The 115343-nt window shown below is 71.6% G+C and carries 103 protein-coding genes, 1 tRNA gene, 1 pseudogene and 1 riboswitch (2 of these 106 cut by a window edge); of the genes and pseudogenes, 87 read left to right on the top strand and 18 right to left on the bottom strand.

Annotation, left to right across the window (positions count from 1 at the left end):
- Nucleotides 1-117: the start of an SCO7613 C-terminal domain-containing membrane protein gene (locus GSY65_RS05960; protein WP_159766317.1), read on the bottom strand. It extends 2373 nt beyond the left edge of the window; only the first 117 of its 2490 coding nucleotides appear in the window; its start codon is at nt 115-117; its stop codon lies beyond the left edge, outside the window.
- 117 nt (nt 118-234) lie between these two features.
- Between GSY65_RS05960 and GSY65_RS05955 the strand changes: the two genes are divergently transcribed.
- Both GSY65_RS05955 and GSY65_RS05950 read left to right on the top strand, forming a co-directional pair.
- Complete coding sequence (locus GSY65_RS05955) at nt 235-693, top strand: SRPBCC family protein (RefSeq protein ID WP_159766316.1); 459 nt, start codon at nt 235-237, stop codon at nt 691-693.
- Nucleotides 694-732: 39 nt separating this feature from the next.
- Nucleotides 733-804: transfer RNA gene (locus GSY65_RS05950), tRNA-Val, on the top strand.
- 86 nt (nt 805-890) lie between these two features.
- On the opposite strand, the gene GSY65_RS05945 is transcribed toward GSY65_RS05950, so the two are convergent.
- Nucleotides 891-1616 carry a 3'-5' exonuclease gene (locus GSY65_RS05945; RefSeq protein WP_159766315.1) on the bottom strand — a complete coding sequence of 242 codons (726 nt, stop codon included), beginning with the start codon at nt 1614-1616 and terminating at the stop codon, nt 891-893.
- Nucleotides 1617-1784: 168 nt separating this feature from the next.
- Between GSY65_RS05945 and GSY65_RS05940 the strand changes: the two genes are divergently transcribed.
- The 4 genes from GSY65_RS05940 (at nt 1785) to GSY65_RS05925 (ending at nt 6441) form a co-directional block, all read left to right on the top strand.
- Nucleotides 1785-2351: a DUF4365 domain-containing protein gene (locus GSY65_RS05940; protein WP_159766314.1), complete on the top strand. Its 567-nt coding sequence runs from the start codon at nt 1785-1787 to the stop codon at nt 2349-2351.
- Nucleotides 2348-3574, top strand: a complete 1227-nt coding sequence (locus GSY65_RS05935; protein WP_159766313.1) for a hypothetical protein — start codon at nt 2348-2350, stop codon at nt 3572-3574. The genes GSY65_RS05940 and GSY65_RS05935 overlap by 4 nt, the downstream gene beginning before the upstream one ends.
- Nucleotides 3575-3758: 184 nt before the next feature.
- Nucleotides 3759-5735 carry a threonine--tRNA ligase gene (thrS, locus tag GSY65_RS05930; RefSeq protein ID WP_159766312.1) on the top strand — a complete coding sequence of 659 codons (1977 nt, stop codon included), beginning with the start codon at nt 3759-3761 and terminating at the stop codon, nt 5733-5735.
- Between the two features lie 145 nt (nt 5736-5880).
- Nucleotides 5881-6441, top strand: coding sequence for an HIT family protein (locus GSY65_RS05925; protein ID WP_159766311.1), 561 nt, complete (start codon nt 5881-5883; stop codon nt 6439-6441).
- A gap of 252 nt (nt 6442-6693) precedes the next feature.
- Here GSY65_RS05925 and GSY65_RS05920 read toward each other — a convergent pair whose 3' ends face one another.
- Nucleotides 6694-8364 carry a hypothetical protein gene (locus GSY65_RS05920; protein ID WP_159766310.1) on the bottom strand — a complete coding sequence of 557 codons (1671 nt, stop codon included), beginning with the start codon at nt 8362-8364 and terminating at the stop codon, nt 6694-6696.
- Nucleotides 8365-8640: 276 nt separating this feature from the next.
- A complete protein-coding gene (locus tag GSY65_RS05915; protein ID WP_159766309.1) occupies nt 8641-10839 on the bottom strand; it encodes an elongation factor G-like protein EF-G2 in 2199 nt (732 codons plus the stop codon).
- Between the two features lie 261 nt (nt 10840-11100).
- Here GSY65_RS05915 and pgsA point away from each other — a divergent pair, with 261 nt between their 5' ends.
- The 15 genes from pgsA (at nt 11101) to GSY65_RS05840 (ending at nt 26965) form a co-directional block, all read left to right on the top strand.
- Nucleotides 11101-11850 carry a phosphatidylinositol phosphate synthase gene (gene pgsA, locus GSY65_RS05910; protein WP_159766308.1) on the top strand — a complete coding sequence of 250 codons (750 nt, stop codon included), beginning with the start codon at nt 11101-11103 and terminating at the stop codon, nt 11848-11850.
- A complete protein-coding gene (locus GSY65_RS05905) occupies nt 11847-12803 on the top strand; it encodes a phosphatidylinositol mannoside acyltransferase (protein ID WP_159766307.1) in 957 nt (318 codons plus the stop codon). Before pgsA ends, GSY65_RS05905 begins: the two co-directional genes overlap by 4 nt.
- Complete coding sequence (locus tag GSY65_RS05900; RefSeq protein WP_159766306.1) at nt 12800-13960, top strand: glycosyltransferase family 4 protein; 1161 nt, start codon at nt 12800-12802, stop codon at nt 13958-13960. Before GSY65_RS05905 ends, GSY65_RS05900 begins: the two co-directional genes overlap by 4 nt.
- 275 nt (nt 13961-14235) lie before the next feature.
- Complete coding sequence (locus GSY65_RS05895) at nt 14236-14781, top strand: hypothetical protein (protein WP_159766305.1); 546 nt, start codon at nt 14236-14238, stop codon at nt 14779-14781.
- Between the two features lie 345 nt (nt 14782-15126).
- Complete coding sequence (gene pdxS, locus GSY65_RS05890; RefSeq protein ID WP_159766304.1) at nt 15127-16044, top strand: pyridoxal 5'-phosphate synthase lyase subunit PdxS; 918 nt, start codon at nt 15127-15129, stop codon at nt 16042-16044.
- Between the two features lie 13 nt (nt 16045-16057).
- A complete protein-coding gene (gene pdxT, locus GSY65_RS05885; RefSeq protein ID WP_159766303.1) occupies nt 16058-16666 on the top strand; it encodes a pyridoxal 5'-phosphate synthase glutaminase subunit PdxT in 609 nt (202 codons plus the stop codon).
- Nucleotides 16667-16714: 48 nt separating this feature from the next.
- Entirely contained in the window at nt 16715-17467 is a 753-nt protein-coding gene (locus tag GSY65_RS05880; protein WP_159766302.1) for a YebC/PmpR family DNA-binding transcriptional regulator, read from the top strand.
- Between the two features lie 140 nt (nt 17468-17607).
- Nucleotides 17608-18192, top strand: coding sequence for a crossover junction endodeoxyribonuclease RuvC (ruvC, locus tag GSY65_RS05875; protein ID WP_159766301.1), 585 nt, complete (start codon nt 17608-17610; stop codon nt 18190-18192).
- Nucleotides 18189-18794 (top strand): Holliday junction branch migration protein RuvA, encoded by a 606-nt coding sequence (ruvA, locus tag GSY65_RS05870; RefSeq protein WP_055714944.1) that lies wholly within the window; start codon nt 18189-18191, stop codon nt 18792-18794. Before ruvC ends, ruvA begins: the two co-directional genes overlap by 4 nt.
- Before the next feature lie 96 nt (nt 18795-18890).
- Nucleotides 18891-19961, top strand: coding sequence for a Holliday junction branch migration DNA helicase RuvB (ruvB, locus tag GSY65_RS05865; RefSeq protein WP_159766300.1), 1071 nt, complete (start codon nt 18891-18893; stop codon nt 19959-19961).
- 174 nt (nt 19962-20135) lie between these two features.
- A complete protein-coding gene (gene yajC / locus GSY65_RS05860; RefSeq protein WP_159766299.1) occupies nt 20136-20630 on the top strand; it encodes a preprotein translocase subunit YajC in 495 nt (164 codons plus the stop codon).
- Between the two features lie 133 nt (nt 20631-20763).
- Nucleotides 20764-22545 (top strand): protein translocase subunit SecD, encoded by a 1782-nt coding sequence (gene secD, locus GSY65_RS05855; RefSeq protein ID WP_159766298.1) that lies wholly within the window; start codon nt 20764-20766, stop codon nt 22543-22545.
- 1 nt (nt 22546) lies between these two features.
- Nucleotides 22547-23641, top strand: a complete 1095-nt coding sequence (gene secF / locus GSY65_RS05850; RefSeq protein WP_159766297.1) for a protein translocase subunit SecF — start codon at nt 22547-22549, stop codon at nt 23639-23641.
- A complete protein-coding gene (locus tag GSY65_RS05845) occupies nt 23638-24177 on the top strand; it encodes an adenine phosphoribosyltransferase (RefSeq protein WP_159766296.1) in 540 nt (179 codons plus the stop codon). Before secF ends, GSY65_RS05845 begins: the two co-directional genes overlap by 4 nt.
- 211 nt (nt 24178-24388) lie before the next feature.
- Nucleotides 24389-26965, top strand: coding sequence for a RelA/SpoT family protein (locus GSY65_RS05840; protein ID WP_159766295.1), 2577 nt, complete (start codon nt 24389-24391; stop codon nt 26963-26965).
- A gap of 94 nt (nt 26966-27059) precedes the next feature.
- Here the strand turns inward: GSY65_RS05840 and GSY65_RS05835 are convergent, their stop codons facing one another.
- Together GSY65_RS05835 and GSY65_RS05830 are read right to left on the bottom strand one after the other, a co-directional pair.
- Nucleotides 27060-28289, bottom strand: a complete 1230-nt coding sequence (locus GSY65_RS05835; protein ID WP_159766294.1) for a DUF349 domain-containing protein — start codon at nt 28287-28289, stop codon at nt 27060-27062.
- 136 nt (nt 28290-28425) lie between these two features.
- Entirely contained in the window at nt 28426-29262 is an 837-nt protein-coding gene (locus GSY65_RS05830; RefSeq protein WP_159766293.1) for a peptidylprolyl isomerase, read from the bottom strand.
- 168 nt (nt 29263-29430) lie between these two features.
- On the opposite strand from GSY65_RS05830, the gene GSY65_RS05825 reads away from it, so the two are divergent.
- The 20 genes from GSY65_RS05825 (at nt 29431) to nusB (ending at nt 51055) form a co-directional block, all read left to right on the top strand.
- The gene (locus GSY65_RS05825) at nt 29431-30147 is read left to right on the top strand and encodes an MBL fold metallo-hydrolase (RefSeq protein ID WP_159766292.1); all 717 of its coding nucleotides are present in this window, start codon (nt 29431-29433) and stop codon (nt 30145-30147) included.
- Nucleotides 30148-30158: 11 nt separating this feature from the next.
- Nucleotides 30159-31421 carry a histidine--tRNA ligase gene (hisS, locus tag GSY65_RS05820; protein ID WP_159766291.1) on the top strand — a complete coding sequence of 421 codons (1263 nt, stop codon included), beginning with the start codon at nt 30159-30161 and terminating at the stop codon, nt 31419-31421.
- Between the two features lie 137 nt (nt 31422-31558).
- The gene (locus tag GSY65_RS05815; protein WP_159766290.1) at nt 31559-32206 is read left to right on the top strand and encodes a vitamin K epoxide reductase family protein; all 648 of its coding nucleotides are present in this window, start codon (nt 31559-31561) and stop codon (nt 32204-32206) included.
- A 48-nt stretch (nt 32207-32254) separates the two neighbouring features.
- The gene (locus tag GSY65_RS05810) at nt 32255-33610 is read left to right on the top strand and encodes a replication-associated recombination protein A (protein ID WP_159766289.1); all 1356 of its coding nucleotides are present in this window, start codon (nt 32255-32257) and stop codon (nt 33608-33610) included.
- Between the two features lie 302 nt (nt 33611-33912).
- Nucleotides 33913-34527: a 30S ribosomal protein S4 gene (rpsD, locus tag GSY65_RS05805; RefSeq protein WP_055537226.1), complete on the top strand. Its 615-nt coding sequence runs from the start codon at nt 33913-33915 to the stop codon at nt 34525-34527.
- A 153-nt stretch (nt 34528-34680) separates the two neighbouring features.
- The gene (locus GSY65_RS05800; RefSeq protein ID WP_159766288.1) at nt 34681-35163 is read left to right on the top strand and encodes a DUF948 domain-containing protein; all 483 of its coding nucleotides are present in this window, start codon (nt 34681-34683) and stop codon (nt 35161-35163) included.
- A 7-nt stretch (nt 35164-35170) separates the two neighbouring features.
- Nucleotides 35171-35545 carry a hypothetical protein gene (locus GSY65_RS05795; protein WP_159766287.1) on the top strand — a complete coding sequence of 125 codons (375 nt, stop codon included), beginning with the start codon at nt 35171-35173 and terminating at the stop codon, nt 35543-35545.
- Nucleotides 35545-38217 (top strand): alanine--tRNA ligase, encoded by a 2673-nt coding sequence (gene alaS, locus GSY65_RS05790; protein WP_159766286.1) that lies wholly within the window; start codon nt 35545-35547, stop codon nt 38215-38217. The genes GSY65_RS05795 and alaS overlap by 1 nt, the downstream gene beginning before the upstream one ends.
- Nucleotides 38214-38720: a Holliday junction resolvase RuvX gene (ruvX, locus tag GSY65_RS05785; RefSeq protein WP_159766285.1), complete on the top strand. Its 507-nt coding sequence runs from the start codon at nt 38214-38216 to the stop codon at nt 38718-38720. The genes alaS and ruvX overlap by 4 nt, the downstream gene beginning before the upstream one ends.
- A gap of 125 nt (nt 38721-38845) precedes the next feature.
- On the top strand, nt 38846-40642 hold the full coding sequence (mltG, locus tag GSY65_RS05780; protein WP_159766284.1) for an endolytic transglycosylase MltG: 1797 nt from the start codon (nt 38846-38848) through the stop codon (nt 40640-40642).
- Nucleotides 40639-41478, top strand: coding sequence for a shikimate dehydrogenase (locus GSY65_RS05775; protein ID WP_159766283.1), 840 nt, complete (start codon nt 40639-40641; stop codon nt 41476-41478). The genes mltG and GSY65_RS05775 overlap by 4 nt, the downstream gene beginning before the upstream one ends.
- A gap of 263 nt (nt 41479-41741) precedes the next feature.
- Nucleotides 41742-43949, top strand: coding sequence for a xanthine dehydrogenase family protein molybdopterin-binding subunit (locus tag GSY65_RS05770; protein ID WP_159766282.1), 2208 nt, complete (start codon nt 41742-41744; stop codon nt 43947-43949).
- Nucleotides 43950-43997: 48 nt separating this feature from the next.
- Entirely contained in the window at nt 43998-44456 is a 459-nt protein-coding gene (locus GSY65_RS05765) for a (2Fe-2S)-binding protein (RefSeq protein WP_159766281.1), read from the top strand.
- A gap of 180 nt (nt 44457-44636) precedes the next feature.
- On the top strand, nt 44637-45821 hold the full coding sequence (gene aroC / locus GSY65_RS05760; protein WP_159766280.1) for a chorismate synthase: 1185 nt from the start codon (nt 44637-44639) through the stop codon (nt 45819-45821).
- Nucleotides 45822-45853: 32 nt separating this feature from the next.
- A complete protein-coding gene (locus GSY65_RS05755; protein WP_159775642.1) occupies nt 45854-46336 on the top strand; it encodes a shikimate kinase in 483 nt (160 codons plus the stop codon).
- A complete protein-coding gene (gene aroB / locus GSY65_RS05750; protein ID WP_159766279.1) occupies nt 46333-47424 on the top strand; it encodes a 3-dehydroquinate synthase in 1092 nt (363 codons plus the stop codon). The genes GSY65_RS05755 and aroB overlap by 4 nt, the downstream gene beginning before the upstream one ends.
- Nucleotides 47425-47602: 178 nt before the next feature.
- Complete coding sequence (locus tag GSY65_RS05745; protein WP_159766278.1) at nt 47603-48577, top strand: AAA family ATPase; 975 nt, start codon at nt 47603-47605, stop codon at nt 48575-48577.
- Nucleotides 48578-48884: 307 nt separating this feature from the next.
- The gene (locus tag GSY65_RS05740) at nt 48885-49991 is read left to right on the top strand and encodes an aminopeptidase P family protein (RefSeq protein ID WP_159766277.1); all 1107 of its coding nucleotides are present in this window, start codon (nt 48885-48887) and stop codon (nt 49989-49991) included.
- A gap of 60 nt (nt 49992-50051) precedes the next feature.
- Nucleotides 50052-50618, top strand: a complete 567-nt coding sequence (efp, locus tag GSY65_RS05735) for an elongation factor P (protein WP_018549008.1) — start codon at nt 50052-50054, stop codon at nt 50616-50618.
- Nucleotides 50619-50620: 2 nt separating this feature from the next.
- Nucleotides 50621-51055, top strand: coding sequence for a transcription antitermination factor NusB (nusB, locus tag GSY65_RS05730; protein WP_159766276.1), 435 nt, complete (start codon nt 50621-50623; stop codon nt 51053-51055).
- A gap of 147 nt (nt 51056-51202) precedes the next feature.
- On the opposite strand, the gene bldD is transcribed toward nusB, so the two are convergent.
- Complete coding sequence (gene bldD / locus GSY65_RS05725) at nt 51203-51703, bottom strand: transcriptional regulator BldD (protein ID WP_159766275.1); 501 nt, start codon at nt 51701-51703, stop codon at nt 51203-51205.
- 219 nt (nt 51704-51922) lie between these two features.
- On the opposite strand from bldD, the gene pyrR reads away from it, so the two are divergent.
- From pyrR to GSY65_RS05655, 14 genes are all read left to right on the top strand, one after another.
- Nucleotides 51923-52519, top strand: coding sequence for a bifunctional pyr operon transcriptional regulator/uracil phosphoribosyltransferase PyrR (pyrR, locus tag GSY65_RS05720; RefSeq protein ID WP_159766274.1), 597 nt, complete (start codon nt 51923-51925; stop codon nt 52517-52519).
- A 127-nt stretch (nt 52520-52646) separates the two neighbouring features.
- Nucleotides 52647-53675 (top strand): aspartate carbamoyltransferase catalytic subunit, encoded by a 1029-nt coding sequence (locus tag GSY65_RS05715; protein ID WP_159766273.1) that lies wholly within the window; start codon nt 52647-52649, stop codon nt 53673-53675.
- Nucleotides 53676-53680: 5 nt separating this feature from the next.
- On the top strand, nt 53681-54967 hold the full coding sequence (locus GSY65_RS05710; protein WP_159766272.1) for a dihydroorotase: 1287 nt from the start codon (nt 53681-53683) through the stop codon (nt 54965-54967).
- Nucleotides 54964-55530: a PH-like domain-containing protein gene (locus tag GSY65_RS05705; RefSeq protein WP_159766271.1), complete on the top strand. Its 567-nt coding sequence runs from the start codon at nt 54964-54966 to the stop codon at nt 55528-55530. Before GSY65_RS05710 ends, GSY65_RS05705 begins: the two co-directional genes overlap by 4 nt.
- Nucleotides 55527-56669, top strand: a complete 1143-nt coding sequence (gene carA / locus GSY65_RS05700) for a glutamine-hydrolyzing carbamoyl-phosphate synthase small subunit (RefSeq protein WP_159766270.1) — start codon at nt 55527-55529, stop codon at nt 56667-56669. Before GSY65_RS05705 ends, carA begins: the two co-directional genes overlap by 4 nt.
- The gene (carB, locus tag GSY65_RS05695; RefSeq protein ID WP_159766269.1) at nt 56662-59970 is read left to right on the top strand and encodes a carbamoyl-phosphate synthase large subunit; all 3309 of its coding nucleotides are present in this window, start codon (nt 56662-56664) and stop codon (nt 59968-59970) included. The genes carA and carB overlap by 8 nt, the downstream gene beginning before the upstream one ends.
- Before the next feature lie 122 nt (nt 59971-60092).
- Nucleotides 60093-61202, top strand: a complete 1110-nt coding sequence (locus GSY65_RS05690) for a quinone-dependent dihydroorotate dehydrogenase (RefSeq protein WP_159766268.1) — start codon at nt 60093-60095, stop codon at nt 61200-61202.
- Nucleotides 61199-62047: an orotidine-5'-phosphate decarboxylase gene (pyrF, locus tag GSY65_RS05685; protein WP_159766267.1), complete on the top strand. Its 849-nt coding sequence runs from the start codon at nt 61199-61201 to the stop codon at nt 62045-62047. The genes GSY65_RS05690 and pyrF overlap by 4 nt, the downstream gene beginning before the upstream one ends.
- 299 nt (nt 62048-62346) lie before the next feature.
- Entirely contained in the window at nt 62347-62670 is a 324-nt protein-coding gene (locus GSY65_RS05680) for an integration host factor (RefSeq protein WP_003977346.1), read from the top strand.
- A gap of 57 nt (nt 62671-62727) precedes the next feature.
- Nucleotides 62728-63321, top strand: coding sequence for a guanylate kinase (gene gmk, locus GSY65_RS05675; RefSeq protein WP_159766266.1), 594 nt, complete (start codon nt 62728-62730; stop codon nt 63319-63321).
- Nucleotides 63322-63382: 61 nt separating this feature from the next.
- Entirely contained in the window at nt 63383-63652 is a 270-nt protein-coding gene (gene rpoZ / locus GSY65_RS05670; RefSeq protein WP_055541593.1) for a DNA-directed RNA polymerase subunit omega, read from the top strand.
- A 170-nt stretch (nt 63653-63822) separates the two neighbouring features.
- A complete protein-coding gene (gene coaBC / locus GSY65_RS05665) occupies nt 63823-65025 on the top strand; it encodes a bifunctional phosphopantothenoylcysteine decarboxylase/phosphopantothenate--cysteine ligase CoaBC (protein ID WP_159766265.1) in 1203 nt (400 codons plus the stop codon).
- A 240-nt stretch (nt 65026-65265) separates the two neighbouring features.
- Nucleotides 65266-66474 carry a methionine adenosyltransferase gene (gene metK, locus GSY65_RS05660; RefSeq protein ID WP_159766264.1) on the top strand — a complete coding sequence of 403 codons (1209 nt, stop codon included), beginning with the start codon at nt 65266-65268 and terminating at the stop codon, nt 66472-66474.
- 163 nt (nt 66475-66637) lie between these two features.
- Nucleotides 66638-68785 carry a primosomal protein N' gene (locus GSY65_RS05655; RefSeq protein WP_159766263.1) on the top strand — a complete coding sequence of 716 codons (2148 nt, stop codon included), beginning with the start codon at nt 66638-66640 and terminating at the stop codon, nt 68783-68785.
- A gap of 133 nt (nt 68786-68918) precedes the next feature.
- Here GSY65_RS05655 and GSY65_RS05650 read toward each other — a convergent pair whose 3' ends face one another.
- On the bottom strand, nt 68919-69536 hold the full coding sequence (locus GSY65_RS05650; protein WP_159766262.1) for a hypothetical protein: 618 nt from the start codon (nt 69534-69536) through the stop codon (nt 68919-68921).
- 452 nt (nt 69537-69988) lie between these two features.
- Here GSY65_RS05650 and fmt point away from each other — a divergent pair, with 452 nt between their 5' ends.
- Nucleotides 69989-70933 carry a methionyl-tRNA formyltransferase gene (fmt, locus tag GSY65_RS05645; protein ID WP_159766261.1) on the top strand — a complete coding sequence of 315 codons (945 nt, stop codon included), beginning with the start codon at nt 69989-69991 and terminating at the stop codon, nt 70931-70933.
- A gap of 210 nt (nt 70934-71143) precedes the next feature.
- The gene (locus tag GSY65_RS05640) at nt 71144-72574 is read left to right on the top strand and encodes an RsmB/NOP family class I SAM-dependent RNA methyltransferase (RefSeq protein WP_159766260.1); all 1431 of its coding nucleotides are present in this window, start codon (nt 71144-71146) and stop codon (nt 72572-72574) included.
- A 9-nt stretch (nt 72575-72583) separates the two neighbouring features.
- Here the strand turns inward: GSY65_RS05640 and GSY65_RS05635 are convergent, their stop codons facing one another.
- Nucleotides 72584-74695 carry an MMPL family transporter gene (locus GSY65_RS05635; protein ID WP_159766259.1) on the bottom strand — a complete coding sequence of 704 codons (2112 nt, stop codon included), beginning with the start codon at nt 74693-74695 and terminating at the stop codon, nt 72584-72586.
- Nucleotides 74696-74832: 137 nt separating this feature from the next.
- Between GSY65_RS05635 and rpe the strand changes: the two genes are divergently transcribed.
- From rpe to GSY65_RS05605, 6 genes are all read left to right on the top strand, one after another.
- On the top strand, nt 74833-75519 hold the full coding sequence (rpe, locus tag GSY65_RS05630; RefSeq protein WP_159766258.1) for a ribulose-phosphate 3-epimerase: 687 nt from the start codon (nt 74833-74835) through the stop codon (nt 75517-75519).
- 136 nt (nt 75520-75655) lie between these two features.
- On the top strand, nt 75656-76699 hold the full coding sequence (locus GSY65_RS05625; RefSeq protein WP_201452456.1) for a sugar-binding transcriptional regulator: 1044 nt from the start codon (nt 75656-75658) through the stop codon (nt 76697-76699).
- Nucleotides 76700-77006: 307 nt separating this feature from the next.
- Nucleotides 77007-77189 (top strand): barstar family protein, encoded by a 183-nt coding sequence (locus tag GSY65_RS33645; RefSeq protein WP_159766257.1) that lies wholly within the window; start codon nt 77007-77009, stop codon nt 77187-77189.
- Between the two features lie 303 nt (nt 77190-77492).
- Nucleotides 77493-78935, top strand: a complete 1443-nt coding sequence (locus tag GSY65_RS05615) for a GuaB1 family IMP dehydrogenase-related protein (protein WP_201452455.1) — start codon at nt 77493-77495, stop codon at nt 78933-78935.
- A gap of 289 nt (nt 78936-79224) precedes the next feature.
- The gene (locus GSY65_RS05610) at nt 79225-80691 is read left to right on the top strand and encodes an amino acid permease (protein WP_159766255.1); all 1467 of its coding nucleotides are present in this window, start codon (nt 79225-79227) and stop codon (nt 80689-80691) included.
- A gap of 10 nt (nt 80692-80701) precedes the next feature.
- A complete protein-coding gene (locus GSY65_RS05605) occupies nt 80702-81154 on the top strand; it encodes an Lrp/AsnC family transcriptional regulator (RefSeq protein ID WP_159766254.1) in 453 nt (150 codons plus the stop codon).
- Nucleotides 81155-81182: 28 nt separating this feature from the next.
- Here GSY65_RS05605 and GSY65_RS05600 read toward each other — a convergent pair whose 3' ends face one another.
- Entirely contained in the window at nt 81183-81926 is a 744-nt protein-coding gene (locus GSY65_RS05600; RefSeq protein ID WP_159766253.1) for a GntR family transcriptional regulator, read from the bottom strand.
- 298 nt (nt 81927-82224) lie between these two features.
- On the opposite strand from GSY65_RS05600, the pseudogene GSY65_RS33640 reads away from it, so the two are divergent.
- The 4 genes and pseudogenes from GSY65_RS33640 to GSY65_RS05585 form a co-directional block, all read left to right on the top strand.
- Nucleotides 82225-82425 (top strand): annotated as a pseudogene (locus tag GSY65_RS33640) (hypothetical protein); the annotation flags it as partial.
- A 91-nt stretch (nt 82426-82516) separates the two neighbouring features.
- The gene (locus tag GSY65_RS05595; RefSeq protein ID WP_159766252.1) at nt 82517-83740 is read left to right on the top strand and encodes an MFS transporter; all 1224 of its coding nucleotides are present in this window, start codon (nt 82517-82519) and stop codon (nt 83738-83740) included.
- Between the two features lie 224 nt (nt 83741-83964).
- Complete coding sequence (locus tag GSY65_RS05590) at nt 83965-84753, top strand: carbon-nitrogen hydrolase family protein (RefSeq protein WP_159766251.1); 789 nt, start codon at nt 83965-83967, stop codon at nt 84751-84753.
- Between the two features lie 42 nt (nt 84754-84795).
- Nucleotides 84796-86508, top strand: a complete 1713-nt coding sequence (locus GSY65_RS05585) for a flavin monoamine oxidase family protein (protein WP_159766250.1) — start codon at nt 84796-84798, stop codon at nt 86506-86508.
- Between the two features lie 13 nt (nt 86509-86521).
- On the opposite strand, the gene GSY65_RS05580 is transcribed toward GSY65_RS05585, so the two are convergent.
- Nucleotides 86522-87205 carry a DUF5995 family protein gene (locus GSY65_RS05580; RefSeq protein WP_159766249.1) on the bottom strand — a complete coding sequence of 228 codons (684 nt, stop codon included), beginning with the start codon at nt 87203-87205 and terminating at the stop codon, nt 86522-86524.
- A gap of 208 nt (nt 87206-87413) precedes the next feature.
- Here GSY65_RS05580 and GSY65_RS05575 point away from each other — a divergent pair, with 208 nt between their 5' ends.
- Both GSY65_RS05575 and GSY65_RS05570 read left to right on the top strand, forming a co-directional pair.
- Nucleotides 87414-88553, top strand: coding sequence for a glycoside hydrolase family 6 protein (locus GSY65_RS05575; RefSeq protein ID WP_159775639.1), 1140 nt, complete (start codon nt 87414-87416; stop codon nt 88551-88553).
- Nucleotides 88554-88691: 138 nt separating this feature from the next.
- On the top strand, nt 88692-89150 hold the full coding sequence (locus GSY65_RS05570) for an acyl-CoA thioesterase (RefSeq protein ID WP_159766248.1): 459 nt from the start codon (nt 88692-88694) through the stop codon (nt 89148-89150).
- On the opposite strand, the gene GSY65_RS05565 is transcribed toward GSY65_RS05570, so the two are convergent.
- Nucleotides 89110-90321 carry an MFS transporter gene (locus GSY65_RS05565; protein ID WP_159766247.1) on the bottom strand — a complete coding sequence of 404 codons (1212 nt, stop codon included), beginning with the start codon at nt 90319-90321 and terminating at the stop codon, nt 89110-89112. The genes GSY65_RS05570 and GSY65_RS05565 overlap by 41 nt on opposite strands.
- A 251-nt stretch (nt 90322-90572) precedes the next feature.
- Between GSY65_RS05565 and GSY65_RS05560 the strand changes: the two genes are divergently transcribed.
- Nucleotides 90573-91886, top strand: coding sequence for an ROK family transcriptional regulator (locus GSY65_RS05560; RefSeq protein ID WP_159766246.1), 1314 nt, complete (start codon nt 90573-90575; stop codon nt 91884-91886).
- Nucleotides 91887-92158: 272 nt separating this feature from the next.
- On the opposite strand, the gene GSY65_RS05555 is transcribed toward GSY65_RS05560, so the two are convergent.
- Nucleotides 92159-92917 carry an SDR family oxidoreductase gene (locus GSY65_RS05555; protein ID WP_159766245.1) on the bottom strand — a complete coding sequence of 253 codons (759 nt, stop codon included), beginning with the start codon at nt 92915-92917 and terminating at the stop codon, nt 92159-92161.
- Nucleotides 92918-93377: 460 nt separating this feature from the next.
- A riboswitch (FMN riboswitch) is annotated at nt 93378-93508 on the top strand.
- Between the two features lie 158 nt (nt 93509-93666).
- On the opposite strand from GSY65_RS05555, the gene GSY65_RS05550 reads away from it, so the two are divergent.
- The 9 genes from GSY65_RS05550 (at nt 93667) to GSY65_RS05510 (ending at nt 101150) form a co-directional block, all read left to right on the top strand.
- Nucleotides 93667-94269 carry a riboflavin synthase gene (locus GSY65_RS05550; RefSeq protein ID WP_159766244.1) on the top strand — a complete coding sequence of 201 codons (603 nt, stop codon included), beginning with the start codon at nt 93667-93669 and terminating at the stop codon, nt 94267-94269.
- On the top strand, nt 94266-94898 hold the full coding sequence (locus tag GSY65_RS05545) for a nicotinamide mononucleotide transporter family protein (protein ID WP_159766243.1): 633 nt from the start codon (nt 94266-94268) through the stop codon (nt 94896-94898). Before GSY65_RS05550 ends, GSY65_RS05545 begins: the two co-directional genes overlap by 4 nt.
- Nucleotides 94895-96184 (top strand): bifunctional 3,4-dihydroxy-2-butanone-4-phosphate synthase/GTP cyclohydrolase II, encoded by a 1290-nt coding sequence (locus GSY65_RS05540; RefSeq protein WP_159766242.1) that lies wholly within the window; start codon nt 94895-94897, stop codon nt 96182-96184. Before GSY65_RS05545 ends, GSY65_RS05540 begins: the two co-directional genes overlap by 4 nt.
- Before the next feature lie 65 nt (nt 96185-96249).
- Nucleotides 96250-96735 (top strand): 6,7-dimethyl-8-ribityllumazine synthase, encoded by a 486-nt coding sequence (gene ribH / locus GSY65_RS05535; protein WP_159766241.1) that lies wholly within the window; start codon nt 96250-96252, stop codon nt 96733-96735.
- A 34-nt stretch (nt 96736-96769) separates the two neighbouring features.
- A complete protein-coding gene (locus GSY65_RS05530; RefSeq protein ID WP_007491392.1) occupies nt 96770-97042 on the top strand; it encodes a phosphoribosyl-ATP diphosphatase in 273 nt (90 codons plus the stop codon).
- A 58-nt stretch (nt 97043-97100) separates the two neighbouring features.
- Nucleotides 97101-97958 carry an ATP phosphoribosyltransferase gene (hisG, locus tag GSY65_RS05525; protein ID WP_159766240.1) on the top strand — a complete coding sequence of 286 codons (858 nt, stop codon included), beginning with the start codon at nt 97101-97103 and terminating at the stop codon, nt 97956-97958.
- A 20-nt stretch (nt 97959-97978) separates the two neighbouring features.
- Entirely contained in the window at nt 97979-98434 is a 456-nt protein-coding gene (locus tag GSY65_RS05520; protein ID WP_159766239.1) for a PH domain-containing protein, read from the top strand.
- Between the two features lie 287 nt (nt 98435-98721).
- Nucleotides 98722-100065, top strand: a complete 1344-nt coding sequence (locus GSY65_RS05515; RefSeq protein ID WP_159766238.1) for a hemolysin family protein — start codon at nt 98722-98724, stop codon at nt 100063-100065.
- Nucleotides 100062-101150, top strand: coding sequence for a hemolysin family protein (locus tag GSY65_RS05510; RefSeq protein ID WP_159766237.1), 1089 nt, complete (start codon nt 100062-100064; stop codon nt 101148-101150). The genes GSY65_RS05515 and GSY65_RS05510 overlap by 4 nt, the downstream gene beginning before the upstream one ends.
- Before the next feature lie 123 nt (nt 101151-101273).
- Here GSY65_RS05510 and GSY65_RS05505 read toward each other — a convergent pair whose 3' ends face one another.
- On the bottom strand, nt 101274-103142 hold the full coding sequence (locus GSY65_RS05505; protein ID WP_159766236.1) for an AAA family ATPase: 1869 nt from the start codon (nt 103140-103142) through the stop codon (nt 101274-101276).
- Nucleotides 103143-103578: 436 nt separating this feature from the next.
- Nucleotides 103579-104232, bottom strand: a complete 654-nt coding sequence (locus tag GSY65_RS05500) for a uridine kinase family protein (protein ID WP_159766235.1) — start codon at nt 104230-104232, stop codon at nt 103579-103581.
- Between the two features lie 174 nt (nt 104233-104406).
- On the opposite strand from GSY65_RS05500, the gene GSY65_RS05495 reads away from it, so the two are divergent.
- From GSY65_RS05495 to GSY65_RS05480, 4 genes are all read left to right on the top strand, one after another.
- Entirely contained in the window at nt 104407-105789 is a 1383-nt protein-coding gene (locus GSY65_RS05495) for a peptidase C39 family protein (RefSeq protein WP_159766234.1), read from the top strand.
- A gap of 93 nt (nt 105790-105882) precedes the next feature.
- Nucleotides 105883-106026: an SCO1431 family membrane protein gene (locus GSY65_RS05490; protein WP_159766233.1), complete on the top strand. Its 144-nt coding sequence runs from the start codon at nt 105883-105885 to the stop codon at nt 106024-106026.
- A gap of 128 nt (nt 106027-106154) precedes the next feature.
- Nucleotides 106155-106814, top strand: coding sequence for a TetR/AcrR family transcriptional regulator (locus GSY65_RS05485; RefSeq protein ID WP_159766232.1), 660 nt, complete (start codon nt 106155-106157; stop codon nt 106812-106814).
- 432 nt (nt 106815-107246) lie between these two features.
- The gene (locus GSY65_RS05480; RefSeq protein WP_159766231.1) at nt 107247-108419 is read left to right on the top strand and encodes an acyl-CoA dehydrogenase family protein; all 1173 of its coding nucleotides are present in this window, start codon (nt 107247-107249) and stop codon (nt 108417-108419) included.
- Nucleotides 108420-108961: 542 nt separating this feature from the next.
- Here the strand turns inward: GSY65_RS05480 and GSY65_RS05475 are convergent.
- Nucleotides 108962-109387 (bottom strand): hypothetical protein, encoded by a 426-nt coding sequence (locus tag GSY65_RS05475; protein WP_159766230.1) that lies wholly within the window; start codon nt 109385-109387, stop codon nt 108962-108964.
- A 268-nt stretch (nt 109388-109655) separates the two neighbouring features.
- On the opposite strand from GSY65_RS05475, the gene GSY65_RS05470 reads away from it, so the two are divergent.
- From GSY65_RS05470 to fxsA, 4 genes are all read left to right on the top strand, one after another.
- Nucleotides 109656-110096: an Lrp/AsnC family transcriptional regulator gene (locus tag GSY65_RS05470; protein WP_033532524.1), complete on the top strand. Its 441-nt coding sequence runs from the start codon at nt 109656-109658 to the stop codon at nt 110094-110096.
- A gap of 68 nt (nt 110097-110164) precedes the next feature.
- Entirely contained in the window at nt 110165-111769 is a 1605-nt protein-coding gene (locus GSY65_RS05465; protein WP_159766229.1) for an amidohydrolase, read from the top strand.
- A gap of 548 nt (nt 111770-112317) precedes the next feature.
- The gene (locus tag GSY65_RS05460; protein WP_159766228.1) at nt 112318-113133 is read left to right on the top strand and encodes a polyprenol monophosphomannose synthase; all 816 of its coding nucleotides are present in this window, start codon (nt 112318-112320) and stop codon (nt 113131-113133) included.
- Between the two features lie 96 nt (nt 113134-113229).
- Nucleotides 113230-113829 carry an FxsA family membrane protein gene (gene fxsA / locus GSY65_RS05455; protein ID WP_159766227.1) on the top strand — a complete coding sequence of 200 codons (600 nt, stop codon included), beginning with the start codon at nt 113230-113232 and terminating at the stop codon, nt 113827-113829.
- Nucleotides 113830-114022: 193 nt separating this feature from the next.
- On the opposite strand, the gene GSY65_RS05450 is transcribed toward fxsA, so the two are convergent.
- A complete protein-coding gene (locus GSY65_RS05450; RefSeq protein ID WP_003977404.1) occupies nt 114023-114397 on the bottom strand; it encodes an RNA polymerase-binding protein RbpA in 375 nt (124 codons plus the stop codon).
- Nucleotides 114398-114663: 266 nt separating this feature from the next.
- On the bottom strand, nt 114664-115343 hold the 3' portion of the coding sequence (locus GSY65_RS05445; RefSeq protein ID WP_159766226.1) for an MFS transporter. 676 nt of this gene lie beyond the right edge of the window; only the last 680 of its 1356 coding nucleotides appear in the window; its start codon lies off the right edge, out of view; the stop codon is at nt 114664-114666.

Below are 115343 nucleotides of genomic sequence, written 5' to 3'. Positions count from 1 at the left end.
CAGCGCGTTGACCAGCCAGGCGCGGCGGTTCAACAGAACGGCGCGGCGGGCGTCGAGCTGCCGCAGCTCGGTGTCGAGGAGGCGCAACTCCTCGGCCGGGGACGGAAAATGCGTCATGTTCCGCAGTGTGGTCGACGTCGCGCCACGACAGCATGAGCGCACGTACTCAGGGCGGTACTCAGATCCAGCCACCGCGTCTCCGGTACGGCGCCCGCCGACGGGCACAATCCCGGCATGGACTGGTGCCACTACCGCTTCCGCAGCCGCTGGGCCCTGCCCACTCCGACCGCCGCCGTGTTCGACGCGCTCCAGCGGGCCGAGGACTATCCGCGCTGGTGGCCCCAGGTACGGGAAGTCGTCCCGGCCGACGGCACCAGCGGCACGCTCCGCATCCGCTCGGTCCTGCCGTACGACCTCGTCCTCACCGCACGCGCGGTACGACGGGATCCGGCCACCGGGATCCTGGAGATCGAGATGAGCGGGGACCTCGACGGCTGGGCCCGCTGGACGCTCACCGCCGACAAGACCGGCACCCTCGCCCGCTACGACCAGGAGGTCGACGTCACCAAGCCCCTCATGAGACGGCTCGCGGTGCCCTGCCGACCCCTGTTCCGCGCCAACCACGCGCTGATGATGCGGGCGGGACGCCGAGGGCTCGCCGCGTACCTCGCGGCCGACGGCCGAGCGGTTTGAACCAGAGCCGTCGGGACCTGTATTGTTCAGTGCGTTCCCGGGCGATTAGCTCAGTGGGAGAGCGCTTCGTTCACACCGAAGAGGTCACTGGTTCGAACCCAGTATCGCCCACCCGGAAGAGAACCGGTCCGACAGAGTCGGGCCGGTTCTTCGCTGTGCCGCGACGCCCGCGCGTCCTCCGCCGCTGCTTCTGCCGCTCACGCCGCCGCGGCCAGCCCCGGACGCAGGGGCCACGCCGGATCCACCGCCTCCTCCGAGCCGCTGCGCGCGAACCACGCCTGCAGACCGCGTGCCTGCGCCGCGTGCCACACCGCCTGCAACGTGTGCAGCTCGGCGGGGGAGAGGCGGGCCAGCCGGGTGGCGAAACGGCGCCCCACGGCCCGTACGACGTCCATCGCCGCCTGCGCGTCGGCCGCCGCGTCGTGCGCGCCGTCCAGTACGACCTCGTAGTGCGCGCACAGATCGGTCAGCGTGCGGCGGCCCTTGCGGTAGCGGTCCAGGTGCTTGTCGAGGACGCGGGGGTCGAGCACCCGCAGCGGCGTCGTCTCGAACCACTGGTCGAGCGACGAGGCGCGGTGCCGCCTCAACTCCCGGTCCAGCAGCGTCAGATCGAACGGCGCGTTCATCACCACCAGCGGCCGGCCGCGTGACGCCTGCTCGGCCAGCACCCTGGCTATCTCCTCCATCACCGGTGACGGCCAGCGCCCCTCGCGCTGCAACCGCTCGTCCGTCAGCCCGTGCACCGCCGTCGCCCCGGGCGGCACCGGCACCCCCGGATTCACCAGCCACCGGGTCACCCGCGGGCGGGTGCCGGGCGCGTCCTGGACGACGACGGCGGCCGACACGATCCGGTCGGTCTCGACGTCCACACCCGTGGTCTCCGTGTCGAACGCCGCCAAGGGCCCCTCGTACCAACACGTCATGCGTACTCAACTCCTCGTTCGCCCGGTGCGGCTGACGCCCCGTCTTCTGCCCGTTTGGTGATACCCGGGCTGTTTGCGCCGTACGCCGGAAGGAGACAACAGAAGTACGGGTCTGCGCAGTTCAGGGGCTCGGCACGGGGAAGGACCTGTAGGGGAAGGCTGTTGGTCATGGCCATAGCGCAGCCCGAGCGGGGCGGGCTGCTGCCCGAGCACGCGGAGCCACACCGCGGCTCCCTCGCCACCACCGCCTGCATGGAGACACTGCAGGTGGGTTATCTGCACGCGGTGGCCGCCGCGGCCGGCTGCTCCCTGTCCCAGCCCTTCCCGGACAACGGGATCGACTGGCACGTCAGCCATGGCTCACCCGGTCACACGGTCGACGACGAGGTCACCATCAAGGTGCAGCTCAAGGCCACCTACCAGGTCGCCCCCCACCCCTCCGGGCGCACCTTCTCCTTCACGCTCGACAACGACCACCTCGCGAAGCTCGCCCGCACGCCCGTGACGGTGCACAAGATCCTCGTCGTGATGATCGTCCCGAGGTCGCGGGAGCAGTGGCTGCGGGCCGGCCACGACCGCCTCGACCTGCGTCACTGCTGCTACTGGATCAACCTCGCCGGGCACCCGATCACCGGCCGGCACCGCACGACCGTGCGCATACCGACCTCGCGCATCTTCGACGACCGAGCGCTCTGCGAGATCATGTCGCGGGTCGGAACGGGAGGCAGACCGTGACCCACGGGCCCAACGACCAGCCCCTACGCCCGGTACGGCCCCGTCCCGTCGACCCCGCCCGGATCCAGCCGCCCGACCCCGCCCGCGTCGACCCCGCCGTGCTCGGCGCCCTGCTGCTCCGGCACGGCTGGCAGCGGCGCGGCGGAGCCGCCGGACGCTACGGCCGCTGGACCCCACCCGGCCCCGGCGGCAGGGGCACGAGCCTGCTCGTCCCGGAGAACCGGGCCTTCCCCGACAGCGACGACCTGCTCGGCGAGGCGCTGACGGCCCTCTACCGCAGCGGGTCCCCGGCCGCACGCGACGTGCTGGTCGGCCTCGCTGTCCCCAGCGACGAGATCCGCTGGTGGCGGGACGTGCCGACCGGACCCGTGGGCACCGCCTCCTGGGTCGTCGAGGACCAACTCCGTTCCGCCGCACGCCAGATGCTCCTCGCGGCGGCCCTCGCCACCCGCGCGCGGGCCGGCTACCACGGCGCCCGCCACCGCCTGCCCGCCGCCGCCCTCCTCGACGGCGTCCTGGTCGGCGCCGCGCCCGGCGGCCGCAGCCTCACCGCCTTCGTGCCCGTCACCCCCGCGCGCCCCCTCGCCGTACGCCTCCAGCAGGCCCTGTACGCCACCCGCGAGGCCGTCGACTACCAGCGCGCCACCGGCCGCATGGACGCCTTCGACGGCGCCGTGCAGGCCGGGGTGAGCCATGAGCTGACCGAGGCCCTCGTCGCCCTCGTGCACGGCACCGAGGGGGCCCGTGTCGCCGTCCAGTGGGCGCCCGCCGCCGGGGTCCCCGAGGGCGGGACGACTCCGCCCGAACCCGTCGAGTTCTCCCCCGGCGACCTGCCCGTGCTGCGCGAGGCCGGGGCCCGCTACCTCCGCGCGGAACCCTCCGTACCGGTCCGCCTCACCGGCGTCGTCGTCCGGATGCGCCGGTCCGCGGCGCGCGGCGAGGGCACCGTACGGCTGCGCGTCCTCGCCGGGGCCGAGGTCCCGCACGTCCGCATGACCCTGGGCGAGGACGCGTACCGGATCGCGGGCCACGCCCATCTCGTCGGGCTCCCCGTACGGGTCCGCGGACGGCTGGAGAGCAGGGGCGGCTTCCGGCGGCTCACCGACGCGGGCGGCGTCGCACCCGTGCAGGTCGACGAGGCGGAGCGGGACCGCCTGATGAAGTCGCTCCAGGAGACGGCGGAGATCACGGCCTTCTTCGAGGAGGCGTGCGGAGGGGAGTGACGGCCCCCACAGACGGGCGGGTCCCCTCGGGGCGAACGGCGGCCACGCACGGGCCCCCGCGCCCCCGCCCGTCCGCGGGGACCGGCGGGGGCATAACCGTTTCGCAGAGGGCACCCCCGGCTCGGTACGATTCCTGTCTGCGTACGCGGACGCGTACGCGACCACCATCAGGCAGGAGAGACCGGTGTCAGACGTCCGTGTGATCATCCAACGCGATTCCGAGCGGGAAGAGCGCGTGGTGACGACGGGCACTACGGCCGCCGACCTCTTCGCCGGCGAGCGCGCCATCGTCGCGGCCCGCGTGGCCGGAGAACTCAAGGACCTCGCGTACGAGGTACGCGACGGCGAGACCGTCGAGGGCGTCGACATCGCCTCCGAGGACGGCCTGAACATCCTGCGCCACTCCACCGCGCACGTCATGGCCCAGGCCGTCCAGGAGCTGTTCCCGGAGGCCAAGCTGGGCATCGGGCCGCCGGTCCGGGACGGGTTCTACTACGACTTCGACGTCGAGAAGCCGTTCACGCCCGAGGATCTCAAGGCCATCGAGAAGAAGATGCAGGAGATCCAGAAGCGCGGCCAGCGCTTCTCCCGCCGCGTCGTCACCGACGAGGCCGCCCGCGAGGAGCTCGCGGACGAGCCGTACAAGCTGGAACTGATCGGTCTGAAGGGCTCGGCGTCCTCCGACGACGGCGCGGACGTCGAGGTCGGCTCCGGCGAGCTGACGATCTACGACAACCTCGACGCGAAGACCGGTGACCTGTGCTGGAAGGACCTCTGCCGCGGTCCGCACCTGCCCACCACCCGGAACATCCCGGCGTTCAAGCTGATGCGCAACGCCGCCGCGTACTGGCGCGGCAGCGAGAAGAACCCCATGCTCCAGCGCATCTACGGCACCGCCTGGCCCTCCAAGGAGGAGCTGAAGGCGCACCTCGACTTCCTCGCCGAGGCCGAGAAGCGCGACCACCGCAAGCTGGGCAACGAACTCGACCTCTTCTCCATCCCGGACGAGATCGGCTCGGGCCTCGCCGTCTTCCACCCCAAGGGCGGCATCGTCCGCCGGGTCATGGAGGACTACTCACGGCGCCGCCACGAGGAGGAGGGCTACGAGTTCGTCTACACCCCGCACGCCACGAAGGGGAAGCTCTTCGAGGTCTCGGGCCACCTGGACTGGTACGCCGACGGCATGTACCCGCCCATGCAGCTCGACGAGGGCGTGGACTACTACCTGAAACCCATGAACTGCCCGATGCACAACCTGATCTTCGACGCGCGCGGCCGCTCCTACCGTGAACTGCCGCTGCGCCTCTTCGAGTTCGGGACCGTGTACCGGTACGAGAAGTCCGGCGTCGTGCACGGGCTGACCCGGGCCCGCGGCTTCACCCAGGACGACGCGCACATCTACTGCACCCGCGAACAGATGGCGGAGGAGCTCGACAAGACGCTCACCTTCGTCCTGAACCTCCTGCGGGACTACGGCCTCACCGACTTCTACCTGGAACTGTCCACCAAGGACCCGGAGAAGTTCGTCGGCTCCGACGAGGCGTGGGAGGAGGCCACCGAGACACTGCGCCAGGTGGCCGAGAAGCAGGGCCTCCCGCTGGTGCCGGACCCGGGCGGCGCCGCCTTCTACGGGCCGAAGATCTCCGTGCAGGCCCGTGACGCCATCGGCCGCACCTGGCAGATGTCGACGGTGCAGCTCGACTTCAACCTGCCCGAGCGCTTCGACCTGGAGTACACCGGCCCGGACGGCTCCAAGCAGCGGCCCGTCATGATCCACCGCGCGCTGTTCGGTTCCATCGAGCGCTTCTTCGCGGTGCTCCTGGAGCACTACGCGGGCGCGTTCCCGGCGTGGCTGGCGCCCGTCCAGGCGGTCGGTATCCCGATCGGCGACGCGCACGTCGAGTATCTGCAGAGCTTCGCCGCGGAGGCGAAGAAGAAGGGGCTGCGCGTCGAGGTCGACTCGTCCTCGGACCGCATGCAGAAGAAGATCAGGAACGCGCAGAAGCAGAAGGTGCCGTTCATGATCATCGTGGGTGACGACGACATGAACGCGGGCACGGTGTCCTTCCGCTACCGGGACGGCTCCCAGGAGAACGGCATCCCGCGCGACGAGGCACTGGCGAAGCTCGCCGACGTGGTGGAGCGCCGCGTCCAGGTGTGACCCGCTCTCACGTGTGAGCACGTGGGACGGAGGCCCCCGGGGTTCGAACCCCGGGGGCCTCCGCTCGTTCTCTCTGCCCCCGCCCTGCGAACGTCGGCCCTCCCGCCCCGGCACCCGGCGACACGCCGCGAGGGGTCGAAGCCATATGCTGCACTGCATGACGAGTGAGCCGGAACAGCAGATCGGAGTGGGAACGCAGGACGCGTTCCAGCGCCTGTGGACGCCCCACCGGATGGCCTACATCCAGGGCGAGAACAAGCCGACCGGCCCGGGGGCCGGCGACGGCTGCCCGTTCTGCTCCATCCCGGCCAAGTCGGACGAGGACGGCCTGATCATCCGGCGCGGGGAGCACGTGTACGCGGTGCTCAACCTCTACCCGTACAACGGCGGCCACCTCATGGTCGTGCCGTACCGGCATGTCGCCGACTACACGGACCTCACCGTCCCGGAGACCGCCGAGCTGGCCGAACTCACCAAGCAGTCCATGACCGCCCTGCGCACCGCCTCCGGCGCGCACGGCTTCAACATCGGAATGAACCAGGGCACGGTCGCCGGCGCGGGCATCGCGGCCCACCTCCACCAGCACATCGTGCCCCGCTGGGGCGGCGACACGAACTTCATGCCGGTGGTGGGCCACACGAAGGTGCTGCCGCAGCTGCTGGCCGACACGAGGAAGATGCTCGCGGAGGCGTGGCCCAGCGTGTGAGGTAGAGCCGCCCGCCCGCCTGCTGGGAGAGGGCGCGTGCGTGTCTGCGGGTGCGCGGCGGTCGCTCGCGCAGTTCCCCGCGCCCCTGAAGGGAACGGGCCTACGGCCCGCCCTTCATCCTGAAAAGCACGGGGCGCAGCCCCGGCCGTTTCAGGGGCGCGGCGAACTGCGCGATCAGCTCCCACCCACCCGCACCCGCCGACGGATCCGCACCCCCGAGCTACTGGGCGCCCGGTCAAGCCGGCGCAGCGCTCACGCGTCGTAGACGTCCGCCTTACGCGGCGTAGGATCCTGCACCGCCCCGCTGAGGAACGACGAGCGGGATCCGAACTTCTCCGTGTCCACGCCGTTGTCCGCCAGCACCTTGATCGCGGCGTTGTGGACCACCCTCAGCACAGGCGTCGCGGCGCGCAGCGCGTCGTCGGCCATGAAGCGGTGACGCCACGGCTGGTCCGCCCAGGCGTGCCGCAGACCGAACGGCTCCGGCAGGCCGATGGAGCCGCCGAGCCAGTTGAGCAGCGGCGGGTACCAGGTCAGCGGGGCGCGCGCCGCGAGGCGAACGACCTCGTCGGCGTCCACGAGGGGGAGCTTCACCTTGCGGGTCTCCCAGAACCTGACCGACTTCTGGACTTCCTTCTCCTTCGCCGCCGGCCCGGTCGTGAACAGGCCGTGCACCGGGCCGAGGGCGTGCCCGGTCACCTCGATGCGGAGCGTCTGGTGCAGGACGGTGACCGTCACCAGCATGGTGATGATCAACTGGCCGTCCCAGAGCGTCCACTGGACACCCAGGTAGTGCCGGTTGCCGCTGCCGAAGTGCTGCTTGTTGCAGATCTCCTGTATGGCGTGCGTCTTGTACTGGTACGCCTCCACGTCGGTGCTGTCGGGCCGCGCCACGGCGCCGGCGCCCTCACCGATGGGGCTGACGATCCAGTGCTTGATGGAAGGGGCCGTGAAACCACCCGTGTTGAGCGGGGTGCGCTCCAGCATCCGGAGCTGGTCGTGGATGGCCCGTATGACGTCCCAGCTGCGGAACGGGTGGATCTCCTTGCCGGCCTCGGCGGGCACCAGGTCCTCGGCGAGCTGCCAGCTGCCCCACCGGGTGCCCATGCCGAGGATGCCCTTGGGGCCGGCGTAGAAGACGAGGTTGGAACGCTGCTCGGCGCTGAGCCGGGCCAGCTCCTTGCGCAGTTGCTCGGCCTTGGTCTCGCCGGGGCTGCCGGGCACGGCCTCGGGGACCTTGGCGCCGATGCCGCCGCCGGCCAGCAGACCGGACCAGCGGTCCCGCAGGTCCTGCGCGGTGCGCTCGCAGATCTGCTTGGCCCAGAACCAGCCGACGACCGGCAGCACCACGCAGGCGCGGGCGTACCAGGCCCAGAACCCGTCGAACGGCATCCGGAGCAGGAAGATCACGGCGAGGGCGCCCACGGCGACCAGCAGGGTGGTGCCGAGGGCACCGGCCCGCTTGTCCTCACGCTTGGAGATCGTCGTGCGGATCTGGAAGACCAGCAGCCACAGCAGCAGGCCGGGCAGGAAGAGCAGGCCGCACAGGACCATCACGGCCGACAGCCAGTTGTCGCGCTCCCGGCGGATGTTGGTCGCCGCGAGGCAGTGCTCGACGACGACCTGGGGCTCCATGCCGAAGGACTGGATCAGTGGGCTGCGGCCCGCGCCGACCATCCTGTCCCGCACCGCGAGGGAGAACGCCTCCCCGAGGTTGGGCCGGAAGATGGTCGCCCACTTGCGGCCCGGTTTCACCGAGGACTTGTGCCACTCGTTGTTCGCCTTGAGGATCTCGTCGACCTCGTTGTCCCGGTAGGCCGCGGACGCCAGGGCGTACGTCGCCGCCGTCTGTCCCGCGGTGCCCGTCAGCGGCACCTGTGCCCCGGGAGTGAAATCGAATTCGTCCGCCACCGCCGCCCCCATCGCCGCACACTCGCTCCTGCGGCTCTTCCCGACTTCCGTGCTCCGCACACCTGTTGATCAGGTCATCGCCCGATCCGGAGCTGATCAAGCCACACTTGTCGATCAGGTGATCAGCGTATCCGCAGCCACGGACATCGCGCGGCGCCAAGAACGGACATTCACCGAACCCGTCGGCCGAATCCTCCCCAGCGGCCGGCCCGGGCCCCGACACCCGCCGGTGGACGGCCGCAGCCGCCCACCGGTGTGCCGGCAGTCCCTCCCGCCGATCCCGAACCGTCAGTTCTCCTTCGCCCGTTCGCGAAGCCGCTCGGCCACCTGGGGCGGCATCGGCTCGTGCCGGCTGTAGCGGCGACCGAAACGCGCCGTGCCGTGGGACAGCGAGCGCAGATCGACGGCGTACCGGTCGATCTCGATCTCGGGCACCTCGGCGCGCACCAGGGTGCGCCCGCCGCCCGCCTGCTCCGTGCCGACGACCCGGCCGCGCCGTCCCGACAGGTCGCTCATGACCGGTCCCACGTACTCGTCGCCGACCAGCACCGACACCTCCGCCACCGGCTCCAGCAGATGGATCTTCGCGTCGGCGGCCGCCTCGCGCAGCGCCAGCGCGCCCGCCGTCTGGAACGCGGCGTCGGAGGAGTCCACCGAGTGCGCCTTGCCGTCCCGCAGCGTGACCCGCACGTCGATGAGCGGGTAACCGGCCGCGACGCCCTTGGCGGCCTGCGCCCGCACCCCCTTCTCGACGGACGGGATGAACTGCCGGGGCACCGCACCGCCGACGACCTTGTCCACGAACTCGATGCCCGAACCGCCGGGCAGCGGCTCCACGTCGATCTCGCAGATCGCGTACTGCCCGTGCCCGCCGGACTGCTTCACGTGCCGGCCCCGCCCGGCCGACCTGCCCGCGAACGTCTCCCGCAGGGCGACCTTGTGCGGCACGACGTCGACCTGGACGCCGTACCGGCTGCGCAACCGCTCCAGGGCGACGTCGGCGTGCGCCTCGCCCAGGCACCAGAGCACCACCTGGTGGGTGTCCGGGTTCTGTTCGAGCCGCATCGTCGGGTCCTCGGCGACCAGCCGGGAAAGGCCCTGGGAGAGCTTGTCCTCGTCGGCCTTGCTGTGCGCCTGGATGGCGAGCGGCAGCAACGGGTCGGGCATCTCCCACGGCTCCATGAGCAGCGGGTCGTCCTTCGACGACAGGGTGTCGCCGGTCTCCGCGCGGCTCAGCTTCGCCACGCACGCCAGGTCGCCCGCGATGCAGTGCGTGAGGCTCCGCTGCTGTTTGCCGAAGGGCGCGGACAGGGCGCCGACGCGCTCGTCGACGTCGTGGTCCTCGTGCCCGCGGTCGGCGAGCCCGTGCCCCGAGACGTGCACCGTCTCGTCGGGGTGCAGCGTTCCGGAGAAGACCCGCACCAGGGAGATGCGGCCCACATAGGGGTCGCTGGCCGTCTTCACGACCTCGGCGACCAGGGGGCCGGCCGGATCGCAGGCCGCCCCGATCTCCCGGGGCGCGCCGTCCGGCGTCGTGACCGACGGGGCCTCGCGCTCCAGCGGTGTGGGGAAGCCGCCGGTGATCAGTTCCAGCAGCTCGACGGTGCCGATGCCCTGCCGGGCGCCCTCGGTGGCGGGGGCCGCGGCCAGCACGGGGTGGAAGACACCGCGGGCGACGGCCCGTTCCAGGTCCTCGACGAGCGTCTTGAGGTCGATCTCCTCGCCGCCGAGGTAGCGGTCCATGAGAGTCTCGTCCTCGCTCTCCGAGATGATCCCCTCGATCAGCCGGTTGCGGGCCTCCTCGATGTCCGGCAGCTGCTCGGGGCCCGGCTCGGCCTCCTTGCGCTCCCCGGACGCGTAGTCGAACAGCTTCTGCGACAGCAGGCCGATCAGCCCGGTCACGGGCGCGTGCCCGTCCGGACCCTGCGGGCCGTGCAGGGGCAGGTAGAGCGGCAGGACGGCGTCGGGGTCGTCGCCGCCGAACGTCTCCGCGCAGATCCGCGTCGTCTCCTCGAAGTCCGCCCGCGCGGCCTCCAGATGCGTGATCACGATCGCCCGCGGCATGCCGACCGCCGCGCACTCCTCCCACACCATGCGGGTCGAGCCGTCGACGCCGTCGGAGGCCGAGACGACGAAGAGGGCCGCGTCCGCCGCCCGCAGACCGGCCCTGAGTTCCCCGACGAAGTCGGCGTATCCGGGGGTGTCCAGAAGGTTGATCTTGTACCCGCCCCATTCCACGGGTACCAGGGAGAGCTGCACCGAGCGCTGCTGCCGGTGCTCGATCTCGTCGTAGTCCGAGACGGTGCCGCCGTCCTCCACACGGCCTGCCCGGTTCACGGCCCCCGCGGTCAGCGCGAGAGCCTCCACCAGAGTCGTCTTGCCCGATCCGGAGTGGCCGACCAGCACCACATTCCGTACGGACGCGGGGTGGTCGGCCGCCGTAGCCCTGCCGGCGGCCCCGGGGTGTGCGTTCGCCTTGTCGCCCATGGTCCTGCCTCCCGTGCACGGTGAGGTCACTGTGGGCGCGGACACGCGAGGGCCGCGTGCGGTGGCGGCTCCGGCGACGCCCGCGGTCCTTCGAGCTTTCCACTCCCGTCACGGTGCGTCCATACGAGCGACGTGATCCCTCCTCCCGCGCAGGCGGGGCGCGGTCCCGGCCGGCCGCGCCCCCGCCGTGCCACCGGTGCGTTCAGGACAGGACACGGCAGGCCGACGCCCGACGGCCGCCCGCGCACGCCCGTGGCTACGATGGGCCAGCCGACGGCCAGCAGGGGCCGCCCGGCGACACCGACCCTCGGGAAGGCCATGCTGAACAAGTACGCGCGTGCATTCTTCACGCGTGTCCTCACACCGTTCGCCGCGTTTCTGATCCGCAGGGGCGTCAGCCCCGACACGGTCACGCTCCTCGGCACCGCCGGAGTCGTCGCGGGCGCGCTGGTCTTCTACCCCCGGGGCGAGTTCTTCTGGGGCACCGTCGTCATCACGCTGTTCGTGTTCTCGGACCTCGTCGACGGCAACATGGCCCGCCAGATGGGCCGTTCCAGCCGCTGGGGCGCCTTCCTCGACTCCACGCTCGACCGTGTCGCCGACGGCGCGATCTTCGGCGGCTTCGCCCTGTGGTACGCGGGCAGCGGGAACGACAACGTCCTGTGCGCGGTGTCGATCTTCTGCCTGGCGAGCGGCCAGGTGGTGTCGTACACCAAGGCGCGCGGCGAGTCGATCGGCCTGCCGGTCGCGGTCAACGGCCTCGTCGAGCGCGCCGAACGCCTGGTGATCTCGCTGGTCGCCGCCGGCCTCTCGGGCCTGCACGCGTTCGGTGTGCCCGGCATCGACGTCCTGCTGCCGATCGCCCTGTGGATCGTCGCCGTCGGCAGCCTCGTCACGCTGATCCAGCGCGTGGTGACCGTGCGCCGCGAATCCGCGGAGGCGGAGGCCGCCGCCCCGGCGGCGGACCAGGCCCCGGAGGACACCGCGCACAACAGCGAGGCGACCTCGTGAGCGGTCTGCAGGAGCGCCTCACCGACGGGCTGTACGGCCTCGGCTGGGCCTCCGTGAAGAAGCTGCCGGAACCCGTCGCCGTCCGCCTCGGCACCACGATCGCCGACGCCACCTGGAAGCGGCGCGGTCCGCTCGTCCGCCGCCTGGAGTCCAACTACGCGCGCGTGGTGCCGGGCGCGAGCCCCGAGCGGCTCGCGGAGCTGTCCCGCGCGGGCATGCGGTCGTATCTGCGCTACTGGATGGAGTCCTTCCGGCTTCCCGCCTGGAGCGAGGAGCGGATAAGGACCGGCCTCACCGTCGAGGACGTCCACCACCTGACCGACGGGCTCGCCGCGCGCAGGGGCGTCGTCCTCGCGCTGCCCCACCTGGCCAACTGGGACCTCGCCGGCGCCTGGGTCACCACCGAGCTGAAGACCCCGTTCACGACGGTCGCCGAACGCCTCAAGCCCGAGTCCCTGTACGACCGCTTCGTCGCCTACCGCGAGGGCCTCGGCATGGAGGTGCTGCCGCACAACGGCGGCACCGCCTTCGGCACGCTGGCCCGGCGGCTGCGCGACGGCGGCCTGGTCTGCCTGGTCGCCGACCGCGACCTCTCGGCCTCCGGCGTCCAGGTCGACTTCTTCGGCGAGCCGACCCGGATGCCCGCCGGACCGGCCCTCCTCGCCCAGCAGACCGGAGCCCTGCTGCTGCCGGTCACGCTCTGGTACGACGACTCTCCCGTCATGCGGGGACGGGTCCATCCCCCGATCGAGGTACCCCCGTCAGGTACCCGCGCCGAGAAGACGTCTGTCATGACACAGGCGCTGGCCGATGCCTTCGCCACCGGCATCGCCGACCATCCGGAGGACTGGCACATGCTCCAGCGCTTGTGGCTCGCGGACCTCGATCCCGCGAAGGATCCTGAGAGGACCTCCGAGGGGTCCTCCGAGGACCCCGGGAAGGGACGCCCGTGAGGATCGGCATCGTCTGCCCCTACTCCTGGGACGTGCCCGGGGGAGTCCAGTTCCACATCCGCGACCTGGCCGACCATCTCATCCGCCTCGGCCACGAGGTGTCCGTCCTGGCCCCCGCCGACGACGACACGCCCCTGCCTCCCTACGTGGTCTCCGCGGGCCGCGCGGTCCCGGTGCCCTACAACGGTTCGGTGGCCCGCCTGAACTTCGGGTTCCTGTCCGCGGCCCGGGTGCGCCGGTGGCTGCACGAGGGCACGTTCGACGTGATCCACATCCACGAGCCGGCCTCGCCCTCGCTCGGCCTGCTCGCGTGCTGGGCGGCGCAGGGGCCGATCGTCGCCACGTTCCACACCTCCAACCCGCGGTCACGGGCGATGATCGCCGCGTACCCGATCCTCCAGCCCGCGCTGGAGAAGATCAGCGCGCGCATCGCGGTGAGCGAGTACGCCCGCCGCACCCTCGTCGAGCACCTCGGCGGCGACGCGGTCGTCATCCCGAACGGCGTCGACGTCGACTTCTTCGCCCGGGCCAAGCCCGAGCCCCACTGGCAGGGCGACACGCTCGGCTTCATCGGCCGTATCGACGAGCCCCGCAAGGGCCTGTCCGTCCTGATGAAGGCGCTGCCGAAGATCCTCGCCGAGCGCCCGCAGACCCGGCTGCTGGTCGCCGGGCGCGGGGACGAGGAGGAGGCCGTGGCGTCGCTGCCCGAGGAACTGCGTTCGCGCGTGGAGTTCCTCGGCATGGTCAGCGACGAGGACAAGGCGCGCTTCCTGCGCAGCGTCGACGTGTACGTCGCCCCCAACACCGGCGGCGAGAGCTTCGGCATCATCCTCGTCGAGGCCATGTCGGCGGGCGCCCCGGTGCTCGCCTCCGACCTCGACGCGTTCGCCCAGGTCCTCGACCAGGGCGCCGCCGGCGAACTCTTCGCCAACGAGGACGCCGACGCGCTCGCCACCGCCGCCGTACGCCTCCTCGCCGACCCCGCCCGCCGCGCCGAGCTCCGCGAACGCGGCAGCGCCCACGTCCGCCGCTTCGACTGGTCGACGGTCGGCGCGGACATCCTCGGCGTCTACGAGACGGTCACCGAGGGCGCGGCCTCGGTGGCGGCGGACGAGCGGATCGGCCTGCGGGCACGGCTGGGGCTGGCCAGGGACTGACACGGGCGTGCCGGGCGTGGGGCTTCGGGCGTCCGGCGTGGGGTTTCGGGCGTCGGCAGGTGAGGCGGCGGGAGCACGGCCGTGCCGCCAGGCCGGCGAGAGGCCCTCGGCGTGCCGGGTGACCCCGGCTGGGGCGCGGTCCGGTGCGATGTGTGCGGGGCTCCGGGAGGGGCGGGGGCGCAGTCCGCCCCGGTGGGGGCGCGGGCCGAGCGCTCCGACGCCCGGACTTCGGGTGGGTCCGGCGCCCGCACCCGGCACCGGTAGCCTTGCGGCCCGTGACTTCGACACTCATCTGGATCGCGGTCGTCCTCTTCGCGATCGGCCTCTACCTGAGCTGGACGGCGGGGCGCCTCGACCGTCTGCACGCGCGGATCGACGCCGCCCGTGCCGCGCTCGACGCGCAGTTGCTGCGCCGCGCCTCGGTCGCCCAGGAGCTGGCCACCTCCGGGGTGCTGGACCCCGCCGCCTCCATCGTGCTCTACGAGGCGGCGCACGCCGCGCGGCAGGCCGAGGAGGAACAGCGCGAGGTCGCCGAGAGCGAGCTGAGCCAGGCGCTGCGCGCCGTGTTCGGCGAGGCGCAGCAGGTGGAGGCGGTGCGCGAGGCACCAGGGGGCGAGGCCGCCGCGAACGAGCTGGCCCAGGCCGTCCGCCGGGTGCCCATGGCCCGCCGCTTCCACAACGACGCCGTACGAGCGGCCCGTGCCCTGCGCCGCCACCGCAAGGTCCGCTGGTTCCGGCTGGCCGGCCACGCGCCCTTCCCGCTGGCCTTCGAGATGGACGACGACCCCCCCGCGGCCCTGGCCGACCGACCGGCGACCTGACGACCGGCGACCTGACGACCGGGCGACGGACGACGCGGCGGGCGTACGGCGCCGCGGCGCGGGTACGGCGCCGCGGCCGGGGCCGGGCCACGGCCGCGCCCCCGCTGGTCAGGGGCCCGGAGCACCGCCCGAACGACCACCGGACCAGCCGCCACCCGTCGCCGCGGATCCGGCCCACCCGAGCAGGCCGGAGCACGCCCCCGAGCGGCACGGCGCGGGCCGCCCCGGGCGGTGGCCGCGAAGGAAAACGATCCACCGCCTCCCCATTGGCCCTTGCCGTGGCCTGTGCCCCTCCCGTTTCCTCGGTGATTGCAGAAACCCCCTTCCCCGAGCGAGGTCGAACCCGTGTCCAGCACGCTCCCCAATTCCGCCGCCCAGACCCCCGAGACCGGCACCGCCCGAGTGAAGCGCGGCATGGCCGAGCAGCTCAAGGGCGGCGTGATCATGGACGTCGTCACCCCGGAGCAGGCGAAGATCGCCGAGGACGCGGGCGCGGTCGCGGTCATGGCCCTGGAGCGGGTGCCGGCCGACATCCGCAAGGACGGCGGCGTCGCCCGTATGTCCGACCCGGACATGATCGAGGGCATCATCGAGGCCGTCTCCATCCCTGTCATGGCCAAGTCCCGCATCGGCCACTTCGTCGAGGCCCAGGTCCTGCAGTCCCTCGGCGTCGACTACATCGACGAGTCCGAGGTCCTCACCCCGGCCGACGAGGTCAACCACTCCGACAAGTGGGCGTTCACCACCCCCTTCGTCTGCGGCGCCACCAACCTCGGCGAGGCCCTGCGCCGCATCGCCGAGGGCGCGGCCATGATCCGCTCCAAGGGCGAGGCCGGGACCGGCAACGTCGTCGAGGCCGTCCGCCACCTGCGCCAGATCAAGAACGAGATCGCCAAGCTGCGCGGCTTCGACAACAACGAGCTGTACGCCGCCGCCAAGGAGCTGCGCGCCCCGTACGAGCTGGTCAAGGAGGTCGCCGAGCTGGGCAAGCTCCCGGTGGTCCTCTTCTCCGCCGGTGGTGTCGCCACCCCCGCCGACGCCGCCCTGATGCGGCAGCTGGGCGCCGAGGGCGTCTTCGTCGGCTCCGGCATCTTCAAGTCGGGCGACCCCGCCAAGCGCGCCGCCGCCATCGTGAAGGCCACCACCTTCTACGACGACCCGAAGATCATCGCTGACGCCTCCCGCAACCTGGGCGAGGCCATGGTCGGCATCAACTGCGACACCCTCCCCGAGGCCGAGCGCTACGCGAACCGCGGCTGGTAAGGCACTGCATCCCATGAGCAACACCCCGGTCATAGGCGTCCTGGCCCTCCAGGGCGACGTACGGGAGCACCTCATCGCCCTGGCCGCGGCCGACGCCGTGGCCAGGCCGGTGCGGCGCCCCGAGGAACTCGCCGAGGTGGACGGCCTCGTCCTGCCCGGCGGCGAGTCCACCACCATCTCCAAACTGGCCGTCCTCTTCGGCCTCATGGAGCCCCTGCGCGCGCGGGTCCGCTGCGGACTGCCCGTGTACGGCACCTGCGCCGGCCTGATCATGCTCGCCGACAAGATCCTCGACCCGCGCTCGGGCCAGGAGACCATCGGCGGCATCGACATGATCGTGCGCCGCAACGCCTTCGGACGGCAGAACGAGTCCTTCGAGGCGGCCGTCGACGTGAAGGGCGTCGAAGGTGACCCCGTGGAGGGCGTCTTCATCCGCGCCCCCTGGGTGGAGTCCGTGGGCGCGGAGACGGAAGTGCTGGCCGAGCACGACGGGCACATCGTCGCCGTACGCCAGGGCAACGCGCTGGCCACGTCGTTCCACCCGGAGCTGACCGGCGACCACCGCCTGCACGCCCTCTTTGTCGACATGGTGCGCGCGTACCGGGCGGCGGAGTCCTTGTAGGATCTCTGGGGTTCGTACGGAGTTGGGTAACGCGAAGGAGACAGGCAGATGTCCGGCCACTCTAAATGGGCTACGACGAAGCACAAGAAGGCCGTGATCGACGCCAAGCGCGGCAAGCTCTTCGCGAAGCTGATCAAGAACATCGAAGTCGCGGCCCGGATGGGCGGCGTGGACCTCGAGGGCAACCCGACGCTCTACGACGCCGTGCAGAAGGCGAAGAAGCAGTCGGTTCCCAACAAGAACATCGACTCCGCGATCAAGCGCGGTGGCGGTCTCGAGGCCGGCGGCGCCGACTACGAGACGATCATGTACGAGGGCTACGGTCCGAACGGTGTCGCGGTGCTCATCGAGTGCCTCACCGACAACCGCAACCGCGCCGCCTCCGACGTCCGCGTCGCCATGACCCGCAACGGCGGCTCCATGGCCGACCCGGGCTCCGTGTCGTACCTCTTCAACCGCAAGGGCGTCGTGATCGTCCCCAAGGGCGAACTGTCCGAGGACGACGTCCTGGAGGTCGTGCTCGACGCGGGCGCCGAGGAAGTCAACGACCTGGGCGAGTCCTTCGAGGTGCTCAGCGAGGCCACCGACCTGGTCGCGGTCCGCACCGCCCTCCAGGAGGCCGGCATCGACTACGACTCCGCCGAGGCCAACTTCGTCCCGACCATGCAGGTCGAACTGGACGAGGAGGGCGCCAAGAAGATCTTCAAGCTGATCGACGCCCTCGAGGACAGCGACGACGTCCAGAACGTCTTCGCCAACTTCGACGTCAGCGACGACGTGATGGCCAAGGTCGACGCGTAACCTCCGCGAGCCGGACGGACTCCACGTTCGAGCGGACTCCCACGGGCCGACGGGACACACCCCGTCGGCCCGTCGCGTTGTCGGCCGATGTCAGTGGCACCCGATAGCCTGCACAAACAGGTGATCGATGGGAGGGGCGCGTGCGCGTACTGGGGGTGGACCCAGGGCTGACCCGCTGCGGTGTCGGCGTCGTGGAGGGCGTCGCCGGACGGCCGCTGACCATGCTCGGCGTCGGTGTCGTCCGCACACCGGCGGACGCCGACCTCGCCCACCGCCTCGTCGCCGTGGAACAGGGCATCGAGCAGTGGCTCGACGAGCACCGCCCTGAATTCGTCGCCGTGGAGCGGGTGTTCAGCCAGCACAACGTCCGCACGGTCATGGGCACCGCCCAGGCCAGCGCCGTCGCCATGCTGTGCGCCGCCCGCCGCGGCATCCCGGTCGCCCTGCACACCCCCAGTGAGGTCAAGGCCGCCGTCACCGGCAGCGGCCGCGCCGACAAGGCCCAGGTCGGAGCCATGGTCACCCGGCTGCTGCGGCTGGACGCGCCCCCGAAGCCGGCCGACGCCGCCGACGCCCTGGCCCTCGCCATCTGCCACATCTGGCGGGCTCCCGCGCAGAGCCGCCTCCAGCAGGCCGTCGCCCTGCACACACCCAGGGCATCCCGCACAGCCCAAGCCCCGCACGCAGCCCAAGCCCCGCACGCACGGAAAGGCCGTACGGCATGATCGCCTTCGTCAGCGGCACGATCGCCGCCCTCGCTCCCGACACCGCGGTGGTCGAGGTCGGCGGCGTCGGCATGGCCGTCCAGTGCACCCCCAACACCCTTTCCACCCTGCGCCTCGGCCAGCCGGCCAAGCTCGCCACCTCCCTCGTCGTCCGCGAGGACTCCCTCACGCTCTACGGCTTCGTCGACGACGACGAGCGCCAGGTCTTCGAACTGCTCCAGACCGCGAGCGGCGTCGGCCCCCGCCTCGCCCAGGCGATGCTGGCCGTGCACACCCCCGACGCCCTGCGCCGAGCCGTGTCCACCGGCGACGAGAAAGCGCTGATCGCCGTCCCCGGCATCGGCAAGAAGGGCGCCCAGAAACTGCTGCTGGAGCTGAAGGACCGCCTCGGCGAACCCATCGGCGCCCCCGCGATCGGCGCCCCGGTCACCCAGGGCTGGCGCGACCAGCTGCACGCGGCGCTGATCGGCCTCGGCTACGCGACCCGTGAGGCCGACGAGGCCGTGTCGGCCGTGGCCCCCCAGGCCGAGGCCGCCGAAGGCACGCCCCAGGTGGGCCAGTTGCTGAAGGCGGCCCTCCAGACCCTCAACAGAGCCCGCTGACCGCCCCGTCGAGGCCGCGCACCGCCCGCGGGCCCGGTACCCACGACTCCTCCAGCACCGCCCCTCCACCCGACCGCGACCCGCGAGGCACAGCAGATGAACTGGGACGACACGACCGACGCGACAGCCCCCGAGCGGCTGGTGGGTTCTGTCGCCGACCGTGAGGACCAGGCCGTCGAGGCGGCCCTGCGCCCGAAGGACCTGGACGAGTTCATCGGCCAGGAGAAGGTCCGCGAACAACTCGACCTCGTCCTGCGGGCCGCCCGCGCGCGCGGGGCGACGGCCGACCACGTCCTGCTCTCCGGCGCCCCCGGCCTCGGCAAGACCACCCTCTCCATGATCATCGCGGCCGAGATGGGCGCCCCCATCCGCATCACCTCCGGCCCCGCCATCCAGCACGCGGGCGACCTGGCCGCGATCCTCTCCTCCCTCCAGGAGGGCGAGGTCCTCTTCCTCGACGAGATCCACCGCATGTCCCGGCCCGCCGAGGAGATGCTGTACATGGCGATGGAGGACTTCCGGGTCGACGTCATCGTCGGCAAGGGCCCCGGCGCCACCGCCATCCCGCTGGAACTGCCCCCGTTCACGCTGGTCGGTGCCACCACCCGCGCGGGACTGCTGCCGCCGCCGCTGCGCGACCGCTTCGGCTTCACCGCGCACATGGAGTTCTACGAGCCCGCCGAACTGGAACGGGTCATCCACCGCTCGGCGAACTTGCTCGACGTGGAGATCAACCCGGACGGCGCCGCCGAGATCGCCGGCCGCTCGCGGGGCACGCCCCGCATCGCCAACCGCCTGCTGCGCCGCGTCCGCGACTACGCGCAGGTCAAGGCCGACGGGATCATCACTCGCGACATCGCCGCGGCGGCCCTCGCCGTCTACGAGGTGGACGCCCGAGGTCTGGACCGTCTCGACCGGGGTGTCCTCGAAGCCCTGCTCAAGCTCTTCGGCGGCGGACCGGTCGGCCTGTCCACCCTCGCCGTCGCCGTGGGGGAGGAGCGCGAGACCGTCGAAGAGGTCGCCGAACCCTTCCTCGTCCGTGAGGGACTGCTCGCCCGCACCCCCCGCGGACGCGTCGCCACCCCGGCCGCCTGGACCCACCTCGGCCTCACCCCGCCACGCGGCACGACCGGCGGAAACGGACAACAGGACCTGTTCGGGGCGTGACCGTCTCGTGACGGCGCGGTACTCGCCCGGCAAGGAACCACGGTGACATGCTGTGCGTTGTTCCATCACGGTGGACTCGCTTAGACTCCGCCGATGCCGCCCTTGTCGGCAGCGCACATACCCCCAACCATCAGGCCGCTCGCCATCGCGGTCGTGTGAAGGAAGTTCCGACCCGTGAGTCTCGTGACCCTCCTCCCGTTCATCGTGCTCATCGGGGCCATGATCCTGATGACCCGATCGGCCAAGAAGAAGCAGCAGCAGGCCGTCGACATGCGGAACCAGATGCAGCCCGGTTCCGGCGTCCGCACGATCGGGGGCATGTACGCGACGGTCAAGGAGGTCAGCGAGGACACGGTCCTCCTCGACGCCGGGCCGGGCGTCGAGCTGCTGTTCGCGAAGAACGCCATCGGTGCCGTCCTCAGCGACGAGGAGTACAACCGCATCGTCCACGGCATCGAGCACGACCTGAAGTCCGACATCGTCCCGGACGACGCCTCCTCCCTCACCGAGAACGACGAGCCCTCCGACGACGCTTCCGCCGCTTCCGACGACAAGCCCATCGACCTCGGCAAGAAGGACGTGTCCGGCGACGCGACCGACGAGCCCGTCGAGGCGAAGGCCGACGAAGCAGAGCCGAAGAAGACAGACGGCGAGTCCGACGCGAAGTAGTCACGTCCCGGGAGCACGGGCGTGAACCGCCCGCGCCCCGGGTACGTGCCGTCCTCGTCCGGATTCCCGACACCAGTCATGGCCGCCTCCGCGCTGACCCCGCGCACGGCGGCCCGAGAGGGAGTACGAGAAGGTGGCAGCACCGAAGAAGGGCCGGAGCGCCAGCACCCAGAGCAAGCCTGGGCGCGCGCTGGCCCTCATCCTGATCGCCATCGTGGCGCTCACTGGGGGAATGTTTGCCTCCGGACACACGAAACCGCGTCTCGGCATCGACCTCGCCGGTGGTACGAGCATCACGCTGACGGCGATCAACGAGCCCGGCCAGCCCAACGCGATCAACAAGACCAACATGGACACCGCGGTCGAGATCATGAACCGCCGGGTCAACGGTCTGGGCGTCTCCGAGGCGGAAGTGCAGACCCAGGGCAATGAGAACATCATTGTCAACATCCCCAAGGGCACGGACTCCGAGGAAGCCCGGCAGCAGGTCGGCACCACCGCGAAGCTCTACTTCCGCCCCGTGCTGAAGGTCGAGGGCAGCGGAGCCGCCGCCCTCCCCAGCACCCCGCCGAGCGGCGACGCCAGCGGCAGCGCCTCGCCGAGCCCGTCGAAGTCCGGCGACAAGAACGCGGACAACGGCACCGACAAGGCGACGTCTCCCGAGTCCGCCAGTCCCACGGGCTCCGCGTCCCCGCAGGGCCGCGCCGTCACCGACGCGCTGAAGGCCGACCCGACTCCGTCCCCGAGCGGCTCCGCCTCCCCGAGCGCCGACAAGGCCTCGCCGACCCCCACCCCGAGCGCCGACAAGGCCACCCAGGACCTGGAGGCGGCGTACGCGAAGCTCGACTGCAGCGACCCCAAGCAGCGGGCCACGGCGGGCAAGGGCAAGAACGACGAGCCCATCATCGCCTGCGGTGAGGAAGCCCCGAAGGTCTGGAGCAAGTTCCTGCTCGGCCCGGTCGGCGTCGACGGCACGGAGATCACCAAGGCGCAGGCGATCCTCGACACCCAGAACGGCAGCGGGTGGAAGGTCGTCATGGACTTCGACTCCAAGGGCGGCAAGAAGTTCCTCGACGTCACCACCAAGCTCTCCAGCCAGGCCTCCCCGCAGAACCAGTTCGCGATCGTCCTGGACGACGAGGTGGTCTCCCACCCCGAGGTGAACGGCCCGATCACCGGCGGCAAGGCCGAGATCTCCGGCAGCTTCACCCAGCAGGAGGCGCAGAACCTCTCCAACATGCTGTCGTACGGCGCGCTCCCGCTGACCTTCAAGGAGTCCAGCGTCACCACGGTGGACGCCGCGCTCGGCGGTGAGCAGCTGCACGCGGGTCTGATCGCCGGCGCCATCGGCCTCGCCCTGGTCGTGATCTACCTGCTCGTGTACTACCGCGGCCTGTCGCTCATCGCGATCGCCTCGCTGCTGGTGTCCGCGGCGCTCACCTACGTCATCATGTCGCTGCTCGGACCGGCCATCGGCTTCGCGCTGAACCTGCCCGCGGTGTGCGGCGCGATCGTCGCGATCGGAATCACGGCGGACTCGTTCATCGTGTACTTCGAACGCGTCCGGGACGAGATCCGCGAGGGCCGCAGCCTCCGTCCGGCCGTCGAGCGCGCCTGGCCGCGTGCCCGACGCACCATCCTGGTCTCCGACTTCGTGTCGTTCCTCGCCGCCGCGGTGCTCTTCGTGGTCACCGTCGGCAAGGTGCAGGGCTTCGCGTTCACGCTCGGTCTGACCACCCTGCTCGACGTCGTCGTGGTGTTCTTCTTCACCAAGCCGCTGCTGACGCTGCTGGCCCGCAGGAAGTTCTTCGCAGGCGGCCACCGCTTGTCCGGCCTCGACCCGAAGAGCCTGGGTGTGCAGCCCCCGCTGCGCCGCACGCGCCGTCCTGCCCCCGCCGACCCGAAGGAGGCCTGAGATGTCCAAGCTCGGTGACCTCGGAGCACGACTCCACCGCGGCGAGGTCGGGTACGACTTCGTCGGCAACCGCAAGATCTGGTACGCGGTCTCCATCCTGATCACCATCACGGCCATCCTCGGCCTGGCGGTGCGCGGCATGAACATGGGCATCGAGTTCCAGGGCGGTGCCGTCTTCACCACCCCGAAGACCAGCGTCTCCTCCACCGAGGCGGAGCACGCTGCGGAGAAGGCGTCCGGTCACGACGCCATCGTGCAGGGCCTCGGCACCGGCGCGCTGCGGATCCAGGTCTCCGGTGTCGAGACCGGCCAGGCCGACCAGATCAAGAAGGACATCGCCCAGGACCTCAAGCTCGACCCGGAGAAGATCAGCGCGGAGCTGGTCGGCCCCAGCTGGGGTGACCAGATCGCGAACAAGGCCTGGCAGGGTCTGGCCATCTTCCTGGTCCTCGTGGTGATCTACCTGGCGATCGCGTTCGAGTGGCGCATGGCCGTCGCCGCGTTCGTCGCCCTGATCCACGACATCACCATCACCGTCGGCATCTACGCCCTCGTCGGCTTCGAGGTGACGCCGGGCACGGTGATCGGTCTGCTGACCATCCTCGGTTACTCGCTCTACGACACGGTCGTCGTCTTCGACAGCCTCAAGGAGCAGACGAAGGACATCACCAAGCAGACCCGCTGGACGTACAGCGAGATCGCCAACCGCTCGATCAACAGCACCCTGGTGCGGTCCATCAACACCACGGTGGTCGCGCTGCTGCCGGTCGCCGGCCTCCTCTTCATCGGTGGCGGTGTCCTCGGCGCGGGCATGCTCAACGACATCTCGCTGTCGCTGTTCGTCGGCCTCGCGGCCGGCGCGTACTCCTCGATCTTCATCGCCACGCCGCTCGTCGCCGACCTCAAGGAGCGCGAGCCGCAGATGAAGGCCCTGAAGAAGCGGGTCCTCGCCAAGCGCGCGCAGGCCGAGCAGGCGGCGGACACCGCCGCCGACGGCCCGCACGGGGACCAGCACGAGGACGCGACGCCCGCCGTGGTCGGGCCGCGTTCCCAGTCCGGGGCCCGCAGCCGCGGCCGGGGCGGTAAGCGGCGATGACCGACATCAAGGAACTGCTGCTCAGCCGCATCCGTGACGTCGCGGACTACCCGGAGCCGGGCGTGATGTTCAAGGACATCACCCCGCTGCTGGCCGACCCGGCGGCGTTCACCGCCCTCACGGACGCGCTGGCCGAGCTGACCGTCCGGCACGGCGCCACGAAGATCGTCGGTCTGGAGGCCCGCGGCTTCATCCTGGGCGCCCCGGCCGCCGTCCGGGCCGGCGTCGGCTTCATCCCCGTACGCAAGGCGGGCAAGCTCCCCGGAGCCACCCTCAGCCAGGCGTACGACCTGGAGTACGGCTCCGCCGAGATCGAGGTGCACGCCGAGGACCTCGTCGTGGGCGACCGCGTCATGGTCATCGACGACGTCCTCGCCACCGGCGGCACCGCCGAGGCGTCCCTCCAGCTCATCCGCCGCGCCGGCGCCGACGTGGCGGGCGTCGTGGTGCTGATGGAGCTGGCGTTCCTGGCCGGACGGCAGCGTCTGGAGCCGGCGCTCGGCGGGGCACCGCTGGAGGCGTTGATCACCGTCTGAGACGGTGCGCGCGACCACGTGGAGCGGGCGCCCCGGGATTCGTCCCCGGGGCGCCCGCTCCGTTCGTGGACGTGTGCCGCCCGCGGCACCCCTGGAGTTTCGCGGGTAGACGGCCCTCGCACTGGCCTGAAGGCGATCCCGGGGCGCAGGATCGCTACCATGGGTGCTCCGGAGCCTGACCGGGGACCCGGATCGCGCACGAGGAGCCCTCTTGCCAGACGAGGCCCAGCACCTGACCGCCGCCAAGCCCGAGCCCGCCTCGGGCCCCGCGGCCAAGCCCGCGCAGAACGCGACGCAGGCGAAGAACCCCGCGCAGGGCTCCGTCGAGCACGCCCAGTCCGCGCCCGCCGAGAAGGCCGCCGAGCCGTCGCGCCCCAAGCCCGCCCCCGGCGCCGACTCCCCCCGCACCGGGGCGGACCCGGCGCCCGAGCGCCCCGCGCCCACCCCGCCGCCCCCGGCCCGCTCCGCCGCCCCCGGCCAGCCCGCCCGCTCCGGCTCCTCCAACCGCGTCCGCGCCCGCCTCGCCCGCCTGGGCGTGCAGCGCTCCAACCCGTACAACCCGGTCCTGGAGCCGCTGCTGCGGATCGTGCGCAGCAACGACCCGAAGATCGAGACGTCCACGCTGCGCCAGATCGAGAAGGCGTACCAGGTCGCCGAGCGCTGGCACCGGGGCCAGAAGCGCAAGAGCGGCGACCCGTACATCACCCACCCCCTCGCGGTGACCACGATCCTCGCCGAGCTGGGTATGGATCCGGCCACGCTGATGGCGGGCCTGCTGCACGACACCGTCGAGGACACCGAGTACGGCCTCGACCAGCTCCGCCGAGACTTCGGGGACTCCGTCGCCCTCCTCGTCGACGGCGTCACCAAGCTGGACAAGGTCAAGTTCGGCGAGGCCGCGCAGGCCGAGACCGTGCGCAAGATGGTCGTCGCCATGGCCAAGGACCCCCGCGTCCTGGTCATCAAGCTCGCAGACCGCCTGCACAACATGCGCACCATGCGCTACCTCAAGCGCGAGAAGCAGGAGAAGAAGGCGCGCGAGACCCTGGAGATCTACGCGCCGCTCGCCCACCGCCTGGGCATGAACACCATCAAGTGGGAGCTGGAGGACCTCGCCTTCGCGATCCTCTACCCCAAGATGTACGACGAGATCGTCCGTCTCGTCGCCGAGCGGGCCCCCAAGCGCGACGAGTACCTCGCCATAGTGACCGACGAGGTGCAGCAGGACCTGCGCGCGGCCCGGATCAAGGCGACCGTCACCGGCCGCCCCAAGCACTACTACAGCGTCTACCAGAAGATGATCGTCCGCGGCCGTGACTTCGCGGAGATCTACGACCTGGTCGGCATCCGCGTCCTGGTGGACACCGTCCGTGACTGCTACGCGGCCCTGGGCACCGTCCACGCCCGCTGGAACCCGGTTCCGGGGCGGTTCAAGGACTACATCGCGATGCCCAAGTTCAACATGTACCAGTCGCTGCACACGACGGTCATCGGACCCAACGGCAAGCCCGTCGAACTCCAGATCCGCACGTTCGACATGCACCGCCGCGCCGAGTACGGCATCGCCGCGCACTGGAAGTACAAGCAGGAGGCCGTCGCCGGCGCCTCCAAGGTGCGCACCGACGCGCCCCGGACCTCCGGCAAGGACGACCACCTCAACGACATGGCGTGGCTGCGCCAGCTGCTCGACTGGCAGAAGGAGACCGAGGACCCCGGCGAGTTCCTGGAGTCCCTGCGCTTCGACCTGTCCCGCAACGAGGTCTTCGTCTTCACCCCGAAGGGCGACGTCATAGCGTTGCCGGCCAGCGCCACCCCCGTCGACTTCGCGTACGCGGTCCACACCGAGGTCGGCCACCGCACCATAGGCGCCCGCGTCAACGGCCGCCTGGTCCCGCTGGAATCCACCCTCGACAACGGCGACCTGGTGGAGGTCTTCACCTCCAAGGCGGCCGGCGCGGGCCCCTCCCGCGACTGGCTCGGCTTCGTGAAGTCGCCGCGCGCCCGCAACAAGATCCGTGCCTGGTTCTCCAAGGAGCGCCGCGACGAGGCCATCGAGCAGGGCAAGGACGCCATCGTCCGCGCCATGCGCAAGCAGAACCTGCCGATCCAGCGCATCCTCACCGGCGACTCCCTGGTCACCCTGGCGCACGAGATGCGCTACCCGGACATCTCCGCGCTGTACGCCGCCATAGGCGAGGGCCATGTCTCCGCGCAGAGCGTGGTGCAGAAGCTCGTCCAGGCCCTCGGCGGCGAGGAGGCGGCCACCGAGGAGATCGACGAGTCGGTACCGCCCACCCGCAGTCGCCGCAAGCGGCGCGGCAGCAACGACCCCGGTGTCGTCGTCAAGGGCGTCGACGACGTCTGGGTCAAGCTCGCCCGCTGCTGCACCCCCGTCCCCGGCGACCCCATCATCGGCTTCGTCACCCGCGGCAGCGGCGTCTCGGTCCACCGCAGCGACTGCGTCAACGTCGAGTCGCTGTCCCGTGAACCCGAGCGCATCCTCGACGTCGAGTGGGCACCCACCCAGTCCTCGGTGTTCCTCGTCGCCATACAGGTCGAGGCCCTGGACCGCTCCCGGCTGCTGTCGGACGTCACCCGCGTCCTGTCCGACCAGCACGTCAACATCCTCTCGGCGGCCGTCCAGACCTCCCGCGACCGCGTCGCCACCTCCCGCTTCACCTTCGAGATGGGCGACCCGAAGCACCTGGGCCACGTCCTGAAGGCCGTCAGGGGAGTGGAGGGCGTCTACGACGTGTACCGGGTGACCTCGGCGCGCAGGCCCGGCTGACCGGACGTGCCGCCCCCGCAGACAGCGGACGACGAGTGAGGGGCTCCCGTACGAACCGTACGGGAGCCCCTCACTCGTCGTGGAGCACGCGGCGTCAGCCGCCGAACTCCTGCAGACCCTTCAGTGCCTGGTCCAGCAGCGCCTGGCGGCCCTCCAGCTCACGCTCGAGCTTGTCGGCCTTGGCGTTGTTGCCCTGGGCGCGGGCCTGCTCGATCTGACCCTTCAGCTTGTCCACGGCGGCCTGCAGCTGGCCCGTGAGACCGGCCGCGCGGGCGCGGGCCTCCGGGTTCGTCCGGCGCCACTCGGCCTCCTCGGCCTCCTGGATGGCCCGCTCGACCGCGTGCATCCGGCCCTCGACCCTCGGACGGGCGTCGCGCGGCACGTGGCCGATGGCCTCCCACCGCTCGTTGAGGGAGCGGAAGGCCGCGCGGGCCGCCTTCAGGTCCGTCACGGGCAGGATCTTCTCCGCCTCGCCGGCCAGCTCCTCCTTGAGCTTGAGGTTCTCGGCCTGCTCGGCGTCCCGCTCGGCGAACACCGAGCTGCGGGCGGCGAAGAAGACGTCCTGCGCGCCGCGGAAGCGGTTCCACAGGTCGTCCTCGTGCTCGCGCTGGGCGCGGCCCGCCGCCTTCCAGTCGGCCATCAGCTCGCGGTAGCGCGCGGCCGTGGGACCCCAGTCCGTCGAGTTCGACAGTGCCTCGGCCTCGGCGACCAGCCTCTCCTTCGTCCTGCGGGCCTCCTCGCGCTGCGCGTCGAGCTGCGCGAAGTGGGCCTTGCGACGCTTGGAGAACGCCGAGCGGGCGTGCGAGAAGCGGTGCCACAGCTCGTCGTCGGACTTCCGGTCGAGCCGCGGCAGGCCCTTCCAGGTGTCCACCAGAGCCCGCAGCCGCTCACCGGCCGCCCGCCACTGGTCCGACTGCGCCAGCTCCTCCGCCTCGGTGACCAGTGCCTCCTTGGCGTGCCGGGCCTCGTCGGACTGCTTCGCCCGCTGCTGCTTGCGCTCCTCACGGCGCGCCTCGACCGCCTCGACGAGCTTGTCCAGCCGCACCTTGAGCGCGTCCAGGTCACCGACCGCGTGATGCGCGTCCACCTGCTCGCGAATGTGGTCGATCGCGGCCTGGGCGTCCTTCGCCGACAGGTCGGTGGTCTTCACCCGCTTCTCGAGGAGGCCGATTTCGACGACCAGGCCCTCGTACTTGCGCTCGAAGTAGGCCAGCGCCTCCTCGGGGGAGCCGGCCTGCCAGGAACCGACGACCTGCTCGCCGTCGGCCGTACGCACGTACACGGTCCCCGTCTCGTCGACGCGGCCCCACGGGTCGCTGCTCACAGCGCCTCCTCCACATGATGCCTGCGAGGGGCCTGAAGCTCCCCCGGGCATCGTCCACAGTTTCGTCACCGCCAACATAGGCGACCGGCGGGTTGCCTGTCCGCATCCCGCGCGACCGAAATTTCGCTGGTGGCGGTCAGGACTTCTTGACAGTCGCCTTGTTGATCACCACGGTCGCATTGGGCGTCCCGTCACCCATGCCCGTGTTCTCACCCGCGTCGGCGATCTTCTTCAGGACCTTCATACCGCCCTCGGAGACCGTGCCGAACGGGGTGTAGTTGGCCGGCAGCGGACTGTCCTGGAACACCAGGAAGAACTGACTGCCGCCGCTGTTCTTGCCCTCACCGGTCTGCGCGTTGAACTGGTTCGCCATCGCGACCGTGCCCGCCGGGTAGACATCGCCCTTCAGGCGCGAGTCCTTCAGGTTCTCGTCCGGGATCGTGTAGCCGGGACCGCCCATGCCCGTGCCCTTCGGGTCACCGCACTGGAGCACGTAGATGCCCTGCGTGGTGAGACGGTGGCACTTGGTGTGGTCCAGGTACCCCTTGTTCACCAGGAAGTCGAACGAGTTGACGGTGTGCGGTGCCTTCGCCGCGTCCATCGTTATCCCGATGTCACCGCAGGTCGTCTGCAGGTCCATCGTGTACTTCGCCGTCTTGTCGATGGTGATCGCGGGCTCCTTCTTGAAGGTGAGGTCCTTCACCTTGCCCGCGGCCGGCTTCTCGCACGGATCCGGCGCCTTGCTGGGCGACGCGCTCGGCGACACCTCCGCGCTCGCGTTGTCCTTCTTGTCGTCGCCCTTGAGGACGTCGGTCGTGTACAGCGCCACACTGCCCACCAGGATCACGCCGAGGACCGAGGCGATCACGGCGTTGCGGACATGTGCCTTGCGCCGTGCCTGGGTGCGTCGCTGCTGCTGCCGCAAGAACTTCTCCCGGGCGAGCTGACGCCGCCGCTGCTCCTGGCTGACCACCGGGTTCTCTCCCTATGCGTCTCGTACGTCGACGGGTGCGTCGCGCGTCTCGTGAGCCGACTGATTGTGTGTGACCCGTACCGTATATGGGTTCGCTGAGGAAACGGCAGCGCCGGTAGGCTCTGGTCCACAGCAACCCACCCCTCGTACGACACAAGAAGGACGATCGTGCTCATTGCCGGGTTCCCCGCCGGGGCCTGGGGGACCAACTGTTATCTGGTCGCCCCCGCCGCCGGTGAGGAGTGCGTGATCATCGACCCGGGCCACCAGGCCACCCAGGGAGTCGAGGAGACGCTGAGGAAGCATCGGCTCAAGCCCGTCGCCGTCGTCCTCACCCACGGCCACCTCGACCATGTGGCCTCGGTCGTCCCGGTGTGCGGCGCGCACGACGTACCGGCCTGGATCCACCCCGAGGACCGGTACATGATGAGCGACCCCGAGAAGGCGCTGGGCCGCTCGATCGGCATGCCGCTCCTGGGCGAGCTGACCATCGGCGAGCCCGACGACGTCAGGGAGCTGACCGACGGCTCGAAGCTGGAGCTGGCGGGTCTGGAGCTGTCCGTCGCGCACGCTCCCGGCCATACCAAGGGGTCGGTGACCTTCCGGATGCCCGAGACCACGGAGATCCCCTCCGTGTTCTTCTCCGGGGATCTGCTCTTCGCCGGCTCCATCGGACGCACCGACCTGCCCGGCGGTGACATGGCCGAGATGCTCGACTCGCTGGCCCGTGTGTGCCTGCCGCTCGACGACTCGACCGTGGTGCTGTCCGGCCACGGCCCCCAGACGACCATCGGCCAGGAGCGCGCCACCAACCCGTATCTGCGGCAGGTGGCGTCCGGCGGCCAGGGAGCGGGTCCGACGACCCCTCCCCGACGAGGAATGTGACGAGACCTTCCGTGAGTACCTTCCAGGCCCCCAAGGGCACGTACGACCTGCTGCCCCCGGACAGCGCCAAGTACCTTGCCGTCCGCGAGGCCATCGCCGCGCCGCTGCGTAACTCCGGCTACGGCTACATCGAGACGCCCGGCTTCGAGAGCGTCGAGCTGTTCGCGCGCGGTGTGGGTGAGTCCACCGACATCGTGACCAAGGAGATGTACGCCTTCGAGACCAAGGGCGGCACCAGGCTCGCCCTGCGCCCGGAGGGAACCGCCTCCGTGCTGCGCGCGGCCCTGGAGGCCAACCTGCACAAGGCGGGCAACCTTCCGGTCAAGCTCTGGTACTCGGGCTCGTACTACCGCTACGAACGCCCCCAGAAGGGCCGCTACCGCCACTTCTCCCAGGTCGGTGCCGAGGCCATCGGGGCCGAGGACCCCGCGCTGGACGCCGAGTTGATCATCCTGGCCGACCAGGCGTACCGCTCGCTGGGCCTCCAGAACTTCCGCATCCTGCTGAACAGCCTGGGCGACAAGGAGTGCCGTCCCGTCTACCGGGCCGCCCTGCAGGAGTTCCTGAGCGGCCTGGACCTCGACGAGGACACCCTGCGTCGCGCGGAGATCAACCCGCTCCGCGTGCTCGACGACAAGCGCGAGTCGGTCCAGAAGCAGCTCGGTGACGCCCCGCTGCTGCGCGACTACCTGTGCGACGGCTGCAAGGCGTACCACGAGGAGGTGCGCGAGCTGATCACGGCGGCGGGCGTCTCCTTCGAGGACGACCCCAAGCTGGTCCGCGGCCTCGACTACTACACGCGCACGACCTTCGAGTTCGTCCACGACGGCCTGGGCTCCCAGTCCGCGGTGGGCGGCGGTGGCCGCTACGACGGTCTGTCCGAGATGATCGGCGGCCCCGCGCTGCCGTCCGTCGGCTGGGCCCTCGGCGTCGACCGCACCGTCCTCGCCCTGGAAGCGGAGGGCGTCGAGCTCGAACTGCCCGCCTCCACCAGCGTGTTCGCCGTCCCGCTCGGCGAGGAGGCCCGCCGGGTCCTGTTCGCCAAGATCACCGAGTTGCGCAAGGTGGGCATCGCGGCCGACTTCGCGTACGGCGGGAAGGGCCTCAAGGGCGCGATGAAGAACGCCAACCGCAGCGGCGCCCGCTACGCGATCGTCGCTGGGGAGCGCGACCTCGCCGAGTGCGTCGTCCAGCTCAAGGACATGGAGTCCGGCGAGCAGGTGGCGATCGGCGTGAACGAGGTCGTGGCCGAACTGGAAGCCCGCCTGGGCTGAGTCAAGCCGATGCCGCCCCCGTCGCCCGATCCGGGCTACGGGGGCGACATTTACGTCCAGCGAACGGTGGACGCGCGAGGGTGTACGGCACAATGACCGTGCCCCAGAGGCCCCTTCGACGCTACGGAAGCGACGTGATGAGCAAGACGACAGTCAGGGACGTCTCCACCGAGCCCGACCACCACGACGCCCCGCGCACGGTGGGTGCCGGCCGTGCCTTCGCGGTGATGCTGGTGCTCACCGGCGCGGCCGGACTGCTCGCCGCGTGGGTCATCACGATCGACAAGTTCAAGATCCTCGAAGCCAAGGTCGCGGGCGAGACGTTCACCCCCGGCTGCAGCCTCAACCCGATCGTCTCCTGCGGCAGCGTCATGGAGAGCAAGCAGGCCTCCGTCTTCGGCTTCCCCAACCCGATGCTCGGCCTCGTCGCCTACGGCATCGTCATCTGCGTCGGCATGAGCCTGCTCGCGCGCGCCCGCTTCCCCCGCTGGTACTGGCTGACCCTCAACGCCGGCACCCTCTTCGGCGTCGTCTTCTGCACCTGGCTGCAGTTCCAGTCCCTGTACCGGATCAACGCGCTGTGCCTGTGGTGCTCGCTGGCCTGGGTCGCGACGATCACCATGTTCTGGTACGTGACCTCGTTCAACGTCCGCCACGACTTCCTGCCCGCCCCCGGCCCGCTGAAGCGGTTCCTCGGCGAGTTCACCTGGGTCCTGCCCGTCACCCACGTGGGCATCATCGGGATGCTGATCCTCACCCGCTGGGGCGCCAACCTCTGGGCCTGACCCGGTCGCGGCGGGCGGTGTCGTACCTCTGACGTAGGCTCCGGAAGTGTGGAGCCCGATCTGTTCACCGCCGCCGCAGAAGAACGCCAGGAGAAGGACCCGGCCGCCAGCCCCCTGGCCGTGCGGATGCGTCCGCGCACCCTTGACGAGGTCCTGGGCCAGCAGCATCTGCTGAAGCCGGGCTCACCCCTGCGCAGACTGGTCGGCGAGTCCGGCGGCGGCCCCGCCGGACCCTCCTCGGTGATCCTCTGGGGCCCGCCCGGCACGGGCAAGACGACCCTCGCCTACGTCGTCTCCAAGGCCACCAACAAGCGTTTCGTGGAGCTCTCCGCGATCACCGCCGGCGTCAAGGAGGTCCGCGCGGTCATCGACGGCGCCCGCCGCGCCACCGGCGGCTTCGGCAAGGAGACCGTCCTCTTCCTCGACGAGATCCACCGCTTCAGCAAGGCCCAGCAGGACTCCCTGCTGCCCGCAGTCGAGAACCGCTGGGTCACCCTGATCGCGGCGACCACCGAGAACCCGTACTTCTCGGTGATCTCCCCCCTGCTGTCCCGCTCCCTGCTCCTCACCCTCGAACCCCTCACCGACGACGACGTGCGCGGCCTCCTCCGGCGCGCCCTCACCGACGAACGCGGCCTCAAGGGCGCCGTCACCCTCCCCGAGGACACCGAGACGCACCTCCTGCGGATCGCCGGCGGCGACGCCCGGCGCGCGCTGACCGCCCTGGAGGCCGCGGCCGGCGCCGCCCTCGACAAGGGGGAGGAGGCGATCGGTCTGACGACCCTGGAGGAGACCGTCGACCGGGCCGCCGTGAAGTACGACCGCGACGGCGACCAGCACTACGACGTGGCCAGCGCCCTCATCAAGTCCATCCGCGGCTCCGACGTCGACGCCGCGCTGCACTACCTGGCCCGCATGATCGAGGCCGGCGAGGACCCCCGGTTCATCGCCCGCCGCCTGATGATCTCCGCCAGCGAGGACATCGGCCTCGCCGACCCGAACGCCCTGCCCATAGCCGTCGCCGCCGCGCAGGCCGTCGCCATGATCGGCTTCCCGGAGGCTGCGCTCACCCTCAGCCACGCCACCATCGCCCTGGCCCTCGCCCCCAAGTCGAACGCCGCGACCACCGCGATCGGTGCCGCCCTGGAGGACGTGCGCAAGGGACTGGCCGGACCGGTGCCGCAGCACCTGCGGGACGGCCACTACAAGGGCGCGGCCAAGCTCGGCCACGCCCAGGGGTACGTGTACCCGCACGACCTGCCCGAGGGGATCGCCGCCCAGCAGTACGCGCCGGACGCCCTGAAGGACCGCGCGTACTACACCCCGACCCGCCACGGGGCCGAGGCCCGGTACGCGGACGCCGTCGAGTGGACCAGGAAGCACCTCGGTCGGAAGCAGTCCTGAACCCCCTGTAGACTTCCCCACAGTGCTGCGTCCCGTGTCCGGCTCCGGTCGGCGCCTCAGGCGGGACATCCAGCCGGATCCATCGGATCCAGGAGCGTCGCGCACCGTCGTAGGTGTCGCGGGCCGCCCACCACCACCCGGATTCCCGGGACCGGTCGGTGGGCCGTTCGTGTGCTGCACGTATGTGCCCAGACCAGGGAGCGGCTGCCCGGCACGTCCCTCGCGGACCTGACGGGAATCCCCGGCTGCGGATGCGACCTCCCGTAACCCTGAGGCAGCCGAACACAGGAAAAGGAAGAACAGTGGCGAACCAGTCCCGCCCCAAGGTCAAGAAGTCGCGTGCCCTCGGCATCGCGCTGACCCCGAAGGCCGTCAAGTACTTCGAGGCCCGTCCCTACCCGCCGGGTGAGCACGGCCGCGGCCGCAAGCAGAACTCGGACTACAAGGTCCGTCTGCTGGAGAAGCAGCGTCTGCGCGCGCAGTACGACGTGTCCGAGCGTCAGCTCGTCCGCGCCTACGAGCGTGCCTCCAAGGTCCAGGGCAAGACCGGTGAGGCTCTGATCATCGAGCTCGAGCGCCGTCTCGACGCGCTGGTCCTCCGTTCGGGCATCGCCCGCACGATCTACCAGGCCCGCCAGATGGTCGTCCACGGCCACATCGAGGTCAACGGCCAGAAGGTCGACAAGCCGTCCTTCCGCGTCAAGCCGGACGACGTCGTCATGGTCCGTGAGCGCAGCCGTCAGAAGCCGCTGTTCGAGATCGCCCGCGAGGGTGGCTTCGCCGCGGACGGCGAGACCCCGCGCTACCTCCAGGTGAACCTCAAGGCCCTGGCGTTCCGCCTGGACCGCGAGCCCAACCGCAAGGAAGTCCCGGTCATCTGCGACGAGCAGCTCGTCGTCGAGTACTACGCCCGCTGATCCTCCGACGGACGCAGTACGCACCACGCGTCAGCCCGTCGTCCCCCCGCCTCTTCCGGCGGGCGGGACGGCGGGCTCTCGCCTTCTGCGGTGGGCGTTAATGCGGTTCGGAGTGACCGCCCCGGCGCGATAGGCTCGGGACACGACTTCTCGATGTTCAGGCATGTCTCAGGGAGCGGGTGGCACACAGTGTCCGGTGGAGAGGTGGCCGGGATCCTGGTGGCCGTCTTCTGGGCGATCCTGGTCTCCTTCCTCGCCGTCGCGCTGGCGAGGCTGGCCCAGACGCTCAAGGCGACCACCAAGCTCGTCGCGGACGTGACCGACCAGGCCGTCCCCCTCCTCGCCGACGCCTCCACCGCCGTCCGCTCCGCGCAGACCCAGATCGACCGGGTCGACGCCATCGCGTCCGACGTCCAGGAGGTCACGTCGAACGCCTCGGCGCTCTCCACGACCGTCGCCTCCACCTTCGGCGGCCCGCTCGTCAAGGTCGCCGCCTTCGGCTACGGCGTGCGCCGGGCCCTCGGCGGGCGCCGCGAGGGCGAGGCCCCCGCGGAGCAGCGGCGTACGGTGATCGTGGGCCGTACGGTCCCCGGAGCCCGTCGGAGCAGGCGCAGCACCCGTGGAAAGAAGGACTGACCGAGCGATGTTCCGCCGTACGTTCTGGTTCACCACAGGTGTCGCCGCCGGAGTGTGGGCCACCACCAAGGTCAACCGCAAGCTGAAGCAGCTCACGCCCGAACACCTCGCCACCCAGGCGGCGAACAGGGCGATCGAGGCGGGCCACAGGCTCAAGGACCGGGCGGTCGGCTTCGCGCTCGACGTCCGCGACAACATGGCCCAGCGGGAGGCCGAACTGGGCGAGGCCCTCGGCATCGAGGCCAACCCCGACCGGCTCCCCGAGCTGCCGGCGCCCCGGCGGGTGGCCGCCATCGAGAACAGCAACACCCCGAAGTACAGCAGGAATTCGAGGTACGTCGACAGCTCGTCGTACCCGTACAACCGGAATGAGGACCACTGATGGAGTCGGCCGAGATTCGTCGCCGCTGGTTGAGCTTCTTCGAGGAGCGCGGTCACACCGTTGTCCCTTCGGCGTCGCTCATCGCGGACGACCCGACTCTGCTCCTGGTCAACGCGGGTATGGTCCCCTTCAAGCCGTACTTCCTCGGTGAGGTCAAGCCCTCCTTCGCCCGCGCCACCAGCGTGCAGAAGTGCGTCCGCACGCCGGACATCGAAGAGGTCGGCAAGACCACCCGGCACGGCACGTTCTTCCAGATGTGCGGCAACTTCTCCTTCGGCGACTACTTCAAGGAAGGGGCCATCAAGCACGCCTGGGAGCTGCTCACCAGCCCCCAGGACAAGGGCGGTTACGGCCTGGAGCCGGAGAAGCTCTGGATCACCGTCTACAAGGACGACGACGAGGCCGAGCGCATCTGGCACGAGCAGATCGGCGTGCCGAAGGAGCGCATCCAGCGCCTCGGCATGAAGGACAACTACTGGTCCATGGGCGTCCCCGGCCCGTGCGGCCCGTGCTCCGAGATCAACTACGACCGTGGCCCCGAGTTCGGCGTCGAGGGCGGTCCGGCCGTCAACGACGAGCGGTACGTGGAGATCTGGAACCTGGTCTTCATGCAGTACGAGCGCGGCGAGGGCACCTCGAAGGAGGACTTCGAGATCCTCGGCGAGCTGCCCAGCAAGAACATCGACACGGGCCTCGGCCTGGAGCGCCTCGCCATGATTCTGCAGGGCGTGCGGAACATGTACGAGATCGACACCTCCATGGCGGTCATCGACAAGGCCACCGAGCTGACCGGCGTCCGCTACGGCGACGCCGAGGACTCCGACGTCTCCCTGCGCGTGGTCACCGACCACATCCGCACCGCCGTGATGCTCATCGGCGACGGCGTCACCCCCGGCAACGAGGGCCGTGGCTACGTCTTGCGCCGCATCATGCGCCGCGCCATCCGCAACATGCGTCTCCTCGGCGCCACCGGCCCCGTCGTCCACGATCTCATCGACGTCGTCATCGGCATGATGGGCCAGCAGTACCCCGAGCTGATCACCGACCGCGAGCGCATCGAGAAGGTCGCCCTCGCCGAGGAGGCCGCCTTCCTCAAGACGCTGAAGGCCGGCACCAACATCCTCGACACCGCCGTCACCGAGACCAAGGCCGGCGGCGGCAAGGTCCTCGCCGGTGACAAGGCGTTCCTGCTCCACGACACCTGGGGCTTCCCGATCGACCTCACCCTGGAGATGGCCGCCGAGCAGGGCCTGTCCGTGGACGAGGACGGCTTCCGCCGCCTGATGAAGGAGCAGCGGGAGCGCGCCAAGGCCGACGCCAAGGCCAAGAAGACCGGCCACGCCGACCTCGGCGCCTACCGCGAGATCGCCGACGACTCCGGCGAGACCGACTTCATCGGCTACGACAGCACCGAGGGCGAGTCGACGATCGTCGGCATCCTCGTCGACGGTGTCTCCTCGCCCGCCGCCACCGAGGGCGACGAGGTCGAGATCGTCCTCGACCGCACCCCCTTCTACGCCGAGGGCGGCGGCCAGATCGGCGACACCGGCCGGATCAGGATCGACTCCGGTGCCGTCGTCGAGGTCCGCGACTGCCAGAAGCCGGTGCCGGGCGTCTACGTCCACAAGGGCGTCGTCCAGGTCGGCGAGGTGACCGTCGGGGCCAAGGCCCACGCCTCGATCGACGCCCGCCGCCGTACGGCCATCGCCCGCGCCCACTCCGCGACCCACCTCACCCACCAGGCCCTGCGCGACGCCCTCGGTCCGACGGCCGCCCAGGCCGGTTCCGAGAACCAGCCCGGCCGTTTCCGCTTCGACTTCGGTTCCCCGTCCGCCGTGCCGACGGCCGTGATGACCGACGTCGAGCAGAAGATCAACGAGGTGCTGGCCCGCGATCTCGACGTGCGCGCCGAGGTCATGGGCATCGACGAGGCCAGGAAGCAGGGCGCCATCGCCGAGTTCGGCGAGAAGTACGGCGAGCGCGTGCGTGTCGTCACCATCGGCGACTTCTCCAAGGAGCTGTGCGGCGGCACGCACGTCCACAACACCGCCCAGCTGGGCCTGGTCAAGCTCCTCGGCGAGTCCTCGATCGGTTCCGGTGTGCGCCGTATCGAGGCCCTCGTGGGCGTCGACGCCTACAACTTCCTCGCCCGTGAGCACACGGTCGTCGCCCAGCTCCAGGAGCTGATCAAGGGCCGTCCGGAGGAGCTCCCGGAGAAGGTCTCCGCCATGCTCGGCAAGCTGAAGGACGCCGAGAAGGAGATCGAGAAGTTCCGCGCGGAGAAGGTGCTGCAGGCCGCCGCCGGTCTCGCCGAGTCCGCCAAGGACGTGCGCGGCGTCGCGCTGGTGACCGGCCAGGTCCCGGACGGCACGACCGCCGACGACCTGCGCAAGCTGGTGCTCGACGTGCGTGGCCGCATCCAGGGCGGCCGGGCCGCGGTGGTCGCCCTGTTCACCACGGCGAACGGCAAGCCGCTGACGGTCATCGCCACCAACGAGGCCGCCCGCGAGCGCGGTCTGAAGGCCGGCGACCTGGTCCGCACGGCCGCCAAGACCCTCGGTGGCGGTGGCGGCGGCAAGCCGGACGTCGCCCAGGGCGGCGGCCAGAACCCGGCCGCCATCGGTGACGCCGTGGACGCGGTCGAGCGCCTGGTCGCCGAGACGGCCACGTGAGCACCACGGATCACACGAGCGAAGGCGACGGTCCGGCCCTGCGCCGCGGCCGTCGCCTCGCGATCGACGTCGGGGACGCCCGTATCGGGGTCGCCTCCTGCGACCCCGACGGGATCCTCGCCACCCCGGTCGAGACGGTTCCCGGACGTGATGTCCCGGCGGCTCAGCGGCGATTGAGACAACTGGTCGACGAATACGTACCTATCGAGGTAATCGTCGGGTTGCCACGCTCTCTGAAAGGTGGAGAGGGTCCGGCGGCCGTCAAGGTACGGGGTTTCGCCCAGGAGTTGGCCCGCATGATCGCGCCCGTTCCGGTCAGACTCGTCGACGAGAGGATGACCACGGTGACGGCCGGCCAGGGCCTGCGCGCTTCGGGGGTCAAGGCGAAGAAGGGCAGGTCGGTCATCGACCAGGTAGCAGCGGTGATCATCCTGCAACAAGCGCTGGAATCGGAACGGGTGTCAGGTAAAGCTCCTGGCGAAGGCGTCGAACTGGCCCACTGATCGCGATACGGTAACGTTCCGCGCGATGCGGGTGGCCTTCGAACAGCCTCCGCACAGAAAGAGGCGGGGACGAAAGCCGAGCCACAAGCCCCGCGTGACCGCCGCCTCGCGGCTCTAGGGGATCGATGACTGAGTATGGCCGGGGCCCGGGCTCCGAACCGTGGCATCCGGACGACCCGTTGTACGGGGACGGCGGATGGGACGGGCAGCAGGCCCAGGTGGGCCGGCACACCCCCTACGGCGGCCAGCCGCAGCAGCACTACCCCGAGCAGCAGCAGTACCAGCAGTACACCGACGCCAACGGCAACGGCGGTTGGGGCCACGGCCAGCAGGACGCCTACGCCCAGCAGCAGTACCAGCAGGAGTACGGCGACCCGGGGCAGCAGCAGTACGCCGGACAGCACCAGCAGCAGTACCCCGGCCACGACCAGCGGCACTACGGCCAGGCCGACGACGGCTGGGCGAACGGCTCGCACCAGCACGCGCAGGGCGCCTACACCCCCGACCCCTCCGATCCGTACGGGCAGCAGCAGGCGGCGGCCTACGCCGGCGGGCAGCAGGACTTCTACGGCACGCCCGACGCGTATCCACCGCCGGAGCCGCCGTCGCGGCGCGCGGCGGAACCCGCACCCGCCGCGGCGCCACCGGCTTCGCCCGAGCCCGAGCGAGAGGAGCGGCAGACCGCCGAGCACACCGACTGGGACCCCGGACCGGACCAGGGCGAACTCGCGTTCTTCGCGGGTGGCGACGACGACGAGCACGACGAAGCCGAGGGGCGCGGCAGCCGGAGCGAGCGGAAGGGCCGTGGAGGGAAGCCGGGGAAGCCGGGCAAGGGCGCCAAGAAACGCCGCAGCGGCCTCGCCTGCCTGGTGGTCGTCGTGGTCTTCGGCGGTGGTTTCGCGGGCGTCAGCTACTTCGGTTACCAGTTCTACCAAAGCCGATTCGGCGAGGCTCCCGACTATGAGGGATCCGGTACGAACGAGACGGTCACGATCACGGTCGGCAAGGGCGAATTCGGCTCGGTGATCGGGCAGAAACTGAAGGATGCGGGCGTCGTCGCGAGCGTGGACGCCTTTACTGCCGCTCTGGCGGAGGATCCCTCGAAACCCCAGATCCAGGTGGGTGTGTACCTCCTCAAGAAGGAGATGTCCGCCAAGAGTGCCCTCGACTTGATGCTCGATCCCAAGAGCCAGAACAACTTCACCGTCGTCGAGGGCGACAGGAACGTCGTCGTCTACGCCAAGATCGACGCGGAGTTGGGCCTCAAGAAGGGCACGACCAGGAACGTCGCGGAGAAGGAATGGTCGAAGCTCGGTCTCCCCGACTGGGCGAACGACAACGAGGACATCAAAGATCCGCTGGAAGGATTCCTCTACCCCTCCACCTATCCGGTCTCCAAGGACATGAAGCCCAAGGACGTCCTGAAGGAGATGGTCGACCTCGCGAAGGTGAAGTACGAGCAGTTCGACATCGAGGGCAAGGCGGCGGACCTCAAGCTGGAGAATCCGCTCCAGGTGGTCACGGTCGCTAGTCTCGTGCAGGCTGAAGGAAACAACAAGAAGGACTTCCGGAAGATCGCCCGGGTCGTCTACAACCGCCTTGAGCCGACCAATCAGGAGACCTTCGGCCTGCTCGACTTCGACTCGACGGTGAACTACCTGCGCGGTGAGTCCAAGCTGGCGACGGGCTCGGTCGACTCCCTGCGCCGGATCGACGACCCGTACAACACCTACAAGATCAAGGGTCTGCCGCCCGGGCCCATCGGCAATCCCGGTGACGAGGCGATCGAGGGGGCCCTCGACCCCGCCAAGGGCGACTGGTACTACTTCGTCTCCTTGAAGAAGGAGACGCTGTTCGCCGAGACGAACGAAGAGCAGAACCGCAATCGCGAGAAGTACCTCAAGGAACTGAACGAGCAATGAGCCGCACCATCGGGAAGAACCGCGCCGCCGTTCTCGGTTCGCCCATCGCCCACTCGCTCTCTCCCGTGCTGCACCGTGCCGCCTACGCCGAACTCGGCCTCACCGACTGGACGTACGACCGCTTCGAGGTCGACGAGGAGGCGCTGCCCGCGTTCGTCGAGAAGCTCGGGCCTGAGTGGGCGGGGCTGTCGCTGACGATGCCGCTCAAGCGTGCCGTCATGCCGCTGCTGGACGAGATCAGCGACACGGCGATGTCGGTGGAGGCGGTCAACACGCTGGTGTTCGGCGAGGACGGGCGCCGGACCGGTGACAACACCGACATCCCCGGCATGGTCGCGGCCCTGCGGGAACGCGGTATCGAGCAGGTCGAGTCCGCCGCGATCCTCGGTGCCGGGGCCACCGCGTCGTCCGCGCTGGCCGCGCTCGCGCGGATCTGCACCGGGCAGGTCGTCGCGTACGTGCGCAGCGACGCCCGTGCCGCCGAGATGCGGCAGTGGGGCGAGCGGCTGGACGTCGAGGTCCGCACGGCGGACTGGGCGGACGCCGAGCGGGCGCTGAGCGCCCCGCTGGTGATCGCCACGACGCCGGCCGGGGCCACGGACGCACTGTCCGGGGCCGTACCGGAGCGGCCGGCGACGTTGTTCGACGTGCTGTACCACCCCTGGCCCACGGAACTGGCGGCGCGCTGGTCGGCGTACGGCGGGTCCGTGGTCAGCGGGCTCGACCTGCTGGTCCACCAGGCGGTCCTGCAGGTCGAGCAGATGACCGGCTGTGAGGCGGCCCCGGTGGGCGCGATGCGGCGGGCGGGCGAGCGGGCCCTGGCCGAGCGGGGCTAGAAGACCGCTGAAGGAGCCTGCTCCGGCCGCCCGGCTCACCCCGGATTGCCCGCACATGCCCATCGCCGTCAACCAGGGCGAGCCGGCCGCATTTTCAAGATCCTCAGGACACTTCCAGTGGCCGCGGTGGCCCCGCGCGCGCCACGTGGGGGTCCGTCCGCAGGTGTGTGTCGATCCGGTGAAGGGCCTGTACTGAGGGGTAACCCGGCGCGATCATCGCGGGGCGGCCCGGCGACGACGGCGGGGCGCTGAACGGAGTCGTCATGTCACGTCACTCTCGGCGCAGGTTCCTCACCTATCTGGTGGCGGCGCCCACCCTCGCGGTCGCGACGAAGCTCGGGCTGGACGCCTATGCGCCCGGCAGCGCCGACGCGGCCATCCCGACGCCGCCCGCACCGGCGGACCTGGTGGACCTCGGCGACCTGCTGATCCTCGCCGGGGCGCCCACCGCGCACATGCTGGTGCTGCGCGTCGACGAGGAGGGGCTCGTCCACTTCCGGCTGCCGAGGGAAGAGGTGGGGCAGGGGCTCACCACGGCCATGGCGATGCTTGTCGCGGAGGAGTTGGACACACCGCTGGACCACGTCCGGGTGCGACTGGACGACGCGCGGCCCGAGTTGCTGTTCAACCAGCTCACCGGCAGCTCCAACTCCGTCCGCTCCCTGTACGACCCGGTGCGCCACACCGCGGCTGCCGCGCGCGCCAGGCTGGTTCGGGCCGCGGCGAGGCAATGGGGTCTGGACGCACAGGACCTGACGGTGCGTCGAGGCGTCGTGTCGGCGCCCGACGGCCGCACCGCCTCGTACGGCTCACTGTCCGCGGCCGCCGCCTCCCTCGACCTCGGCCCGCTCGTCGTGAGGCCCAAGAAGGCGTCCGAGCACACCCTGGTCGGCACCCCGACGTCACGGATCGACGCCCGCGACCTGGTCACCGGCCGGCAGGTCTACACCCTCGACCTGGACGTGCCCGGCGCCAAGCCGTGCATGGTGCGCCGCCCGCCGACGATCAACGGCACCGTGAAGTCGGTGAACAACGAGGCCGCCGTACGGGCCATGCCGGGTGTGCTCGACGTGGTGACCATCGACACGGGCGTGGCGGTCGTCGCGGAGACGTTCGGGCAGGCCCTCGATGCCAAGGAGGCCCTGGACGTCTCCTGGGGGCCCGGCACCGTCGACGGACTCTCCGACCGGGACATCCGCGCGAGACTGAAGGCGGCGACCCCCTCGCTCGACCTGCTCGGACCGCTGGTGAAGAAGGTGGAGGGCGAGTTCGACTTCGCCTTCGTCGGCCACGCCCCGCTGGAGACCAACTCGGCCGTGGCCGACGTACGGGCCGACCGGGCCGAGATCTGGTCGGGGCTCAAGTCGCCGATCGTCGCCCGGGCGGCCATCGCCGAGGCCGTCGGGCTGCCGGCCTCCAAGGTCACGGTGCACGTCGTGCAGGCGGGCGGCTCGTTCGGACGCCGGCTCTTCCACGACGCGGCACTGGAGGCCGCCGTGGTGTCGAAGAAGAGCGGACGGCCGATCCGGCTGATGTGGTCGCGGATCGACGACACGCGGCACGGACGCATGCGGCCCGCCACCCACCACCGGATCCGGGCCACCTACGCGGCCGGGCAGGTGCTCTCCTTCCAGCACCGGGTCGCGGCCGTCGAGACCGACTTCCGGCACGGACTCGGCGACGCCCTCACCGCCGCCGCGGCGAGCCTGCCCTCCGGGATCGGCAACGCGACCTTCGCCCAGACCCTGTTCCTGACCACCGTGAAGTCCCCGTACCACTTCGGGATCACCACCCAGACGCTCACCGAGGTCCCGATCAGGATGCACACCGGGTCCTGGCGCTCGGTGTACTCGGCCAACACCCGCGGGGCCGAGGAGATCATCGTCGACGAACTCGCGGCGCGGCTCGGCAAGGACCCGGTGACGTTCCGGCGGGAGTTCCTCAGGACCGCGCGGCAGCGCGCCGTGCTGGACAAGGTCGCCGAGGAGGGGCAGTGGGGGCGCGCCCTGCCCGACGGCTGGGCCCAGGGCGTCGGCTTCCACGACGAGTACAAGTCCTGCACGGCCTGCCTCGTCGAGATCGACGCCACCGACCCGAAGAAGCCCCGGGTGACCAGGGCGGTCATCGCGGCCGACGTCGGCCGCGTCGTCAACCCGCGCGGACTGGAGGCACAGCTCCTCGGCGGACTCACCGACGCCATCTCCACCACCCTGCGCGCCGGGCTCCACATCGACAAGGGGCTGCCGCTGGAAGGCAGCTACTCCCAGTTCCACTACGCGCGCCAGAAGGACTCCCCGCAGGACGTCCGCATCCACGTCATCGAGGGCGCGGACGAACCAGGCGGCGCAGGCGAGCTGGGTGTCCCGGCGGCCGTCGGCGCCGTCGCCAACGCCTACGCGCGCGCCACCGGCACCAGGCCGCGCAGCTTCCCCGTCACCTTCGACGTCGACTTCACGCCCTTCCCCCGCTGAGGCGCTGTCCCCGCCCCGCCCCGTACCCCCTGCTCAAGGAGCCCGCCCGTGCCCTCCCACACCTTCACCGTCAACGGTGAGACCGTCACCGTCGAAGCCCCCGACGACCTGCCCCTGCTGTGGGCGCTGCGCGATCTGCTCGGCATCCGCGGTCCGAAGTACGGCTGCGGCATCGACGTGTGCAAGGCCTGCACCAGTCACCTCGACGGCGAGGCGGTCCGGCCCTGCGTGGTCCCCGTGTCCGAGGCGGCCGGCCGCCGGGTCACCACCATCGAGGGACTCGCCGACGGCGAGAAGCTGCACCCCGTCCAGGAGGCATGGCTGGAGCAGGACGTCGCCCAGTGCGGCTACTGCCAGCCCGGCCAGATCATGGCCGCCGTCGCCCTGCTGAAGCGCACGAGCAACCCCACCGACGCCGACATCGACGAGATCGCGAACGTCTGCCGCTGCGGCACGTACTTCCGCATCCGCGAGGCGATCAAGAGCGCGGCGGCGAAGGCGGGCTGACGGACACGCCCGGCGCCGGCGCGTCCGCCTGATGGACCTGCGACCGGATCGGGCGCCCGGACGTGGGAGGATCGGAGGTGGCGGGCCGGGGCCGCGCACCCGGTAGCCGTCGCCGTACGCGAGGACGCGCGTACACGCAGGCAGGACGCAGTACCAGGGCGCGAGCACTGAGGAGCACCGTTGAGCAGGTTGCGCTGGCTGACCGCGGGGGAGTCCCACGGTCCCGCACTTGTGGCGACGCTGGAGGGCCTTCCCGCCGGCGTGCCGATCACCACGGAGATGGTGGCGGACCACCTGGCCCGCCGGCGCCTCGGTTATGGACGCGGTGCCCGGATGAAGTTCGAGCGCGACGAGATCACGTTCATCGGCGGTGTACGGCACGGACTGACCATGGGCTCGCCGGTGGCGATCATGGTCGGCAACACCGAGTGGCCCAAGTGGGAGCAGGTCATGTCGGCCGACCCGGTCGACCCCGAGGTCCTCGCCGGTCTCGCCCGCAACGCCCCGCTGACCCGCCCCCGCCCCGGCCACGCCGACCTCGCAGGCATGCAGAAGTACGGCTTCGACGAGGCCCGGCCGGTCCTGGAGCGCGCCTCCGCCCGGGAGACCGCCGCCCGCGTGGCGCTCGGCGCCGTGGCCCGGTCGTACCTCAAGGAGACGGCCGGCATCGAGATCGTCAGCCATGTCGTCGAGCTGGCCGCCGCGAAGGCCCCCTACGGCGTGTACCCGACCCCCGCCGACGTCGAGAAGCTGGACGCCGACCCGGTGCGTTGCCTCGACGCGGACGCCTCGAAGGCGATGGTCGCCGAGATCGACCAGGCCCACAAGGACGGCGACACGCTCGGCGGCGTCGTCGAGGTGCTCGCCTACGACGTGCCGGTGGGCCTCGGCTCGCACGTGCACTGGGACCGCCGTCTCGACGCCCGGCTCGCCGCCGCGCTGATGGGCATCCAGGCGATCAAGGGCGTCGAGGTCGGCGACGGCTTCGACCTGGCCCGGGTGCCTGGCTCCAAGGCGCACGACGAGATCCTCGCCACCGACCAGGGCATCAAGCGGGCCACGGGCCGCTCCGGCGGCACCGAGGGCGGCCTGTCCACGGGCGAGCTGCTGCGGGTGCGCGCCGCGATGAAGCCCATCGCGACCGTGCCGCGCGCGCTCCAGACCGTGGACGTCACCACCGGCGAGGCCGCGCAGGCCCACCACCAGCGCTCCGACGTGTGCGCGGTGCCGGCCGCCGGCATCGTCGCCGAGGCCATGGTCGCGCTGGTCCTGGCCGACGCGGTGGCCGAGAAGTTCGGCGGCGACAGCGTCACCGAGACCCGCCGCAACGTCCGCTCGTACCTCGACAACCTCGCGATCCGGTGAGCCGGGTGCCTCTGGTCGTCCTCGTCGGCCCCATGGGTGTCGGCAAGTCCACCGTCGGACAGCTGCTCGCGGAGCGGCTCGGCGTCGCCTACCGTGACACCGACGACGACATCGTGGCCGCGCAGGGCCGCACCATCGCCGAGATCTTCGTCGACGAGGGCGAGGCAGCCTTCCGCGCCCTCGAGAAGCAGGCCGTGCACACCGCGCTCGCCGACCACGACGGCGTCGTCGCCCTCGGGGGCGGCGCCATCCTCGACGCCGATACTCGCGCCCTGTTGGCCGGGCAGCGGGTCGTGTACCTCTCCATGGACGTCGAGGAGGCGGTCAAGCGCACTGGCCTCAACGCCGCCCGCCCCTTGCTTGCCGTCAACCCCCGTAAGCAGTGGCGGGAGTTGATGGAGGCCCGGCGGAGCCTGTACGAGGAGGTCGCCACGGCTGTCGTGCCCACGGACGGCCGCACGCCCGAGGAAGTCACCCAAGCGGCCCTTGACGCTCTGGAGTTGAAGGAAGCATGAGCGAGACAGTGACCCGGATCCAGGTCGGCGGTACGGCGGGAACCGAGCCGTACGAGGTCCTGGTGGGCCGCCAACTCCTTGGTGAGCTGGGCGGGTTGATCGGCGACCGGGCCAAGCGGGTCGCGGTGATCCACCCCGAGGCGCTGGACGAGACCGCCGAGGCCCTGCGCGCCGACCTGGCCGGGCAGGGCTACGAGGCCGTCGCCATCCAGGTGCCCAACGCGGAGGAGGCGAAGACCGCCGAGGTCGCCGCCTACTGCTGGAAGGCGCTCGGCCAGTCCGGGTTCACCCGCACCGACGTCATCGTGGGCGTCGGCGGCGGCGCCACCACGGACCTCGCCGGGTTCGTGGCGGCGACCTGGCTGCGCGGCGTCCGCTGGATCGCCATCCCCACCACCGTCCTCGCGATGGTGGACGCGGCGGTCGGCGGCAAGACGGGCATCAACACCGCCGAGGGCAAGAACCTCGTCGGCTCCTTCCACCCCCCCGCCGGGGTGCTCTGCGACCTTGCCGCGCTCGACTCGCTGCCGGTCAACGACTACGTGTCCGGGCTCGCCGAGATCATCAAGGCGGGCTTCATCGCCGACCCCGTGATCCTCGACCTTGTCGAGGCCGACCCGCAGGCCGCCCGCACGCCCGCCGGACCGCACACCGCCGAACTGATCGAACGGTCCATCCGCGTCAAGGCGGAGGTCGTCTCCGGCGACCTCAAGGAGTCGGGCCGCCGCGAGATCCTCAACTACGGACACACCCTCGCCCACGCCATCGAGAAGAACGAGCGCTACAAGTGGCGCCACGGCGCGGCGGTGTCCGTCGGTATGCACTTCGCCGCCGAACTCGGCCGTCTGGCGGGCCGCCTGGACGACGCGACCGCCGACCGTCACCGCACGGTCCTGGAGTCCGTCGGACTGCCGCTGCACTACCGTTACGACCAGTGGCCCAAGCTGCTGGAGACCATGAAGGTCGACAAGAAGTCCCGCGGCGACCTGCTGCGCTTCATCGTCCTCGACGGTCTGGCCAAGCCGACCGTCCTGGAGGGACCCGACCCCGCGATGCTCCTCGCGGCGTACGGCGAAGTGGGCCAGTAACGCCCGTTCGGGCCGTTGTTGCCCGATTCGCCTTGTGGTCATGGCCACTTGGGCACTCCGGGACGCCCCCGACCGTTCACCGAACGGCGGCCGGGGGCGGTACCGTTCGGTGAAGGCGGGGGTCCCAGAGCCCCGCCTGCCAGTGTCGATGTGACTGTACGAGACGGAGTGGCACCGGATGCAGCACGCAGTGGGAGCTCCGCTGCCGCCGCCCCATCGGCCGGGGCAGGACCCGGCGACCCCCTGGTCGCCCGCCGCGAACCACCAGGGACATCCCGCCGCGCCTCATCCCGGGGCGCCGGGCGCCACCCCTCCGGGGCACGCCGGCCCGAGCCACCCCGTGCCCCCGGCCCCGCACCCCGGCCACGCGCCGGCCGGCCCGCCCGCGCCCACGGCGCCCCCTGCGCCCGCTGCCCCGCCGGGATCCGTGCCGCCGCCCCCACCGGGCTTCGCGGGCGGCCCCGGGCACCCGCCCGTCTCGCCCCCGCAGCACACCGGCGTCCCCCGGGACACCACCGGACACGTGCAACTGCCGCCGGGCGGCCCCGTCACCATGCCGAGCCCGCCGCCCGCGACCGGCGCGCCGGACGTCACGACCACCACGCTCGCCGTCCTCCTCATCGGCCCCGCCGGCGCGGGCAAGACGAGCGTCGCCAAGTACTGGGCGGACCACCGCCGGGTGCCCACCGCGCACATCAGCCTCGACGACGTCCGCGAATGGGTTCGCTCCGGCTTCGCGGACCCGCAGTCCGGGTGGAACGACAACTCCGAGGCGCAGTACCGTCTCGCCCGCCGCACCTGCGGCTTCGCTGCGCGGAACTTCCTGGCCAACGGCATTTCCTGCATCCTCGACGACGCGGTCTTCCCCGACCGACCCGTCGTCGGCCTCGGCGGCTGGAAGCGTCACGTCGGCCCCGGGCTCCTCCCCGTCGTCCTCCTGCCCGGCCTGGAGATCGTCCTCGAACGCAACGCGGAGCGCACGGGCAACCGCCGCCTCACCGACGAGGAGGTCGCCCGCATCCACGGCCGCATGGCCGGCTGGTACGGCTCGGGCCTGCCCATCATCGACAACTCCCAGCTCGACGTCCCCGCCACCGCCCGCGTCCTGGACGAGGTCCTGGCCAGGTCCATAGCGAGCCCTCCGAAGTGGTGACGTACCCGACGGCCGACGGACGGTGACGCGCAGGGCGGCCCGCCCCCGCGGCCACCGCCCGGTCGCGGCTCTCCCCGCACCCGTGGCCGCCGCCCGGTCCAGCTCCCCCGCACCCGTGGTACTCAAAGCCCCGGCCCAGACCCGCGAAACCAGGGGAGCGGGGAACCGTGCGACAAGCCCTCACCCGCCGCACCCGGCACACACCCACTCCCACCCCCACCCCCACCCCCCTCCCTGAGCCGCCTTCCCACCCCCACTCGGCCGCGCTGAACCGGCGGCCGACCAGCGGAGCTCTTACGCTCGGGGCATGTCAGACGCCCACGCCGCCCGCCGAACCCGGCTGAGAGAACGCTGCCAGGCGAGCGGCAGCGCCACCGCTCTCGTGACCCGCCCGGCCAACGTGCGGTACCTCACGGGCGCGGCCCCCCGCGGCGCCGTCCTCCTGCTCGGCGCGACCGAGGACGTCCTCCTCTGCGGCACACCCCCGACGGGCGACAGCTCCGAGGGACGGCCCGACGACACCGTCCGCGTCCAGCTGCTGCCGAGGCCCGGCGGCGACCCGGCGGTCGCGGCCGCCGACCTCGTCACCGCAGCCGGCGCCGAGTCCCTGGCCGTGGAGGAGCACCACCTCACCGTGGCCCGGCACCGCGCGATCCGTTCGGTCGCCCCCCGGCTGCGGCTCGCCGACCTCGGCGGCGCCGTCGAACAGCTCCGCGTCGTCAAGGACGAGGAGGAGATCTCCTGTCTGCGGATCGGCGCGGAGATCGCCGACCAGGCACTCGGGGAACTCCTGGAATCCATCCTCGTCGGCCGCACCGAGCGCCACCTCGCCCTGGAACTGGAGCGCCGGCTCGTCGACCACGGCGCCGACGGCCCCGCCTTCGCCACCTCCGTCGCGACGGGCCCGAACTCCGGCCGCCGCGGCCACCTCCCCACCGATCGCCGCGTCGAGGAGGGCGACTTCCTCTCCGTCTGCCTCGGCGCCGTCTACCGCGGCTACCGCTGCGAGATCGGCCGCACCTTCGTCATCGGCACCTCGCCCGCCGACTGGCAGATCGAGCTCTACGACCTCGTCTTCGCAGCCCAGCGGGCCGGCCGCGAGAGCCTCGTCCCCGGCGCCGTCTACCGCGCCGTCGACCGCGCGGCCCGTCACGTACTGGACTCCGCGGGCCACAGCGCGGACCTCCCGGTACTGATGGGGCACGGTGTGGGACTCGAAATCGACGAGGACCCGCAGTTGGCCCCCGCGGCCATGGGTAAACTGGACGCTTGCGTGCCGGTCACCGTCGAACCGGGGGTCCACCTCCCGGGCCGGGGCGGTGTCCGGATCGATGACACGCTCGTCGTACGCCCCGAGGCGGACGGCGGACCCGAGCTACTCACCATCACGACCAAGGAGCTGCTCGCGCTCTAGCCCTTGAGCTGCGCGCGTGCCCCGGGGTCGTCCACGTAAGTCCAGGAGATTGAAGCAACCGTGGCTTCCACGAACGACCTCAAGAACGGCATGGTGCTCAAGCTCGACGGCGGCCAGCTCTGGTCCGTCGTCGAGTTCCAGCACGTCAAGCCCGGCAAGGGCCCGGCCTTCGTGCGCACCAAGCTCAAGAACGTGCTCTCCGGGAAGGTCGTCGACAAGACCTTCAACGCCGGCGTGAAGGTCGAGACGGCCACCGTCGACAAGCGCGACATGCAGTTCTCCTACATGGACGGCGAGTACTTCGTCTTCATGGACATGGAGACCTACGACCAGCTGATGGTCGACCGCAAGGCCGTCGGCGACGCCGCCAACTTCCTGATCGAGGGCTTCACCGCCACCGTCGCGCAGCACGAGGGCGAGGTGCTCTTCGTCGAGCTGCCGGCCGCCGTCGAGCTCGTCGTCCAGGAGACCGAGCCGGGCGTCCAGGGCGACCGCTCCACCGGCGGCACCAAGCCCGCCACCCTGGAGACCGGTCACCAGATCCAGGTGCCCCTCTTCATCACCACCGGTGAGAAGATCAAGGTCGACACCCGCACGAGCGACTACCTCGGCCGGGTGAACAGCTAACCGTGGCTGCCCGTAACACGGCCCGCAAGCGCGCCTTCCAGATCCTCTTCGAGGGCGACCAGCGCGGGGCCGACGTCCTGACCGTCCTCGCGGACTGGATCCGGCACTCCCGGTCCGACACCAGGCAGCCGCCGGTCAGTGAGTACACGATGCAGCTGGTCGAGGGGTACTCCGAGCACGCCAAGCGGATCGACGAGCTGATCGCGCAGTACTCGGTGGGCTGGACCCTCGACCGGATGCCGGTCGTGGACCGCAACATCCTGCGGCTCGGCGCCTACGAGCTGATCTGGGTGGACGAGACCCCGGACGCGGTGGTGCTGGACGAGATGGTGCAGCTGGCGAAGGAGTTCTCCACGGACGACTCCCCGTCGTTCGTGAACGGACTGCTCGGGCGCCTGAAGGACCTGAAGCCGTCGCTCCGCAGGGAAGCCGAATAGGCGACTGCCCGCAGAGGGCCTCCGTCGGGAGGCCGTCGGCGACGCCGGCCCGTCCGCGTCCCTGAAGACAGAAACCGCCGGGGTGGCCCGAACCGAAAGGTTCGGGCCACCCCGGCGGCACGTTTCTGCTGAGCTTCGCCCGAGGGGTCAGCCCTCCTCGTGGGAGACGGCGCGACGCGCGTCCGCGTCCAGGACACCCCAGCTGATCAGCTGCTCGGTCAGGACCGAGGGGGACTGGTCGTAGATGACGGCGAGTGTGCGCAGGTCGTCCTGGCGGATGGAGAGCACCTTGCCGTTGTAGTCACCACGCTGGGACTGGATCGTCGCGGCGTACCGCTGGAGCGGGCCCGCCTTCTCGGCCGGGACGTTGGCCAGGCGCTCCAGGTCCAGGACGAGCTTCGGCGGCGGCTCGGCGGCACCACCTGGGGTCGTCCCGGGAAGCAGCTCCTGCACGGGAACCCCATAGAAATCCGCCAGCTCCGCGAGGCGCTGCACGGTGACGGCGCGGTCGCCGCGCTCGTACGAACCGACCACGACCGCCTTCCAGCGTCCCTGGGACTTCTCCTCGACACCGTGGAGGGAAAGGCCCTGCTGGGTGCGGATGGCCCGGAGCTTGGCCCCGAGCTGTTTGGCGTATTCGCTGGACATATAGCTCCCCGGACGAAGGCTGGTAACTCACTGTGAGGTTACGCAGCGTGACTCTGCCCCGTCAAGCCGAATGGTCCGGACCGACGCTTCCGTGGTAAACGCTCTCCCTTGGGCCAGGGGGGTGATCTGGGGCGTTGCCCGGGCCTGCTACCGTGGATGGCGCAAATCCGACGTCCTTTAAAGTCCGTCCCGTGAGGCGGAGAAGGAGGTCCGTTTCGTATGGACACGCAGGAAAATCCGCAACACGATCCGCAGCCGTCCGATGCCAGGCCGGTCCTCGAGGCCCCCGACATCGCGCGGGTACTGACCCGCATCGCCCACGAGATCGTCGAACGCGCCAAGGGCGCCGACGACGTGGTGCTCCTCGGCATCCCGACCCGGGGCGTCTTCCTGGCCCGGCGGCTCGCCGACAAGCTGGCGGAGATCACCGACCGCAAGATCCCGGTCGGCTCGCTCGACATCACCATGTACCGGGACGACCTGCGCATGCACCCGCCGCGTGCGCTCGCCCGCACGGAGATCCCCGGTGATGGGATCGACGGCCGCCTCGTCGTCCTCGTCGACGACGTCCTCTTCTCCGGCCGCACGATCCGCGCGGCGCTCGACGCGCTCAACGACATCGGCCGCCCGCGCGCCGTCCAGCTCGCGGTGCTCGTCGACCGCGGCCACCGCGAACTGCCCATCCGCGCCGACTACGTCGGCAAGAACCTCCCCACGTCGCTGCGGGAGACGGTCAAGGTCCAGCTCGCCGAGGAGGACGGTCGGGACACCGTGCTGCTCGGCGCGAAGCCGGCCGCCCGGGGCGCGCAGCAGTAGCGACCACCCGGCGTACGGCCCTGCCGTGCGCCCCACGTCGCCCACCCGCGCGCCTGCCCGCCCCCGGCTGTCACCGGCCGACCGGGCCGCGCCTCCCGACATCGAACGCCTTTACGGAGCCTGACAGATGCAGCGTCATCTCATCTCGGCCGCCGACCTCACCCGCGACGACGCCGTCCTGATCCTCGACACCGCCGAGGAGATGGCCAGGGTCGCCGACCGGCCGATCAAGAAGCTGCCGACCCTGCGCGGCCGCACGATCGTCAACCTGTTCTTCGAGGACTCCACCCGTACCCGGATCTCCTTCGAGGCCGCCGAGAAGCGCCTCTCCGCGGATGTGATCAACTTCTCCGCCAAGGGATCGAGCGTGTCCAAGGGCGAGTCCCTCAAGGACACCGCCCAGACCCTCGAAGCCATGGGTGTCGACGCCGTCGTCATCCGCCACGGCGCCTCCGGAGCGCCGTACCGCCTGGCGAACTCCGGCTGGATCGACGCCGCCGTCATCAACGCGGGCGACGGCACCCACCAGCACCCCACCCAGGCCCTGCTCGACGCCTTCACCATGCGCCGACGGCTCGTCGGCCGGGACGCCGGCCTCGGCCAGGACCTGTCCGGCAAGCGCGTCACGCTCGTCGGCGACGTCCTGCACAGCCGCGTCGCCCGCTCCAACGTCGACCTGCTGCACACCCTCGGCGCCCAGGTCACCCTCGTCGCGCCGCCCACCCTGCTGCCGGTCGGCATCGAGGCCTGGCCCTGCGAGGTGTCGTACGACCTCGACAGCACGCTTCCCAAGTCCGACGCGGTGATGATGCTGCGCGTGCAGCGCGAGCGCATGCACGCCGCGTTCTTCCCCACCGAGCGCGAGTACTCCCGGCGCTACGGCCTCGACGGCGACCGCATGGCACGGATGCCCGAGCACGCCATCGTGATGCACCCCGGCCCGATGGTCCGCGGCATGGAGATCACCGCCGAGGTCGCCGACTCCGACCGCTGCACCGTCGTGGAGCAGGTCGCCAACGGCGTCTCCATCCGCATGGCCGTCCTCTACCTGCTGCTCGGGGGCAACGAGCCCGCCGTCACCCACACCCGCCCGCCCGTCGCCCACCCTTCCAACGAGCACTCAGCGCACACCCCTTTCGCGGCCGAGGAGAAGTAAGACAGATGAGCAAGATCCTGATCCGTGGTGCGAAGGTGCTCGGCGGCGAGCCGCAGGACGTGCTGATCGACGGCGAGACCATCGCCGAGGTGGGCGCCGGACTGTCCGCCGACGGCGCCGAGGTCGTCGAGGCCGGCGGCAAGGTCCTCCTGCCGGGGCTGGTCGACCTGCACACCCATCTGCGCGAGCCCGGCCGGGAGGACTCCGAGACGGTCCTCACCGGCACCCGGGCGGCGGCCTCCGGCGGCTACACCGCCGTGTTCGCCATGGCCAACACCTTCCCGGTCGCCGACACCGCCGGCGTGGTCGAGCAGGTCTACCGGCTCGGCCTGGAGCACGGCTACTGCGACGTCCAGCCCGTCGGCGCCGTCACCGTCGGTCTCGAAGGGCACAAGCTCGCCGAGCTGGGCGCCATGCACGAGTCGGCCGCCGGGGTCACCGTCTTCTCCGACGACGGCAAGTGTGTCCACGACGCGGTGATCATGCGCCGCGCCCTGGAGTACGTGAAGGCCTTCGGCGGGGTCGTCGCCCAGCACGCCCAGGAGCCCCGGCTCACCGAGGGCGCCCAGATGAACGAGGGCGTCGTCTCCGCGGAACTGGGCCTCGGCGGCTGGCCCGCGGTGGCCGAGGAGTCGATCATCGCCCGTGACGTGCTGCTCGCCGAGCACGTGGGGTCCCGCGTCCACATCTGCCACCTGTCGACCGCCGGGTCCGTCGAGATCGTCCGCTGGGCCAAGTCCCGCGGCATCGACGTCACCGCCGAGGTCACCCCGCACCACCTGCTCCTCACCGACGAACTGGTGCGCTCGTACAACCCGGTCTACAAGGTCAACCCGCCGCTGCGCACCGAGCGCGACGTGCTGGCCCTGCGGGAGGCGCTCGCCGACGGCACGATCGACATCGTCGCCACCGACCACGCCCCCCACCCGCACGAGGACAAGGACTGCGAGTGGGCCGCGGCCGCCATGGGCATGGTCGGCCTGGAGACCGCCCTGTCCGTGGTCCAGGAGACGATGGTCGAGACCGGACTGCTCGACTGGGCGGGCGTCGCGGACCGCATGTCGTTCACGCCCGCGCGCATCGGCCGGGCCGCCGGTCACGGCCGTCCCGTCTCGGCAGGTGAGCCCGCCAACCTCACGCTCGTCGACACGGCATACCGTGGTGCGGTGGACCCCGCGGGCTTCGCCTCGCGCAGCCGCAACACCCCCTACGAGGGCCGCGAGCTGCCGGGCCGTGTCACCCACACGTGGCTGCGGGGCAAGGCCACGCTCGTCGACGGGAAGCTCACGTGACACCTGTAATGCTGCTGGCCGCACAGAAGGAGTCGGCCGAGGTCACCAACTGGGCCGGACGCATCGGCTGGGTCGTCGGACTCGCCCTCTTCGTCGCCCTCGTCTACTGGCTGATGCGCGAGGGCTGGAAGTGGCGGGGCACGCTCCAGAGCGACCTGCCGGAGCTGCCCACCGTGCCGGAGCGGCCCGGTGAGGCCAGACTGACGATGAGCGGCCGCTACCACGGCTCCACGACCGCCGGGCAGTGGCTCGACCGCATCGTGGCGCACGGCCTCGGCACCCGCAGCCGGGTCGAGCTCACCCTCACGGACGCCGGCATGGACGTCGTACGGCCCGGAGCGACGGACTTCTTCGTCCCCCGCGAGGCGCTGCGCGAGGCCCGGCTCGACAAGGGCATCGCCGGCAAGGTCCTCACCGAGGGCGGACTGCTCGTCGTCACCTGGGCCCACGGCGACAAGCTCCTCGACTCCGGGTTCCGCTCCGACCACGCGGCCGAGCACAACGAGTGGGTCGAGACCCTGAACCAGATGATCAAGAAGACGGAAACGGAAGGCGCACGATGACGACCTCCACTAGGGGAGCCACCAAGGTTCCCGCGGTACTCGTCCTGGAGGACGGCCGGATGTTCCGCGGCCGCGCCTACGGGGCCGTGGGGGTGACCTTCGGCGAGGCCGTGTTCTCCACCGGCATGACCGGCTACCAGGAGACCCTCACCGACCCGTCGTACCACCGCCAGGTCGTCGTGATGACCGCCCCGCACGTCGGCAACACCGGTGTCAACGACGAGGACCCCGAGTCGCAGCGGATCTGGGTCGCGGGCTACGTCGTACGCGACCCCGCGCGCGTTCCCTCCAACTGGCGCTCCCGGCGCACCCTCGACGCGGAACTGGCCCAGCAGGGCGTCGTCGGCATCAGCGGCGTCGACACCCGCGCCCTCACCCGCCACCTGCGCGAACGCGGCGCCATGCGGGTCGGCATCTTCTCCGGCAACGCCCTGCCCGACGAGGGCACCATGCTCGCCGAGGTCCGCCAGGCCCCCGAGATGAAGGGCGCCGACCTCTCCGCGGAGGTCGCCACCAAGGAGCCGTACGTCGTCCCCGCGATCGGTGAGAAGAAGTTCACCGTCGCCGCCGTCGACCTCGGCATCAAGGGCATGACCCCGCACCGCATGGCCGAGCGCGGCATCGAGGTGCACGTCCTCCCGGCGACGGCGACCGCCGAGGAGGTGTACGCCGTCAACCCCGACGGCGTGTTCTTCTCCAACGGCCCCGGCGACCCGGCCACCGCCGACCACCCGGTCTCCGTCATGCGGACGGTCCTGGAGCGCGGCACCCCGCTGTTCGGCATCTGCTTCGGCAACCAGATCCTCGGCCGCGCCCTGGGCTTCGGCACCTACAAGCTGAAGTACGGCCACCGCGGCATCAACCAGCCGGTGCAGGACCGTACGACCGGCAAGGTCGAGGTCACCGCGCACAACCACGGCTTCGCCGTCGACGCCCCGCTCGACAAGGTCTCCGAGACCCCCTACGGCCGCGCCGAGGTCTCCCACGTGTGCCTCAACGACAACGTGGTCGAAGGGCTCCAGCTCCTCGACCGCCCGGCTTTCAGCGTCCAGTACCACCCCGAAGCGGCAGCCGGCCCGCACGACGCCGCCTACCTGTTCGACCGCTTCGTATCCCTGATGGAGGGCCAGCGTGCCTAAGCGCACCGATATCCAGTCCGTCCTGGTCATCGGCTCCGGCCCGATCGTCATCGGCCAGGCCGCCGAGTTCGACTACTCCGGCACCCAGGCGTGCCGCGTCCTCAAGGCCGAGGGCCTGCGCGTCGTCCTGGTGAACTCCAACCCGGCGACGATCATGACCGACCCGGAGATCGCCGACGCCACGTACGTCGAGCCGATCACCCCCGAGTTCGTCGAGAAGATCATCGCCAAGGAGCGCCCCGACGCGCTGCTGCCCACCCTCGGCGGCCAGACCGCACTCAACACCGCCATCTCGCTCCACGAGAACGGCGTTCTGGAGAAGTACGGCGTCGAGCTGATCGGCGCCAAGGTCGAGGCGATCCACAAGGGCGAGGACCGCGACCAGTTCAAGCTGGTCGTCGAGGCGGTCAACGCCAAGATCGGCCACGGCGAGTCCGCCCGCTCGGTCATCTGCCACTCCATGGAGGACGTCCTCAACGGCGTCGAGACGCTCGGCGGCTACCCGGTCGTCGTCCGCCCGTCCTTCACCATGGGCGGCGCCGGCTCCGGCTTCGCGCACGACGAGGAGGAGCTGCGCCGCATCGCCGGCCAGGGCCTCACCCTGTCGCCGACCACCGAGGTGCTCCTGGAGGAGTCCATCCTCGGCTGGAAGGAGTACGAGCTGGAGCTGATGCGCGACAAGAACGACAACGTCGTGGTCGTCTGCTCCATCGAGAACTTCGACCCCATGGGCGTGCACACCGGCGACTCGATCACCGTCGCGCCCGCGATGACACTCACCGACCGCGAGTACCAGGTGCTGCGGGACGTCGGCATCGCGATCATCCGCGAGGTCGGCGTCGACACCGGCGGCTGCAACATCCAGTTCGCCGTGAACCCCGTCGACGGCCGCGTCATCGTCATCGAGATGAACCCGCGTGTCTCGCGCTCGTCCGCCCTCGCCTCCAAGGCGACCGGCTTCCCGATCGCCAAGATCGCCGCGAAGCTCGCCGTCGGCTACACGCTGGACGAGATCCCGAACGACATCACCGAGCAGACCCCGGCCTCCTTCGAGCCGACGCTCGACTACGTCGTCGTGAAGGCCCCGCGCTTCGCCTTCGAGAAGTTCCCGTCCGCCGACTCCTCGCTCACCACGACCATGAAGTCGGTCGGCGAGGCCATGGCGATCGGCCGCAACTTCACCGAGGCCCTGCAGAAGGCCCTGCGCTCGCTGGAGAAGAAGGGCAGCCAGTTCACCTTCGTCGGGGAGCCCGGCGACAAGGCGGAGCTGCTGCGCGAGGCGGTCCGGCCGACCGACGGCCGCATCAACACCGTCATGCAGGCCATCCGCGCCGGCGCGACCCCGGACGAGGTCTTCGAGTCCACGAAGATCGACCCCTGGTTCGTCGACCAGCTCTTCCTCATCAAGGAGATCGCGGACGAGCTGGCCGCCGCCGACAAGCTCGACCCCGACCTCCTCGCCGAGGCCAAGCGGCACGGCTTCTCCGACCAGCAGATCGGCGAGATCCGGGGCCTGCGCGAGGACGTCGTGCGCGAGGTCCGGCACGCGCTGGGCGTACGCCCGGTGTACAAGACGGTCGACACCTGCGCCGCCGAGTTCGCCGCGAAGACCCCTTACTTCTACTCGTCCTACGACGAGGAGAGCGAGGTCGCGCCCCGCGAGAAGCCGGCCGTCATCATCCTGGGCTCCGGCCCGAACCGTATCGGCCAGGGCATCGAGTTCGACTACTCCTGCGTCCACGCCTCCTTCGCGCTGAGCGAGGCGGGCTACGAGACCGTGATGGTCAACTGCAACCCGGAGACCGTCTCCACCGACTACGACACCTCAGACCGGCTCTACTTCGAGCCGCTCACCCTGGAGGACGTGCTGGAGATCGTGCACGCCGAGTCGCTGGCCGGCCCGATCGCGGGCGTCGTCGTCCAGCTCGGCGGCCAGACCCCGCTGGGCCTGTCGCAGGCGCTCAAGGACAACGGCGTCCCGATCGTGGGCACCTCCCCGGAGGCCATCCACGCCGCCGAGGACCGCGGGGCCTTCGGCCAGGTCCTCGCCGAGGCCGGCCTCCCGGCCCCGAAGCACGGCACGGCGACCACCTTCGCGGGCGCCAAGGCCATCGCCGACGAGATCGGCTACCCGGTCCTCGTCCGGCCGTCGTACGTCCTCGGCGGACGCGGCATGGAGATCGTCTACGACGAGGCGCGCCTGGAGGCGTACATCGCCGAGTCGACCGAGATCAGCCCCTCCCGGCCCGTCCTCGTCGACCGGTTCCTCGACGACGCGATCGAGATCGACGTCGACGCCCTCTACGACGGCGAGGAGCTGTACCTCGGCGGCGTCATGGAGCACATCGAGGAGGCCGGCATCCACTCCGGCGACTCGGCGTGCGCCCTGCCCCCGATCACCCTCGGCGGCTTCGACATCAAGCGCCTGCGCGCCTCCACCGAGGCCATCGCCAAGGGCGTCGGCGTCCGCGGACTGATCAACATCCAGTTCGCGATGGCCGGCGACATCCTCTACGTCCTGGAGGCCAACCCGCGCGCCTCCCGCACCGTCCCCTTCACCTCGAAGGCGACCGCGGTGCCGCTCGCCAAGGCCGCCGCCCGGATCTCGCTGGGCGCGACCATCGCCGAGCTGCGCGCGGAGGGTCTGCTGCCGAAGAACGGCGACGGCGGCGAGCTGCCGCTGGACGCGCCGATCTCCGTCAAGGAGGCCGTCATGCCGTGGTCGCGCTTCCGCGACATCCACGGGCGCGGCGTCGACACGGTCCTCGGCCCGGAGATGCGCTCCACCGGCGAGGTCATGGGCATCGACTCGGTCTTCGGCACGGCGTACGCCAAGTCGCAGGCCGGTGCGTACGGCCCGCTGCCCACCAAGGGCCGCGCGTTCATCTCGGTCGCCAACCGCGACAAGCGCTCGATGATCTTCCCGGCCCGCGAGCTGGTCGCCCACGGCTTCGAACTGCTCGCCACGTCCGGCACGGCCGAGGTGCTCAAGCGCAACGGCATCAACGCCACGGTCGTGCGCAAGCAGTCCGAGGGCACCGGCCCGAACGGCGAGAAGACCATCGTCCAGCTCATCCACGACGGCGAGGTCGACCTCATCGTCAACACCCCGTACGGCACCGGCGGCCGCCTCGACGGCTACGACATCCGTACGGCCGCCGTCGCCCGCTCCGTGCCGTGCCTGACGACGGTCCAGGCGCTCGCCGCGGCCGTCCAGGGCATCGACGCGCTCAACCACGGTGACGTCGGGGTGCGCTCACTCCAGGAACACGCCGAACACCTGATCGCGGCCCGCGACTAGCAGCCCTGAGGGGGACACCGGAAACGGTGTCCCCCTCTTCATGAGGACACCCCCTCTTCTTGAGGACACCCGCCATGAGGACGTCCGCTCCTCATGAGGACTGAGGACCCGAGGACTTCGAGATGTACAAGCTGTTCTTCCGTCTGGTTTTCACCCGGATGGACCCCGAGGAGGCGCACTACCTGGCCTTCCGATGGATCCGCCTCGCCGCACGCGTCCCCGTGCTGCGCACCTTCCTCGCGGCCGCGCTCGCGCCCCGCCACGAGGAACTGCGCACGGAGGCGTTCGGCCTGCGCATGCACGGCCCGTTCGGGCTGGCCGCCGGCTTCGACAAGAACGCCGTCGCCGTCGACGGGATGTCGATGCTGGGCTTCGACCACGTCGAGATCGGCACCGTGACGGGCGAGGCGCAGCCCGGCAACCCCAGGAAGCGGCTGTTCCGCCTGGTCGACGACCGGGCGCTGATCAACCGCATGGGCTTCAACAACGAGGGCTCCCTGGCCGTCGCCGCCCGCCTGGCCTCCCGCAACCCCGTCTTCAGGACGGTCGTGGGCGTCAACATCGGCAAGACCAAGATCGTCCCCGAGGAGGAGGCCGCCGCGGACTACGTGAAGTCCACCGAGCGCCTCGCCCCGTACGCCGACTACCTCGTCGTGAACGTCTCCTCGCCCAACACGCCCGGTCTGCGCAACCTCCAGGCCACCGAGGCGCTGCGGCCCCTGCTGACCGCCGTCCGCGAGGCCGCCGACCGCACGGTGCGCACCCGCCGGGTGCCCCTGCTGGTGAAGATCGCCCCCGACCTCGCCGACGAGGACATCGACGCCGTCGCCGACCTCGCCGTGGAGCTGGGCCTGGACGGGATCATCGCCACCAATACCACCATCGCGCGCGAGGGACTCGGTCTGACCTCCGAACCCTCCCTCGTCAAGGAGACCGGCGGGCTCTCCGGCGCCCCCCTGAAGGCCCGTTCCCTGGCGGTCCTGCGCCGCCTCTACGCGCGCGTGGGCGACCGGATCACCCTGGTGGGCGTCGGCGGCATCGAGAACGCCGAGGACGCCTGGCAGCGCATCCTCGCCGGCGCCACCCTCGTCCAGGGCTACAGCGCCTTCGTCTACCAGGGCCCCTTCTGGGCGCGCGCCGTCCACAAGGGTCTCGCCGCCCGCCTGCGCACCAGCCCGTACGCCACCCTCGCCGACGCGGTCGGCGCCGACGTGAGGAAGAAGACGGCATGACCGAGCCCTTCGGCGCGCGACTGCGCCACGCCATGGACGAACGCGGCCCGCTCTGCGTCGGGATCGACCCGCACTCCGCCCTGCTCACCGCCTGGGGCCTGAACGACGACGTCGCGGGCCTGGAGCGCTTCAGCCGTACGGTCGTCGAGGCGCTCGCGGGCCGGGTGGCGGTCCTCAAGCCCCAGAGCGCGTTCTTCGAGCGCTTCGGCTCGCGCGGCATCGCCGTCCTGGAGAAGTCGGTCGAGGAGGCGCGGGCGGCCGGCGCGCTGGTCGTCATGGACGCCAAGCGCGGCGACATCGGCTCCACCATGGCCGCGTACGCCGAGACCTTCCTGCACAAGGACGCGCCCCTGTTCTCGGACGCGCTGACGGTCTCGCCCTACCTCGGCTACGGCTCCCTGAAGCCGGCCGTGGACCTGGCACGCGAGAACGGCGCCGGGCTGTTCGTACTGGCGCTGACCTCCAACCCGGAGGGCGGCGAGGTCCAGCACGCCGTGCGCACGCAGGACGCCGCGGGACGGGACGTCGGGGCGACGATGCTGGCGCACCTGGCCGCCGAGAACGCGGGGGAGGAGCCCATGGGGTCCTTCGGCGCCGTCGTCGGCGCCACGCTCGGCGACCTCTCGTCGTACGACCTTCGGATCAACGGACCTCTCCTCGCGCCGGGCATCGGGGCGCAGGGGGCCACCCCGTCCGATCTCCCGGCGGTGTTCGGGGCGGCCGTGCGCCATGTGGTGCCCAATGTCAGCCGGGGTGTTCTTCGTCACGGTCCCGATGTCGTCGCGCTGCGTGACGCCTCGGATCGTTTCGCGGACGAGATCAGGGACGCCGTGGAGGCCGCCTGAGACCTCCGATGAGTGCTCCGGCGGCGCTCGACGGACGACTTGAGTCTGAATACATTCTCAAATCCGGGGAGATATGCGTCTTATGTCCGACTCCAGGGAGGCTGACCAGGACTTTTCCGCTGTTCTCGCTGACTCTGGCGGAGTTGGCCGCTAGTCTCCGACGAGTGAGGGCACCTCCCACGCCCTCCAGGCAGTAGGGGGAGAACGGGCAGGCGTGTTGCTCGTACTCCCCTGGTGTGGGGCGACTAGGTTCCTCACCGGTCCGTATCCGACAGTTCGACATCCGAGGTGACGTAGGCGTGGCTCTTCCGCCCCTTACCCCTGAACAGCGCGCAGCCGCGCTCGAAAAGGCCGCCGCGGCTCGCCGGGAGCGGGCCGAGGTCAAGAATCGACTCAAGCACTCCGGCGCCTCCCTGCACGAGGTCATCAAGCAGGGCCAGGAGAACGACGTCATCGGCAAGATGAAGGTCTCCGCCCTCCTTGAGTCGCTGCCCGGCGTGGGCAAGGTCCGCGCCAAGCAGATCATGGAGCGACTCGGCATCTCCGAGAGCCGTCGTGTGCGCGGCCTCGGCTCCAACCAGATCGCATCCCTGGAGCGTGAGTTCGGCAGCACCGGTTCCTGACCCGGTCCTGCGGGCAGGGAGTCCCGGGCACTCCGGGATTGCTGGAATAATCGCTGCATGGCTGCAACATTCCGGGGGACGACCCCCGAGCCCCCGGACGTACGTCCGCGGCTGACCGTGCTCTCCGGCCCCTCGGGGGTCGGCAAGAGCACGGTCGTCGCCCATATGCGCAAGGCACACCCCGAGGTCTGGCTCTCGGTGTCGGCGACGACCCGCAGGCCCCGCCCCGGTGAGAAGGACGGCGTCCACTACTTCTTCGTCTCCGACGACGAGATGGACAAGCTGATCGCCAACGGCGAGCTGCTGGAGTGGGCCGAGTTCGCAGGCAACCGCTACGGCACCCCGCGGGGCGCCGTGCTCGAACGCCTGGAGCGCGGCGAGCCGGTCCTGCTGGAGATCGACCTCCAGGGCGCCCGTCAGGTCCGCGAGACCATGTCCGACGCCCAGCTGGTGTTCCTGGCCCCGCCCTCCTGGGACGAGCTGGTCCGCCGGCTCACCGGCCGGGGCACCGAACCGCCCGAGGTGATCGAACGCCGCCTGGACGCCGCCAAGGTCGAACTCGCGGCCGAGCCGGAGTTCGACGTCACCCTGGTCAACACCTCCGTCGAGGACGTGGCCCGCGAGCTGCTAGCCTTGATGGACGTTGTGTGATCGTCGTGGCCCCTGCACGACCAGTACACTGAAATCTTTCCCATCCATCGGAAGGTAGAGCGTGTCCTCTTCCATCTCCGCGCCCGAGGGCATCATCAACCCGCCGATCGACGAGCTCCTCGAGGCCACCGACTCGAAGTACAGCCTCGTGATCTACGCGGCCAAGCGTGCCCGCCAGATCAACGCGTACTACTCGCAGCTCGGCGAGGGCCTCCTCGAGTACGTCGGTCCCCTCGTCGACACGCACGTCCACGAGAAGCCGCTCTCGATCGCCCTGCGCGAGATCAACGCGGGGCTGCTCACGTCCGAGGCCGTCGACGGCCCCGCGTAAGCAGCACACGACGGATTCCTCGGATCGTCATATCCGAGGACCGCGGTAGGTTTTTCCACAGGCCCGGCAGCGCGACTGTCGGGCCTGTGGTGTGTGATGGACGCGTACGCCGACGAGCCGCGGTGCGCGTCGGTCAGGTCGGGGTTCGGGATCGAGTGCGGGGAGGCCCGGTGGGCAAGCCGAAGGTCGTTCTGGGGGTCAGCGGTGGCATCGCCGCCTACAAGGCGTGCGAACTGCTGCGCCGGCTGACCGAGTCCGGGCATGACGTACGGGTCGTGCCGACCGACTCGGCGCTGCACTTCGTCGGCGCCGCCACCTGGTCCGCGCTCTCCGGCAACCCGGTCTCCACCGAGGTCTGGGAGAGCGTCCACGAGGTGCCGCACGTCCGCATCGGCCAGGCGGCCGACCTGGTCGTGGTCGCCCCGGCGACGGCCGACATGCTCGCCAAGGCCGCCCACGGCCTGGCCGACGACCTGCTGACCAACACCCTGCTCACCGCCCGCTGCCCCGTCGTCTTCGCCCCCGCGATGCACACCGAGATGTGGGAGCACCCGGCCACCCAGGAGAACGTGGCGACGCTGCGCCGCCGCGGCGCTCTCGTCATCGACCCGGCGGTGGGCCGGCTGACCGGCGCCGACACCGGCAAGGGCCGGCTGCCGGATCCCGCCGAGATCTTCGAGGTCTGCCGCCGGGTGCTCGCCCGCGGCACCGCCGGACCGGACCTCGCCGGACGGCACGTCGTGGTCAGCGCCGGCGGCACCCGCGAGCCGCTCGACCCGGTCCGCTTCCTCGGCAACCGCTCCTCGGGCAAGCAGGGCTACGCCCTCGCCCGGACGGCCGCCGCGCGGGGCGCCCGGGTCACCCTGATCGAGGCGAACACCGGGCTGCCGGACCCGGCGGGCGTGGACGTCGTCCGGGTCGGCACGGCGGTCCAGTTGCGCGAGGCGGTGCTCAAGGCGGCGCCAGACGCGGACGTGGTCGTGATGGCGGCCGCCGTGGCGGACTTCCGCCCGGAGACCTACGCCACCGGCAAGATCAAGAAGAAGGACGGCCAGGACCCCGAGCCCATCGTCCTGGTTCGTAATCCGGACATCCTCGCCGAGATGGCGGCCGACCGTCCCCGTCCGGAGCAACTGGTCGTGGGTTTCGCCGCCGAGACCGACGACGTCCTCGCCAACGGCCGCGCCAAACTGGCGCGCAAGGGGTGCGACCTCCTCGTGGTGAACGAGGTGGGGGAGCGCAAGACCTTCGGTTCCGAGGAGAACGAGGCCGTGGTGCTGGGAGCCGACGGGAGTGAGACGGCCGTACCGTACGGACCGAAGGAAGCCCTGGCCGACACGGTGTGGGACCTGGTCGTGGACCGGCTGGGCTGACTGCTCCATTCGCGCCACGGAACGTGAACGGTGGACAACTTAGGGGTGTGGCGACCCTGGCGGACACCGGCGGGCATTGGGCAGAATGCACGTGCCGCAGGTCACAGAGCTCCCGAGAGGCGAGACAGGTGGGCCGGTGGTCGAGACCGACCGATAAACTGTTCACGGACGACGCCGGGCGCAGCCTCCGTCCCGTCCGCCAATGATCAGCCAGCAGCCGCTGCAACCACAGGGAGCGTTGTGTCCCGTCGCCTGTTCACCTCGGAGTCCGTGACCGAGGGCCACCCCGACAAGATCGCTGACCAGATCAGCGATGCCATTCTCGATGCGCTGCTGCGCGAGGACCCCACGTCCCGTGTCGCGGTGGAGACGCTCATCACGACCGGCCTGGTGCACGTGGCCGGCGAGGTCACGACCAAGGCCTACGCGCCGATCGCCCAGCTCGTCCGCGACACGATCCTGGCCATCGGCTACGACTCGTCGAAGAAGGGCTTCGACGGAGCGTCCTGTGGTGTGTCGGTGTCGATCGGTTCGCAGTCCCCGGACATCGCGCAGGGTGTCGACACGGCGTACGAGAACCGGGTCGAGGGCGACGAGGACGAGCTGGACCGCCAGGGCGCCGGCGACCAGGGCCTGATGTTCGGCTACGCGACGGACGAGACGCCGACGCTGATGCCGCTGCCGATCTTCCTGGCGCACCGACTGTCCAAGCGCCTGTCCGAGGTCCGCAAGAACGGCACCATCCCCTACCTCCGTCCCGACGGCAAGACCCAGGTCACCATCGAGTACGACGGCGACAAGGCGGTCCGCCTCGACACGGTCGTCGTCTCCTCGCAGCACGCCAGCGACATCGACCTGGAGTCGCTGCTCGCCCCGGACATCCGCGAGTTCGTCGTCGAGCCGGAGCTGAAGGCCCTCCTCGACGAAGGCATCAAGCTGGACACCGAGGGCTACCGCCTCCTGGTCAACCCGACCGGCCGCTTCGAGATCGGCGGCCCCATGGGCGACGCCGGCCTCACCGGCCGCAAGATCATCATCGACACCTACGGCGGCATGGCCCGCCACGGTGGCGGCGCCTTCTCCGGCAAGGACCCGTCCAAGGTCGACCGCTCCGCCGCGTACGCGATGCGCTGGGTCGCCAAGAACGTGGTCGCCGCGGGCCTCGCCTCACGCTGCGAGGTCCAGGTGGCCTACGCCATCGGCAAGGCCGAGCCCGTCGGTCTGTTCGTGGAGACCTTCGGCACCGCCAAGATCGACACGGAGAAGATCGAGAAGGCGATCGACGAGGTCTTCGACCTCCGCCCCGCCGCGATCATCCGCGACCTCGACCTGCTGCGCCCGATCTACGGCCAGACCGCCGCGTACGGCCACTTCGGCCGTGAGCTCCCCGACTTCACCTGGGAGCGCACCGACCGCGTGGACGCCCTGCGCGAGGCGGCGGGTCTGTAACCCGCGGCACCCTTCGGTTCCTTCCGAGGCCCGGTGTCCCCCTGTCCGGGGGCGCCGGGCCTCGGCGTTGCGGGGCTTCGGCGTCGTCATCGGCCGTCGTTGCCCGCCGATCCGTGACCCGCGGGCGCCGTCGGTTGTCGGTGGGGTTTGGGAGAATGCCTGCGTGAGCAGCGAGGACGGGGCGCGTGGTGGCGCGGGGGGTGCGGCGCCGGAGCAGCTCGCGCTCATTCGGGAGGCCGTGCAGAAGGCCAGGGCGCCGCGGGCCAAGCCGCGGACGTGGCGGGGGGCCGCCCTGGCGAAGGAGCTGCCCGTCGCCCGGGTGCTGGTCGACAAGGGGGTGCTGCATCTCGACCGGTACTTCGACTACGCGGTGCCCGAGGAGCTGGACGCCGTCGCGCAGCCGGGGGTGCGGGTCCGGGTGCGTTTCGGGGCCGGGGGGCGCAATGTCCGCGAGGGGCGGCGGGAGGGGGGAACGCTGATCGACGGGTTCCTCGTCGAGCGGGTCGCCGAGTCGGACTACGCGGGGCCGTTGGCCGCGCTCGCCCAGGTCGTGTCGCCGGAGCCGGTGCTGAGCCCGGAGCTGCTGGGGCTCGCGCGGGCGGTCGCCGACCGGTACGCGGGGAGCCTCGCGGATGTGCTGCAGTTGGCGGTGCCGCCGCGCCACGCCCGGGCCGAGGCGGCCGGCACGGCCGGGCCGCCGCCCGCTCCGCCGGCGCCGGAGCCGGGGTCCTGGGCGAGGTACGCGCGGGGCCCGGAGTTCCTGCGGGCGCTGGCCGCCGGTCGTTCGCCGCGCGCGGTGTGGACGGCTCTGCCGGGGCCCGACTGGGCGCAGGAGATCGGGCGGGCCGTGCAGGCGACCCTGGCCTCCGGGCGGGGCGCGCTCGTCGTCGTACCGGCGGGGCGGCCCGCCGCGCGGGTCGACGAGGCCCTCCGGGAGCTGTTGGGGGAGGGGCAGCACGCGCTGCTGACCGCCGACGCGGGGCAGGAGCGGCGGTACCGGGAGTGGCTGGCCGTGCGGCGGGGGGCGGTACGGGCCGTCGTCGGGACCCGGGCCGCCATGTTCGCCCCAGTGCGCGACCTCGGGCTGGTCGTCGTCTGGGACGACGGCGACGCCGCCCACAGCGACGACAACGCTCCCTTCCCGCACGTGCGGGAGGTGCTGGAGCTGCGGGCGACCCGGGACCGGTGCGCGTTCCTCCTGGGGAGTTGGAGCTGCACCGTCGAGGCCGCGCAACTCGTCGAGAGCGGGTGGGCCGCGCCGGTCGTCGCCGGCAGGGAGCAGGTGCGGGCGGTCGCTCCGCTGGTGCGGACCGTCGGGGACGGGGAGCTGGCGCGCGACGAGGCGGCCCGGGCCGCGCGTCTGCCCAGCCTCGCCTGGCAGGTCGCCAGGGACGGGCTGCGGGACGGGCCTGTCCTCGTCCAGGTCCCCCGGCGTGGATACGTGCCGCGGACGGCTTGCGCGCAGTGCCGGGAACCCGCCCGGTGCCGGCACTGTGCGGGACCTCTGGAGGCGCGGGAGGGCGCAGGTCCCCTGGTGTGCGGGTGGTGCGGGCGTGAGGAGGCGCACTGGCAGTGCCCGGAGTGCGGGAGCCGTCGGCTCCGGGCCCAGGTCGTGGGGGCGCGGCGTACCGCCGAGGAGCTGGGACGGGCCTTTCCCGCCGTGCCGGTGCGGACCTCCGGGCGGGAACACGTGCTCGACACCGTGCCGGGTACGCCCGCGTTGGTCGTGAGCACACCCGGCGCCGAACCGGTCGCCGAGGGCGGGTACGCGGCCGCTCTGCTGCTCGACGGCTGGGCCATGCTCGGGCGGCCCGATCTGCGGGCCGGGGAGGAGGCGCTGCGCCGGTGGATCGGGGCGGCCGCGCTCGTGCGGAACCAGGGGGCGGGCGGCACGGTCGTCGTGGTCGCCGAGCCGACGCTGCGGCCCGTGCAGGCGCTCGTGCGGTGGGATCCGGTGGGGCACGCGGTACGGGAGCTCGCGGACCGTGCCGAGCTGGGGTTTCCGCCGGTGTCCCGGATGGCGGCCGTGTCGGGCGCGGCCCAGGTGCTGGCCGACTTCCTGGGCGGTGTGGAACTGCCGCCGGACGCTGAGGTGTTGGGGCCCGTGCCGGTGCCCGTCGTGGAGCCGGGGCGGGTACGGCGGGTGGGGGCGCCGCCGCCGGGGGAGGCATGGGAGCGCGCGTTGATCCGGGTGCCGCCGGGGAGCGGTGCGGCGCTGGCCGCCGCGCTCAAGAGCGCCCAGGCCGCGCGGATGGCGCGTGGGGGCGGCGAGGTGGTCCGGATCCGCGTGGATCCCCTCGACATCGGGTGAGACACGGGGGAGCGGGACAGCGGCTCACTTGGATGACGCCGTGTGTGGTGCTGAGCACCGGGGGAGTCGACGGCTGCCGCCCGGCGTACGGCGGTGCCTCCCGGAGCGGGCCGGGAGGCGGTCGCCGGTGTCGTCAGCCGTTGCGCGGGCCGGGGAAGGCCGTGGGGCGTGCCTCGTCCCGGAGGGTGGGGCTGCCGGCCGTCGGCTGGGTGGGCATCTGACTCGGCATCGGCCCCGTCATCCTGCCCTGCATCTGTCCCGTCATCTGTCCCGTCATCTGTCCGGGCAGTTGGCCCGGCATGGATCGGGCCGCGGGGACCGTCGGCAGGCCGGAGCCCACGTTGACGGTGCGGGTGCCCTGCGGCTCACCCGTGCGCTCCGCCTCGGCCGCTGCCTGGGCGGCGGCACGGCGGGCGCCGTAGCGGCGGTGCACCGCCTGTTTGGTCACCCCGAGGGCCGAGCCCACCGCGTCCCACGAGAAGCCGAGTGAGCGGTCGAAGTCCACGGCGGCCGTGACCAGGGTCTCGACGCTGTCCCGCAACTCCTGGGCGAGACGGACGGTCGGGGCGGGGGCGCGTCCGTAGACGACGAAGCCCGTGGAGGGGCCGGAGCGGCGCGGGCGGTAGACGTTGCCCAACTGGGCGGTGAGGGTGCGTAGTGCGTCCACCTGCCGGCGGACCCGCTCGATGTCCCGCACCAGCAAGTGCAGGCTGGCCCGAGCCTGGGCGTCGTGGGTTGCGTGGTCGGCCATGAACAAGCCTCTCGAACCGGCGTTGAAAAGGATGGGCCGCGATTGCGGCCGGTAGTGGTCAACTCTCTCTTGACCAACGCGGATCAGCTCCGCTGGTAACGGGGTGGGGGCGTGGGGGAATGTGCGCGGGGCGCGTGGGGAGGGCCGCGCGACGTGATCTCCCGCCCGCGCACCGTCCGTGCCGGGCGGCCTGAACAGGAGGGTTTCCCGAGGCGGGACCGCCTGTCGGGGCCCGCCCGCCCTTGGGTCCCGCACCCGCGTTCCTGGCCCCAACAGCGTGGCGGGGTGCGGTCAAGGCCACAGCTGCGGCCGCGGCTTGCGGGTGGTGGGGGCAGGGGCGGGGCGCGGGCTGCGAGAGGTCGGCGGTGGTCCGGGGGCATAGACTGGTGCGTTGTCCTGTGTCTTGTGCGCAGGGGTTGTTGAAGTTCCGTCCGAGAGGCCGACAGTCACCCATGAGGCTTGTCTTCGCTGGTACCCCCGAGGTGGCGGTTCCCGCCCTGGACGCGCTGATCGCGTCGGGACGGCATGAGGTGGCCGCGGTGGTGACGCGGCCCGACGCGCCGGCGGGACGGGGACGGCGGCTCGTCGCGAGCCCTGTGGCGCAGCGGGCCGAGGAGGCCGGCATCGAGGTGCTGAAGCCGCACCGGCCGCGGGACGAGGACTTCCTCGCCCGGCTGCGGGAGATCGCGCCGGACTGCTGCCCCGTGGTGGCCTACGGAGCCCTGCTGCCGCGGGTGGCCCTGGACGTTCCCCTGCACGGCTGGGTCAACCTGCACTTCTCGCTGCTGCCCGCCTGGCGCGGTGCCGCGCCCGTGCAGCACTCGATCATGGCGGGCGACGAGATCACCGGTGCGTCCACGTTCCTCATCGAGGAGGGGCTCGACTCCGGGCCCGTGTACGGGACGGTCACCGAGGTGATCCGGGCCACCGACACCAGCGGGGACCTGCTGACGCGCCTCGCCTTCGCGGGGGCGGGGCTGCTCGCCGCCACCATGGACGGGATCGAGGACGGCACCCTGAAGGCGGTGCCACAGCCCGCCGACGGGATCACCCTCGCCCCGAAGATCACCGTCGACGACGCCCGGATCGACTGGGCGGCGCCCGCGCTGCGGATCGACCGGGTGGTGCGCGGGTGCACACCGGCGCCGGGCGCGTGGACCACGTTCCGGGGCGAGCGGCTCAAGCTCATCCACGTCGCGCCGGTCCCCGAGCGGACCGGACTCGCGCCGGGTGCGCTGGAGGTCGGCAAGAACACCGTGCACGCCGGGACCGGCTCGTACGCCGTGGAACTGCTCTGGGTGCAGGCCCAGGGGAAGAAGCCGATGCGGGCCGCCGACTGGGCGCGCGGCGTGCGCATCTCCTCCGGTGAGTCCCTCGGCACCGAGGACACCGTCTAGTGCGCTGCTCCCGGCACCGAGGACACCGTCCAGGAGCGGGTTCGCGACGCCGGGGCACCGCCCGCGGTCACCTCCTCGGCGTCGACGGCCTCGCCCCACGGCGCGGGTGGCACCGCCCCGCGGTAGCGGCCCCCGGGCCCCGCCCGACCCCTCCAGCGCGCGTCGTACGCTGGTCGTGGCATCTCATCCCTTATCCGGAGCACCTTTTTCGTGAGTGAGCAGTCCCGCCCTCCCCGCAAGCCGGGCAAGCCGTACCGACGGCCCCAGAAGGACCCCGTCCGCCTCCTCGCCTTCGAGGCGTTGCGGGCCGTCGACGAGCGGGACGCCTACGCGAATCTCGTCCTGCCGCCGCTGCTGCGGAAGGCGCGCGAGAAGGAGGGGCCGGACAAGTTCGACGCGCGGGACGCGGCGCTGGCGACCGAGCTGGTGTACGGGACGCTGCGCCGGCAGGGCACCTACGACGCGGTGATCGCCGAGTGCGTGGACCGGCCGCTGCGCGAGGTCGACCCGCCCGTGCTGGACGTGCTGAGCCTGGGGGCGCACCAGCTGCTCGGGACGCGCATCCCGACGCACGCGGCCGTCTCGGCGTCCGTGGACCTCGCGCGGGTGGTGCTCGGCGACGGGCGCGCCAAGTTCGTGAACGCCGTGCTGCGCAAGATCGCGCAGCACGACCTCGACGGCTGGCTGGAGCGGGTCGCGCCGCCGTACGACGACGACCCCGAGGATCACCTCGCCGTCGTGCACAGCCACCCCCGGTGGGTCGTCTCCGCGCTGTGGGACTCGCTCGGCGGCGGCCGGGCGGGCATCGAGGACCTGCTGGAGGCGGACAACGAACGGCCCGAGGTGACGCTGGTCGCCCGGCCGGGGCGGGCCACCACCGAGGAACTCCTCCGGGAGGACTCCGCGATGCCGGGCCGCTGGTCGCCCTACGCCGTGCGGCTCACCGAGGGTGGGGAGCCGGGGGCCGTCGACGCCGTACGGGAAGGCCGTGCGGGTGTGCAGGACGAGGGCAGCCAGCTCGTGGCGCTGACCCTCGCGAACGCGCCGCTCGACGGGCCCGACCGGGCCTGGCTGGACGGGTGCGCCGGACCCGGCGGCAAGGCCGCGCTGCTGGCCGCGCTCGCCGCCGAACGCGGAGCCGTGCTGCTCGCCTCCGAGAAGCAGCCGCACCGCGCGGGCCTGGTCGCCAGGGCGCTCGACGGCAACCCCGGGCCGTACCAGGTGATCGCGGCCGACGGCACGCGTCCCCCGTGGCGGCCCGGGTCGTTCGACCGGGTGCTGATGGACGTGCCCTGCACGGGTCTGGGGGCGCTGCGCAGGCGTCCCGAGGCGCGCTGGCGGCGCCGCCCCGACGACCTCGACTCCTTCGCCCCGCTGCAACGGGCCCTGCTGCGGACCGCGTTGGAGTCCGTACGGGTCGGGGGTGTCGTCGGTTACGCGACCTGTTCGCCGCACCTCGCCGAGACCCGCGCGGTCGTCGCGGACGTCCTCAAGCAGTACGGCGACGGGGCGGACCTCATCGACGCCCGGCCGCTGCTGGAGGGCGTACCGGCCCTCGGTGAGGGCCCTGACGTGCAGCTGTGGCCGCATCTGCACGGCACGGACGCGATGTACCTCGCGCTGATCCGCCGCACCGCCTGAACACCCCGGTCACGCGCGACGCGGGAGTCCCTCGTCGCGGGCCAGCGGGTGCGGCCACCACACCTTCGGACCGATGTCCAGGAAGAGGGACGTCACGAGGACGGAGCGGACGACCAGGGTGTCGAGGAGGACACCGAGGGCGACCGCGAAGCCGATCTCGGCGAAGGCGACCATGGGCAGGGTGGCGAGCGCGGCGAACGTGCCGGCCAGCACCAGGCCCGCCGAGGTGATGACCGCGCCCGTCGCCGCGAGGCCCGTCACGACACCCTGGCGGGTGCCCTGGTGGGTGGCCTCCTCGCGGATGCGGGTGGTGAGGAAGATGTTGTAGTCGATGCCCAGCGCGACCAGGAACACGAAGACGAAGAGCGGGAAGTCCGTCGTCTCTCCCGCGTAGTCGAAGAGGTGGCGGAACGCGAGCGCGCTGATGCCGAGGGCCGCCGCGAACGACAGGATCACCGTGCCGATCAGCACCAGTGGGGCGATCAGCGCACGCAGCAGGGCGCAGAGGATCAGCAGGACCACGAGCAGCACCAGCGGGATGATCAGCAGATTGTCGTGCGTGGTGGCCTTCTCCATGTCCAGCAGGGCCGCGGTACCACCGCCGACCTGCGCGTCGGCGTCCGGAACCGCGTGGACGGCGTCCCTGACCCGTTCGACCGTGTCCTTCGCGGCCTGGCTGTCGGCCGGGGCGGACATGGTCGCCTCGAAGAGGACCCTGCCGTCGTGGAAGGGTCTCGTGCCCGGTGGCAGCCCGAGCGAGTCCGGTACGACCCCATCCGTGTTAGCGACCGCGCGGCCCACCTCGCGGGCCTGCGCCCGGTTGCTGATGATCACCAGGGGATCGCCGCTGCCCGCCGGGAAGTAGCGAGCGGAGACCTCCTGGCCGACGATCGAGTCCGGTTTCCCGGTGAACGCGTCCGCGTTGCCGATGCCCTCGGCGCGCAGCTGGAGCAGGCCCAGCGAGCACAGGGCCAGGGCGGCCGCCGTCGCGATCCAGGTCGTGCGCGGGCGGCCGGCGATCCGCCTGCCCATCCGCGCCCACACGCCGCGCTCGGTGGGCTCGGCACTGCCGAAGTGGGGGACGACCGGCCAGAAGATCCAGCGGCCGACGATCACCAGCAGGGCGGGGAAGAGCGTCATCATCGCGAGCAGCGCGACCGTGACGCCGATGGCGGCCACCGGGCCGAGCCCGCTCGTCGAGTTCATCTCGGCGGCCAGCAGCACCAGCATGCTCAGCACGACCGTCGCGCCCGAGGCGATCACCGCCGGTCCCGCCCGGTGCAGGGCCAGCGCCATCGCCTCGTGACGGTCCTCGTGGCGGCGCAGCTCCTCGCGGTAGCGGGCGACGAGCAGCAGGGCGTAGTCGGTGCCCGCGCCGAAGACCAGCACCGTGAGAATGCCCGCGCTCTGCCCGTTGACGGTCAGCCCCGCGTGCTCGGCGAGCAGATAGATCAGCGCCTGGGCCGTGAACAGCGCGGCGACCACCGCGAGCAGCGGTACCAGCAGCAGGGTCGGACTGCGGTACGTGAACAGCAGCATCACGATGACGACGGCCATCGCCGACAGCAGCAGGGTGGAGTCGATGCCCTCGAATGCCTTGGAGAAGTCGGCGTTCGTCCCGCCCGGACCCGTGATGTGCACGGCGAGCCCGTCGCCGCCCTCACCCACGTCGTCGCGGATCGAGTCGACCGCGGGCGCGATCCGCTCCCAGCCCTTCTCGTCCATCGTGATCGGTACCTGGATCCGGGCGGCCCTCGGGTCGGTCGGGCGGTCGTACACCGGCCCGCGGGTCTGGGCGCCGATGATGCCGTGGTCCGTCAGCCGCCTCAGCTCACGGGCGTCCTGCTGGATCCGGGCCCGGTCCGCGGCGGTCAGCCCGCTCTCCCTGGCGTAGACGACGACCGCCGGGATCTGCTCCGGCCGGAACTTCTCGGACGCCTGCAGCACCTGGGTGGACTCGGCGGAGCCCGGCAGCCACGACGCCGCGTCGTTGTCCTGCGCGTCGGTCAGCCGGGAGGCGAGCGGTGCCGTCAGGAAGAGGACGATGAGCCACAGCACCAGGACGACCCACTTGGCACGCCGCCCGCACACCAGGTGGGCGACACCGCGACTCCCCGTCATGGGCACCCCCGCGGACGCGCCGCACGGAGCACGCGGGCAGCGGTGCGGTCGGGCCGGGACAGCCCTCGGCCGGCGCACCGGCCTTCCCGGCCGGTACCGATGACCGCAACCCCCCGGGGGCATGGCAGGCTTGGTGCATGGCCGCGCAGATCAACCCAAGCATCCTGTCCGCCGACTTCGCCCGTCTCGCCGACGAGGCGAAGGCGGTCGAAGGGGCCGACTGGCTCCATGTAGACGTGATGGACAACCATTTCGTCCCGAACCTCACGCTCGGTGTGCCGGTCGTAGAGTCCCTGGCCCGTGCGACGCGGACGCCGCTGGACTGTCATCTCATGATCGAGGCCCCCGATCGGTGGGCCCCCCAGTACGTGGAAGCGGGTGCCGGTTCCGTCACTTTCCATGCCGAGGCGGCCGCCGCACCGGTGCGGCTCGCCCGTGAGATCCGGGCCAAGGGCGCCCGTGCCTCCATGGCGCTCAAGCCCGCGACGCCGATCGAACCGTTCGAGGACCTGCTGCCCGAGCTCGACATGGTGCTGATCATGACGGTCGAACCGGGCTTCGGAGGCCAGGCCTTTCTCGACATCATGCTCCCCAAGATCCGCCGCACCCGCGAGTTGATCAGCAAGCACGGCCTCGGCCTGTGGCTCCAGGTCGACGGCGGCGTCTCCGCGTCCACCATCGAGCGCTGCGCGGAGGCGGGCGCCGACGTCTTCGTCGCCGGTTCCGCGGTCTACGGGGCCGACGACCCGGCCGAGGCGGTCCGCGCGCTGCGCGCCCGGGCCGACGCCGCCACGGCAGCCGCGGGATGGGCCTGCGGACACTGAGACACTGTCGTACGACCGTGCGACCGCCGGATGAGCGGCGCAGGTCAGGCGACCTCCGGGCCAAGGAAACGTGAACGGCGTTCCTTCGGGCTGATCGAAAACGTCGGATCTGCAAGGATGAACGGCGTATCCATGTGTGAAGAGCAGTGAGGAGATGGCCGTGTCGGGTATGTCGGCGGGCCGGTCAGCCATGCGGATGGGACCCGCTGAGCTGGTTCAGGCGGCGGCGATGGCCCGCCGCTTCTACCTCGAGGGCAAGTCCAAGATCCAGATCGCCGAGGAGTTCGGCGTGAGCCGCTTCAAGGTGGCCCGTGTCCTGGAGACCGCCCTCGAACGGGATCTCGTACGCATCGAGATCCGAGTCCCCGCGGAACTGGACGCCGAGCGTTCCGACGCCCTGCGTGCCCGCTACGGCCTCCGGCACGCCGTGGTCGTCGAGTCCCCGGCCGAGGCCGAGGAGTCACCCGACCCCGAGAACCTCGGCGAGGTGGCCGCGGACCTGCTCGGTGAACTCGTCAACGAGGGCGATGTCCTCGGGCTGGCGTGGGGGCGCTCGACCATCCACATGGCGGCCGCCCTCGACCGGCTGCCGCCGTGCACGGTGGTGCAGCTGACGGGTGTCTACGACGCGGGGACCGCCGAGCGCGGCTCGGTGGAGGCGGTACGGCGGGCCGCGCAGGTGTCGGGCGGCGACGCCCACCCCATCTACGCGCCGATGCTGCTGCCGGACGCGGCCACCGCGGCCGCCCTGCGCCACCAGACGGGGATCGCCCGGGCCTTCGAGTACTTCGACAAGGTCACGGTCGCCTGTGTCTCCATCGGCTCCTGGGAGGCGGGCATCTCCACGGTGCACGACATGCTCAGCGACGAGGAGCGGGCCCACTACGCCTCCCTCGGTGTCGCCGCCGAGATGTCCGCGCACCTCTTCGACGCCGAGGGCCGCCGGGTCGGGCGGGACCTCGGGGAGCGGTGCATCACCGTCAAGGCCGACCAGCTCCGCCGTATCCCCGAGGTCGTCGCGATCGCGGGCGGGCAGCGCAAGGCGGCGGCGATCGACGCGGTCCTGCGGTCGGGGCTGGTCACCAGCCTCGTCACCGACACCTCCGCGGCGGACTCGCTGCTGACGGCCGGACTGACCCCCCGCCCCGCGCTCAACCGCGCGGACCCGGACGGGCACTGAGCGGCTCGGCGACATAAGCGGGCTGGACGGTCCCGGCGGGGAGCCGGGAAGGGGCGGGCGCGGTGGCACCGGCAGGTGCCGCGGCGGTCCGCCCCTGGCGTTCTTGGCGGACCCTCGCCCTCTCGGCCCCTCGCGTTCCCGGCGGCCCCCACGCCGCCCAGCGCGCCGTGGGCGGCGCACGGTGCCAGAGGGCGGCGCACGGTGCCAGAGAGGGGCGGCGAGAGCGGAACGAGCACGCGGGGGACGCGGGAAGCCGGCCACCGGCAGGCTTCGGCCACGGCGGTACCGAGACGAAGGCGGTACGCGGATGAACGGCAGCGCACGCACGGAAGTGCCGGGCGCCGGCGACCGGCTCCACGGCGAGCCGGACCTCACCGGGGTCACGGACAACCCCGCCTTCAGGGACCGCTGCGCCCGCGCCCTGGATCTGACCGACCACTTCGGCCGCAACGGGGACGCCCTCGCCGACTGCCTCCCGCACCTGCCGTGAACGCCGCATGTCCGGGGACGGCTGGTCGTGATCACCGGCCGGCGCGCCCGCGCCCTGGCCGAGCCGAACGACCGGAGCATCGCCCAGGAGGTGTCGGTGACGAGGCCGCGGACCGCTGGACGGGCACCGGGACCGACCTGCGCGCGGTACTCGCTCTCGGAGGATCCTCCTAGCCCGCGACCGGTCCTCTGGACGATCCGTCGGGCCCGCCCCTGGCCGTTGACATGGGACAATGAAGTACGTGCTCTTCCCCCTGGCGGTCCTGCCAGGGGGTCTCCTCTGAACGACTGGGATGTGCGGCACGTGCGTTTCCTCAATGACATCCAGCCCGCGTACGACCTGACCTACGACGACGTCTTCATGGTCCCGAGCCGTAGCGCCGTCGGATCGCGGCAGGGCGTCGACCTGGCCTCCCCGGACGGCACGGGCACCACCATCCCGCTGGTCGTGGCCAACATGACCGCCATCGCCGGCCGCCGCATGGCCGAGACGGTCGCCCGCCGCGGCGGACTCGTGGTCATCCCGCAGGACATCCCCATCGAGGTCGTCACCGACGTCATCTCCTGGGTCAAGAGCCGCCACCTCGTCCTCGACACCCCGATCGTGCTCAACCCGCACCAGACCGTCGCCGACGCGCTCGCCCTGCTGCCGAAGCGGGCCCACAACGCGGGCGTCGTCGTCGACGACCAGTTGCGGCCCGTCGGCGTCGTCACCGACCAGGACCTGACCGGGGTCGACCGCTTCACTCAGCTCGAAGTCGTCATGTCCAGGGACCTGTTGCTCCTCGACGCGGACATCGACCCCCGCGAGGCCTTCAACCGCCTCGACCACGCCAACCGCCGCTACGCGCCCGCCGTCGACAAGGACGGCCGTCTCGCCGGCATCCTGACCCGCAAGGGCGCCCTGCGCGCCACGCTCTACACCCCGGCCGTCGACGCGCAGGGCAGGCTGAGGGTCGCCGCCGCCGTCGGCATCAACGGCGACTTCGCGGGCAAGGCGAAGCAGCTGCTCGACGCCGGCGTCGACACGCTCGTCATCGACACCGCCCACGGGCACCAGGAGTCGATGATCAACGCGATCAAGCTGGTGCGTGACCTCGACCCCCGGGTGCCGATCGCCGCGGGCAACATCGTCGCCGCGGAGGGCGTCCGCGATCTCGTCGAGGCCGGCGCGGACATCGTCAAGGTCGGTGTCGGACCCGGCGCCATGTGCACGACCCGCATGATGACCGGCGTGGGACGGCCCCAGTTCTCGGCCGTCCTGGAGTGCGCCGCGGAGGCCAGGAAGTACGGCAAGCACGTGTGGGCCGACGGTGGCGTCCGGCACCCGCGGGACGTCGCGATGGCGCTCGCCGCGGGCGCGTCCAACGTGATGATCGGGTCCTGGTTCGCGGGGACGTACGAGTCGCCGGGCGACCTCCAGCAGGACGCCGGCGGGCGGCTGTACAAGGAGTCGTTCGGCATGGCCTCGGCGCGGGCGGTCCGCAACCGCACGAGCGAGGAGTCGGCCTACGACCGGGCGCGGAAGGCGCTGTTCGAGGAGGGTATCTCCACCTCGCGGATGTTCCTGGACCCGGCGCGGCCGGGGGTCGAGGACCTGATCGACTCGATCATCGCGGGCGTGCGGTCGTCCTGCACGTACGCCGGCGCCGGATCGCTGGCGGAGTTCGCGGAGCGGGCCGTCGTCGGCGTCCAGAGCGCCGCCGGGTACGCGGAGGGCAAGCCGCTGCACGCCAGCTGGAGTTGACGGCCCCCGGGGTCACCTGGGCGAGGAGGGCCTTCGTCGCGCGCGGCCGGCCCCGAAGGACACCGTTCGCAACGGTGTGAACCAGGCGTGCAACGAACGCGCGTCCCTCCCGGAGGAACGCAACGATCTTGCGCGGCTGCGCAAGGTTGCCGCATTACGCTCGTAAAGCCCTGACTCGTAGGGTCGTGCGCTGTACGTGGCGTTGCGGGGACCTCCTGCTCGGTGGCCCTCGGTTCCGGTGCTGTCGGTCCTCTCTCGCCCTGAACCCATTCGACGAAGGAGCCGGCGCGTGCTCGACCAAGGCGCACCCCCGCAGCAGCAGAGTCACCCCGCCCCGCCACCCGGCGGGGCCGCTCGACGGCTGCTGCGCCGCAAGCCCGTGGAACGCCTGGTCGCGGAGGGTGGGCAGGGCGAGGGAGGCTCGCTGCGGCGCTCCCTCGGCATGTGGCAGCTGACGATGATCAGCATCGGCGCCACCCTGGGCACCGGTATCTTCGTGGTTCTCGGCGAGGCCGTGCCCAAGGCCGGTCCCGCCGTCACCCTCTCCTTCGTGATCGCCGGCCTCACCGCGCTGTTCTCGGCCCTCTCCTACGCCGAGCTGGCCGGCAGCATCCCTGTCTCCGGGTCCTCCTACTCGTACGCGTACGCAACGATGGGTGAGCTGGTCGCCTGGATCTGCGGCTGGTGCCTGGTGCTGGAGTACGGGGTCTCGGTGTCGGCCGTGGCCGTCGGCTGGGGCGAGTACCTGAACGAACTGCTCGACGGGACCCTCGGCGTGACCATTCCCGACGCGCTGTCGGCGCCGCCCGGCGACGGCGGGATCTTCAACCTGCCCGCCCTCGTCGTGGTCCTGCTCGCCATGGCGTTCCTGCTCGGCGGCGCCCGTGAGTCCGCCCGCGCCAACACCATCATGGTGGTCGTGAAGATCGCCGCGCTGCTGCTGTTCTGCCTGATCGGCCTCCAGGGCTTCCGCTCCGGCAACTACGAGAACTTCATGCCGCTCGGCATGGCCGGCGTCAGCGCCGCCGGCGCCACCCTCTTCTTCTCGTACATCGGGTTCGACGCCGCCTCCACCGCCGGCGAGGAGGCCAAGAACGCGCAGCGGGACCTGCCGCGGGCCATCATGCTGTCGTTGATCATCGTCACCGCGCTGTACGTGCTCGTCGCCGCCGTCGCCGTCGGGGCGCGGCCGTGGAAGGGCTTCGACGGCTCGGAGGCCGCGCTCGCCGGGATCATGAAGGACGTCACCGGGGACGCGTTCTGGGGGACGCTGCTGGCGGCCGGCGCGGTCATCGCCATCGCCAGCGTCGTGCTGACCGTGCTCTACGGGCAGACGCGCATCCTCTTCGCCATGTCGCGCGACGGGCTCGTGCCCAAGGTGTTCTCGAAGGTGCACCCGAGGACGGGGACGCCGCGCGTGAACACCGTCATCGTGTCGTCGTTCTGCGGTGTGCTCGCCGCGGCCGTTCCTCTCGGGCAGCTCGCCGACGCCACCAGCATCGGCACGCTGTTCGCGTTCGCGCTGGTCAACGTGGCGGTCGTGGTGCTGCGGCGGACGCGGCCCGACATGCCGAGGACCTTCCGGGTGCCGCTGTCGCCCGTGCTGCCCGCGCTCGGGCTCGCGTTCTGCGTGTGGATGATGGGCAGCCTCGACACCATCACCTGGGTCGTCTTCGGGATCTGGATGGCCGTCGGGCTCGTGTTCTACTTCAGTTACGGCTACCGCCGCTCCCGTCTCGCCACTCCAGAGAAGTGATCCACCCGCAGTGCTGAACGATCTCGACGAACGCATCGTGCACGCCCTCGCCGAGGACGCCCGCCGCTCCTTTGCCGACATCGGCCACCTCGTCGGCCTGTCCGCGCCCGCGGTCAAGCGGCGTGTGGACCGGCTGCGGGCGACCGGGGCCATCACCGGGTTCACGGTCCGGGTGGACCCCGCCGCGCTCGGCTGGGAGACCGAGGGGTTCGTCGAGATCTACTGCCGGCGCAACACCTCGCCGGAGACCATCCAGCGAGGGCTGGAGCGCTACCAGGAGGTCGTCGCCGCGTCGACGGTCACCGGCGAGGCCGACGCCGTCGTACAGGTCTTCGCCTCCGACATGCGGCACTTCGAACGGGTCCTGGAACGCATCGCCGGGGAGCCCTTCGTGGAGCGCACCAAGTCGGTCCTCGTCCTGTCGCCCCTGCTGCGCCGGTTCTCCTCGGGGTCGCCGACCTGAGCGGCGGGAGGGCCGGAGCGGCGGCGCGCTACTGGTCGGCGGTCATCCTGGCCAGCGCGTTGTTGCCGATCGAGGTGTGCACGCTGAAGCGCACCGCGTCCGGGCGGTAGCGGTCGTCGGACCACTCCACCGGGCGGCCCTCGCGGGTGGTGGTGACGCGGCGGACGCGCAGCAGCGGACTGGTCCGGCGCACCGCCAGCAGCTCCGCGTCGCGGGCGCTGGCCGCCACCGCGTCGATGACGTGCTCGCCGTAGGCGAGGACCAGGCCGGTGTCGTCCAGCAGGCGCTGGGTGACCGACGGGCAGTCCGCCTCGATGTGCTCGACGGCGGTGGAGATCCAGTCCGCGTAGACCGTGCGCTCCAGCAGCACCGGCTGCCCGTCGAGACCGCGCAGCCGCAGGACGTGCAGGACCCGGGTGCCCGGGTCGAGCTGGAGGCGCGCCCGGTCCTCGGCGGTGACCGTCCGCCACTCCTGCGCCATCACCCGGCCCGTCGCCTCCCGGCCCATCGCCCGCGCCCACTGCGCGAAACTGCGCAGCTCCGCGAAGCTCTGGCTGCGCCGGCCGGCCAGGACCACCCGGCGGGCACCCTGACGCGACCCGATCAGCCCCTCGGCGGTCAGTGTCGCCACCGCCTGGCGGACGGTGCCGCGCGAGACGCCGTAGCGGGCCGCGAGCTCGGTCTCCGGGGGCAGCAGACTGCCCACCGTGTAGTCCTCACGGTCGATCGCCCGCCGTAGCGCGTCCGCGATCTCCTCGTGTCGCGCCGCCATGGTCCCCTCCGTCATCCGGTCGCCGCTGTGTACAGCGGGACCAGCCTAACGAGGCCGGGTGGAGGCCGCTGACCATGTCCGTCCGCCGGTGATGGTGTGGGAGAACGCGCACGACCATTGCGCCGGAGGTCGCGTGCGTGAGAGGAAATACGGACCTGATGAGGCCAACTTGTTCAGACAAGTGCTCCATCCGGATCGTCCCCGCGCGGATCCCCGGAGAGCCAGTGGACCTCTTCCCACCGAGAACCGCCGTCATCGACCTCACCGTCAGCGCGCCCGGGACCACGACCACCGACGACTGCACCGGGGCCTGGCCGTGCTCGACTCCCGCACCTACGTGCGTGGCACCCCGCGCCCCTGGCCGGACGTCGGGGACAACGACTGGCCGTCGGACCACGCGGCGGTCGTCACGACGTTCGCCCTGGGCGGGGCCGCCGTCGGCCGACGGCCGGAATCCCCTGGGCCGGACGGGACCGCCCGGCTAGCATCGGTGCCATGACCTGGCGACATTGATCCACCAGCCCTGCCTCCCGAGGGCCACCTCGGACGCCGTACCCCCGACGTCCGAATCGCCCCTGCGGGAAGGCCCCATGACACTCTCACCTGCTCGTGCGCCCCGCGCCGCGGACACCCGGACCAGCGGTGTCCGCCGGCTGACGGCCACGCTGTACGGCTACGCGTTCCTCGACGACTTCGTGCTGCTCTACCCGGTGTACGCGCTCCTGTTCAGCGACACCGGCCTGTCCCTCTGGCAGGTCTCCTCGCTGTTCGCCCTGTGGTCGATCACCGGGATCCTGCTGGAGGTCCCTTCCGGTGCCTGGGCCGACGCCGTCTCCCGGCGGCTGCTGCTGTGGCTCGGCCCGCTGCTCACCGCCGCCGGCTTCGCCCTGTGGGTGATCACGCCGTCGTACGGGGCGTTCGCCCTCGGCTTCGTGCTGTGGGGGGTGCGCGGCGCGCTCGGCTCCGGCGCCCTGGAGGCGCTGGTCTACGACGAACTAGACCGGCTCGGCGCCGCCGACCGGTACGCGCGCGTGATCGGCCGGGCCCAGGCGGGCGGGATGATCGCCGTGATGGCGGCGATGGGGCTGGCCGGGCCGGTGCTGGGCCTCGGCGGCTACCCGGCCGTCGGCGCGGCGAGCGTCCTGGTCTGCCTGCTGACCTCGGCGCTGGCGACCCGCTTCCCCGAGCACCGGCCGACGGCCGCCGGCGGCGGCGACCGTGCCTCCACCCTCACGACCCTGCGAACCGGACTCGCCGAGGTCCGCGGCGACCGTGCCCTGCGCGGGGCCCTGCTCCTGGTTCCCGCGGTCGGCGCGGTCTGGGGCGCCCTCGACGAGTACACCCCGCTGCTCGCCCGTGACACCGGCGTGGCCGAGCAGACGGTGCCCTACCTGCTGCTGCTGATCTGGGCCGGACCCGCGATCGGCAGCCTGCTGGCCGGGGCGGGCGAACGCCTGGGCCCGACCGGGCTCGGGGTGGTCCTCACCGTCTCCGCGCTCGCCCTCGCCGGAGGCGCACTGACGGCGACCCCCGCCGGTGTCGCCCTCGTGGGCGTCGCCTTCGGCGGCTTCCAACTGGTCAACGTGCTCGTCGACGCCCGGCTCCAGGACCGTGTCGACGGGGACCACCGGGCCACCCTCACCTCGGTGGCGGGCATGGGAACCGAACTGGCGACCGTCGCCGTCTTCGCCGGGTACGCCCTGCTCGGCGCGCACCACGCCCACGGCACCGTCTTCGCGGTGTTCGCGGTGCCTTATCTGGTGACGGCACTGGTCCTGGTCGCGAGGACGAGGACGTCCACGGTGCGCACCTGACACCCGCCCGGTGGGGCTGCCCATCCCGTCCGTGACGGGGCGGCCCCACCGGGCCCCGGACGACGGGAAGCAACGCCCGAGGCGCGCAACGAATCACCGCGGACCCGCCTCAGGACGCAACGAACCGCTCACCGGCGCGCAACGGCTCCTCCTTGTCCCCCCTGGTCAGCCGCCCGTACCGTCTACATGACCCCCAGACCCCCTCCTTCCGGTGAGGAACGCGCATGCGCATCGCCCTGCTCCAGAGCTCCGGCCGCCCCGGCTCGGTCGTCGAGAACCTCAAGGTGCTCGACGAGGCCGCGGGCCGTGCCGCCGCTGCCGGGGCGGGGCTGCTGACCGCCCCCGAGATGTTCCTGACGGGGTACGCGATCGGCGACGACATCGCCCGGCTCGCCGAGCCCGCCGACGGCGACTCGGCCGACGCGGTCGCGGAGATCGCCGGGCGCCACGGGCTCGCCGTCGCGTACGGATACCCCGAGCGGTCCGGCGAGACCGTCTTCAACTCGGCGCAGCTCGTCTCGGCGGACGGCACCCGGCTCGCCAACTACCGCAAGACGCACCTCTTCGGCTGCTTCGAGCGGGACCACTTCACACCGGGCGAGCAGCCCGTCGTCCAGGCCGAACTGGACGGCGTCCGCGTCGGGATCATGATCTGCTACGACGTGGAGTTCCCGGAGAACGTCCGCGCCCACGCCCTCGCCGGCACCGACCTGCTCGTGGTGCCCACGGCCCAGATGCATCCGTTCCAGTTCGTCGCCGAGTCGATGATCCCGGTGCGGGCCTTCGAGAACCAGATGTACGTCGCGTACGTCAACCGGGTCGGCCGGGAAGGGGAGTTCGAGTTCGTCGGGCTGTCCACCCTGGCCGGGCCCGACGGGGTCGCGCGCACCCGCGCCGGACGCGACGAGGACCTCGTCCTCGCCGACGTCGACCCCGCGTTCGTCGCGGCCGCCCGCGAGGCGAACCCGTATCTCACGGACCGCCGCCCCGGTCTCTACGGGTCCCTCGTCTGACCCTCCCCGCCCCGCAGCTTTCCCGCAAGGAGTCCGTACCCCATGACGTCCACCGTGCCCAACGCCATCGAGCACGCAGACGAGCAGCAGCCGCCGATCACCATGTTCGGCCCGGACTTCCCGTACGCGTACGACGACTACCTGGCCCATCCCGCGGGCCTCGGCCAGATCCCGGCGACCGAGCACGGCACCGAGGTCGCGGTCATCGGCGGCGGGCTGTCCGGCATCGTCGCCGCGTACGAACTGATGAAGATGGGCCTCAAGCCGGTCGTGTACGAGGCCGACCGGATCGGCGGCCGGCTGCGCACGGTCGGTTTCGAGGGCTGTGACCCCTCGCTCACCGCCGAGATGGGCGCCATGCGCTTCCCACCCTCCTCCACCGCCCTCCAGCACTACATCGACCTGGTCGGCCTGGAGACGCGGCCCTTCCCCAACCCCCTCGCGGAGACCACGCCGTCGACCGTCGTCGACCTCAAGGGCGAGACCCACTACGCCGAGACGATCGCCGACCTCCCGCAGGTCTACCGTGACGTCGCCGACGCCTGGAACACGTGCCTGGAGGAGGGCGCCGACTTCTCCGACATGAACCGCGCCATGCGCGAGCGGGACGTCCCGCGCATCCGCGAGATCTGGGCGCGGCTCGTGGAGAAGCTCGACAACCAGACCTTCTACGGCTTCCTCTGCGACTCCGAGGCGTTCAAGTCCTTCCGGCACCGCGAGATATTCGGCCAGGTCGGCTTCGGCACCGGCGGCTGGGACACCGACTTCCCCAACTCCATCCTGGAGATCCTGCGCGTCGTCTACACCGAGGCCGACGACCACCACCGCGGCATCGTCGGCGGTTCCCAGCAGCTGCCGCTGCGCCTGTGGGAGCGTGAGCCGCGGAAGATCGTGCACTGGGCCCTCGGCACCTCGCTCGCCACCCTGCACGAGGGCGGTGAGCCCCGCCCGGCCGTGACCCGCCTGCACCGCACGGCGGGCAACCGGATCACCGTGACCGACGCGAACGGCGACATCCGCACCTACGAGGCGGCGATCTTCACCGCCCAGTCCTGGATGCTGCTGTCGAAGATCGACTGCGACGACTCGCTCTTCCCGATCGACCACTGGACGGCGATCGAGCGGACCCACTACATGGAGTCCAGCAAGCTGTTCGTGCCCGTGGACCGGCCCTTCTGGCTGGACAAGGCCGTCGACGACCGGGGGAACCCGACCGGCCGGGACGTCATGTCGATGACGCTCACCGACCGTATGACCCGCGGCACGTACCTCCTGGACGACGGCCCGGACAAGCCCGCCGTCATCTGCCTGTCCTACACGTGGTGCGACGACAGCCTGAAGTGGCTGCCGCTGTCCGCGAACGAGCGGATGGAGGTCATGCTGAAGTCGCTCGGCGAGATCTATCCCAAGGTCGACATCCGCAAGCACATCATCGGCAACCCGGTGACGGTCTCCTGGGAGAACGAGCCCTACTTCATGGGCGCGTTCAAGGCCAACCTGCCCGGCCACTACCGCTACCAGCGGCGCCTGTTCACCCACTTCATGCAGGACCGGCTGCCCGAGGACAAGCGGGGCATCTTCCTCGCCGGCGACGACATCTCCTGGACGGCCGGCTGGGCCGAGGGCGCGATCCAGACCGCGCTCAACGCCGTCTGGGGCGTCATGCACCACCTCGGCGGCACCACCGACGCGACCAACCCCGGCCCCGGCGACGTGTACGACGAGATCGCGCCCGTGGAACTCCCGGAGGACTGAGCCGGGGCGCGGCTCAGTGCGGCAGCGGAGTCAGCAGCATCCGTCCAGCGCAGCCCACCGCCGCGTCGAGGCGGTGGGCCAACTCCTCGGCGAGATCGGGCAGTCCGCGCAGCGCCCACAGCGCCCGGGCCGCCGCCCAGGTGGCCTCGCGGGCCCGCTCCAGGCTCCACGCCCCGAGCAGATGGGTGAGCGGATCGGCGACCTGGAGGAGATCGGGGCCGGGCATCAACTCCTCGCGGACCCGCTCCTCCATCGAGACGAGGAGATCGCCCACGTGCTCGAACTCGTCCTCCAGATCGACGGGTTCGCAGCCGAGCGTACGACAGGCGTCCACGACGGCGAGCGCGAGATCGTGCCCGATGTGCGCGTTGATGCCCGAGAGCGCGAACTGCAGCGGCCGTACGCCGGGATGGTGCCGGAGCTGCAGCAGCGGCCGCCAGCAGGCGGGCGCGGGACCACCCTCCGCCACCCTCAGGTACCGTTCCGCGAAGCGCACGTCGAGGGCGGTCGCGGCCCGCGGATCGGCGAAGCAACCGGCGTCGACGTGCCGGCCCACGGCCTCCGTGACGGTGAGGTAGACACGGTTGAAGACCGCGATCCCGTCCCGCTCGGGCAGGGTGGCGTCGAGGGCCCGCATACGGGCGACGACGGCGTCCACCGAGTCCACGGAATTGGTGACATGTTCCAACTGCGCCATAGGGGGCAGGGTCCCAGGCCTAGGCTGACGCCGATGCCGCCGTGCCCGGCACATCCCCGGAACGGGGGAACGCGTGCCCGGCGGCGCGTACCGGGAAGCCGGTGAGCCGCGGTCCGGGAGCAGGGGGGAGCACCACGTGTCAGGCTTACGCGCCCAGCGACTGGCCGCACGCCGCGCCGCGCACCGGCGGAAGGTGTGCCGCGGAGCCATGATCGCCGCGGCGTCGCTCGTGGCCGTCGCCGCAACCGTCACCGGTGCGATGGCCGGGCTGAACGGCGACGGAGGCACCGCCGAGGCGCGGACCCTGTCCGGCGGCCCACCCGGCCACCCGTCCCACCCGGGCCCGGCCTCCCCGCCCCCGTCCCCGTCGACGACCTCGCCCGCACCGCAGGCGTCGCCCCGACCGTCGGGGACGGCCGACGCGCGCCCCTCGGCGGAGGAGCCGGAGACGGACCGGCCCACCGGGCCCCGGCCGGACGGCCCCGTCAAGCTCTACCGGCACCCCGAGTCCCAGGTCCGCGACTGGGTGCGGGCCCACCCCGACGACCCGCGCAGCGCCGTCATCGCGTCCCGTATCGCCGACCGCCCCGCCGCCGTCTGGTTCACCGACCCGGACCCGGCCACCGTCACCGCCGAGGTGGCCGCAGTCGCCTCCGGAGGCGCCGAGCGCGACCGAGTGCCGGTCCTCGTGGCGTACGCGATCCCGGACCGCGACTGCGGCGGAGCCTCGCAGGGCGGCGCCCGGAACCTCGACGCCTACGACGCCTGGATCGACGCGTTCGCCGCCGGGCTGGGCGACGACGAGGTCATCGTCATCCTGGAACCCGACGCGATCGCCCAGTCCGACTGTCTCTCCGCCGACGAGCGGGCCGACCGGTTCGCCTCTCTCGTCCGCGCCGGCCGCGTCCTGAAGGACGCCGACCCCAGGGCCCGCGTCTACCACGACGCCGGGCACTCGCAGTGGAACGCGCCCGACAAGCAGGCCACCCTGCTGCGTCTGGCGGGCGCCGCCGCACCGGACTCCTCCGACGGCGTCTTCAGCAACGTGTCGAACTTCAACCGCACCGACGCGGAGATCGCCTACACCCGGCAGGTGCTGGACGCCCTCGGCGGCCCGCCCGGCCTCGGCGCCGTCATCGACACCAGCCGCAACGGCAACGGCGCCCCGGCCGACGGCACCTGGTGCGACCCGCCCGGCCGCCGCCTCGGCCGCCCGCCGACGCTCACCACCGGCGAGTCCCGCATCGACGCCTACCTGTGGGTGAAACTGCCGGGGGAGGCCGACGGGTGCCGGGGCGAGGCCGGCGCGTTCTCACCGGGGTACGCGTACGAACTGGCACGGGGCTGAGCGGGTCCCGCGCCGTACCGGCGCGTCGCGTCGCGTCGCGCGGACCGGGCGAGGAGACCGCGCCCACGGCCCGCACTGAGCGGTTGCTTAGGATGTGGGGGTCCCGTTCCGCGCCGACGCACTCCAGGAGCACCACCCGTGACCGCCGAAGCCCCGACAGCCCCCGCCCTCACCTACGGCAGGCTCGTCCCCGTCACCGTGCACTTCGACGACCTGGACGCCCTCGGCATGCTGCACAACGCCCGCTACCCGCTGATGGTCGAGCGCGCCTGGGCCCGGCACTGGCGGGAACAGGGCTACGGCTTCGACGGCGACTGGGCCGCCGCCGGCGACTTCTGCAACGTGGTCAAGGAACTGCGCATCAGCTACGAGGCACCGGTCACCCGGCCCGGCAGCTACGCCGTGCACCTGTGGCTGGAGCGCCTCGGTACCACCGGCCTCACCTACGGCTTCCGCTTCTGCTCGGCCGACGGCGCACGGACCTACGCGCGGGGCACCCGCGTCCTCGTCAGGCTGGACGCGGACACCCTGCGGCCCACCGCGTGGACCGACGGCTTCAGGGCTTCGGGTCGGGAACTGCTGCGTCCTGCCGACTGATCCGCGACCGGTCGCCCTCCCCGGCCCCCAGCACCCCCGCGAACACGGCGAGCCCGCACGCCAGCACGGTCACCAGACCGAACGACACCACCAGGCTGGTCAGTTGCGCCAGACCACCGATCGCGCTCGGCGCGATCAGCCCCGAGGTGTACGTGATGGTCGCGACGCCCGCGATGGCCAGGCTCGGGTTCGGGCCGCTGCGCCCGGCCGCGGCGAAGCAGAGCGGTACGACGACGGCGATGCCCAGGCCCATCAGCGCGAACCCGGCCATGGCGACCGCCGGGTGGTGCGCGACGACGATCAGCAGACCGCCGAGCGCCGCGAGGACCCCGCTCGCCCGCACCGTGCGCACCGCGCCGAAGCGGTTGACCACCGCGTCGCCCGCGAGCCGTGCCGCCGCCATGGTGAGCATGAATCCGGTGGTGCACGCCGCAGCGAGGCCCGCCGAGGCGGTCAGCTCGTCCCGCAGGTACACCGCCGACCAGTCCAGGGCCGCCCCCTCCGCGAAGACCGCGCAGAACCCGACCGCGCCGATGAGCAGCGCCGACCTGGGCGGCAGCGCGAACCGGGGCGGCGGCTCCTCGTCCTCGGTGGCCCGGATGTCCAGCACCCACCGACAGGCGACCAGACCGAGCACGGTGAGGGTGGCCGCCGCGAGCGCGTGGTGCAGCCGGGCGTCCGAGCCGAGGTGCGCGGCGAACGTGCCGGCCGCCGCGCCCACCAGGGCGCCCGCGCTCCACATGCCGTGCAGCCCCGACATGATCGACCTGCCGAGGCGGGCCTCGACCTCGACGCCGAGCGCGTTCATCGCCACGTCCGCCATGCCGGCCGTCGCCCCGTACACGAACAGCGCGCCGCACAGCGTCCACAGGTTCGGCGCGAGGGACGGCAGGACCAGCGCGAGGGTCCACAGCGCGATCAGGGCCCGCATCGCGGTACGGGCGCCGAGCCGGTGGCTCACGTAGCCGGCCAGCGGCATCGCCACGGACGCGCCGATCGCCGGGAACGCGAGGGCCAGCCCCAACTGGCCCGCGCCGAGCTGGGCGTGGTCCTGGATCCACGGCACCCGGGTCGCGAACGAGCCGGTCACCGCCCCGTGCACGGCGAAGACGGCGGCCACGGCGTACCGGGCCCGCCGCACGTCGCGCCGTTCGTAGACCACTGCGCTCATTCTCCGCCCTCCCTGGCTTCCTGAATGCCCTCGAACTCCGACTCCAGCCGTTCCCGTCCGTTCCGGACGTCCCGACCCGCGCGTTCCGGGCGTCTCGACCCGGGCTCGCGCCGCCGTAAACTATCAGGAACCCTGCCTGATAGATAGAGAGCGCTGTCTGTACGGCGTCGCGGGGGCCGTGGGCCGGGTCGTGTGTCCGGCTGCCACAGGGCCGGCGCCCGCACGCGTCGTCGATCTGGGAGGATCCCGGCATGCCCGCATCACCCAGCACCGCCCGGGCCATCAACGACCGGCTCGCCCTGCGGCTGCTGCAGGAGGAAGGGCCGTTGACGGCGGGGCAGTTGAAGCAGCTCACCGGCCTGTCCCGGCCCACCGTCGCCGACCTGGTGGAGCGCCTCACCGAGGCCGGACTGATCGCGGTGGTGGGGGAGTCGGGGGAGCAGCGGCGCGGGCCGAACGCCCGCCTCTACGGCATCGTCGCCGACCGCGCGTACCTCGCCGCGCTCGACGTGCGCACCGAGGGCGTCACGGTCGTCGTCGCCGATCTGCTCGGCGCGGAACTGGCGCGTGCGTCCGTGCCGATCACGGACGACGCGGGCACCGGGCCCGCCGTCGAGCAGGCCGTCAGCCTCGTGGAGCGGGCCGCGAAGGAGGCGGGCGCCGACCGCTTGCACACGGTGGCGATCGGCGCCCCCGGACTCATCGACCCGGCCACCGGCGAACTGCGCGACAGCACCGGCCTGCCCGAATGGCACCGCCGGCTGGCCGCCGCCCTCGGGGAACGCCTGACGGCCCGGGTCCTCGTCGAGAACGAGACCAACCTCGCCGCGCTCGCCGAGCAGCGGGACGGCGCCGCCCGTGACCGCGACACCTTCGTCCTCCTCTGGCTCGGCCTCGGCACCGGCGCGGCCGTCGTCCTCGACGGCACCCTCCGTCGCGGCGCCTCCGGCGGCACCGGCGAGATCGGCTTCCTCCCCGTGCCGGGCACCGCGACCCTGCCCTCCGCCTCCGACTGCGAGGGCGGCTTCCACTCCCTGGGCTCCGCCGCCGCGATCGAGTCCCTGGCGATCGCACACGACCTGACGGCCGCCCCCTCCACCGCCGAGCCACACGCCGCGACCCTGGTCAGGGCGGCGGCCGAGGCGGCGAGCAGCCGAACTCCGGCGGCGGGGAGCGGCACTGCTCCGTTCGGCGCCCCGACGGGCGAGGCGGACACTTCGGCGTCATCCGTACGCCCCCGTGCCGACGCGCACCCGGCTCCGGGCACCCGCCCGGCTGCCGACGCCCCCGCCCGCTTCCTCGACGCCCTCGCCGACCGTCTCGCCATCGGTGCCGCCTCCGTCGTCGCCGTCCTCGACCCCGGCTGTGTGGTGCTCGGGGGCGAGGTCGGTCAGGCCGGCGGGGACGTGCTCGCCGCCCGGATCGAGGCGCGGCTCGCGGCGCTGTCGCCGCTGCCCACCGAGGTCCGGCCGAGCGCCCTCGGCGGCCCCGCCGTCCTGCGCGGGGCCCTGCTCATGGCGCGCGACGCGGCCCAGGACGAACTCTTCGCACCGCCACCGCGGTAGGTGCCCGCCCGGTGGCCCGCCGAGGTCCGTCCGCCGGGCAGCCTTCGCACCCCACCGGGCCTTCGCCATGCACTGCCGGTGCGCGGCTCACCCGCCTTGGGCGTGCGCCTGCCTGTCGGTTCCCGAGCACCGTGCCGCCCGCGACGCCCCCCGTTATGTTTTTCGCGGTCCTGCAAGAGGGCCGCTGGCCTCCGGGCCCGGCATGACTGTGGCCCCCCACCCGCCGATCGACCCCGCCCCCGGGCCGCCCCCTGACCCGTCGGCCCTGCGGCTCACCTCGTCTTCCCCCGCCCGCCGAACCGTTCGGCCACGTGATCCCCGAACGTCACCTTGCCCACCGCCCGCTCCGGCGCCAGATGGCCCCCGGCCCGGAATCCCGCGTACGCCCTGCCGAACAGGGGCACCGTCAGCAGGACCCGGCGGCGGCCGGTGGCGGTCAGGTAGGCGCGAGCCAGCGTGCGGAGGCTCAGGACCTCCGGGCCGCCCAGGTCGGGGACGCGGCCGGCGGGTGCGGAGACGGCGAGCTCGGCCAGACGGTCGGCGACCTCGGCGACGGCGACCGGCTGGTCGCTCACCCCGGCGGGCAGTGGCATCACCGGCGACTTCGACAGGCCCTCGAAGAGCGTCACGAGCAGGTCGTGGAACTGGGTCGCCCGCAGTGCCGTCCAGGCCAGCCCCGACTGCTCGATCATCCGTTCCACCGCCAACTTGCTCCGGTAGTAGCCGAACGGCACCCGGTCGACGCCGACGATCGAGATGTACACCAGATGCCCCACTGCGGCCCGCCGCGCCGCCGCGATCAGGTTCGCCGCCGCCTTCTCGTCGCCGCCGCGCGGCGAGGACGCACAGTGCACGACCGTGTCCACCCCCGCCAGCGCCGCGTCCAGCCCGCTCCCGCCCGCGACCAGGTCGACGGAGTACTGCTGCGCGTGCCGGCTGAGCACCCGCACCTCGTGCCCGTCCGCCCGCAGCCGCTCGGTGACGAGCCGGCCGAGGACACCGGTCCCACCGGTCACCAGGATCGTGGTCATGCTGCCCAACCCTTCGACGCCCGGGCCGCTCCCCGCTGGAACGCCCGTTGACATCTATGACCGGACAGCACCCCCGGAATGTGACACGGCGGCGCCGAGCCCCCGGAACGGCGAGGGACCCGTCGGCCCACGAGGGAGAGGGACCCGGCGGCGGGGCAAGGGCCGTCGTCACCGCCGCCGGGCCGACTGGGGGCGGCCTGCGCCCCTTCAGGACGAGTAACCGCGATCGCAGACCTTAAAAGGACTAGACCAACCTGGTCAATGGGTTCGGCGTGCCGTTCGACGGGGTGCGTGGAGGTTCGACCGGGGCCGATGGGGCGGCGCGTGACTGGTGGTCAGTCGGTGCCGGGCCTTCACGTCACTCGCCGTGGAAGTCCAGTGACACGATCTGTGAGCCACCCCACAGCCATCACCCGCATGGGTGCCGATCGGGCGTGGCACACTGGCCATGTACCAGAAGCAGCGCACTCCGGGGTCGGTGAAAGTCCGAACCGGCGGTTACAGTCCGCGACCCGGTCGCTTCCAGCGGCCGGTTGACCAGGTGAAATTCCTGGACCGACGGTTAAAGTCCGGATGGGAGGCAGTGCGCGGCGGGCGGGCATGCGTGCGCGCCGCCGACTGTTGTCGGCCTGCTCCAGCAGGAGGGGGCCGTCCACACGGCGTCGCCTCCCGTGTGCCGTTGTCCGCTGAACCCTGTCGTCTTCGACAGCCCCGGAGTCCGTGCCCCACGAGGCAGGAGGACCCGGGAAGTGTTCACCGGAATCGTCGAAGAACTGGGTGAGGTCACCGCCGTCGAGAACCTCGGCGACTCCTCCCGTTTCCGACTGCGTGGCCCCGTCGTCACCCAAGGCGCGAAGCACGGCGACTCCATCGCCGTCAACGGCGTCTGTCTCACCGTCGTGGAGCACGAGGACGACTGGTTCACCGCCGACGTCATGGCGGAGACCCTCAACCGCTCCAGCCTCGGCGCCCTCACCGTCGGCTCCCGCGTCAACCTCGAACGCCCCATGGCCGTCGGCGAACGCCTCGGCGGGCACATCGTGCAGGGCCACGTCGACGGCACCGGCCGGATCATCGAGCGCAAGCCGTCCGAGAACTGGGAGATCGTCACGATCTCGCTCCCTGCCGACCTCACCCGGTACGTCGTCGAGAAGGGCTCCATCACCGTCGACGGCATCAGCCTCACCGTCGTCGAAGCCGGCCCGGACCACTTCACCGTCAGCCTCATCCCCACCACCCTCGACCTGACCACCCTCGGCCGCAAGCAGCCCGGCGACCCGGTCAACCTCGAGGTCGACGTCATCGCCAAGTACGTCGAGCGGCTCCTCGGCTCGCAGGGAGCGACACGGTGAACTCGCTGAACTCGGTCGCCTTCACGGTGTTCGGCCAGGAGATCCGCTGGGCGGACATGATCGGGAACATCTTCGGCCTGATCGCCCTCGCGCTCGGCGCCGTGCGCTCCCTCTGGAACTGGCCCGTGCAGTTCCTCTCCGGTCTCATCCTCTTCGGCGCCTTCGTCGGCCACCTCACCGGCAGCGCCGGCAAGCAGGTCATCGTCATGGCCGTCGCCGCGTACGGCTGGTGGCAGTGGAGCCGCACCAAGGGGCAGAGCACGGACGGCGCGATCACCCCGCGCTTCGCCACCTGGCGCGAGCGCGGCTACCTGATCGCCGGCGCCGCCCTCGGCACCCTCGCGGTCGGCGGCCTCTTCACCGCGTTCCCCAGCCTCTCCTGGGACGCCTGGCCCGACGCGTACATCTTCACCGGCACCGTCGTCGCCATGTACGCCCAGGCGCGCGGCATGGTCGAGTTCTGGTTCGCCTGGCTGCTCGTCGACCTCGTCGGCGTACCGCTCAACTTCGCCAACGGCTACGCGTTCTCCGGTTTCGTCTACATCATCTACGGCGCGCTCGTCCTGTGGGGCATGCGCGACTGGTGGCTGCGGTCCCGCAAGCCCGCCCTGGAAGGAGCCCCGGCATGACCATGGCGCCGATTCTGTACAACACCGACGACATCGAGAGCTTCGGGCTCGACCCCGTCGAGCAGGCCATCGCGGACATCGCGGCCGGCCGCCCCGTCGTGGTCGTCGACGACGAGGACCGCGAGAACGAGGGCGACCTCGTCATCGCCGCCGAGAAGGCCACCCCCGAGATCGTCGCCTTCATGATGAGCGAATGCCGCGGCATGATCTGCGCCCCCATGGAGGGCGACGAACTGGACCGCCTCGAACTGCCGCAGATGGTGCAGCAGAACACCGAGTCGATGCGCACCGCCTTCACCGTCACCGTCGACGCCGCCCCCGAGCACGGCGTGACCACCGGCATCTCCGCCTCCGACCGCTCCACCACCCTCCGACTGCTGGCGAGCGGCACGGCCCGGCCCACCGACTTCGTCCGCCCCGGGCACATCTTCCCGCTGCGCGCCCGCGCCGGTGGCGTCCTCGTGCGCAACGGCCACACCGAGGCCGCCGTCGACCTCGCCCGCCTCGCGGGACTCCGCCCGGCCGGCGCCATCGTCGAGATCGCCGGCGAGGACGGCCGCATGCTCCGCCTGCCGGAACTGATCCCCTTCGCCCGCAAGCACGGCCTGACGATCATCTCCATCGAGGACCTGATCGCCTACCGCCGCTCCGCCGAGCCCACCGTCAAGCGCGAGGCGAAGACCCAGCTGCCCACCGCCTTCGGCGACTTCACCGCCTACGGCTACCGCTCCACCGTCGACGGCGTCGAACACGTCGCCCTCGTCCACGGCGAGATCGGCGACGGCGAGGACGTGCTCGTCCGCGTCCACTCCGAATGCCTCACCGGCGACGTCTTCCACTCCCTGCGCTGCGACTGCGGCCCCCAGCTGGAGAACTCCCTCGAACGCGTCGCCACCGAGGGCCGCGGCGTCGTCGTCTACCTCCGCGGCCACGAGGGACGCGGCATCGGCCTGCTGTCCAAGCTGCGCGCCTACGAACTCCAGGAACGCGGCCGCGACACCCTCGACGCCAACCTCGAACTCGGCCTGCCCGCCGACGCCCGCGACTACGGCGCCGGCGCCCAGATCCTCCGCGACCTCGGCGTACACAGCCTGCGGCTGCTCACCAACAACCCCGAGAAGACCGACGCCCTCGTCCGGCACGGCCTCGCCGTCACCGGCCGCGAGCCGATGCCCGTCCGCGCGGGCGAGCACAACCTCCGCTACCTGCGCACCAAGCGGGACCGGATGGGCCACGACCTGCCCTGGCTGGACACGGCCACCGTGACCACCTGCGGCGAGCAGTAACACAACCGGACCACACGAACACGGCACGACCGTCTCGAACCGAGATTCAGGAACCAAGGAGCAACGTGAGCGGCAAGGGCGCACCCGAACTGACCGTCAGCAACGTCGGCGACCTGCGCGTCGCGGTCATCGCGGCCCAGTGGCACGAGAAGGTGATGAGCGGCCTCGTCGACGGCGCCCTGCGCGCACTGCACGACCTGGGCATCGACGAGCCGACCCTCCTGCGCGTCCCCGGCAGCTGGGAGCTCCCCGTCGTCGCCAAGGTGCTCGCGGGCCGCGGCTACGACGCCATCGTCGCCCTCGGCGTCGTCATCCGCGGCGGCACTCCCCACTTCGAGTACGTGTGCCAGGGCGTCACCCAGGGCCTCACCCAGGTCTCCGTCGACACCGGCGTACCCGTCGGCTTCGGCGTACTGACCTGCGACACCGAGGAACAGGCCCTGGACCGCGCCGGTATCGAGGGCTCCACCGAGGACAAGGGGCACGAGGCGGTGACCGCCGCCGTGGCGACCGCGGCCACGCTCCGCTCAGTATCCGAACCCTGGCGCTGAGGCACACCCGTGACGGCGTAGTGTGGGGCCCACCATGTCCAAGAAGACGTTCGAGGAGCTCTTCACCGAGCTCCAGCACAAGGCCGCCCACGGTGACCCCGCCACCTCCCGCACCGCCGAACTGGTCGGGAAGGGCGTCCATGCCATCGGCAAGAAGGTCGTCGAAGAGGCCGCCGAGGTCTGGATGGCCGCCGAGTACGAGGGCAAGGAAGCCGCCGCCGAGGAGATCTCGCAGCTGCTGTACCACGTCCAGGTGATGATGGTCGCCCGCGGCATCTCCCTGGACGACGTGTACGCCCACCTCTGAGCCGTCCCCGCCCCACACACACCGCTCCGCACCCACGAGAACGAAGGAAGCCTGCCTCATGCTGCGCATCGCCGTCCCCAACAAGGGTTCCCTGTCCGGCCCTGCGGGGGAGATGCTGCATGAGGCCGGCTACCTCCAGCGCCGGGAGTCCAAGGAACTGCGGATCGTCGACCCGGAGAACGAGGTCGAGTTCTTCTACCTCCGCCCCCGCGACATCGCGATCTACGTCTCCTCCGGCCGGCTCGACATCGGCATCACCGGCCGCGACCTGCTGATCGACTCCGGCGCCGACGCCGAGGAGATCCTCCCGCTCGGCTTCGCCCGCTCCACCTTCCGCTTCGCCGCCAAGCCCGGCACGGCGGCCGGCATCGCCGACCTCAAGGGCAGGACCGTCGCCACCTCCTACGAGGGCATCGTCGCGGGACACCTCGCCGACCACGGCATCGACGCCTCCGTCGTCCACCTCGACGGCGCCGTCGAGACCGCCATCGAACTCGGGGTCGCCGAGGTCATCGCCGACGTCGTCGAGACCGGGACCTCCCTGCGCAACGCGGGCCTGGAGGTCTTCGGCGAGCCGATCATGAAGTCCGAGGCCGTCGTCATCCGCCGCGTCGACGCCGGCACCGCCTCCGAGAGCGAGCCCAAGGTGCAGCAGTTCCTGCGCCGCCTCCAGGGCGTCCTCGTGGCCCGCACCTACGTGATGATGGACTACGACTGCCGCGTCGAGCAGCTGGAGAAGGCCGTCGCCCTCACCCCCGGCCTGGAGTCCCCGACCGTCTCGCCCCTGCACAACGAGGGCTGGGTCGCCGTACGCGCCATGGTCCCCGCCAAGGAGGCCCAGCGGATCATGGACGACCTGTACGACATCGGTGCGCGGGCCATCCTGACCACCGCCATCCACGCCTGCCGCCTCTGAGTCCCGGGGAGTCGTACGCGATGTCGGATCTGCCCGCCCTGCCGGTCACCTTCCGGCCGGGGCGCACCCGGGCCGTCCTGCTGACCGCCGCCGCCGCGATCTTCGTGGTCATCACGGTGGTGGCGCTGCTGCTGCCGACCCTCGGCCCGGGGGAGCGGCTCAGCTTCGTCTTCACGGCGGCCCTGCTCGCCGGTGTGCTGTGTCTGCTCTCCCGGCCCAAGGTGGTCGCGGACGACTCCGGTGTGACCGTCGTCAACATCGCCGGCAGGCGCCGGCTCGGCTGGGCGGAGATCGTCCAGGTGAACCTGCGGGTCGGCGACCCCTGGGTCTTCCTCGACCTCACCGACGGCACGAGCCTGCCCGCGCTCGGCATCCAGCCCGGCATCGCCAAGCAGCACGCCATCGAGGACGCCCGCGCCCTGAGGGCACTGGTCGAGGCCCGCTCCGTCGGCGAGCCCGAACAGCCCCGTGGCTGACAGCGGGTGCCCCGGAACCGACAGCGAGCGCGTCCGGGGCGCCCCCGACCAGGCACGCGACCTCCCTGGGGCAAGATCAGGGCCGACTCAGGGCCGTCGCCCCTGCCGTACCGGCCCCTGTCTTGATTAATCTGTTCGCGGAGGCGTTTTCGTTGCGCCTCCGCCGCTGTCGTACCACCGGGTACGCCAGTGGCCCCCTGCTACTTCGAGGAGTGACTCCCTCCAGCGATGGACGGATCGTCCTGTAGTACCTGCGCCGCCCCCTCCCGAGATACCGAGGCGGCGGCATGACCATCCCTCTGCTGCTGCTCGCAGCCGCTTTCCTGCTGATTCTCGCCAACGGCTTCTTCGTGGCCGCCGAGTTCGGCCTCGTCACGGTCGAGCGTCCGGACGCCGAGAAGGCCGCCGCCGAGGGCGACCGCCGGGCCCACAAGGTGGTGGACGCCCTCAAGGAGCTGTCCTTCCAGCTGTCCGGCACCCAGCTCGGCATCACCATCACCTCCCTCGTCGTCGGCATGCTCGCCGAACCGGCGCTCGCGGAGCTGCTCCACGGCCCGTTCACCGCGATCGGGACGCCCGAGGGCGCGGTCTCCGGGGTCTCCGTCGTCGTCGGCATGCTGCTGGCGTCCGCCGTGCAGATGGTGATCGGCGAACTGGTCCCGAAGAACTGGGCGGTGTCGAGGCCGATGCAGGTCGCCCGCTTCGTCGCGGGCCCCCAGCACGTCTTCTCCCGCCTGTTCCGCCCGGTCATCGCCGGCCTCAACGCGGTCGCGAACCGGCTGGTCCGCGCGCTCGGCGTCGAACCCGCCGAGGAACTGGCCTCCGCCCGCACCCCCGGCGAACTGGTCTCCCTGGCCCGCCACTCCGCGCAGGCCGGCGCCCTGGAACAGGACACGGCCGACCTCTTCGTCCGGACGCTGTCCCTAGGCGAGCTGACCGCGGAGAACGTGATGACGCCCCGCGTGAAGGTCAGCGCCCTGCAGTCCTCGGCCACCGCCGAGGACGTGGTGAACCTGACCCGCGCCACCGGCCTGTCCCGCTTCCCCGTCTACCGGGAGCGGATCGACGAGATCGTCGGCATGGTCCACCTCAAGGACGCCCTCGCGATCCCGGCCCGGGACCGGCTGCACACCCCGGTCGGCCGTATCGCCAAGGCGCCGCTGCTCGTGCCGGAGAGCCTGCCCGTGCAGCCCCTGCTGGCCCGGCTGCGCAGCGAACAGCCCATCGCCGTCGTCGTCGACGAGTACGGCGGCACAGCCGGCGTGGTGACGCTGGAGGACATCGTCGAGGAACTGGTCGGCGAGGTCCGCGACGAGCACGACGGGCAGGACCTGCCCGAACTGGCCGTCGCCCCGCCCGAGGACGGCCACCCCGCGTGGGACGTCGACGGCAGCTGCCGCGTCGACGTGCTCCAGCGCATCGGCCTCGACGTGCCCGAGGGCCCCTATGAGACCGTCGCGGGCCTCGTCGCCGACCTGCTCGGCCGGATCCCCGCACCGGGCGACAAGGCGGAGCTGCCCGGCTGGCGGCTGGCGGTGCGCCAGGTCGGGCACTACCGCGCCGAGCGGGTACGCCTCGTGCGCACCGCCCCCGTCCCCGAACCCCTCACCGTGGCGGAGGCGGCCCGATGAGCGTGCTGCAACTCCTGTTCGCCCTGCTCCTCGTGCTCGCCAACGGCTTCTTCGTCGGTGCCGAGTTCGCACTGGTCTCCGTCCGCCGCAGCCAGATCGAACCGCTCGGCACGGCACGCGCCCGGCAGGTCCTCCACGGCCTGGAGAACCTGCCGCAGATGATGGCGGCGGCCCAGTTCGGCATCACGGTCTGCTCCCTGACGCTCGGCGCGGTGGCGGAGCCGACCGTGGCGAAGCTGCTTGAACCGGTGTTCGAGGCGATCCATCTGCCTCACGGGATGATCCACCCCCTGGGATACGTCATCGCGCTGGCCCTGGTGGTCTTCCTGCACCTCGTCATCGGCGAGATGCTGCCGAAGAACCTGGCGATGGCGGCGCCCGAGAAGACGGCACTGTGGCTCAGCCCCGGACTGGTCGCCTTCGCGCGCGTCTGCGGACCGGTCACGGTGGGCCTCGGCGCCTGCGCCCGGGTCATCCTGAAGGTGTTCCGCGTCGAGCCCAAGGACGAGGTGGAGGCGGTCTTCACCAGCGTCCAGCTCGGCCGGCTGGTCGAGGACTCGGGCCAGGCGGGACTGCTGGACCCCGAGGAGCAGGAACGCCTGGAGGACGCGCTGGAGCTGGGCTCCCGCCCGGTCACGGATGTCCTGCTCAAGCGCGACTCGCTGGTGACGGTGGGCCCCTCGGTCACCCCCGCGCAGGTGGTGGCCCTGACGGCCCGCACCGGCTACTCCCGCTTCCCGGTGGTCGCGGAGACCGGCGCGTTCATGGGCCGCTACCTCCACGTCAAGGACGTCCTCGACGTGGAGGACTCCGACCGGGCCGTCCCCCAGCAGGTGTGGCGCCCCATGACCACCCTCCGCTCGGAACTCCCCCTCGACGACGCGCTCACCGTCATGCGCCGCGCGGCCACGCACCTCGCGCAGGTCGTCGACGCGTCCGGCAAGGTGCTCGGCCTGGTCGCCCTGGAGGACGTCCTCGAACTCCTCGTCGGCGAGGTCCGCGACCCGGCGCACCGGCAGGCCCCGCCGGTACGCCTGGCGGAGCCGAGGACGACGGAATCAGCGGAGAACGTCCTGGCGAGCTGACGCGTGCGTGGGCGGGTGCGGACGCATCACCCGCACCCGCCCACGCACGCGCACTCCCGTGCCACCGGGCGCACTCCCGTGCCACCGGGCGCACTCCCGCGCCACCGGGCGCCCCACCGGTAGTCACCGCGCCGACGGATCCTGCGGCCCCCGCCCCGACAGGACCTCCCCGTACGCCTGCATCAGATCCGGCAGCCGCAGCGTCGACAGGTCGTCCCGCGTCGGCACGCTCGGATATCCCGACAGCCGCAGATCCCGGTACGCGCAGCTCTTCTCGTACAGCGTCCGCAGGAACCGCCCGTTGCCCAGTTCGTCGATCCAGCCCTGCTCGACGACGTGCCCGGCGATGGAGCGCAGCTCCTCCAGGGCCTCCTCGTCCCACACGTCCCCGTTCTCCGCGGCGAGCACCTCACCGATCGCGGTGAGCTCCAGCGGCCGGTAGGAGGGGAAGTCGACCCGCGTCGTGAACCGCGACGACAGTCCGGGGTTGGTGGCGAGCAGCCGGTCCATCCCCTCCGGGTACCCCGCGAGGATCACCACGAGGTGGTCCCGGTTGTCCTCGGCCCGCTTCAGCAGCACCTGCAGCGCCTCGTCGCCGTACGCGTCCCCCTTGCCGTACCCGGAGTTGGACAGGGAGTACGCCTCGTCCACGAACAGCACCCCGCCGATCGCCGAGTCGATCAGCTCGTTGGCCTTCACGGCGGTCTGGCCGAGGTACTCGCCGACGAGATCCGCGCGCTGGGCCTCCACCAGATGGTCGCCGCCCAGCAGCCCGAGCGCGTAGAAGACCCGTCCCAGTATTCGGGCGACGGTCGTCTTCCCCGTCCCGGACGGCCCCGAGAAGACGAAGTGCCGCTTGGGAGGCTGCACGGGCAGCCCTTGCCCGGCCCGCAACCGCGCCATGTTCAGCTGCGCGGACAATGCCTTGACCTGCCGTTTCACCGGTTCCAGGCCGACCATCCGCTCCAGCTCGGCGAGCGCCTCCTCCAGCAGCTCGGGATCGGTCGGCCCGGCCGGCAGCGGATCGACCCGCACCGCGGACTTCTGCCGTACGAAGGTGTCGCCCGCCTCGGGCGGCAGCCCGCCCGGCGGTACGGGGTCCGGGTCGGAGAGCTTCAGGTCCCGGCCCTCGGCGTCGAAGAGCGGATCGAGGCCGTCGCTCCCGTCGAGCGCGTCCTGCCCGATCCCGGCGAGCGCGATCGCCGCGAGGTCGGCCGCGTCGTCGTACCCGTCCCCCTCGGCGATGGCCGCGAGCCGCGCGGAGGTGTCCATGAAGGCCGGGTCGACCCGGTGGACGGCCCGGTAGAGCGGCAGCGCGGCGGCGCTGCGCCCGGTCCCCTCGTGGGCCCGGGCCAGCCAGTAGCGCAGTTCCTTGCGCTGCGGCTGCTCGCTGCGGCAGCGCATCAGCGCCGCCGACAGCAGCGGCTCCGCCTGCCCGTACGTCTCCAGGCGGACCCGGGCCATCCCGCCGAAGAGACCGGCCTCGATACCGAGCAGGGGATCGTCGAGGAGGGGATCGGTATGCCGGACCAACTGCTCCCAGTCCTTGACCAGGTAGGCGCGGCAGGCGTGCAGGAAGCGCACCTGGGAGTCGGCGTCCACCGGCGGCAGCCCGGCGAGCGCCCGGTCCAGTTCGGGGACGTGGCGCCCGTCCAGCCAGTGCGAGGCGTGGGCGAGCAGCAGGTCGCGCGGGGTCTCCAGGACCGGCTGGACCCACCAGCCGAGCCAGTACCAGGAATTGAGGGTGCGGCGATGGCGGGCGCGCTGCTCCCCGAAGCGTTCCCGGTGCCGGAACATCCGCAGCAGGGCGGTGGTCGTGTCCACCCGCAGCGCGTGCAGCCCCAGCCAGCCGTCGGCCATGCCAGGGTCCATCCGCACCGCGGCGCGGAACTCCTCCTCCGCCTGTGGATAGGCGCCCATGGTGTAGGCGTCCACGCCTCGCAGCCAGGCGAGGTCGGCCGGAGCCTCGGGGCCCCGCGAGCCGAAGTCCATCACGTCCCCCACAAACCGTGCCCCCGTGTGGAAACCGAACGGGCCGGTGCCCGTCGGCAGCCTTCTCGAACCGCTGTGCCGCGGACGGGAGTTGCTTGGGTCACGTTGCCGCAACCGTCCGAAGGTCGCACCCAGAGGCATCGTACCTGCGGGTCGGGGGCCCACCGAAGGGTGCCGCAGGACTCGAATGACGAGGTGGGAGCAGACGGGGCGCATAGCGCACGGTGACGGAGGGTGAAGGAATCGTGCGCGGGGAGGGGTCCGGAGACCGGGCGAGGGCAGAACGAAGCCCCCGATCACGGGGGAACAACCGGGGGCTTCGCGTAGGAGGGCGGCTCCCATGGGCCGCACATTCAGAACGTAAGACCTGTACGGGCCCTCGGTCAAGCCGAGTTGAGGCACTCCGGGAACTTCTCTGGTATACGCCTTCACAAGTTCAACACATTGCCGATGGGTCGTCACCCTGAGTGAGATAGGGCCTCGAAAGAGGAGTCACAGCAGGTCCCGCCAGCACCTCGTATCCCGTCCTTCCCCCGCGAACCAGAAGATCGGCGAACGGCCGCGAAGGGTCCCCGGCGAAGTGCCGGCGCTCCGCCCGGACCCATCCGGCCCAGAACTCACGCTGTTCCTCCCCGTCCCGTGCCCGCCCCCGCGCCCATGCCTCCTCGTCTGGCAACTCCATCCACGCCAGCCCCGCCAGATACGGCCGCAGTGCCCGGCGTCCCGCACCGACCCCCTCGACGACGATCACGGGTTCCGGTGGCAGGGCGACACGAGGGCCGAAGGTCCGCTCCCGCCAGTCGTAGGGGGCGTAGCGCGCGGTGCCGCCGCGCCGCAGCGGTGCGACCACCTGGCCCAGCAGCCGGTCGGTCCACGCGAACAGTTCCTCGTGGGTGGCGATGTCGTCCAGATGGAGCACGGGGGCGTCCCCGAGCGCGCGGGCCAGCCGCTCGGCGAACGTGGTCTTCCCGGAGCCCGCGTGACCGTCGACGCCGACGAGCCGGACCGGCCCGCAGGAGGGCGGCAGCAGCCGCAACCGGTCGGCCAGGTCACTGACGGCGGGGTCCTCGGAGGCGGGGGAGGTGCGCATGCGCCGATTGAACACCGGGACGGGCGGTACCGGCACGCGCCAGTGGTATCGACCAATATCGGAGGGCGTGGCGACGCCCGAGGTGCTGGCAGAAGTCCGTGTCCGGCGTCCATAGTTGGCGAGCAGCCGTGCGCCTGAACTGTCTTTTACCGGACCACTGGGGGTCACCCGCCCATGTCGAGACTTTCCGAGCCGTCCCGCAGGACCGTCCTGACCGCAGCCGTGGCCACCGCCGCCGCTGCGGCCGGCGGAGCCGCCGTCCCGGCCGCCGCCGCGCCCCCGGTCCGGACCGAGGCGCCCGCACGCCCGGAGCGCGCGCCGGAGCGTCTGGTCGACCACCACGGGTGGACGTCGTACGCCGACTGGTGCGGCGGCACCTTTGAGGGCACCCGCGCGCAGACGGGGAAGCGGCCGGGGCTGGTGATCGGCTCCCCGGCCGGCACCACCGACTACACCGACCCGCACACCGGCCGCACGGCCACCTGGGAGTACGCGACCTGGACGTCGCCGGTGCACCGGCTCGCCGTGCCCGCCACGGAGGTCGTCCCCTCCTGGAACGCGCGCACCCCGCACGGCACCTGGCTCCAGATCGAACTGAAGGGCACCTACTCCGACGGCACCGACACCCCCTGGTACGTCATGGGCCGCTGGGCGTCGGGCGACGAGGACATCCGGCGGACCTCCCTCGACGGGCAGCAGGACGGCCGGAGCAGCGTCTGGACGGACACCTTCGCGATCGACGACCCCGCCAGCGGGCTGCGCCTCGCCTCGTACCGGCTGCGGCTGACCCTCCACCGCACTCCCGGCACCCGCCTCACCCCCACGGTCTGGCGCGTCGGCGCCATGGGCTCCGACATCCCCGACCGCTTCACCGTCCCGTCCTCCGCCCCCGGCCTCGCCCGCGAGCTGGACGTCCCGCGCTACTCCCAGGAGACCCACAAGGGCCAGTACCCGGAGTACGACAACGGCGGCGAGGCCTGGTGCAGCCCCACCTCCTCGCAGATGATCATCGAGTACTGGGGACGGAAGCCCACCGCCGAGGACCTGGCCTGGGTCAACCCGGAGTACGCGGACCCCCAGGTCTGCCACGCCGCCCGGTTCACCTACGACTACGCCTACGAGGGCTGCGGCAACTGGCCCTTCAACGCCGCGTACGCCGCCACCTACCAGGATCTCCAGGGCGTGGTGACCCGGCTGGGCTCGCTCACCGACCTGGAGAAGCTGATCGCGGCGGGCATCCCGGTGATCACCTCCCAGTCGTTCCTCGCCGCGGAGCTGACGGGAGCCGGCTACGGCACGGCCGGCCACCTGATGACGGTGATCGGCTTCACCGCCGACGGCGACGTCATCGCCAACGATCCGAACTCCCCGACCAACGAGGCGGTGCGCCGGGTCTACCTGCGGCGCGAGTGGGAGAACATCTGGCTGCGGACCAAGCGGTACAACGCCTCCGGCAAGGTCGTCTCCGGCACCGGCGGCGTCTGCTACCTCTACTTCCCCGCGCGGCCCACCTCCCGCCAGCGTGCCGCGCTCGCGGAGGTCGGGGTGCGCGTGTGACCAAGCTCTCGGCCGCGACCTCCCCGACCGGTGGCAAGGTGGACGCACGGTAGGGGGGAGTCCACCGCACATCGACCACACCAGTGAGCTGCCATGACCGCGACCTCTGCCACCACCGACGTCCGCACCCGCACGGGCGGCCCCGAGGACCGCGGCCCCGAGATCGCCGAGCACGTCATGGGCTGGACCCTCGTCGTGGTCGTCGCGATGCTCGTGACACAGCTGGGTCTGCTGTGACCCGCCACCCCGCCGATCCCGAGGCCTGATCCACCGCCCGATCTGTCGATCAGAGTTCGAACAAGCTGGTGGTGCGGGTCTGCCATACTGCGGGTTGTCCCGCTGGCAGTTGGAGACCAGGACCGAAATTGAACAGCAGTCAACAGCGCGGGATCGACCGTCCGCGGACCCGGGGCACGGACCGATCCCTAGCGCGCCGCTCCGAACTCATCTCCATCGGGCGCAAGTTGTTCGCCGACCGGTCCTACGACACGCTGTCGATGGACGACATCGCCAAGCAGGCGCATGTCGCCAAGGGACTGATCTACTACTACTTCAAGTCCAAGCGCGGCTACTACCTCGCGATCGTCGAGGACTCGGTGGCCGACCTGATCACGCACGCGGCCGGCGGTCTGAGCCTGCCGCCGGTGGAGCGGGTGCAGCGCACCATCGACTGCTATCTGCGCTACGCCCAGGACAACCAGGCCGCCTACCGCACGATCGTCAGCGGCGGCGTCGGCTTCGACGCCCAGGTGCACGCCATCCGGGACGGCGTCCGCGAGGCCATCGTCGCCACCATCGCCGAGGGCGCCTACGGCAGGAGCGACATAACCCCGGTGGTCCGCATGGGCCTGTTCGGCTGGGTCTGCGGGGTCGAGGGCGCCACCCTCGACTGGATCGACCGCCCGGGGCTGGACCGCGACACGATGCGCGAGCTGCTGGTCAAGATGCTGGGCGGGGCGCTGCGCGCCATCGAGGAGATCGACCCGTCGTACGCCGCCCCCGCGCCGGCCCGCCGCGACGGCTGACGCGACGCGTCGTCTCGGTACCGCCATCAGCTCCTCCACGGACTCCCTGCCGCCGCTGTCGCGGGCGGGCCGCGGACGTGGCCGACCGCCCTGGATCAGGCGCCGCCCGCCGCCCGCCGCCCGCCGCCCGCCGTGCCCGCCGCCCGGCGTGGAGACGGGGCGCACTGTCGGCGCCATGAGGACCGGGCCAATGGGTCAACAGTGCTGGCCGACCGGCTTCGACGGGTCGTTCCCCGGTCTTTATTCTCATTAGCGGTCGTTAACTGGTGACTCGGTGCCGCCGATCGGGCATACTCCAAGCGCCACAGCCGCTGACCAGCACACTTCCGAGATCCGGAGGGGCAGCATCGGCCACGGCCCGTAAGACCCGGCGGGGCCGCCCCATCCCTGGTGTGCGCCGCCGCAGTGCCCGACAGGGAGGAGAGCGTCGCCATGCCCGACCGCGCCCCGCAGCCGGTGGACCGTCAACTGCCCACGGAAGAGGCCCGGGATCTTATCTCGCTCGTCCGTGAGCTCGCGCAGCGGGAGATCGCCCCGTACGCGGCCGAGGAGGAGGACGCCGGTCGCTTCCCGCGTGAACTCTTCGGCCTGCTCTCGGAGTCGGGACTGCTCGGCCTGCCGTACGACGCCGAGCACGGTGGCGGCGACCAGCCGTACGAGGTCTATCTGCAGGTCCTGGAGGAGCTCGCCGCGGCCCGTCTCACCGTCGGCCTCGGCGTGAGCGTCCACTCCCTGGCCTGCCACGCCCTCGCCACCTACGGCACCAAGGAGCAGCAGGTCGAGCACCTCCCGGCGATGCTCGGCGGCGGTCTGCTCGGCGCCTACTGCCTCTCCGAGCCCTCGTCCGGCTCCGACGCCGCGTCCTTGCGGACCAGGGCGGTGCGCGACGGCGACGACTGGGTGATCAATGGCACCAAGGCGTGGATCACCCACGGCGGGATCGCCGACTTCTACACGGTCATGGCCCGCACCGGCGGCGAGGGCTCCCGCGGCATCACCGCCTTCCTGGTGCCCGGGGACGCCGAGGGGCTGAGCGGAGCCGCGCCCGAGAAGAAGATGGGCATGAAGGGCTCGCCCACCGCGCAGGTCCACTTCGACGGGGTGCGCGTCCCCGACAGCCGGCGCCTCGGCGAGGAGGGCCAGGGCTTCGCGATCGCCCTGTCCGCGCTCGACTCCGGGCGGCTCGGCATCGCGGCGTGCGCGATCGGCGTGGCCCAGGCCGCGCTGGACGAGGCGGTCGCCTACGCGACGTCCCGCCGGCAGTTCGGGCGCCCGATCGCCGACTTCCAGGGGCTGCGCTTCATGCTCGCCGACATGGCGACCCGGATAGAGGCGGGCCGCGCGCTGTACGTCTCCGCCGCCCGGCTGCGGGACGCGGGCCGGCCGTTCTCCAAGCAGGCGGCCATGGCGAAGCTGCTGTGCACCGACAACGCGATGCAGGTGACCACGGACGCCGTGCAGATCCTCGGCGGATACGGCTACACGGCCGACTTCCCGGCCGAGCGCTACATGCGCGAGGCCAAGGTGCTGCAGATCGTCGAGGGCACCAATCAGATCCAGCGCATGGTCATCGCCCGGCATCTCGCGGGTCCCGAGTCACGCTGAACGAATGGACGAAGCCGGCGGGGGAGCCGTCGCAGGGGCCGTGGAAGCCGAGCGTCGAGCTGCCGTACGAACTGCTCGTGGCGAACGGGTCGGCGCCCCCGAACCGACCGAGGCCGCTCGGGGGCGCCGCCAGCCGCACCCACTCCGGGTCATGACGCCCCGGCAGGGTGCGGCCCCCGTCCGCCCACGTCCGCATCAGGGCCCGGTAGATGGGCGGATCCTGCGACAGGGCCGCCCCATGGGGAACCGATTCTGCCGGGGCCGGGACGAAGATGTGCCGGCGATGTCCGGCCATGGGATACGTGGGGGTCATACCCGGTCAACGCGACAACCGGCGCGGCGGTCACCGCCCCGGTGAATCGTGTGCGCGTTCGCGACGGCCCCGGTCCGCGCGACAGGCGCACTCCCGAGGGCCGGACGCACCGAACCCGCTCCACGGCGGCCTGGAGCACGCCATGGCGCGGGGCGACCACGACCGCAGGTCTCGGGGGCGGTCACGCCGGCACGGGGCCGCGGAACCGGAGGGCCGAAGGGCCCGTGGATCAGGCGGCCTGGCGCCGTGTCATCGGCATCCGCATCGGGCGCGAACCCGGTCCGCCGACGTGCGAGAAGGGCTGTGTCCGCCAGTCGAGCCCCTGAGGGAGCGTCAACAGAAGGGCGGTGTCCTGCTCCTGCGGCTCCACTGACTCGTCCGCGGACCGGGCGTCGGCCGCCGAACGGCCCGTACCGGCACAGACCGTGAGCCCGAACGGGTTCCACGGCGACACGACCCGTGCGTGCTCCGGCAGGGCGTCCTCGTCGGACAGCAGGGCGATGGGCTGAGCGCAGTCCGGGCAGATGACCCGGTACATCTCGAAGGTGTCGTACGCGTCGAACTCGTCGTCCGGTTCGACGCCCTCCGGCTCGGGCTCGATGACCGGCTGGAGGCGCTTGGGCGCGGTACGACCAGGGCGCTTAAGACTCTGCATGGGATTCTCCCCCTCGGGCTGGGCCGTTCGGGCACTGCGGCCTCGACCACAGCAAGCACTTCCCGTCCCGTGTCAGCGGTAATCACGAGATCATCACGAAGCCTGTTCGGGTGCTGTGGCCTTCGTCACACGCCGCTCGCAGGTGCCCCGCCCACCGGCCCGACCCCCCCGGCGGCCCGCGGCGGCTCCCCGGTCACATCACGAACCGGGTATGACCTGCGTCGCTGAGGTATCCGAGGAGATCAACCGCCCTGTAGGTTCTTGCGCCATGGAGGAGCTGGACCGACAGATCGTGCAGCTGCTCGTCGCGGACGGGCGGATGAGCTACACCGACCTGGGCAAGGCCACGGGCCTGTCCACGTCGGCCGTTCATCAGCGCGTGCGCCGACTAGAGCAGCGCGGTGTCATCCGGGGCTATGCCGCGGTCGTGGACCCGGAGGCCGTCGGACTGCCGATGACCGCGTTCATCTCGGTGAAACCGTTCGACCCCAGCGCCCCCGACGACATCGCGGAACGCCTCGCCGGCGTGCCCGAGATCGAGGCCTGCCACAGCGTCGCCGGCGACGAGAACTACATCCTGAAGGTCCGCGTCGCCACCCCCCACGAACTGGAGGAGCTGCTGGCCCGCCTGCGCTCGCTCGCGGGCGTCTCCACCCGCACGACGGTGGTCCTGTCCACCCCGTACGAGGCCAGGCCGCCCCGCATCTGACCGCGGTCGGCCGCCGCCGGGCAACGCCCGGGTGCGACCGCGCCGGCGGCAGGCGCGAGACTGTCCCCATGAGTGAACGCACCGCCTCGTCGGACACCATGTTGCTGCGCGGAGGAGAGGTCCACAGCCCCGCCGACCCGTTCGCCACCGCGATGGTCGTCGAACACGGACAGATCGCCTGGGTCGGGTCCGAGGGCGCCGCCGACGCCTTCGCCGGGGGCGTCGACGAGGTGATCGACCTCGAAGGCGCCCTGGTCACCCCGGCGTTCACCGACGCCCATGTGCACACCACCTCCACCGGTCTCGCACTCACCGGCCTCGACCTCTCGGCCGCCCCCTCCCTGGAGGCCGCACTCGTTCTCGTCCGGGAATTCGCCGCCGCCCGCCCGGCCGACCGCGTCCTGCTCGGCCACGGCTGGGACGCCGCCCGCTGGCCCGGCGGCCGCCCCCCGACCCGCGCCGAACTCGACGAGGCCACCGGCGGGCGCCCGCTGTACCTGAGCCGTATCGACGTCCACTCGGCCGTCGCCACCACGGCCCTGCTCGACCTCGTCCCTGGCGCCGACCGCTTCGACGACGGCCCGCTGACCCGCGACGCCCACCACGCCGTACGGGCCACCGCCCTCGGCGCCATCACCCCCGCCCAGCGCACCGAGGCCCAGCGCGCGGCCCTCGCCCGCGCCGCCTCCCTCGGCATCGGCTCGGTCCACGAGTGCGCGGGCCCGGAGATCTCCTCGGAGGACGACTTCACGGCACTGCTGCGGCTCGCCGCCGAGGAGCCGGGCCCCCGGGTCGTCGGCTACTGGGCCGAGCGGGACGTCGCCAAGGCGCGGGCCCTCGGGGCCGTCGGCGCCGCGGGCGACCTCTTCGTCGACGGCGCGCTCGGCTCGCACACGGCGTGCCTGCACCAGCCCTACGCCGACGCCCCGCACACCGGCACCGCGTACCTCGACGCCGACGCCGTCGCCGCCCATGTGGTCGCGTGCACCGAAGCGGGCCTCCAGGCGGGCTTCCACGCCATCGGGGACGCCGCCGTGACCTCCGTGGTCGAGGGAGTCCGGGCGGCCGCCGAGAAGGTCGGCCTGCCCCGCGTGCGAGCCGCCCGCCACCGGGTCGAACACGCGGAGATGCTCACCCCCGACACCGTCGCCGCCTTCGCTGAACTCGGCCTCACCGCCTCCGTCCAGCCCGCCTTCGACGCGCTGTGGGGCGGTGCGGAGGGCATGTACGCCCAGCGCCTGGGTGCCGAGCGCGCCCGTGCCCTCAACCCCTTCGCCGCCCTCCTGCGGGCCGGTGTGCCGCTCGCCTTCGGCTCCGACAGCCCGGTCACCCCCCTGGACCCGTGGGGCACGGTCCGTGCGGCGGCGTTCCACCGCACGCCGGAGCACCGCGTGTCCGTGCGCGCGGCGTTCACGGCCCACACGCGGGGCGGCTGGCGTGCCGTCGGACGGGACGACGCGGGCGTCCTCGTCCCCGGCGCGCCCGCCGACTACGCGGTCTGGCGCACTGGGGAACTGGTCGTCCAGGCCCCCGACGACCGGGTCGCCCGCTGGTCCACCGACCCCCGTTCGGGCACCCCCGGCCTGCCCGATCTCAGCCCCGGGACCGACCTGCCCGTCTGCCTGCGGACCGTGGTGGCCGGACGCACGGTCTTCGTACGGCCGGGCGAGTGATCTCCACGGTGGGCGCGGGAGGGACGGCGGCCCGCCCCGCCGCCGCGCCACCTGCGCATCCTCCGCTCTCACCAGGCCACATAGAGAAGACCTGCAGGTCAGACGGCAGTTGACAGCGGGCAGCGGAGGGCCGGTAGGTTCTGCCGGGTCCACCACCGGACGTCCGACCGAGGAACTTCCTCAGAGTCGCCGAAGCGCCGCTGGGTCAGGGGTGGTGCGCCGCACCGGCGCACCACCGCTGGCAGCCAGGCCCAGGGTTCGCGCTCGGCGAGGGAACGTTCCGGCCCGGTCGGGTAGGTGCGACCCGGGTGGGGCCCGGCAGCTCAGTAGACAACGGCTCTCGGTCGACCCGCAGCCAGCGGGTCCCAGGTCGGCCCGAAGGGCACCGGGCCCCCATCCGCCGCGGCGGACGGCATCCCCCACGCCCCGCGGGGCGTGCTCCCGCGCACCCCCCGCCGAATCGGCGCCCCTCCGGACAGGAGGCGACACTCCATCGCAGGCCGCGGCCACTATGGTGGACCCCTGCGTACGGACTTGAAGGGGCAGCAGTGAACGACGGCGACGGGACCCTCGCGGCAGCAGGCCAGGAGAGGCGCTTCGGCCCGCTCGGCACGGCCTTGGTGATCATTCCGACCTACAACGAGGCGGAGAACATCAAGGCCATCGTCGGCCGGGTGCGCACGGCTGTCCCCGAGGCGCACGTCCTGGTGGCCGACGACAACAGCCCCGACGGCACCGGCAAGCTCGCCGACGAACTGGCCGCCGAGGACGACCAGGTCCAGGTGCTGCACCGCAAGGGCAAGGAAGGACTGGGCGCGGCCTATCTCGCGGGCTTCCGCTGGGGCATGGAGCACGGCTACGGCGTCCTCATCGAGATGGACGCGGACGGTTCGCACCAGCCCGAGGAACTGCCCCGGCTGCTGACCGCGCTCAAGGGCGCCGACCTCGTCCTCGGGTCCCGGTGGGTGCCGGGCGGCCGCGTGGTGAACTGGCCCAAGTCCCGCGAGTTCATCTCCCGCGGCGGCAGTCTCTACTCCCGGGTCCTGCTCGACGTCCCCGTCCGGGACGTGACCGGCGGCTACCGCGCCTTCCGCCGCGAGACCCTCGAAGGGCTCGGCCTCGACGAGGTCGCCTCCCAGGGCTACTGCTTCCAGGTCGACCTCGCCCGCCGGGCGGTCAAGGCCGGTTACCACGTCGTCGAGGTGCCCATCACCTTCGTCGAGCGCGAGCTGGGCGACTCCAAGATGAGCCGCGACATCCTCGTCGAGGCGCTGTGGCGGGTCACCGCCTGGGGCGTGGGCGAACGGGTCGGCAAGGTCCTCGGCCGCGAGAGCAGGAGCGCTGACCCGGACGGCAAGAGCTGACCCTGGCGGGGAGCCCGGATCGGGGTGTGGCGGGCCGGGGGACGGACTGATCGTTCCCTTATCCCGTCCTGAGACGGCGCCAGGCACACTGGAAGCATGACGACTGGCGCTTCGACCCCGACGACCCCGACGTACCCGGCCCGGCCCCGGCGCTCCCGGCTGCGCACGTTCCTGCCCCTGGGGATCGCCGCGTGGCTCGTGCTGGAGATCTGGCTGCTCTCGGTGGTCGCAAGCGCGGCCGGTGGGCTCGCGGTGTTCGTGCTGCTGCTCGCCGGGTTCCTCGCCGGGTCCGCGGTGGTCAAGCGGGCCGGGCGGCGGGCGTTCCGGTCGCTGACCGAGACGCTGCAACAGCAGGGCGGGGGCGGGCCGGCGCAGCCCGGTGCCGAGACCGGAAAGAACGAGGGCAACGGATTCCTGATGCTGGGCGGGCTGCTGTTGATGCTGCCGGGCATCGTCTCGGACGTCGTGGGGCTGGTGCTGCTGGTGCCGCCGGTGCAGAAGGCACTGGGGCGGTACACGGAGCGCACGTTCGAGCGGAAGCTGCGGGAGGCGGGAGCCGGAGGGCTCGGGGAGGCGTACACGCAGGCACGGATCCACCGGCCCGACGGCAAGGTCGTCCAGGGCGAGGTCATCAGGGACGAGCCGGCCGGCGGCGCCGACGAGCCGAGGGACGCGCGGCCGCCGGTGGGGTACTGAGGATCGGCGCCGGGGTGCCGAGGACGCGGCGGTGCCGGGAGCGGGTGGGCCGGTGGCCCCGCCCCCGCGCCTTACCCGCTGAGGAGGCTGGGGCACACGAGCGCGCAGCGCACGAAGACCGCGGGCGCCGTACGTCACGTACGGCGCCCGCGGTCTTCGTGCGCTCTGGATCTGCCGCCCGGCCCCGCAGGGGCTACGCGGACTTGCGGCTGTCTCGCGGATGGACCGCGATGTTCATCGCGCCGGAGCGGAGAACGGCCAGGCGCTCCTCGAGGACCTCTTCGAGCTCCTCACGGGTGCGCCGCTCCATCAGCATGTCCCAGTGCGTACGCGCGGGCTTGGCCTTCTTCTCCTCAGGGCCGTCGCCGTCCACGAGGAGTGCCTGGGCCCCACAGACCTTGCACTCCCACTCCGGCGGGATCTCCGCCTCCACCGAGAAGGGCATCTCGAAGCGGTGCCCCTTCTCGCATGCGTACTCCACGGCCTGGCGCGGAGCCAAGTCGATGCCGCGGTCCGTCTCGTAGCTGGTCACCACGAGGCGCGTGCCGCGAAGAGCTCGCTCACTCATGAATCGTGCCTCCCGGGCTTGTCGCCCACAGGACAGGTGTCGCTGTCGTCGTCATCCGGTCAACGTCCGGTCGGCGGTAAAGATTCCCGTTCCGTGTCCCGTTCCGGGTCATGCGTCGCCGTCGTAGCCGCCCTTGTTGTACCCACCCGCGCCCGGTTTGTCACATCTGACAGCAGATGTCATCCAGCGTTTCGGCATCTTTGACGCGCAGTAACGGTACGCCTGGCAGGCCAAACGCGTACACTACAGCCCTTTCGCTTCCGGTGCTAAATCCTCTCGGGAACGGGATTGCCCGCGTCGCCGATCGCCCGGCGCACCGGAACCCTCGCGAGCAGGGCGAACCCGAGGACGAAGAAGAGGACCAGGGAGATGATCGCGTCCCGGTAACTTCCGGTCAGCTGGTAGGTGAGCCCGAACAGCAGCGGGCCGAGCCAGCTCATCCCGCGGTCGCTCATCTCGTACGCCGAGAAGTACTCGGCCTCCTTGCCGGGCGGGACGAGGTGGGAGAAGAGGGAGCGGGACAGGGCCTGGCTGCCGCCGAGGACCAGACCGATGCCGGCGGCCAGCACGAAGAACCAGCCGGGCGCCCCCGCCGGGAGGAAGTAGCCGACGGAGAGGATCAGCGTCCAGGCGACCAGGGAACCGAGGATCGTGCGTTTGGCGCCGTGGCGGCGGGCCAGCCGGCCCATGCCGAGGGCGCCGCACACCGCGAGCACCTGCACGAGCAGCACCGCCACGATCAGCGTGGACTGCCCGAGGCCCAGTTCCTCGGAGCCGTAGACCGACGCCTGGGAGATCACCGTCTGGATGCCGTCGTTGTAGATCAGGTACGCCAGGAGGAAGGCCAGCGTCAGGGGGTGGCGGCGCATGTCCCGGACGGTCGCCGCCAGCTGGCGCAGCCCCGGGACGGCGGCCTCCCCGGTGTCCGCCACCGGGGTGCGCCGGT

It is taken from the genome of Streptomyces sp. HM190 (assembly GCF_009857135.1).
Classification (GTDB): domain Bacteria; phylum Actinomycetota; class Actinomycetes; order Streptomycetales; family Streptomycetaceae; genus Streptomyces; species Streptomyces heilongjiangensis.
Note: the sequence above shows the minus strand (reverse complement) of the source record. Positions and strands in the feature narration are given on the sequence as shown.

Coding starts and splice junctions, on each gene's coding strand:
- GSY65_RS05955 (WP_159766316.1), top strand. CDS start 235: ATGGACTGGTGCCACTACCGCTTCCGCAGCCGCTGGGCCCTGCCCACT.
- GSY65_RS05945 (WP_159766315.1), bottom strand. CDS start 1,616: ATGACGTGTTGGTACGAGGGGCCCTTGGCGGCGTTCGACACGGAGACC.
- GSY65_RS05940 (WP_159766314.1), top strand. CDS start 1,785: ATGGCCATAGCGCAGCCCGAGCGGGGCGGGCTGCTGCCCGAGCACGCG.
- GSY65_RS05925 (WP_159766311.1), top strand. CDS start 5,881: ATGCTGCACTGCATGACGAGTGAGCCGGAACAGCAGATCGGAGTGGGA.
- GSY65_RS05920 (WP_159766310.1), bottom strand. CDS start 8,364: ATGGGGGCGGCGGTGGCGGACGAATTCGATTTCACTCCCGGGGCACAG.
- GSY65_RS05915 (WP_159766309.1), bottom strand. CDS start 10,839: ATGGGCGACAAGGCGAACGCACACCCCGGGGCCGCCGGCAGGGCTACG.
- pgsA (WP_159766308.1), top strand. CDS start 11,101: ATGGGCCAGCCGACGGCCAGCAGGGGCCGCCCGGCGACACCGACCCTC.
- pdxT (WP_159766303.1), top strand. CDS start 16,058: ATGAGCAACACCCCGGTCATAGGCGTCCTGGCCCTCCAGGGCGACGTA.
- GSY65_RS05880 (WP_159766302.1), top strand. CDS start 16,715: ATGTCCGGCCACTCTAAATGGGCTACGACGAAGCACAAGAAGGCCGTG.
- ruvA (WP_055714944.1), top strand. CDS start 18,189: ATGATCGCCTTCGTCAGCGGCACGATCGCCGCCCTCGCTCCCGACACC.
- ruvB (WP_159766300.1), top strand. CDS start 18,891: ATGAACTGGGACGACACGACCGACGCGACAGCCCCCGAGCGGCTGGTG.
- secF (WP_159766297.1), top strand. CDS start 22,547: ATGTCCAAGCTCGGTGACCTCGGAGCACGACTCCACCGCGGCGAGGTC.
- GSY65_RS05845 (WP_159766296.1), top strand. CDS start 23,638: ATGACCGACATCAAGGAACTGCTGCTCAGCCGCATCCGTGACGTCGCG.
- GSY65_RS05815 (WP_159766290.1), top strand. CDS start 31,559: ATGAGCAAGACGACAGTCAGGGACGTCTCCACCGAGCCCGACCACCAC.
- GSY65_RS05800 (WP_159766288.1), top strand. CDS start 34,681: ATGTTCAGGCATGTCTCAGGGAGCGGGTGGCACACAGTGTCCGGTGGA.
- GSY65_RS05795 (WP_159766287.1), top strand. CDS start 35,171: ATGTTCCGCCGTACGTTCTGGTTCACCACAGGTGTCGCCGCCGGAGTG.
- alaS (WP_159766286.1), top strand. CDS start 35,545: ATGGAGTCGGCCGAGATTCGTCGCCGCTGGTTGAGCTTCTTCGAGGAG.
- mltG (WP_159766284.1), top strand. CDS start 38,846: ATGACTGAGTATGGCCGGGGCCCGGGCTCCGAACCGTGGCATCCGGAC.
- GSY65_RS05775 (WP_159766283.1), top strand. CDS start 40,639: ATGAGCCGCACCATCGGGAAGAACCGCGCCGCCGTTCTCGGTTCGCCC.
- GSY65_RS05770 (WP_159766282.1), top strand. CDS start 41,742: ATGTCACGTCACTCTCGGCGCAGGTTCCTCACCTATCTGGTGGCGGCG.
- GSY65_RS05755 (WP_159775642.1), top strand. CDS start 45,854: ATGGGTGTCGGCAAGTCCACCGTCGGACAGCTGCTCGCGGAGCGGCTC.
- aroB (WP_159766279.1), top strand. CDS start 46,333: ATGAGCGAGACAGTGACCCGGATCCAGGTCGGCGGTACGGCGGGAACC.
- GSY65_RS05745 (WP_159766278.1), top strand. CDS start 47,603: ATGCAGCACGCAGTGGGAGCTCCGCTGCCGCCGCCCCATCGGCCGGGG.
- GSY65_RS05740 (WP_159766277.1), top strand. CDS start 48,885: ATGTCAGACGCCCACGCCGCCCGCCGAACCCGGCTGAGAGAACGCTGC.
- bldD (WP_159766275.1), bottom strand. CDS start 51,703: ATGTCCAGCGAATACGCCAAACAGCTCGGGGCCAAGCTCCGGGCCATC.
- pyrR (WP_159766274.1), top strand. CDS start 51,923: ATGGACACGCAGGAAAATCCGCAACACGATCCGCAGCCGTCCGATGCC.
- GSY65_RS05715 (WP_159766273.1), top strand. CDS start 52,647: ATGCAGCGTCATCTCATCTCGGCCGCCGACCTCACCCGCGACGACGCC.
- GSY65_RS05710 (WP_159766272.1), top strand. CDS start 53,681: ATGAGCAAGATCCTGATCCGTGGTGCGAAGGTGCTCGGCGGCGAGCCG.
- carA (WP_159766270.1), top strand. CDS start 55,527: ATGACGACCTCCACTAGGGGAGCCACCAAGGTTCCCGCGGTACTCGTC.
- GSY65_RS05690 (WP_159766268.1), top strand. CDS start 60,093: ATGTACAAGCTGTTCTTCCGTCTGGTTTTCACCCGGATGGACCCCGAG.
- pyrF (WP_159766267.1), top strand. CDS start 61,199: ATGACCGAGCCCTTCGGCGCGCGACTGCGCCACGCCATGGACGAACGC.
- gmk (WP_159766266.1), top strand. CDS start 62,728: ATGGCTGCAACATTCCGGGGGACGACCCCCGAGCCCCCGGACGTACGT.
- GSY65_RS05650 (WP_159766262.1), bottom strand. CDS start 69,536: ATGGCCGACCACGCAACCCACGACGCCCAGGCTCGGGCCAGCCTGCAC.
- fmt (WP_159766261.1), top strand. CDS start 69,989: ATGAGGCTTGTCTTCGCTGGTACCCCCGAGGTGGCGGTTCCCGCCCTG.
- GSY65_RS05635 (WP_159766259.1), bottom strand. CDS start 74,695: ATGACGGGGAGTCGCGGTGTCGCCCACCTGGTGTGCGGGCGGCGTGCC.
- rpe (WP_159766258.1), top strand. CDS start 74,833: ATGGCCGCGCAGATCAACCCAAGCATCCTGTCCGCCGACTTCGCCCGT.
- GSY65_RS33645 (WP_159766257.1), top strand. CDS start 77,007: ATGAACGGCAGCGCACGCACGGAAGTGCCGGGCGCCGGCGACCGGCTC.
- GSY65_RS05600 (WP_159766253.1), bottom strand. CDS start 81,926: ATGGCGGCGCGACACGAGGAGATCGCGGACGCGCTACGGCGGGCGATC.
- GSY65_RS05595 (WP_159766252.1), top strand. CDS start 82,517: ATGACACTCTCACCTGCTCGTGCGCCCCGCGCCGCGGACACCCGGACC.
- GSY65_RS05590 (WP_159766251.1), top strand. CDS start 83,965: ATGCGCATCGCCCTGCTCCAGAGCTCCGGCCGCCCCGGCTCGGTCGTC.
- GSY65_RS05585 (WP_159766250.1), top strand. CDS start 84,796: ATGACGTCCACCGTGCCCAACGCCATCGAGCACGCAGACGAGCAGCAG.
- GSY65_RS05580 (WP_159766249.1), bottom strand. CDS start 87,205: ATGGCGCAGTTGGAACATGTCACCAATTCCGTGGACTCGGTGGACGCC.
- GSY65_RS05575 (WP_159775639.1), top strand. CDS start 87,414: ATGATCGCCGCGGCGTCGCTCGTGGCCGTCGCCGCAACCGTCACCGGT.
- GSY65_RS05565 (WP_159766247.1), bottom strand. CDS start 90,321: ATGAGCGCAGTGGTCTACGAACGGCGCGACGTGCGGCGGGCCCGGTAC.
- GSY65_RS05560 (WP_159766246.1), top strand. CDS start 90,573: ATGCCCGCATCACCCAGCACCGCCCGGGCCATCAACGACCGGCTCGCC.
- GSY65_RS05555 (WP_159766245.1), bottom strand. CDS start 92,917: ATGACCACGATCCTGGTGACCGGTGGGACCGGTGTCCTCGGCCGGCTC.
- GSY65_RS05540 (WP_159766242.1), top strand. CDS start 94,895: ATGACCATGGCGCCGATTCTGTACAACACCGACGACATCGAGAGCTTC.
- GSY65_RS05530 (WP_007491392.1), top strand. CDS start 96,770: ATGTCCAAGAAGACGTTCGAGGAGCTCTTCACCGAGCTCCAGCACAAG.
- hisG (WP_159766240.1), top strand. CDS start 97,101: ATGCTGCGCATCGCCGTCCCCAACAAGGGTTCCCTGTCCGGCCCTGCG.
- GSY65_RS05520 (WP_159766239.1), top strand. CDS start 97,979: ATGTCGGATCTGCCCGCCCTGCCGGTCACCTTCCGGCCGGGGCGCACC.
- GSY65_RS05515 (WP_159766238.1), top strand. CDS start 98,722: ATGACCATCCCTCTGCTGCTGCTCGCAGCCGCTTTCCTGCTGATTCTC.
- GSY65_RS05510 (WP_159766237.1), top strand. CDS start 100,062: ATGAGCGTGCTGCAACTCCTGTTCGCCCTGCTCCTCGTGCTCGCCAAC.
- GSY65_RS05505 (WP_159766236.1), bottom strand. CDS start 103,142: ATGGACTTCGGCTCGCGGGGCCCCGAGGCTCCGGCCGACCTCGCCTGG.
- GSY65_RS05500 (WP_159766235.1), bottom strand. CDS start 104,232: ATGCGCACCTCCCCCGCCTCCGAGGACCCCGCCGTCAGTGACCTGGCC.
- GSY65_RS05495 (WP_159766234.1), top strand. CDS start 104,407: ATGTCGAGACTTTCCGAGCCGTCCCGCAGGACCGTCCTGACCGCAGCC.
- GSY65_RS05490 (WP_159766233.1), top strand. CDS start 105,883: ATGACCGCGACCTCTGCCACCACCGACGTCCGCACCCGCACGGGCGGC.
- GSY65_RS05480 (WP_159766231.1), top strand. CDS start 107,247: ATGCCCGACCGCGCCCCGCAGCCGGTGGACCGTCAACTGCCCACGGAA.
- GSY65_RS05475 (WP_159766230.1), bottom strand. CDS start 109,387: ATGCAGAGTCTTAAGCGCCCTGGTCGTACCGCGCCCAAGCGCCTCCAG.
- GSY65_RS05470 (WP_033532524.1), top strand. CDS start 109,656: ATGGAGGAGCTGGACCGACAGATCGTGCAGCTGCTCGTCGCGGACGGG.
- GSY65_RS05465 (WP_159766229.1), top strand. CDS start 110,165: ATGAGTGAACGCACCGCCTCGTCGGACACCATGTTGCTGCGCGGAGGA.
- fxsA (WP_159766227.1), top strand. CDS start 113,230: ATGACGACTGGCGCTTCGACCCCGACGACCCCGACGTACCCGGCCCGG.
- GSY65_RS05450 (WP_003977404.1), bottom strand. CDS start 114,397: ATGAGTGAGCGAGCTCTTCGCGGCACGCGCCTCGTGGTGACCAGCTAC.